Genomic DNA, 112,170 nt, shown 5'->3' with positions numbered 1-112,170 from the left:
ATCGTAGGCCTCGCTATTCATTGCCGGCAGATAGACATAGCCGACCCGTCCTCCGCTCAGGCTGGCCACCAGCCCCCGCCGTTTCTCAATCCAGCGATCCTGTTGCAGCTGGTACTCCTGCTGCTTGTCGATGGCGGTGAGCACCACCTCGTCAGTTTGCTTGTTGCCCTCCTGCTGGAAGGTGAGGGCAAGCCGGGCGCCAGCCTGATGGTTGAGGGCTCGATCCAGCTCGGCCAGATTGGCAATCGGGCTGCCGTTGATGGCGAGCAGGCGGGCGCCCGGGGCGATATCGCTCTCCTGATCCAGCGGGCCGCCAGAGAGCAGGGCGGTGAGCATCACCCCCTGCTCGCCATCCTGCCAGTAGCCGCCAAGGCTGGCGGTCTCGTCCGCCATGCGCGGGAAGGGGGCGGGGCCGCTGCCCCAGGTGTGGGAGACATTGAGCTCGCCAGCCAGCTCCGCCAACAGGTTGCCAAAGTCCCGCGGGTTGCCGATGCCCGGCAGCAGGCGGCGGTAAGCGGCGACATAGCTATCCCAGTTCACCCCGTTCATATCGTCCAGATAGAACTCGTCCCGAGTTAGGCGGGCGATCTGATCGAAGGCGGCGGTCATGCGTTCCTGCCAGCGGCTGGTGGGTTGCAAGGCGAAGGGGGCGCTGGTGGCCTCGCCGGAGTCGAGATGGATCCGGGTGATCTCCCCATCCCGCACCAGGGTAGCCAGGGTGCCCTGCTGGTTGAGGCTTGCCAGCGCTGGGCCGGGCTGCTCACCAAACAGTTCGCTGGTTTTGCCCTTGCGCAGATCCTGGCTGTAGCCCTTGATCTCGCTCTCGCTGTTGACCCCCATCTCTTCCACCAGATAGATCACTTGGTCGCCGATGATGCGGCTGGCGAGCAGGGTGCCGGTGGGTTGCAGCAGCAGCGCTTCTCTATGGTTGAGACGATCGCTCTCAAAGCCGTATCCCCCTTTCGGCGGCTCCAGCTCGGCAATGGCATCGGCTCTGGCGGCGCGGCTGCTGTAGATGCCGAGCAGGTTGGTGACGAGGGGCTCGCCATCGGGCCCCAGTGCGCCAAACCGTGTCGATTGCCAGTAGAGAATGGCGCCATCCTGACTCCAGCCCGGTTGCCCATCCTGATAGCCGTTGAGGCTGACATTGACCGGTTTGGCCTTGGGATTGGCCGTATCGATCACCGCGATCTCCTGTTCCGCCGCATCGGGGCGGAAGGTGAGCGCCAGATGGCGGGAGTCGGGGGCAAAGGCGAGATGCACCTCGTGGCGCGAGGGGTTGAAGCTGGCAGGCACCAGCTCCCGCTGCTTGTTGCTCGCCAGATCCAGCAGGTGGATGGCCTGGCCATCTACCACGAAGGCGAGCTGCTTGCCGTCGGGGGAGAGCACCGGACGGCTGATCCCCTTGCCGGGAATGGCCAGCAGCAGGCTCTCGGTCAGAGTGCCGGGATCGCTGAACAGCAGATCCGGATCCCCCTTGCGCAGGCGATAGAGGGCAGCGTGCCCCTGCTGCTCCGACAGATAGATGAGGGCGCGCCCCTGCTCGGCGAAGAGGGGGCTGGACTGCTCGCTTGGATCTCGGGTCAGCTGACGCACCCGCTCCCGCTCGGGGTCAACGGCAAACAGGTTGCCTTCGCTCACCAGGATCAGCTCATCCGCCTCTTCGCTGACCAGCGCTTCGTCTGCCAGGGTCAGGGCCTCGCTCGACTCATCCGGCGCGCTCGCCACTTGCGGGGTGAGGGTCAGCTTGCGTGGCTCGCTGCTACCGGCATCGAGGCGATAGAGCTCGCCCAGCCATGACCAGACCAGATCGCCACTGCGAGAGGCGCTGAGCCCCCGCACCGGATGGCCCTGATAGTGGGTCAGCTGTTGCTCCTTGCCGCTGGCGAGATCCCGGCGCCAGACGTTGAAATCGCCGCTGCGCTCGCTCAGGTAAAAGAGGGTATCTCCCTTGTCGCTCCAGACCGGATCGGTGGCCGCCACCCGATCTTCGGTCAGCTGCTTGTGCTGCTTGCCATCAAACAACCAGAGACGGGGCACCGCGAACGAGTGCTGATGCTTGCGAAAGGGTTGATCCGCCGCGGGCATCTGGTAGACGAGCCGCTCCCCGTGGGGACGGGCGAGGGTCGCAGGCAGCGGCAGATCGGCCTGCAAGGTGCCGCCGGTGATCGGGGTCCAGTAGAGCTCGCCCCATTGGTAGCCTTCCGCGACAAAATGGTCGGCATCGGGCGCGCCCAGGCGCTGGCTGCTCAGCAACAGCCGTTTGCCATCGGCGCTGAAGGCTTGCGGCAGATCGGTGCGCGAATCGCGAGTGAGGCGCACCATCTCGCCGCCGTTGGCAGGCACCACGAACACATCTTCATTGCCGTAGAGATTGGCGGCAAAGGCGAGCTGTTTGCCATCCGGTGACCAGATCGGCCGCTGGCTCAGGTAGTCGCTGCCGGTGATCGCCGTGGCGGGGCCACCCTCGGCACTGGCGACAAAAATGCGCCCCTGCCAGGTGAAGGCAAGCTGCTTGCCATCGGGGGAGAGGGCGGGCTCGCGCAGCCAGAGTGCATCGGCGGCGACACTGGCAGGCAGCCAGAGCAGGAGTGGCGAGAACAGCAGGGTGGCGAGGCGGCACGAAGAGCGCATGGCATGATCCTGTCGGGGAGTGGAGTGTTATCTTCGCCGATCATTGCCCCGGGTGCCAGCGCGATAATTTTTGTATCTTGTTGTTTTAACTGTTAATTACCAATGCCAAATGACGGTGTTAAAGGAAGATGGCCTGGCTGCGGCAAGATATGTTTTGCCGGGCATATTGAGTATTGATGGCGATCCAATATCATGGCGCTCGCTCGCCGCTCGGCGGGCATCGTTCAGATGATCTGGTAACAAGAAAAGCCCGCACCAGAGGCTTGTCGAGGGATGGAATGAGAGCCGTATTACTGTGTTTGTTGGGGCTTTGGCCCGCATTGAGTTTTGCCTTTACCGAAAAAGCCGATTTGGTGGTGGTCAAGAAGTCGACCTATAGCCTGACCCTGATGAAGGATGGCAAAGAACTGAAGCGCTACTGGATTGCTCTGGGCCCGGCGCCCAAGGGGCACAAGCAGCAGGAAGGGGATCAGCGTACGCCGGAAGGGCGCTACACCCTCGACTACAAGAAGACCAATTCCGGCTACTACAAAGCCATCCATATCAACTATCCGAACCTGGATGACATCAAGCGCGCCAATGAGCTGGGTGTTCGTCCGGGTGGCATGATCATGATCCACGGCCAGCGCAACAGTATTGGCAACCGCAGGGTTCAGCCTTCCAACTGGACCAATGGCTGCATCGCCATGCTCAATCACGAGCTGGATGAGGTGTGGGACGCCGTTGACCCGGGTACGCCCATCGTCATCGAGCCCTGATCCCCTTGTGCACGCCCGCGACTCCGCGGGCGTTTTATTTCCCGCCAGTGATGACGTGACAGCGCTTGCTGTCCCGTGCTAGTTTTTTCGGCTCGCTTTGACTGTGACAAGGAAGATCACATGATGTCAGTAACGAGCGTGCCCGAGCGAACGGGGATGCTCTGGTGGCGTGCCACACTGGATATGCTCCCGCTCTCCATTTCTGTGATCCCCTGGGGGATCCTGTGTGGCGCTTTGGCGTTGCAGGCAGGGCTGAGTCCGCTTCAGGCTCAGCTGATGTCGTTGCTGGTCTACGCCGGAGCCGCCCAGCTCTCGGCCACGACCCTGTTCGGGGCGGGCACGCCCCTGCTGCCCATCATGAGCTCCACCATGGTGATCACTTCCCAGCATCTGCTATACGGCTTCACCTTCCGCCGTGACGTATTGCCGCTCTCCCTGCGCTGGCGGGCCAGCCTTGCTTTTTTCCTGACTGATGAGATGTTCGCTGTGGCGCTGAAAGACCGGGAGCGCAGCGGCCACTTTGATCCGGCCTACGCGCTCATCGCGGGATTCGTCTTCTATCTGTTCTGGAATCTGGCGACCCTGCTCGGCATCGCGGCCGGCCAGTACATCGATGGACTGGACAGCATGGGGCTGGATTTTGCCATCGCGGCCACCTTCATCGCCATGACCATTCCCGCCATGAAAAACTTGCCCATGGTGGCGGCCACTATGGTGAGCGGCGGCACAGCGTTGCTTACCAAGCCGCTGCTGGCGGAGATCCACATCATCGTCTCGGCTCTGGCTGGCATGGTGGTGGGCTATGTGCTGCACCGGATGAGGAGGTAGCGTGAGCTGGCTGATGATTGGCCTGCTGGCCCTGATCACCTTTTTCAACCGCTTCGCCTTCTTTTCTCGGTTGACCCGATATCAGCCGGGTGCCGAGATGGGGGCGTTTCTCGGCTTCTCGGCTCAGTCGGTGCTGACTGCAATCTGGTTGCCCATCGTCTTTAGCTACGAGCCGGGGATAGGTCTTGACTGGGATCCTGACTACCTGACTGCCACCCTGTGGGTGATGCTCTTGACCCTGTTGCGGCTGCCGACTCTGGTTGTGGTGGTGGGTGGAATGGGGGGCTTCTTCCTGCTGCGCTGGCTGGGAGGCATAGCCGAGCTCTTGCCTTGGTGAAGCGCGAGCCGTGATCTTGTGTAATGGATGTCATTATTCGACATCCGTCATGTCATGAATGTCACTTCAAAAAAAGCCTGCAAATGGTGAGGATATGGGCTCTGTCCGTGAAGGAGTGTCCCATGTCTTTGATCGAAACCTGTCAGCGCATCGTGCGCGATCCCCATCTCTCCGCCGCCCAGAAGAGCCACGCGCTGGCGCTGGCCGCCGAGAATGCGTTGCCCTACCCCGACCTGCCTGCCGCAGTCGCCGAGGCGATGGAGCAGGGATTTATCTGCGACATGTTCGAAGGGCACGTCCCTTACAAGCCACGTTATGTACTGCCGGACTATGAAAAATTCCTGACTCAGGGCTCTGCCTGGCTGGAGTTGGCGGCGCCGCAGGATTTCGACGAGGCGCTCAACGCCCTGCGCATCCTGTATCACCATGTCCCCTCCGTCACCGGCATGCCGGTCTGGCTGGGTCGGCTCGACCATCTGCTGCTGCCGTTTGTCGGCGAACTGGATGACGAGACCCTCTATCGCAAGCTGAAGGGGTTCTGGGTCTATCTGGACAGGGTGCTGCCGGACGCCTTCATGCACGTCAACATCGGGCCGGATGATAACCGCATCTGCCGCCTGATCCTGCGCATCGACAACGAGCTCAAGCAGGTGGCGCCGAACCTCACCTTCTTCCACGATCCGGAGCAGACCCCGGACGATCTGCTGCTGCAGGCGGTGAAGAATATCGCCGAGTGCAGCAAGCCGCACATCGCCAACTACCCTATCCATCGCGATACCTTTGACCAGCGTGGTTTTGGCATCGTCAGCTGCTACAACGCCCTGCCGCAGGCCGGTGGCGCCAATACCCTGGTGCGCATCTCCCTCAAGCGGGTCGCCGAGCAGTGCCAGGGGATCGATGACTTCCTCGGCTGCCTGCTGCCCCATTACTGCCGCTTGGCCTCCCAGTTGATCGAAGCGCGGGCCGCTTTCTTGCATCAGGAGTCCGGCTTCTTCAACAGCTTCCTGGTGAAAGAGGGGCTGCTGGATGAGGATCGCTTCGTCCCCATGTTCGGCATCTACGGCATGGCGGAAGCGGTCAATATCCTGATGGATAAAGAGAATCTGCCGGATCGCTACGGCCATGGCGAGGAGGCGAACCAGCTTGGCTATCGCATCTCGGCCCAGCTTTCCGCCTATGTGACCACGACCCCGCAGACCCATGCCTGGGGTGGTCGCGCTTTATTGCATTCGCAAGGTGGCCTCAGCATCGATGTGGCTGTTACCCCCGGGGTGCGCATTCCCTACGGGCATGAGCCGGATCCCGCCAGCCATGTGCTGGCGCTGGCACCGCACCACACTTATTACCATTCGGGGATCAGCGAGATCCTGACGCTGGATCCCACCATCCGCCAGAACCCGCAGGCGCTGTTGCAGCTCTGCAAAGGGGCGCTCGCCATCGGTATGCGCGAGTTCACCGCCAACGTGGCCGACAGCGATCTGGTGCGGGTGACCGGCTACATGATCCGCAAGAGCGACGTGGCCCGCTTCGCAGAAGAAGGCTCGCGGCTGCAGACCACCTGTCTTGGTGCCGAGGCGAGTGAAGTGACCGCCATTCGTCAGCGGGCTCCGCGAGTGGTCGCCCACGAATCGACCATCGGCGAGTATTGAGTTCGCACCGATGGCTGATGTCTTGCCAACACGCAGCGCCCTGGTAAGCAGGGTGCTGCCGTTCTCCTGTGTCGACGGGCCGGGCAACCGGCTGGTGCTGTTTCTGCAGGGCTGCAACTTTCGCTGCCCCGGCTGCCACAACCCGCACACCATAGGGCTGTGCGACGATTGTGGCGACTGCCTCGGGGTCTGTCCGAGCGGCGCCCTCACCTTGAGCGAAGGCAAGGTACAATGGCAGACGGCGCTCTGCACCGATTGCGACGCCTGTCTGGATGTCTGCCCGCGCGGTGCCAATCCCAAGACCGCTACCATGACGGTGGCCGACGTGCTGGCCCTGCTGCGCCGCTACGGCCCACTGCTGAGCGGCATTACCGTCTCTGGCGGCGAGGCGACCACCCAGCTCCCCTTTGTGGTTGCGCTGTTTGCTGCCATCAAGGCCGCACCGGATCTGGCCCATCTCACTTGCCTGCTCGACAGCAACGGTTCGCTGGCCGAAACCGGTTGGCAGCGGCTGCTGCCGGTGCTCGACGGCGCCATGCTCGATCTCAAGGGGTGGCGCGACTCGGTGCATCACACCCTGACCGGCTATGGCCGCGAGCGGGTGCTGGGGTCGCTGCAACTGCTGGCACGCCACGGCAAGCTGACCGAACTGCGGCTGCTCCATGTGCCGGGCAAGAGCGATTTTCTGGATGCAAGTGGTGAGCTTGACGCGGATCTCGCCGCCTTCTTGCAGCAGCTTGGGCCTGTGCCCATTCGCCTCAACGGCTTTCGCCACCACGGGGTGCGGGGGGCGGCGGCGCAATGGCCAGAGGCTCACCAAACCGAGCTGGAACAGCTGGCCAGCCGTTTGCGTGCAGTGGGATTGGGGCCTGTCTCACTGCCTGCCTTGATGGGCTGAGAGGCTGCGTCATCCGGTGACCGTCATGGCGTGAGGTGCGGCATGGAAAGGCCGCAACTGTGATTTCTGTCTATTGGAGGGGGCGAGAACGGCGGCTAGAATAATGGCCATCTTCTTACCCCTCAATGACAGATAATCATGAGTGAAAGCAAGGCGTTATATCGGGTTCAGTTTATTTGCCACAGCGAGCGCTACGAAGTCTATGTGCGCGAAGTCAATCAGGGCCAGCTGTTCGGTTTTATCGAGATTGCCGATTTTGTCTGGGATAACCATACGGCGCTTATCGTCGATCCCAGTCACGAGAAGCTCAAGAGCGAATTTGCCGATGTGCGCCAGACTCTTATCCCCATGCATCAGGTGCTGCGCATCGATCAGGTGAAAAAGCAGGGGGCTGCCCGCATCACGGATCTGGGCAGCAACGTCGCCTCCTTCCCCAGCCCCATCTATACCAAACGTCCCTAGTCCCTACTTGCCGTTGATGTTTCGCCGCGGTGAAACATCAACCTCTTCTCGCTGTCGCCCGGTTCACGGCTCAATCAATTCGCGACCCAGTTGCAGGATCCGCTGGCGGAACCAGTGACGGGCCGAGCCATCACCGGCCGGGCCATACCAGACCAGACTGTGACTCACCTTGCCGTAATCGAACGGTGCCGGACGCATCACCAGATCCGGCTGACTGGCCATGCAGGCCGCCCAGCCACCGATGGCGGTGAGGATCAGATCAGTCTGGGGCAGCAGGGCCGCCGCGCTGGCAAAATCGGGCAGGGTGGCGCCAATCTGGCGACGCACCTGCTGCTGGGCCAGGCTCTGTTCGAAGAAGGGGTTGGCCAGCTCCTGATCCCGGATGGCGATATGGCGCCAGCTCAGGTAGGCATCGAGATCCCAGGGCTTGGCCAGCGCGGGGTGGTCTTTGCGCAGCAGGCAGACCAGTTTCTCTTCCCGCAGGGTCTCCCACACCAGCCCGGGCTGGCGCGGCAACGGCTGGCTCTGGTCATGGGGCAGGATCACGAAGTCGAGTTTGCCCGCTGCCAGCGCCTCCAGTCCCTGCTCATCCTTGTTCCAGATCTCCGGCGCCATGCCCGGCACCTCTTTCATCAGCTGACCCAGAATGGGGCCCACCGGCCAGGTCATCACGCTCTCGCGCAATCCCAGCCGCAAGCTGCCCTGCCACTGCTGCGGGTTGAAGGCGTTCTGGCGAGTGAGGCCGTTCAGCTCCCCCAACAGCCGGTGCAGGGTGGGCGCCAGTCGCTCGGCCATGGGGGTGAGTAGTAGCTGGTTGCCCTGGCGGTAGAGCAGTTGATCCCCTAGCAGATCCCGCAGTTGGTTGAGGGTCTTGCTGACGGTGGAAGGGGTGGTGCAGAGCCGCTCGGCGGTGCGGGTGACGCTCTGGTTGTCGAGCAGCAGGTGCAGGGTGACCAGATGGCGACCTCCCAGCCGAGAGAGAGCGATCAGATCCATAGTGGCTCCTGAAATTGATGAAGATAAACAGGCTTGGAATCAGGGAGATTCAGCGTGACCTGCTGGCATTCTCTCACAGCAGGGGGAGGGTGAGCAGACTCCTCAAGAGGTGACTGCGAACGCAACAGACAAAAAGCCCCGCCAAAGCGGGGCTGATGCGGATTAGCCCTTGAGCACCGCCGCCATGGCGTCAGCCACATAGTCGACGTTGCGGCTGTTGAGGCCAGCTACGCACATGCGACCGGAGCGCACCAGATAGACGGCGAACTCTTCGCGCAGGCGATCTACCTGCTCCGGCGTGAAGCCGGTGTAGCTGAACATGCCGCGCTGGTTGATGAAGTAGCTGAAATCGCGGCCCGGCACCTTGGCGCTCAGCACCTCGAACAGCTTCTGGCGCATCGCCTTGATGCGGGTGCGCATCTCGGTCACTTCATCGACCCACAGGGCGTGCAGTTCGGGCTGGCTCATCACTGCCGCAGTGATCTGGCCACCGTGAGTAGGAGGGCTGGAGTAGTTGCGGCGCACGGTGGCCTTCATCTGGCCCAGTACGCGGCTCGCCTCTTCGGCATCCTTGCAGATGACCGACAGGCCGCCGCAGCGCTCGCCGTAGAAGGAGAGGTTCTTGGAAAACGAGTTGCTGACGAAGAAGCTGACGCCTGCAGCCACCATGGCGCGAATGGCGTAGGCATCCTCTTCCAGCCCGTCGCCGAAGCCCTGATAGGCGATATCCATAAAGGGGATCAGGTTCTTCTCGACCACCAGTGCGATCACCCGATCCCACTGGGCACGGGAGAGATCCACCCCGGTCGGGTTGTGGCAGCAGGGGTGCAGCAGCACGATGCTCTTGGCCGGCAGGCTGCTCAGGCAGTCGATCATGGCATCGAACTGCACGCCGCCAGTGGCCGCATCGTAGTAGGGGTAGTCATGCACCTTGATGCCGGCTCCCTCGAACATCGCCTTGTGGTTGTCCCAGGTGGGATTGCTGACCCACACCTCGGAGGTCGGGAAGTAGCGCTTGAGCAGATCGGCGCCAATCTTCAGCGCGCCTGAGCCACCGATGGTCTGGATGGTGGCGATACGTCCCGCCTTGACCGCTTCATGGTCGGCACCGAACAGCAGGTGCTGCACTGCAGTGCGGTAGTTGGCGGCGCCTTCCATCGGCTGGTAGGGGCGCGGGGCCGGGGCGGCGGCGCGCTGGGCTTCGGCCTGCTGCACCGACGGCAACAGCGGAATGCGGCCCTGCTCATCGTAATAGAGGCCGATCCCCAGGTTCACCTTCTGCTCGCGGGTGTCTTTGTGGAAGGTCTCGACTAGCGTCAGGATGGGGTCGCCAGCATAGGCATCGACGTGTTCAAACATGGGGGATCCTTGAAATTGACTGTCCAGTAAAACCGGCGGTCAGCCGGGCTGGACATCATGGCGCAAAGCTGGCGGTGGCTCAAGCCTGACGCTGGTCGAGCCTGAAGGGATGGCGCCGCGATCCTGCTTACTTCAAATAGGATCGCAGGACGCTGACCACCTGATCCAGATCCTCCAGCCGCTCGGCCGGGGTGGCATCGGGGGCGCCGAGATGCTCGCGCATGTGTCCCTCCAGTACCTCCAGCATCAAGCCGTTGACGGCGCCGCGGATGGCGGCGATCTGCTGCAAAATGGCGGTGCAGTCGCTCTCCTGCTCCAGCGCGCTCTCCAGCGCACCGGCCTGTCCCTTGATGCGGCGCACCCGTGCCAGCAGCTTCTTTTTGTCGTGAATGGTGTGGGACATGGCGGATCCTCTCGATCAATAAAACTATACTGGGGTATAGTATATTGCATCATCGCTCTCAGGAGAAATCCATGTCATCCCTCGCTCAATCCCACTGCCATCAACCCGTCATCCACGAGGGCAATCCGCTGGCCGAACAGAAGACCCGCTGGGCCGTATTGCTGACCGTCATCATGATGGTGGCGGAGATTGGCGGCGGCTGGTTCTACAACTCCATGGCGCTGTTGGCCGATGGCTGGCACATGAGCTCCCACGCGCTGGCCCTCGGTCTCTCGGTGCTGGCCTACCGCGCCGCCCGCCACTTCGCCCGCGACCACAGATTCAGCTTCGGCACCTGGAAGATCGAGGTGCTGGGTGGCTTCACCAGCTCCCTGTTGCTGGTGGGAGTAGCCGGGTTGATGCTGTTCGAGTCGGTGTTCCGGCTGCTCGATCCCAGTCCGATCCACTATCAACAGGCGATCGCTATCGCGCTGGTGGGGCTGCTGGTGAACCTCGCCTGTGCCTGGCTGCTCAAGGATGATCACGGCCACCATCACCACGGCCATAGGCATGACCACCATCATGAGCATCACAGCCACGATCATCATCATGACCATGACGATCAACACGGTCATCAGGATCTCAACCTGCGCGCCGCCTATATCCACGTGCTGGCGGATGCGGCCACTTCCGTGCTTGCGATTCTGGCGCTGGTGGGGGGCATGCTGTGGGGCGCTGACTGGCTGGATCCGCTGATGGGCATAGTGGGTGCCGGGCTGGTCGCGGTGTGGGCCTGGGGCCTGTTGCGCGACTCCGGTCGGGTGCTGCTGGATGCTGAGATGGATACCCCGCTGGTAGCAGAGATTCGCGAGGTCATCGCCGAACTGCCGGGCACTGATATTCGCGATCTGCATGTCTGGCGGGTAGGGCAGCAGCAGTATGCCTGCGTGCTCTCTTTGCTGATGGTCAATCCGCTACCGGCGCAGCAGATCCGCGAACGGCTGGCGATCCATGAAGAGCTGGTGCATGTGACCATCGAGATCGCCAGCGAACAGGATAAATAACGGGGGCCGTTGGCCCCCTTGGTTTCAGTGCCTTGGTTCCCTGACGTCAGTGCGGCTGCCCGGTGATCTCATCCTGGGGCTTGTGTTGCCACACAGCGCCGAGCAGCAGCTTGAGCAGCAGTCCGGGCGGGTTGTCCAGCAGATTGCCGGACTCCAGCAGCAGCTGACCATCGGCGCGAAACCCGAGGCTTGCATCTATGGTGCCATCCTCCGAGACTACCTGGATCAGGCCATTGAGGGCGGAACGCTCACCGGGCTGACAGCGCAGCCGCAGTTCGCGGGGTGCCCCCAGCAGGGTGAAGGCGCGGCTCAGCGGGGGCGAGTCTTCATAATCGGGCCAGTTGAAGAAGTGATACTGCTCGGCCAGGGTGCCAGCCTGCTGGCAAAACTGGTCGAACAGCTGCCCGATCGCCTGATACTCCTGATCGAGTCGTCTTGCCTGCTCTTCAATCCGTTTCATTGTTTACTCCTTGTCTATCCACTTGATCAGACATTGCTTTTCTGACCCCGTGACTGCCGTTTTCCAGATATGAGGCCAAATGGCTACGAGGTCTGTGAGCCGGATCGAAGTTTCAGTCTGAAAACGTTATCTTGTTGAAACTGGATGGGTTTTTTGCCCTTCCGCTCACATTTGAATCGATTGCCGCTGATTAATATGGCACCGCCTGGCAATGACCGGGTGCTCGACTATCGAGACTAACTACAGCGGGAATTATAAAAATATGGATATGAAAAAGACCAAAGTGGCGCTGGTAACAGCCTCACTGCTCGCGCTTTTGTCTGGCTGTAATGACAACAGCTCTGATGCCTCCGGTGTGAACCCCGTCCCCCCTACACCGCCTACACCTGAAGTCACCGATGGGCCTGTCGCTCGTCTGCCCAAGATGGATCCCCCGAAAGAGTTGCTGGTTGCCGGCGATAATCAGGTGGTCATTGCGCTGGTGGATACCCAGTCGGCAGCCAAGGGGGCCAAGGCACCGTTTGACAGCCACAGCCTGCACCTTTGGAACAACGATGCCTGTAACGCTACCGCTGATAGCGGCCTGAATACCGGGTGGGATGACAAGAGCAAGACACCGGCCACCGCCGACAGCTTTGGTCCGGCCTGGGTCGTTCCGCTCAAAAATGTGGAAGGGTGCATCAACTTTATCGCCCGCAACGGCGATCTGGCCAACCTGACCGGCAGCGATATGAAGGTGATCTTCAGTGAGCACCCGGATCGCACCGTGGCCATCGTCGCGGGCAAGAAAGATCTGTTTGGCAGCCGTGCCGAAGCCTTTACCGCCGCCTTTGGCGTGGCGGGGGCCAGCGCTCATCTTATCGATGGCAATACCCTGATTTGGCAAGGGGGCAAGGACAAGCCCCACGTTCGCCTCTATTACACCGACTCGGGCACTATCAAGGCCAATACCGATGGGGTGTTCGATTTCCCCTATATCAGCCTGACCGCGACCAGCCTCACTGCCGAGCAGCAGGCCAAATATCCGCATCTCAAGGATGCCGCCGCTTTTGCCCTGCCAACCGGTAAAGATCTCAAGCCCCTGCTCAAGGGGGAACTGGTGGCTATCGGCACCGATGCCGACGGTATCCTGCAAGGAGCCACCTTGGTGCAGAGCGCCGGTGCCCTCGATGCGCTCTATGCTCCCGAGGCGACCAAGCTGAGCTATGGCGCCGTGGTGGAAGGCAACCGGGTGACCTTCCGCCTCTGGGCGCCGACCGCCAAGTCGGTCAAGCTGGCCCTCTACAACGCCAGCCACCAGAAGAGTGGTGAGGTGGCCATGACTTTCGACAGCGCCAGCGGCAGCTGGAGTTACGAAGGGGGCAGCGAGCTGATCGGCCAGTTCTACCGCTACGACATGGAGGTCTACCATCCGCTGAGCCGCAAGGTTGAGCACTACGAGGTGACCGATCCCTACTCCCTGAGTCTGGCGATGAACTCCGAGTTCAGTCAGGTAGTGGATCTCGACGATCCGGCCCTGAAACCGGAAGGATGGGACAGCCTCAAGGCGCCACATAGCCAGCAGAGCCCCGCCGACATCACCATCTATGAGGCCCATATTCGCGACCTGACCGGTAACGATGCCTCCACCGATGAAGAGAAGCGCGGCAAGTTTGTCGGTCTGACCCAGCCCGACTCTGTACCGGTCAACCATCTGAAAGCGCTTGCCAAAAGCGGCGTCAGCCACCTGCACCTGCTGCCGGTGTTCGATATCGCTACCGTCAACGAGGATCCGGCCAAGGTAGCCAATCTCGGCGATGACTTCAGCAAGCTCTGTCAGGTCAATCCGGATGTGAAAACATCCAGATTTGGTGGCTATTGCGGTGGCGGTCAGACCGTGGGAGATGTGCTGGCCGACCTGCAAGGGGGCGACAGCAAGGATAATCCGCAGGTGCAGGAGCTCTCCGGCTATCTGCGCGGCGTCGACTCCTTCAACTGGGGTTATGATCCCTACCACTACACCACGCCGGAAGGCTCCTACGCCACCAACGCCGAGGGCACCAAACGTATTCTGGAGTTCCGCGAGATGGTCAAGGCCATCAAGCAGAACATCGGCATGAACGTGGTGATGGATGTGGTCTACAACCATACCAACGAATCCGGGCTCGGCCCCAAGTCGGTGCTCGACAAGATAGTGCCCTGGTACTATCAGCGCCTCAATCCGGAGACCGGCTCGGTGGAGAACTCCACCTGCTGTTCCAACACGGCGCCGGAACACGCCATGTTCGCCAAGCTGATGGATGACTCTCTGGTCACCTGGGCGCGCGACTACAAGATCGACGCCTTCCGCTTCGACCTGATGGGCCACCATCCGAAAGATCAGATGGTGCAGGCGCTGGCCGCGGTGAAGAAGGTCAATCCCGAGATGTACTTCTACGGCGAGGGGTGGAACTTCGGCGAAGTGCAGGATGACAAGCGTTTCGTGCAGGCGACCCAGAAGCATCTGGGCGGTACCGGTATCGGCTCCTTCTCTGACCGCTTGCGCGATGCAGTGCGCGGCGGCAGTCCGTTCGACGGTGGCGATACCATTCGCAAGACCCAGGGCTTTGGCAACGGTGCCTTCGTCGATCCTAACGAAATGAGCAAGGTGGATCTGGCGACGGCCTTGCATCAGTCCGATCTGGTGCGGCTCGGCATGGCGGGCAACCTCAAGGAGTTCGTGCTGACCGACAAGGATGGCATGCCGAAGAAAGGCGCCGAGATCGACTACAACGGTCAGCCTGCCGGTTATGCCCAGGATCCGGTGGAAGTGCAGAACTATGTCGACAAGCACGACAACCAGACCCTGTTCGACAACCTGATCTACAAGGCGCCTGCCGGAGCCGATCTGGTGCGGATGCAGGGGGTCTCGCTGGCGACAGCCATGCTGGGTCAGGGCATTCCCTTCACCCACGCCGGTGTCGAGCTGCTGCGTTCCAAATCCATGGAGCGGGACAGCTATGACTCGGGCGACTGGTACAACAAGGTCGACTACACCCTGGGCGACAACAACTTCGACAAGGGGTTGCCGCGCAAGGACAAGGATGGCGACAACTATCCGCTGATTGAGCAGGTGCTCGGCAAGCATGCCAAGCCGGGCTCGGCCGAGATGGCGCAGATGGTGAGCTTCTATCAGGAGCTGGCGGAGCTGCGCAACTCTTCCCGTCTGTTGCGTCTGGGCAGTGGCGCCGAGGTGATCAAGCGGGTTGATTTTCGCAATACCGGCCCGGATCAGGTGCCCGGCCTTATCGTCATGACGGTGGATGATGGCGTCAGTGCCGGGACGGATCTGGATCCGGCCATCGACGGTCTGGTGGTGATGATCAACGCCAGCAACCAGAGCCAGAGCATCGGCGACTTCCGTGACGGCAACGATCAGCCGATCGATCTGAGCGGTATGGTGCTAAGCAGCAAGCATCGCGCAGTCGACAGCATCGCTAGCGGCGCCGCCTATGATAACGGCCAGCTGACGCTGGGGGCCTGGTCTGCCGCCGTGTTCGTCAAGCCGCAGTCTGGTGCACAGGGCGCGGGCCTGCCGGTCAGCAAGAAGACCGACCTGAGCACCCTGCCACCGTTTGGCAACACCGATGTTTATCTGAAGGGGTTCCTCGATGAGTGGGGCAACACCAACCAGATGACCTTCAGCGGCAACTTCATGTACGAGTTCACTACCGAGGTGAGCACCGACAAGCTGGGTACCACCAACGTCAAGATCGCTGACGCCAGCTGGGGGCCGGTCAACTACGGCAGCTGCAACGCTGGTGACAAGCTGGTGGTCGGCACTCCGCTGACCCTTTGCAAGGGGGGAGAAACCGGCAATATCGGTGTCGATCTGGCCAAGGCAGGCAGCTACAAGTTTGTCTTTACCGCCATGAACAAGGACAAACCGACCCTGAGCGTCAGCTTCACCGAGCCGGTGCAGAGCTGCAAGGTGCTGGAGACTGTGGCGGGCAATCCGCTCGGCTACAACCTGTTCGTCAAGGGTGAGCTTTCAGGCTGGAATGCCCAGCCCCAGTACCAGCTGAGCTATAAGGGGATGGACGGCGATCTCGCCATCTATCAGGCGGCGTTCAACTACGCCGGCAGCACCGAGTTCAAGGTGGCCAACGAGGACTGGAGCAAGGAGTACCTGCTCAACGGTGGCGGTGCGGTGAACGCTGAAACCGGCTATTCGTTCGCCTTCTCCAAGGGGGGCAGTGCCAATAACAGCATCACCCTGCCGCAGGGGCTGTGGAGTGTGCTGGTGAAGGTTGACCCGGCTGGCGTCAAGGCGGGCACAGCCGTCATTCAGGAGTGCAGCGTCAAGTAAGCAAGCCATTGAGTCCGGGGGATGGCTCGGCACCCCCGGGTTGAATTCCACCTTGCCAAGGGTGGGATAACTCCGAGAGAGTAAGCAAAGCGCGACTGCCGACCGGCAGGCGCGCTTTTTCTTTTACGGGGTGCCGTGAGAGGAAAAAGAAAAGCCGTCCCGGTTGGGGGACGGCTTTTGGCTGGGATACCATTGGCTGGCTTAACGCTTGCGCAGCAGCCGCAAGGCGTTGGCGGTTACCAGCGCGGTGGCGCCGGTATCGGCCAGCACCGCAATCCACAGTCCGGTGATGCCGAGCAGGCTGGTGACCAGGAAGATGGCCTTCAGTCCCAGTGCCAGCGCGATATTCTGGTGAATATTGGCCAGTGCCGCCCGCGACAGCCGGATCATCGCGGCGATGCCACCGAGCTGGTTGTGGGTCAGCGCCGCATCGGCGGTCTCCAGCGCCACATCGGTGCCGCCCCCCATGGCGATGCCGATACTGGCCCGCTTCATGGCGGGGGCATCGTTGATGCCATCACCGATCATGGCAACCTTCCGGGTGCTGGCCAGCTTGGCGATCTCTTCTACCTTGTTCTCCGGCAGCAGACCGGCGCGCCAGCCCATGCCCAGCTCGGTGGCGATCGCCTCGGCAGCGTTGGGGTTATCCCCGGTCAGCATGATGCTGTTGAGCCCGAGCCGGTTGAGCTCTTGCAGCGCGGTGGCGGCTTCTGGCCGGATCTGATCCCGCAGCGCCAGCAGGGCGACCGGCAGCGCTTGGTCGCCGCTGCTCTGGCAGAGCACCACAACGGTCTTGCCCTGCCGCTCCAGCGACTCAATCCGGGTCTGCTGCTCCGCATTCAGGGTCGCCACCCGGCTCGGTGCCAGCAGTTGCCACAGTTCACCGTTGATGCGTCCCTCAACGCCCATGCCCGGCAGGGCGCGCAGGTCGCGGGCCTCCGCCAGCGTCAGCCCCTGTTCGGTCGCGTTGGCGACCACGGCGCGGGCCAGCGGGTGGTGAGAGCCCTGCTCGATGGCAGCCGCCAGCGCCAGCAACTCGGTCTCCGGCTGGCCATTGAGGCTCACCAGTTCGGTCAGCTGCGGCTTGCCCAGCGTCAGGGTGCCGGTCTTGTCAAAGGCGACGGTATCGATATGGGCCAGTCGCTCCAGTGCGGCCCCCCCTTTGATCAGCGCTCCCTGACGGGTGGCGGCGGCCAGCGCCGAGGTGACCGCTGCCGGGGTGGAGATGACCAGCGCGCAAGGGCAGCCAATGAGCAGCAGCGCCAGCCCGCGATAGATCCACTCGTCCCAGCTCTGGCCAAAGGCGAGCGGTGGAACAATGACGACCAGCAGGGCGATCAGCATCATGGCCGGGGTGTACCAGCGGCTGAAGCGGTCGATAAAGCGCTCGATGGGGGCGCGCTGGCTCTCTGCTTCCTCGATAAGGTGCAGGATGCGGTCGATGGCGTTGTTGCCGGGCTCGGAGACGACTTCAAGGCGCAGCACTCGATCGGCAGCCAGACTGCCGGCCGGCACCTTGTCACCCTGACGGCGTTCCACCGGAATGGATTCACCGGTCAGGGCGCTTTCGTCAAACGCACCGAGCTCATCGAGTAGACGGGCATCGGCAGGTAGGCGGGCACCCGGGGCGATTTCGATGATATCGCCGGGACGCAGCTCATCGGCGCCGACCTCTTCGCGCACCTCGCCCTCGGCAGTGGTACGGATGCGCAGCGCCTTGTCGGGTACCAGCGCCATCAGGGCGGTCACCCCGGCCCGGGCGCGCCCGGCGGCGTAGGCCTCCAGATGTTCCCCCAGCATAAAGAGCAGCAGCACCATGGCCGCTTCGGCGGTTTCGCCGAGGAACAGGGCGCCTAGGGCGGCCACCGTCATCAGGGTCTCAATGGCGAAGGGGGAGCCGCTTTTGGTCAGCGCCCACGCCTTGCGGGAGATGGGCCACAGACCCCAGAGGGTCGCCAGGGTAAAGAGTGGCTGACCGAGCTCTTTCGGCAGCAGGGCGGCGACCAACATCAGGCCGGCCAGTGACAGGGGCTGCCAATATTTGCCCAAAAAGTTACCGAATAGATTGCCTTGCAGGGGCTGTTGTGAAGCTTGCTTGCGGCCAGCTGCCTGCTTTTCAGCGCTTTCCCCTTTGAGCTGGAAACCGGCGGCCAGCACGGCGGCGGTGACGGGATCGGGGGAGAGGCCGGGGGCCAGATCCACTACCAGCTTCTCGGTGGCAAACAACACGCGCGCCTGTTGCACGCCGCTCACCCGGCTGACGGCGGTCTCGATCTTGCGGGCGCAGCTGGGGCAATCCATTCCCATCACCTGCCAGCTGTGGCGACTGTTACCTTGCGCAGGCGCAACCAGAGGGTCGGCAGGTGGCATATCGTGCTCATGCTCGTGAGCTGGCGATAAGGGGGCGCTGCAGCACACTTGAGCGTGACAGCCTCCTCGGGGAGGCTCTTCATCCCCGGGGGATTCATTGCCGTCACGGGATGCGTGCTCATGAGGCGTCTGGGTTGAACAGCAACTGACGGGCGTGGTGTTGTCGCAGCAGTGGCTATCGTGGTGATGCTCACTCTGGCCGGGGGCCGCCTTGCTGACGGCCTTGATGGGGGCGGCGTGCTGATGATTGCAGCAGGATTTGCTCATGATGAGTCCCTCTTGATGGATCCCGCCCCTGCGAGATCCCTGATTACTGAGAAGGAGTCTAAACCTTGGTGTTAAGTCCAAGGTCAACCCCTTTATATCCCTTGTCTTCGCGGGTGTTTGTCTGGTCCCGCCGCCCCTATACTGATCACCCGGATTTTTACTACACCAATAAAGGACATAACACATGAGCAACTCAGTCACTCTGCAAGGCAACCCGGTTTCCGTCGCTGGTCACTTCCCGGTCGCCGGTGAGCAAGCCAAGCCCTTCTCCCTGGTGGCCAAGGATCTCTCCGATGTGACCCTGGCAAGCTTTGCCGGTCAGCGCAAAATCCTGAACATCTTCCCGAGCGTCGATACCCCGACCTGCGCGACCTCTGTGCGCAAGTTCAACGAGCAGGCCAGCGCGCTGGAGAACACTGTCGTGCTGTGCATCTCCGCCGATCTGCCGTTCGCCCAGTCCCGCTTCTGCGGCGCCGAAGGTCTGGACAAGGTAGTGACCCTCTCCACCCTGCGCGGTGCAGCCTTCATGGAAGATTACGGCGTTGCCTTCTCTTCCGGCCCGCTGGTCGGTCTGACCGCTCGCGCCATCGTGGTGCTGGATGGTGACAACAAGGTGCTGCACAGCGAGCTGGTCGCCGAAGTGGCCGACGAGCCGAACTACGCTGCGGCGCTGGCCGTGCTGTAAGGCTGCAAGCCATAAAAAATCCCGCTTCGGCGGGATTTTTTATGCGGGAATTGTCCGTTCAGGGCGTAGCTGGCGGGGTGGTCGCCGGTTCAGCCTTGGCGGTTGGGGAGGGTTGCCACTCCACATAGGGGCGGTGGATCTTCTCGTAGATCTCGGCCAGTTTGCCGGTGGCAGCCAGCTGATCGATGGCTTGCCGGAGAAATTCGTCCATCTCATCACCTGCTGCCCCTTTCTGGATGATGAAGACATCCTCGAAATCTCCGAAAAATTCTCGCCTGATATTGGTCAGCCCCAGCTGCTTGAGCATCAGGTCGGCCTCCTCTTGCGCCCAGACAAAGGCGTCGATACGGCCGCGTGAGAGCTTGCGCAGTGACTGCTCGATACTCATCGAGCGCTGCACCGGGAAGGGCATATAGTCGGGTACGGCCTCGATCAGCAGATCCCGTTTGGTGGGCACTATGCCATAGGCCATATCCGTGGTGACTGGATAACTGGTATTGCTGTAAATCACATGGGCAACCTTGCCAAAACTGCGAGTACTGAAACGATAAGCCAGCATATCGATATCCTTGAGGTTGCGGATGGCGGGCAGCCCCAGGTCAGCCTTGCCGGAGATCACCCCAGCCATGGCACGGGCGATGGGGTAGATGGTGATCTTGATGGTCACATCGGGGTAGAGATCATCGATGGCGTGTACCAGATCGACAAAGGGGCCTGTCTTGTCGGCATTGATCAGCCCAGGCAGCTCGCCAAGGTGAGCATTCAGGATGCGCACCGGTTCCGGCGGCTCGGGGGCAGCATCGTTCCCCGGCGTCTGCGACAGGCCGAGGGTGGCGCTGCCGAGCAGGGTGACCACGAGCAGCAGAAGGGGGATGTGTCTGGTCATGGCGTGTCTCTCTTGGTGATGGGTCAGCTAAAGTGTAGTCAGCCCGTCGCCAGCGCCCCTCGGTCAGGCCATCATGGATAGGGTTTTACTTCTCGGCCCCCGCTCACTAGACTTCGCCTCCCACTTCTTTGTTGACGTAGCGCCATGACCTTTAGCGAACTTGCCCTTCATCCTGCTCTGCTTGCCTCTTTGCCCGCCACCTTGCAGACGCCGACCCGCATCCAGCAGCTGGCGATTCCGGCGGCGCTGGCGGGGCAGGATCTGCTGGCGCTGGCCCAGACCGGCAGCGGCAAGACGCTGGCGTTTGGCTTGCCGCTGCTGCAACGGCTGGATCCTTCCTCCAGTCAGGTGCTGGGTCTGGTGCTGGTGCCAACCCGCGAGCTGGCGACTCAGGTCACTGCCGCGCTTAAAGAGGGGGCCGAGGCGCTGGGGCTGCGTATCGTGACGCTGTGTGGGGGCGTTGCGCAGGAGCGGCAACAGGCCGAACTGGCGCAGGGGCCACAGCTGCTGGTGGCCACGCCGGGGCGGTTGCGGGATCTGCTGACCCAGCAACTGTTGGGGCTGGATGGTTTGCAACTGCTGGTGCTGGATGAAGCGGATCGCTTGCTGGAGATGGGCTTTGCTCCCGACATCAAGGCGCTGCTCGGCTTTATTCCGGCGGATCGCCAGACCCTGCTCTTCTCCGCCACCTTGCCTGCCGAGCTGGAGGCGCTAGCCAACGGCCTGCTGCGCGAGCCTACCCGTATCGAGGCCAACCCCCTCAACAGCGTGGTGCACGAGATCGAAGAGCGGCTCTATCTGGTCAACAAGAGCAGCAAGGTCCCGGCGCTCATCAGCTTGCTCAAGGAGCAGGCGTGGCCGCAGGTGCTGGTCTTTATCAGTGCGCGGGATGATGCCGACGGGGTTGCCAGAAAGCTGGCCAAGGCGGGCATTGCGGTGGCCGCCCTTCATGGCGAGAAGGAGCAGGCGGTGCGCGAGCAGGCGCTCGGCGATTTCAAAGAGGGCAAAATTCGGGTGCTGGTGGCCACCGACCTGATGGCGCGCGGCATCCATGTGGAGGCGCTGCCGGTGGTGATCAATCTGGACTTGCCCGCCAGCGCCCCTGTTTACGTACACCGCATCGGTCGTACCGCCCGGGCTGGCCGCGAGGGGTTGGCCATTTCGCTGGTCTGCCATGGCGAGAGTGACATGCTGCAAGCTATCCGCACCCTGACAGGCCGCGAGCTGCCGTTGGGCGATCTGGTGGGATTCCCGGTTACCGACCAGCCTGCCAGCGGGGAGGGCAAGCGCCCCCCGCGTGACAAGCAGGCCAATCGCCGTACTCAGGCCAAACGCAGCGTCAAGCAGTTCAAGGGCAAGCGCTGACCTCAGGGTTTGCCTTGCTCCCGCGCGAAGAAGTCACGACGCCACTGGCTCAACACCTCCTCCTTGTGTTGTTGCCACAGCGCAGGATCCATCTGCGGTTGGCTGGTCGCCAGTTGCTGCTCCAGCTCGGCCAGCTCTCGCTGGTAGCGGCTGCGTTGATCGAGCTGCTGCTGGCGCGCCCCGGCAAACGCCAGCGTGGCTTCAGCCTGCTCTGCGGGCAGGAAGTGGCGGGCCAGGGTGGCCAGATCCTCATCTCCCCAAAGCTGACGAGCTTGCTGCAGGCGGGCATCCGGGTTGAACAGCTCCACCGCCAAATCCGGATGATCCGCTGCCCACCGGTCCTGCAAGCGGCTGAGGGCGTCCAGCCGCTCGGCCAGCGGCAACTGCTCGTTTTCTTGCGCCAACTGATCCAGCGCCAGGGCATAGCGCCCCTGTAACCGGATCAGACTCTCCCCCTCGTTCAGCCACTCGGCCTCTGTTGCTTCCAGATTGCTCACACGCTGCGCCAGCGGCAACTCGCTGTCGCTGATCTCGCTGGCAAGCTGGTTGATCAGTTCATCCGGCATCGCCTGCCAGCTGCTGGGCACTTCTTTGCTTTTGCCATCCATCCCCTCAGCGTTTGACATGCGGGGAGGCGGGCTCCCCGGTTCTGCTGGCAACTGCACATCGGCCGGAGAAGGCGTCGCCGACCGTTCTGGCGATATCGGGGACTGCTCTTCCTGCCAGCCCAGATTCACCAGCAAAAGGGTCAGGATCGCCAGCGCCAGTATCCCGTAACGGCGAGTCATCGGCTGATCTCTCCCTTGACCGGGAAGTGGTCTGAGAGGTTGCTGGCGGGCCAGAGGCTGCCATCGCTGCTGCGCGGGATCCAGACCGTGTTGAGGTTGTGGCTGGCGCTGCCGTACTCCCGGCTCACCACCAGATAGTCCAGATACTCGACGTTGGCGCCACCGGAGAGCGGGCCACCGGCATAGGGGTTGATCCTGGGATCGAAGGTGGCTTCGGTATAGCCGCCATAGGCAGGTTCATGGGCGTTCAGATTGGCCAGCATGTTGGCGTAGTCATCGGCAAATTTGCGTTTGTTGACGTTGAAGTCGCCGCCATAGATGACGGTGTCCGTGGCCGGGATCTTGAGGCTGGCTGCCAGAGAGCGGATCTGACCGAACTGGATCTGGCGCAGCTTGCGCGCCTCGTCGGTGTCAAAGCTGGCGGTGTGGGTGGCGAACAGGTGCCACGCCTTGCCCCCCTTGATCACCTCGGCGTACATCACCCCCTTGTCGGCGAAGCAGTCGGTACCGGTGCATTGGGGATAGACCAGCTGGGCCTCTCGCACTATGGGATAGCGGCTGACGATCACCACGCCGCCGTCGTGGACGTTGATCCCGGGCTTGTCGAGCACCTTGGTCTGGTAGGGGTACTCTTTCGCCAGCGCCTGCAAAAAGCCCTCGCGGCGGCCATCGAATACTTCTTGCAGCAGTAGGGCGTCATAGCCCTTGAGATAATCAGGCAGCAAGGTCAACCGCTCACCGATGCTGGAGGCGATCACCGGCAGTGCCCAGACGTTGTAGCTGGCCACCTTGAGCCTGTTTTCTGCCGGTTCCGGTTGCTCCCGTTTTTGGGGAGGCGTGATCATATAGTGCAAATCGTCGTAACGGCCGGTGAACTTGGCGGCAAAGGCCAGATCTTGTGGCCCCGCAACACGGTGGATCGCCCGATCGTTTTGCCAGCCGGATGCGCTGGTTGGCGTCTCGCCACCGTGCTGCAAGGTGGTGTTCCACCAGGTTCCCTCCATCAGCTGGTTGAGCCGATAGACGTCGCCACCCGCTGTGGTCACGCGGGTTTCGAACAGATAGCTCTTGCCCGCCTTGACCCCCTCATAGCGATTGAAGCTGAGTACCATGGCGCTCTCCCACGGGCCCAGCTCGGTGCGGTGCTGGCTCCACTGACTGCCGGGTTGCAGCTGGCCGCTGCCGCTTTGGCGGATGTCGATCTGGAGCGGTTCAGGACTGTTGTTGGTGAGGTAGACATCGGTATCGGCCAGTGCCAGTTGCGGGAACTGGCTGACCAGCAGCAGGGCGGCATAACTGAGGGTTTTCTGCATCACAGGATCCTTTTGGTTGCAGGGCAATGGAAAGTGACTTTTATGGCGAATGCAGAGGTCAGTTTGTTTACATTTTGGTTACAAGTAAATGAATTGGTTTTGTTTGGAGCTTTGTGGAGATGTAAAGCGAGCGAGGCAGCACGCTTAAAGAGAGAGGGGGGCGAGGGAAGGCGCCCGTGTCAGGCGCCTTCAGAAGTTAGCGGTGGGCCAGCGGGTAGGTGAAGAGCGCCAGATGGGCGAAGTTGAAGGCGAAGTGTACTGCGATGGCTACGCTGAGACGGCCGCTGAGCTGGAATGCCAGGCCATAGCAGCAGCCTGCCAGGGTCGCAAACAGCGCCAGCAGCGGGCCACCGGGCAGGTGGATGGCTCCGAACAGTAGCGCGGCCACGACGATGCCAATCCAGGGGCGGTAACGCTCGGTCAGCTCCTGCTGGATCGCGCCGCGAAACAGCGCCTCTTCCGCCACGCAGGTGAACAGCAGGTTGTTGAGTGCAAACAGCCACCACCAGTGGGGCAGACCCACTTCCGGTTTCAGTGCCCCCAACTGCCAGGCGATGACCAGCAGGGCACCTAGCGGCAGCAGCAACAGGGCCAAAAGGCGCCAGCGGATTGCGCCCCCCTTGCCCAGCAGCATCGGGCAGGCCAGCAGCAAGCCAAAGAGCAGCAGCGGCTTGTCGAGGTTCAGATACATGTTGAACGGCACGCTGGCGGGGCCTGCCAGCGCCTGATCCAGCACCTTGAGATTGTTGAAGCCGGGGATCAGGTGCAGGGTCAGCGCAATCGCCCAGAGGATCAGCACCACTCTGGCCGCCATCGCCCAGCGGGCGGGGAGGGTTGGCGCACGCCACGCCAGCAGTAATCCTGCGAACGAGACCAGCAGGGCGGGTAGCGTCATTCGGTCAAGCCACAGGGCCAGCAGCAGGGAGAGTCCCAGCAGGGCAAAGGCGGGAAGACGCTGGCGGAAGAGGGCAAGCAGCACGGCCAGTGCCAGCGCGCCCCAGATAAATGAGTCGGGGAGGGGTAACATTGGATCTCCTTGAACGAGGCAGGCGGCAACCTTAACAAGAGGGCGTCAGCAGGACAACCGCGCAGGAGGTGGTCGGATCCCTTCTCTATACTCATCAACAGGGTAAAGGGAGAGCAGCTGATGAAGCACTGTCTGTGGTTGTTGTGTTGTTGGTGTGTCTGGCTGCAGGCCGCACCCTTGCTGCTGGTGACCGGTGAGTTCACCCCCTATACCGGCAAGGCACTACCTGAAGGTGGCGAGAGCACCCGGCTGGTGACGACCCTGCTGCAAGAGGCCGGGTATCGAGAGCTCCAGGTCGACTACCTGCCCTGGCCCCGCGGCTATCAGTTGACCCGCAATGGATTGGTTGCGGCCACCTTCCCCTACGCCTGGACTGCCGAGCGGGCCAAGCTCTTCCACTACAGTGCTCCCATTCATATTGATCGCCTCTCCTGGTTCACCTATCGGGGGAGCGAGGCCATTCAGGCTGGCCGCTGGCAAGGGTTGCGTGTCTGTATTCCGCTGGGGTGGAGTACCAGCCATGCCGACGGGGTGATCAAGCGTTTCGGGCTGGATCTGCAGCGCCCCAAGACCCTGGCACAGTGCCTGCAATTGCTGGATCGCAAACGGATCGATCTGCTGCCGATGAACGAGACGGTGACCCGGGATGCCAGCCGTCAGTTGTTTGGCGACCCCTGCCATCTGCAGGCATTGCCCCACTTTCGTCAGAGCGACACTTTTTATCTGATCATTTCACGGCAGTACCCGGAGGCCGCCAGCCTGCTTGAGCGCTTCAATCATGCCTTGGCTGCCGCCCGTGCCGATGGTCGCTATGACCAACTGGTCTCCCGAGCCGGAAAGGGGATCGATTGCCGTTGAGAGTGCCTGGGCGGAAAAAAAAAGCCGGAGCAGTGGCTCCGGCTTTCTTTATGCCTTCAGGGGCGATTAGCGGCCTGATTCTGCGATCACGCGGGCGATGATATCGGCGCGCTTGCTGGCTTCCAGTTCGCCCAGGGCGATCAGGCCTGCCTTGAAGATGACGTTCTTCGGCAGGCTGACGTCGTCCAGTGTGGCGATCGCTTCAACGTGCATGCCGTTCAGGCGGCTGGCATCGCGCGGGCTCAGGTTGACCTGAGTGTTCATCACCTGCTTGCCTTTCTTCTTGGCAGGTGCAGCCGCTTTCTTGGTGGATTCCTGTTCTTCTTCTTCCGGCAGTTCGTCATCAAAATCGTAAATAGACATAGTCAATCCTGTTGAGTTAGGCAAAAGGGCACGTTTGCCCGACATAGTAATCCGACATTCGGTCAATCAGCCCATATCCTCGTTACGGATAAAGGCGCGCCAGGAGGTGAGCACCTGGGCAAAATCTTCCAGCCCGCACATGGCCAGCTGTTCATCATCGTAGTAGGCGAGATCGTCAAGATCCTCACCCAGCTCGATATTGAGGGCGTTGGCTTTCACCTCCGCCTCTTCATGGGTCAGCAGCAGGGAGTAGTCACCGCCGTTGAGCCGGTATTCGACTCGGGTGCGGTTGGAGAGCTGGTCAATGATGGAGAAGAGCTCGTCGAGCTTCTCCTCATCCTTGCCAACCTCGTCGATCAGCCACTGACCGATGGCTTCATGGCCCATGGAGAACCGGGCGCGATAGCCACCAAACGGGTCGCGGCGAAATTCATAATCCATAGCACAGTCCAGATCGGAGGGATGGGCCATCACGGGCAGGCGGGTGCAAGCACGCAATTCCTGCTCCATGGCGGGGCACACATCGGGTAAAGTGGCCTATTCTAGCGATCCCCCTCTCGCTTGTCTTGATGATGTGGCATCTTTGCGCCCATGTGTCCTGAATCGCCTCGTGGTGACGTAGCCAGATCAGCCCCTTGTCCGGAGATGTTATGCAGCTAAACGATAACCTTGCCCGCCAGATCGTCGCACGGGCGATGAAAATCCTGTCGTTCTCGGTCAACGTGATGGACGAACATGGCCTCATCATTGCGTCCGGCAATCCGGAGCGGATCCATCAGCGCCACGAAGGGGCCGTGCTGGCGCTGACCGAAAACCGGGTGGTGGAGATCAGCGAAGCGACAGCCTTGCAGCTCAAAGGGGTGCGACCCGGCATCAATTTGCCCATCTCCTATCAGGGGGAGCTGATCGGAGTGATCGGCATCTCCGGCGATCCGGAGGAAGTGCGTGCTTACGCCGAGCTGGTGCGAATGACCGCCGAACTGATCCTGGAGCAGGCGGCGCTCACCGAGCAGTTGCAGTGGGACAAGCGCCACAAAGAGGAGCTGGTGTTACAGCTTATACGTGGTGAGGGACGAGTCGATCAATTGCAGCAGGCGGCCCGTTTTCTCGGGCTGGAGTTGGCCCAGCCCAGGGTGGTGGCCGTGCTGGCGCTGGAGGAAGCGGATCCGGCGCGTCTGCGGGAGCTGGTTCATCAGTTGGAGAACCCGGAGCGGGACAATCTGGTCGCCATCAACGGGCTCGACGAGATAGTGGTGCTCAAACCGGCGCAATTGAGTGATGGCGTCTGGCAATCGGCGCAGGAGCGCAGCCGGATCAAGCAGTTGCTGGCGCGAATTCCCCACTTCAAGGTGCATATCGCGGTGGGCGATTACTTCGCCGGGATCGGCGGGCTGGCGCGCTCTTACCAGACGGCGCGCGATACCCTGCGCCGTGGCATGCGGCAGGCGCCGCGCAAACAGGTCTACTTCTTTGAGGACTACCGTTTGCCGGTGCTGCTGGGCAGTCTGGCGGACTCCTGGCAGGCGGATCAGCTGCGCACACCGCTGCAGAAACTGGCCCGGGAAGATGGCAAGGGGGCGCTGCAGAAGACCCTGCGCCACTATTTCTTGCAGGATTGTGATCTGCATCGCTGTGCCGAAGCGCTGTTCATTCACCCCAATACCCTGCGTTACCGACTAAACCGGATCGAGCAGATAACCGGGTTGAATTTCAACAAGTTAGACGACAAATTTTTGCTCTATCTCGGCCTTAATCTCGACTTGTGATTGTGAAGTTGGACAAAAAACCACTTTTACATGACGCAATTTTTGGTTTGTAAGCCAAAGCATTCTGATTGCAGATCTCCATAATGGCGGCCATTCACTCCCATTGAAGGTGTCCGTCATGATCTCGGTTACAGCCCTTGGCGCCATCGCGGCGCTCTCCATCGCCATCATCCTCATTTTGAAGAAGGTGCCGCCCGCTTACGGCATGATCGTGGGTGCCCTGGCCGGTGGCCTGATTGGCGGTGCCGATCTGACCCAGACCGTTGCCCTGATGATCGGCGGTGCCCAGGGGATCACCACTGCGGTGATGCGGATCCTGGCGGCCGGTGTGCTGGCTGGCGTGCTGATCGAATCGGGCGCGGCCACCACCATCGCCGAAACCATCGTCAAGAAGCTGGGTGAAACCCGCGCCCTGCTGGCGCTGGCGCTGGCGACCCTGATCCTGACTGCGGTCGGCGTGTTCGTGGATGTGGCCGTTATCACGGTCGCCCCCATCGCGCTGGCCATTGCCCGCCGTGCCGACCTCTCCAAGGCGGCCATCCTGCTGGCGATGATCGGCGGCGGCAAGGCGGGTAACGTCATGTCCCCCAACCCCAACGCCATTGCCGCGGCTGATGCCTTCCATCTGCCCCTGACCTCCGTTATGGCTGCGGGCATCATTCCGGGTCTGTTCGGTCTGGTGATGGCCTACTGGCTGGCCAAGCGGCTGAACAACAAGGGCAGCAAGGTTGCTGCTGATGAAGTGGTGAGCTTTGCCGGTGCCAAGTTGCCAGGCTTTGCCGCCGCCATCAGTGCACCGCTGGTCGCCATCCTGCTGCTGGCCTTGCGCCCGGTCGCCGGTATCGTGGTGGATCCGCTGATTGCACTGCCCCTCGGTGGTCTGGTCGGTGCCCTGATGATGGGTAAATTCAGCAAGGTGAACCAGTTTGCGGTCTCCGGTCTCGCCCGCATGGCGCCGGTCGCCATCATGCTGCTGGGCACCGGTACCCTGGCAGGCATCATCGCCAACTCCGGCCTGAAAGATGTGCTGATCAGCGGCCTGACCGCCTCCGGTCTGCCTTCTTACCTGCTGGCGCCTATCTCCGGTGCCCTGATGTCGCTGGCAACCGCCTCGACCACCGCCGGTACCGTGGTGGCCTCCAACGTATTCAGCTCCACCCTGATTGAACTGGGGATCAGCAGTCTGGCCGGAGCAGCCATGATCCATGCCGGTGCCACTGTGTTTGACCACATGCCCCACGGCTCCTTCTTCCATGCCACCGGTGGCAGCGTCCACATGGGGGTGGGTGAGCGCCTGAAACTTATCCCTTACGAAACTGCAGTCGGTCTGACCATTGCCACTGTCTCCACCCTGATGTTTGGCGTGTTTGGCCTCGCCTAAGGAATTGATATGAAAATTGTTATTGCCCCCGATTCATTCAAGGAGAGTCTGAGCGCCATGGCGGTGGCTGATGCCATCGAGGCCGGTTTCAAGCAGGTGCTGCCGAACGCCACCTACGTCAAATTGCCGATGGCCGATGGCGGTGAGGGCACGGTGCAATCGCTGGTCGATGCCACCGGTGGCCGCATCCTGCCGGTCGAAGTGACCGCGCCTCTTGGCAACAAGGTGCAGGGCTTCGTCGGCCTGCTGGGTGATGGCGAGCGCGCCGTCATCGAGATGGCTGCCGCCTCCGGCATCCATCTGGTGGCGCCCGAGCAGCGCAATCCGCTGCTCACCTCCAGCTTCGGCACCGGCGAGCTGATCCTGGCCGCGCTGGAGATGGGGGTGAAGCACCTTATTCTCGGTATCGGCGGCAGCGCCACCAATGACGGCGGAGCCGGTATGATCCAGGCGCTCGGCGGCAAGTTGCTCAAAGCCGATGGCTCTGCCATCGAGCTGGGTGGCGCGGGTCTCGGTGAGCTCGAGACCATCGACCTGAGCGGTCTGGATCCGCGTCTGGGCGAGCTGGTTATCGAGGTGGCGTGTGATGTGAACAACCCGCTGTGCGGCCCGAAAGGCGCCTCTGCGGTGTTTGGCCCGCAGAAGGGGGCAACGCCCGAGATGGTTGTCGAACTTGATGCCAACCTCTCCCGTTATGCCGACTGCATTGAGCAGGCCCTTGGCAAGCAGGTAAAGGATATTCCGGGGGCGGGCGCTGCCGGTGGCATGGGGTCCGCACTGGTCGGTCTGCTTGGTGCCGAGCTCAAGCCCGGCATCCAGATCGTCATCGAAGCGCTGAAACTGGCCGAGGAAGTGGCCGATGCGGATCTGGTCATCACAGGCGAAGGGCGCATCGACAGCCAGACCATCCATGGCAAGACGCCAATCGGTGTCGCACGTTGCGCCAAGCAGTTCGGCAAGCCGGTGATCGGCATCTCCGGTTGCCTGACCGACGATTGCGGTGTGGTACATGATCACGGGCTGGACGCGGTATTCGCCGTGGTCAACCGCGCCATGTCTCTGCCGGAGGCGCTGGAGAGCGCCAGCACCAACATTCAACTCACCGCGCGCAACGTAGCGGCGCTCTATCAGCTCAAGGGCTGATCCGGTTCGGCCGATGCGCCCCATCGGCCACTCAATATCCCCGTTTGGGGCATCTCCCATCCCGAGAGATGTCTGACTGCCCTGGCACTTATTTGCCGATCCATCGTGATCGGCTCTTTTCTTTCTGCTCCTTTGTCTTGCCACACTTTTGACTCTATGGGTCAGCGCGGTTTTGATAGGCGCAAATCTCCCTTTACGGCATAGTGGTCGTACCAAGTACAAGGAGAGACTCATGTTCCTGCTGACCCTGGGGGTTGCGCTGTTTACCCTGATCCATCTCTACCCCTGTTTTGCGGTGGCCCATCGGGCGCGACTGAGAGAACGGCTGGGTGAGAATCGCTACAAGGGGCTCTTCTCCCTGCTGGTGTTTGTCGCCATTGCCTGCATCATCGCCGGTTGGCGCTCGGCCAGCTCGCTGCCGCTCTACTTCCTGCCGGATTGGGGGCCGATGACCATGACGGTGATGATGCCCTTTGCGCTGATCCTCTTTTTCTCCGGCCAGGGGCCCAACCATCTGCGCCGCTGGCTGGTGCATCCCCAACTGCTCGGTACCCTGCTCTGGGCGGTGGCTCATCTGCTGGTCAACAGCGAGGCGCGACCTCTGGTGTTGTTTGGCGGCATCGGGCTCTGGGCGCTGGTGAGCATGGTTTGGATTTCGGTGCGGGACTGGCAGCGATATCCCCGTCCTGCGGCCAACTGGACGGGCACCGGCATCAGCGTCGGGGCGGGCCTGGCTGCCACCGCGCTGCTGGTGTTCTGGGGCCACGGCTGGCTGACCGGCATTCCATTGCATTGAGAGTGAACTGCGGCTCTGGTAACCGCGTATGATGGACAAAACAAAAGGAGTCTTGGCGATGAAATGGTTCACTCTGTTGCTGTTATTGGGGGCTGGCGCGGCCTCTGCGGCGTGCCCCGATTATTTCAATGTGGAGATGCGGGAGCTAAACAACTCTCAGCGCCACAACCTCTGTCAGCTGACCGAGGGCAAGGTGGTGCTGGTGGTCAATACCGCCTCCTACTGCGGCTACAGCGGCCAGTTCCGCGATCTGGAGAAGCTCTACCAGAGCTACAAGGATAAGGGGCTGATTATTCTCGGTTTCCCCTCCAACGACTTCTGGCAGGAGGCTGGCAACGAGACCAAGACCGCCGAGGTGTGTCGCCGCGACTATGGCGTCACCTTCCCCATGTTCAATCGGGTAGCGGTGCGGGGCTCCGATGCTGTGCCACTGTTCAAGGGGTTGGCGGCGGCCGCTGATGGGGATGAGCCGAACTGGAACTTCCACAAGTATCTGGTGGGGCGCGATGGCAAGTTGATCGCCAGCTACGGCGCCAACCAGAATCCGGCTGACGACCCCCTCAAACTGCAGATCACCCGGGCGCTGGGGCTCTGACCCTACCCCTTGGCGGGCGGCTCTGGAATAATGGGCTCCCGCCACTCAATCCGGTTATCTTGTGCTGCAACGTCTTCCTCAAATGGTGATCTTCGATGCGCTGGTGCGCGAGCAGGGGATCTCTGCCGCTGCCCGTCGTCTCGGGGTCTCCAAGTCCCATATCAGCAAGCAGCTGGCGCTGCTGGAGACCACTCTTGGCGCCCAGCTGGTACAGCGCACCACCCGCCGCTTCGTCCTGACCGAGCTGGGTCAGGAGTATGCCCGTCACTGCCATGCGCTGGTGGCAGTGGCGCAGGAGGCGGACTCCATGATCGCCGAGCGGCGTGGCAAGGTGAGTGGCGTGCTCCATCTCGGGGTGGGCCAATCTTTTGGCCGCTTGCACGTCATTCCTCATCTCAAGGCGTTTCAGGATCGCTATCCCGAGCTGGAGCTGGAGGTCTCGCTGTTCGACCACAGAACCAATCTGGTGGATGAGGGGCTGGATCTCTGGCTCACCACCTATGAGGACAAGCCGGAAGGGCTGGTGGGACAGCGGCTGGCCGACATTGGCTTCGTGGTGGCGGCTTCGCCGGATTACCTGCTGAGCCACGGCACGCCGCTTCATCCCAAGGATCTGGCCCAGCACAACTGCATCACTTACCAGAGTCGGGAGCGACGCTATCACCAGTGGTCGTTTCGCCAGGGCAAGGAGCGCCAGACGGTGCAGGTGGCGGGCAACTATCGGGTGGATATGGCGGAGGCGGTGCGCGATGCGGCACTGGCCGGGCTCGGTATCGCCTATATTGCCAACTACTTGCTGGACAAGGAGTTACAGAGCGGCAAGCTGATCCCTGTGTTGCCAGGGTGGCGACCGAACCAGCAGATGGCGGTACACGCCGTTTATGCCCGGCGCGAACATCTGGATCCCAAGATCCGTCTCTTCATCGATTTCCTCAAGGCCAGATTTGGCCCCGAACCCTATTGGGAGCAGCGACTGGCCCCCTGGCTTGGGGGTAAATTGTCCGGTGGTGAGGAATGATTGTTTTCATATAAGAACTCTCGATTTCTCCTGATACTAAAATCGAACCAAATCAGCCAGTTGGCGCAACCGATATCGTGCAAACGTTTTTTCTAACAGGCTTGTAACCAAGCGGACTTGCAGTGACGGGGGGAGAGGCGCAGAATCCGCGCCCATCTTTTGCCCCACCTGATGGAGTCCCTATGATTGCCCTGCTCGGCATCCTGAGTATCCTGGCGCTTGCCGTCATCTGCTCTGATAATCGTCGTCGTATCCCGTTGCGAACAGTTGGCCTTGCCCTCTGCCTGCAAATCATGTTTGCCGGTTTGGTGCTCTGGTTGCCTGCCGGTCAGCATGTGCTAAACGGGGTCAGCGAGAGCGTAAGCAGCGTGATTGGTTATGGTCAGGAGGGGATCGCCTTCCTGTTCGGCGATCTGGCCAAGTTCAAGCTGGGCTTCATCTTTGCCTTCAATGTGTTGCCGGTCATCATCTTCTTCTCCGCGGTGATCGCCATCCTCTACCACATCGGTATCATGCCGCGGGTGATCGCCCTGCTGGGTGGTGGCTTGCAGAAGCTGCTGGGCACCGGCCGTGCCGAGAGTCTTTCCGCGACCGCCAACATCTTCGTCGGCATGGTGGAAGCGCCGCTGGTGGTCAAACCCTACCTCTCCAAGATGTCCGATTCCCAGTTCTTCGCAGTGATGAGCTGTGGTCTCGCTTCCGTCGCCGGTGGCACTCTGGTGGGCTATGCCAGCCTCGGGGTTGAGTTGAAATACCTGATCGCTGCCGCCTTCATGTCGGCCCCTGCCGGTCTGGCGATGGCCAAAATCCTGGTGCCGCCGGGAGCTGAAGAGGTCGATCACCATCAGGATGTTGAGATCCCCCGTGCCACCAACGTGATTGAAGCGGCTGCCGATGGCGCCATGTCCGGCCTCAATATTGCGGTGGCGGTCGGTGCGACCCTGCTGGCCTTCGTTGGTGTGATCGCCATGCTCAATGGCCTGCTCGGCTGGGCTGGCGGTCTGGTAGGACTGGACCTGAGCTTCCAGATCATTCTGGGCTGGCTGTTTGCCCCCGTCTCCTGGCTGATCGGTGTGCCCTGGGATCAGGCACAAGCCGCTGGCGCCCTGATCGGTACCAAGATCGTGGTCAACGAGTTCGTCGCCTTTATCGGCCTGGTGCAGGATCAGACCCTGAGCGAGTCGAGCAAGGCTATCGTGACCTTCGCCCTGTGCGGGTTTGCCAACATCTCCTCCATGGCGATCCTGATCGGCGGTCTGGGTTCCATGGTGCCGGAGCGCAAATCCTTCATCGCCCGTTACGGCATACGCGCCATTCTCTCCGGCGTGCTGGCGAACCTGATGAGTGCCTGTCTGGCCGGTCTGTTCCTCGCCCTGTAACCGCTGCGGTACGGAATAGATGCAACAAGGGCGCCCTGATGGCGCCCTTGTCATATGGATAAAATGAAGCCCCGGCCTTGGTCGGGGCTTCTTGTTGCTGCTCAGTCGACGTAGAAGGTCTGCTGGAAGCTGAGGTTCTGTTGCTGCCCACCGCCCATGATCTTCAGGGTGAACTGATAGGTATCTTCGTTGCGGTAGGGGAGGGTTGCCAGATAGTAGATGGCATCCCCCTCTTTTACCTCCTGAAAGTTCAGGGTGCGGATGGTGCCGGTCAGGTTCTTGGCCTCACCGGTGATACCCACGGCTTGCGCCACTTTCTGCTTGTCCTGTACCGCGATATTGATGATGGCGTTGTAGCGGCTGCGCTCCAGTCCATACGCCTTGGCGACCTCTGGTGTAAGGAAGCTGGAGTTGAAGGCGTTGTAGTGCACCAGCCAGGGGCCCAGCTCCTTCATCTGTTCTGCCTTGAGCGGCAGGGTCATCAGCAGTGCCAGCAGGCCACTCATCCAGGCTGTTTTCATCTGTCATCCCTCTCATATCTACGGTTGGCGCAGGCCGATTCATTCAGCCTTGCGTGTCATTCAGTAGCGCACTCACTTCTTGTGGCCACTGTTTGGGGCTGTCGATGGCGACGGTTTTGTGCCGCCCCAGTTCGCCCCGCACTATGGTTACCTGGCCCTTGGCCACCTTGAACTGCTTGGCCAGAAACTTGATCAGATGGCTGTTGGCCTGGCCATCGACGGGCGGCGCCGTGATGGCCACTTTCAGCTCTTCACCATGCAATCCGATGATCTGATCCCGACTCGCCTTGGGCTGGATCACCAGATGCAGTACCAGTTCATCCCCTTGTTGCAGGACGGCTGGCATCAAATCATCCACCACAGCTGGCCAAACAGGTCACCCAGCAGGTAGTTGATGGCTTGCAGGCCGATAAAGGCGACTAACACCGAGAGATCCAGTCCGCCCAGTGCCGGCAGTACGCGGCGGATAGGGGCGAGGAACGGCTCGGTCAGCTGATGCATCACGTATTCGATGGGGTTGCGGCCCTGGCTGACCCAGCTCAGGATGGCGCGGATCAGCAGTACCCAGAAGATCATCGAGCCCGCTTTCTTCAGCACGGTCAGCGCGGCAAACAGGCTGATGCTGAGCCAGTCCGCCAGCAGCACGTTCATGCTCTTGAGCAGGGCCAGCTTGGCGAAGGCGATGGCCAGCGCCAGCACCACGGAAGCGAGATCGATGCCGCCAAAGCCAGGGATAACGCGGCGCAGCGGGATCACCAGCGGATTGGTCAGCTTGACCACCATCTGGCTCATCGGGTTGTAAAAGTCGGCACGGGCCCACTGCAGCCAGACGCGCAGCAGGATCACCATCAGGTAGAGATCGAAAACGGTGTTAATCAGAAAGTAAGCAGTGTTCATCTGGGCTCCTGTTAGAAGAGGGTTTCCATTTCGGTGGCGCGAGCAACGGCCGCCTGCATGGCTTGCGCAGTCAGCGGCATCAGCCCCTGCTGCTGGAATGTCTTGATGGCTTCGGCTGTGGTGCCGCCCTTGCTGGTGACCTGCTCACGCAGGGTCTGCAGCGCCAGCTCAGGGTTCTGCTCCACCATGGTGGCTGCGCCCAGCGCGGTCTGCTGCACCAGCAGGCGTGCCTGCTCGGGCGAGAAGCCCATTGCCTCTGCCTCTTCGGCGATCGCCTGCATAAAGAGGAAGAAGTAGGCCGGAGCACTGCCCGCAGCGGCGATGACGCCGTTGATGCCAGACTCCTGCTCCACCCAGAGGGTCTTGCCAACCGCCTGCATCATCTGCTCGGCAAAGTCGCGATCGTGGGCTCCAATATGCTCGGGCGCATAGAGGCCGGTCATGCCCAGACCCAGCAGGGCCGGGGTATTGGGCATGGTACGGATGATGCGGTCATGACCACCGGCCATCTCGCCAAGGCGCGCCACCTTGATACCAGCTGCGATGGAGATGAGCAGCTTGCCCTCAAGGGATCCCAGCTCTTCAACCAGTGCTGCCAGCATGCCGGCCATCAGCTGCGGTTTGACCGCCAGCACGATCACTTCGGCGCCTCGGGCTGCCTCGGCATTACTCTGGGTGATGCGAATGCCATGTTCGCTCGCCAGCGCCTCCAGCTTGGGCTGGCTCGGGTTGGCAGCAGTGATCTGCCCAGCGGGATAACCCGCCTTGACCAGTCCGGCGATGATGCTGCGGCTCATGTTGCCCGCGCCGATAAAGGCCAGCGTTCTATGCTGCATCAGATGCTCCTGTTGCACATGGGGTCGCGGCGGGGTTGGCGCTGCCTGCACCACCTGACGCCAGAATTCGGTGTTCCATCAAACGCTCCTGTTGATGAAGTCGCGGCAAGAGGCGGACGTATGGGTTATCCGCTGGCCTTGCCTATGAGTAGTCACGAGCGCCGAAGATGGCGGTGCCGACCCGCACCATGGTGCTACCGTGGGCGATCGCCAGTTCGAGATCTTCGGTCATCCCCATCGAGAGGGTATCCACCGTGGGGTATTGTCGCGCAAGCTCGGTGAACAGAGTCTGCATGCGGGTCATTTGGGCGGCCAGTACGCCCTCGTCGCTGGTGTGCTCGGGAATGGCCATCAGTCCCCGCAGCACCAGTCGCTCACTTTGAGAGACCTGCTCGGCAAGGCGGAAAATCTCTTGTTCCGACGTTCCGGATTTACTGCTCTCTCCGCTAATATTGATTTGCAGACAAACATTTAGCGGTGCCATTGTTGTTGGGCGCTGGTTGTTGAGGCGGTCGATCAGCTTGTCCCGATCCACGCTCTGCACCCAGTCAAACCGTTCGGCGACCAGTTTGGATTTGTTCGATTGCAAAGGGCCGATAAAGTGCCACTCTATGTCGCTATATTCCGGCTGCTGGCGCAAGGTATCGATCTTGGCCGCTGCTTCCTGAGCGTAGGATTCGCCAAAGCAGCGCTGACCTGCGGCATGGGCGGCCATGATGGCCTCGACCGGCTTGGTCTTGCTCACGGCCAGCAGGCAGATCTGCTGCAGGTTGCGGCTCGCCCGTTCGGCGGCCTGGGCAATACGTTCCTTTACCTGAAACAGGTGCTGGGCAATCTGGTTCATATTTCGTTAGTGATCTTGTGATGGGAGAATGACAAGTCTATGGATATCACAGAGTTATTGGCTTTCAGTGTAAAGCATAAAGCCTCGGATCTACACCTCTCGGCCGGGGTTCCCCCGATGATCAGGGTTGATGGTGAGGTTCGCAAGATCAATTTGCCCGCCCTGGAACACCGGGAAGTGCATGCCCTCATTTACGACATCATGAACGACCATCAGCGCAAGGAGCTGGAGGAGAACTTCGAGGTCGACTTCTCGTTCGAGGTGCCCAATCTGGCCCGTTTCCGGGTCAACGCCTTCCAGCAGGCTCGCGGCTCGGGCGCGGTATTTCGTACCATCCCCAGCACGGTGCTGAGCCTCGAGGATCTCGATGCGCCGGAGATCTTCCGCAAGATCGCCGAGTTCCCGCGGGGTCTGGTGTTGGTGACCGGCCCGACCGGTTCCGGTAAGTCGACCACCCTGGCGGCCATGGTCAACTACATCAACGAGAACTTCCATCACCATATCCTCACCATCGAAGACCCCATCGAATTCGTCCACGAGAACAAGCGCTGTCTGGTGAACCAGCGGGAAGTGCACCGGGATACCAAGAGCTTCAGCAACGCCCTGCGCTCGGCCCTGCGGGAAGACCCGGACATCATTCTGGTGGGCGAAATGCGCGACCTGGAGACCATTCGTCTGGCCATGACCGCAGCTGAAACCGGCCACCTGGTGTTTGGTACCCTGCACACCTCGTCGGCGGCCAAGACCATCGACCGTATCATTGACGTTTTCCCCGGTGCGGAGAAGGACATGGTGCGCTCCATGCTCTCCGAATCCCTGCGGGCAGTTATCTCCCAGACCCTGCTCAAGCGTATTGGCGGTGGCCGGGTGGCGGCCCACGAGATCATGATGGGCATTCCGGCGGTGCGTAACCTCATTCGGGAGGACAAGATCGCCCAGCTCTACTCGGTGATCCAGACCGGGATGACCCACGGTATGCAGACCATGGATCAGAGTCTCAAGCAGCTGGTGAGTCGTGGCGTGGTGGCATCCCTCGATGCCAAGGCCAAGGCCGTCGATCCCAACAGCATTTAAGCGACTCGCACCCAGGGAGGGATAGATGATGAATCTGGATGATCTGCTGAGCGAGCTGGTCGAGCGAAAGGGATCGGATCTGTTTGTGACGGTGGGCTCGCCGCCCACCCTCAAGGTGAATGGCCATCTGGTGTCGCTGGGGGGTGAGGCGCTCGACAAGAAGGGGGCGCTGACGCTGGTCAGGGATACCCTCAGCAGCGATCACTTCGAGCGCTATATCCGCACCAAGGAGGCCAACTACGCGATCTATCGCGAAGCGCTTGGCCGTTTTCGGGTCAGCGCCTTCTGGCAGCAGGAGCTGCCCGGCATGGTGGTGCGGCGTATCGAGACCCGCATTCCCACCTTTGAAGATCTGCAGCTACCCAAGATCCTGCAAGAGGTGGCGATGGCCAAGCGGGGGCTGGTGCTGTTTGTCGGCGCTACCGGGGCGGGCAAATCGACTACCCAGGCGGCGATGATCGGCTATCGCAACCAGCATGCCGATGGTCACATTCTGACGGTGGAAGATCCGGTGGAGTTCGTCCATCAGCATGGTCGCAGTCTGGTGACCCAGCGAGAGGTGGGGATCGACACCGAGTCATTCGATGTGGCGCTGAAAAGTTCGCTGCGTCAGGCGCCGGACGTGATCCTGATCGGCGAGATCCGAAGTCAGGAGACCATGGAGTTTGCCCTGCAATTCGCCGAGACGGGACATCTTTGTCTCGCCACTTTGCATGCCAACAATGCCAACCAGGCGCTGGATCGCATCCTCCATCTGGTGCCGCAAGACAAACACCGCCAGTTCCTGTTCGATCTCTCTTTCAACCTCAAGTCCATCGTCGCCCAGCAGCTGGTGCCGAGTATGGATGGCAAGCGGCGCTGCGCTGCGTTCGAGATCCTGCTCAATACCCCGCTCATCACCGACATTATCCGCAAGGGAGAGATGCATCGCCTCAAGGAGGTGATGACCAAATCCACCGAGCTGGGTATGCAGACCTTCGATCAGGCGCTTTTCAGCCTGTTCTGCGCCGGCCAGATTGGCTACAGTGAGGCCCTCGCCCACGCCGACTCGGCCAACGACCTGCGACTGCTGATCAAGCTCTCCGGTCGCGAACGGCTCGGCACAGGCACGCTGGACAATGTGACGCTGGATGAATGAATCATGGGGCCGCTCTGCCGTTCGGCCCCTCGCCATAAAGGAACGTTATGCTGATTGTGGTTTCCCCGGCCAAGACGCTGGATTACGAGTCACCGCTGGTGACACCCCATTTCACCCAACCCGAGCTGCTGGATCACTCCGCCGAACTGATTCGCCGGGCCCGCCAACTGAGCCCTGACCAGATCGCCACTCTGATGAAGATCAGCGACAAGCTGGCCGGTCTAAACGCCGCCCGTTTTGCCGAGTGGCAGCCAGACTTTACCCCCGCCAACGCCCGTCAGGCACTGCTGGCTTTCAAGGGGGATGTCTACACCGGTTTGGCGGTGGAGGATTTTAGCGAGGCCGATTTTGACTTCGCTCAGGCACACCTGCGGATGCTCTCCGGCCTCTATGGCGTGTTGCGTCCCCTCGACCTGATGATGCCCTACCGGCTGGAGATGGGGACCAAGCTCGACAATAGTCGCGGCAAGGATCTTTACCAGTTCTGGGGGGAGGTGATCACTCACCATCTCAATGACGCGCTGGCTGCGCAGGGGGATGAGGTGCTGATCAATCTGGCCTCCGACGAGTATTTCAAGTCGGTACGACCCAAGAGCCTGAAAGGGCGGATTGTCACACCGGTGTTCAAGGATGAGAAGAGCGGCCAGTTCAAGATCATCAGCTTCTACGCCAAGAAGGCGCGCGGCATGATGGCTCGCCACATCATCAAGCACCGTCTGACCGAGGTGGAGCAGCTGACCGGTTTCAACGCCGAGGGCTACTACTTCGTACCGGAAGAGTCGGACGCCAATACCCTGATGTTTAAACGCGCCGAAAATTAATTAAAAAAAGAGGGAACCAATCTTTCGACCCACGGGTCTGAATATGTGAATCCTCTGTTGTAAGCACTTTTTATTCGCCGACGTTTGATACGTCGGCTTTTTTATTGCCGTTTTTATTGTCCATCGATTGCCTTCGCCGGGACTATGTGGTTCAGATAGACTCAAGACAGGGAGCGAGTCGTCGTGAGGTGAATATGGAACAGAAAAATGCCATTCGGCAGGTTGCCGTACCTTGGGCTCCGTCCCGCCAGCTCCCACCTGGGCTGGTCGTTGCCGAGCTGCATCAGGATCTCTGGAGCGACTCTCTGACCATCATGCTGGGGCGGGCACGCAGCATCGATCTGCCCCCGCAAATCCTCTGCCGGGTCTATTTTCGCCATATATACGCCCTGCGGGTTATCGAAGATTGCGATCTGGCCGAGGGGAAGGATAGTCATGCCATCGAAGAGCAGATCCAGCTCATCACCCCATCCCGTTTTGCCAGCTGGTTCCATCAGGAGTCGGACGGTCTGCATCTGGATGAAGATCTGCAGCACTATCGTATCTCGACCTGGGATTATTGCGCCGATGTGCTGACCTCCTCGGCGCCGGAACTGCAGTTTCTGCCCCAGAGCGAGTAGCCAGCTGTTACGTCAGAGGCGAAGGATGATCCTTTGCCTCTTGGTTTTTGGGCTGGTGCAGATTTTGTGGCGTTCAGGCCATTCAGCTTGGGTGGTGGCCTGTTGTGTCGGCACAAAAAAAGCGCCTCAGAGGAGGCGCGGGGAAAAAGACAGATTGGAAGCGTCACATGGGTGCTACTTGAATCAGCGAATGAGCCGTGCCATTCAAGTATGGAGCCATCATGCCAAGCTCAATCTGAAGTAGTTCTGAGGCGATTCTTCATTTTCTGTTCATCTTGTCAGCAAAGCGTGGCCACTGGCTGAAAGCCTTTTTATTCTGGTCACGATATTGTCCCGTCCCTCTCCGGGGTGGTCATCGTGTCATGGGGCCAGCTCGAATGTTGTGCCTTCCTGTTCCAGTGCCAGCAACCAGCGCTTGATGGGAATGCCGCCAGCATAGCCGGTCAGCTCGCCGCTGCGTCCGATCACCCGATGGCAGGGCACTATGATGCTCAGCGGATTGCGGCCATTGGCAGCGCCTACTGCTCGCACTGCCTTGGGATTGCCGATAGCCTGGGCAATCTCGAGATAGCTCACGGTCTCGCCATAGGGGATATCACACAAAGCGTTCCACACTGTTTGCTGGAACGGGGTGCCCTTCGCTGCCATGGGTAGATCGAACTGCTGCAATTTTCCGGCGAAATAGGCGGTGAACTGGGCGAGATAGGGGGCCAGCGCCTTGTCATCCCGTTGCCAGTCAGTTTGCGGCATGACGGGCCGCTCCCCGTGCATAAACTCCACGTGGCGCAGGCCATCCTGATCGATGGAGACCAGCAGCGGGCCGCGGGCGCTGTCGCAAAAACTGTATCTCATCGGCTGACATCCTTTGGGGGCTGGGGGCTGGCTCAGTCCAGAACCGGTTTGCCGCGGGCGGACTTGATATCCCCCTTGCGCTTTTTGGCATCGACCCGTTTGCGCTGGGAGCTGCGGGTCGGCTTGGTGGCATGGCGAGCCTTGGGGCGCCAGGCTGCTTTTTTCAGCAACTCCACCAGACGGCTCATCGCCTCCTTGCGGTTCATGTCCTGGCTGCGATGGCTCTCGACCCGGATCAGGATAAAGCCATCGTGTACCCGGCTGTCGCTCAGCTTGTCGAGACCCTCCTTGTAGAGGGGCGTCAGGCTGGGAGAGTTGCGGTAATCGAAGCGCAACCAGACGGCGGAGTCGGTCTTGTTGACGTGCTGTCCACCGTTGCCCTGTGCCCGCATGGTCTGAAATTGCAGCTCATGCCAGGGAATAGTGACGCTGTTGGAGATAACTAACATGCTGTTTTGCTCTTGTTTGGTGCATACCCGCTGACCGCTGCAGCATGGTGCCTCATTATGGGGCGTACTGGCCGGTTATGGGGATGTGCCTGACGAATGGCGCAGGCATTAAACTCTATCTATATGAAATAAAACAATAAAAATACTTGGCATAAGAATTGAAACCCGATTCATGACACACCATGGATTGGGAGCAACCAGATGAAGCTGATTAGTGCGATTATCAAACCGTTCAAGTTGGACGATGTCCGCGAGGCTATTGCCAACCTGGGGGTGGAAGGGCTGACCGTGTCCGAGGTCAAGGGATTTGGTCGCCAGAAGGGACACACCGAATTATACCGGGGAGCCGAGTATCAGGTCGACTTCCTGCCGAAGGTAAAGCTGGAGATTGCCACCGCCGATGATAACGTGGAAGGGGTGATTGAGGCGATCTGCAAGGCGGCCTATACCGGCAAGATCGGCGACGGCAAGATTTTTGTCTACGACTTGCTGCAAGCGGTGCGCATCCGCACCGGCGAGAGTGACGACGAGGCGCTGTGATGAACCGCATCAGTGACGTACAGATCTGTTGACCTCCCGACCTCGGGCATCCCGAGGGAGTGAGCGCTTATTGAAGCCTGATCAACATAACGTTTTGCTCAGAAGAGGCCGAATGGGATTCCATCCGGCCCTTTTCATTTATGGGCGATTAAATATGTGATGTGGCGACGGCGAGCTTTCTTGATCCGCTTATAAGATGTATGCAGAATGCAAACGGAAATCGTTATCACTCTGTATAGCTAATCAAGGAATGGATGATGAAAATGAAGATGTTGGCACTGGCTTTCTCTGCGTTGGCAGCTCAGTCGGCATTGGCGGCCGGGGAAGTGAATGTCTACTCCAACCGGCAGGATGAGCTGATCAAGCCCATCATCCAGCAGTTCGAGAAGGAATCTGGCATCAAGGTGAACGTGGTGTTCGCCAAAGAGGGATTGAACGAGCGTCTGGAGCGGGAAGGCAAACTCTCTCCGGCCGATCTGATGCTGACCGTCGACATCAGCCGTCTGACCGATCTGGTGGACAAGGGGCTGGTGCAGCCGGTGGATAGCAAGATCCTGCAGGAGAACATCCCCGCCATCTATCGTGATCCGGAGAATCGCTGGTTCGCCCTGACCACCCGGGTGCGCGCCATCTACTCCAGCAAGGATCGCCTCGGCAAGCTCGACACAATCAGCTACGAAGACTTGGCCAAGCCTGAATTCAAAGGAAAAATCTGCACCCGCAGCGGCAAGCATGAGTACAATGTGGCGCTGGTCTCCTCCATGATTGCCCATCACGGCATGGCCGAGACCAAAACCTGGCTGGAAGGGGTCAAGGCCAACCTGGCGCGCAAGCCGCAGGGCAACGACCGGGATCAGGTCAAGGCGATCAAGGATGGTATCTGTGACGTGTCGCTCGGCAACAGCTATTATCTGGGCGCCATGTTGAAAGATCCGGCGCAGAAGTCCTGGGCGGATGCGGTCTATATCAACTTCCCGAACCAGGCTGACCGCGGTGCCCACGTCAACGTGAGCGGCGTGGCCATGACCAAGTATGCCAAGAACAAGGCTGAGGCCCAGAAGCTGATGGAGTTTCTGGCTGGTGACACCGCCCAGCACATGTATGCGGACGTGAACGCCGAATATCCGGTCAAGGCCGGAGTCGAGCCTTCCGCCATGGTCAAGTCCTGGGGCAGTTTCAAGTCTGACGCACTACCGGTCAGCGATTACGCCAAGCACCGCAAGGACGCCTTGCAGTTGCTGGATGAAGTGAAGTTCGACTTGTAATCAGATGGGGCCAACGGCCCCATCAACATCTGTGGTCTCATGAAAAATTTTGGATGGATGACCGGCAGCTGGGCCACCGCCCTGCTGCTGGGTTTACCGGTTATAGCCCTGCTTTTCTCTGCCTTTTCGGCTGAGGGGGAGCTGTTTCGCCACCTCGCCGATACCGTGTTGCTCGATTATCTCGGTAATACTCTGGGGCTGGTGGTCGGCGTGGTGCTGCTCAGCCTGCTGTTTGGTGTACCCACCGCCTGGCTGGTGGCCATGTGTCAGGTGCCGGGGCGCCGTGCCCTGCAATGGGCCTTGATGCTGCCAATGGCCATGCCCTCCTATATCGTCGCCTACGTCTATACCGACCTGCTCGACTACTCGGGCCCGCTACAAGCCGGGTTGCGAGCACTCTTTGGCTGGAACAGTCCTGCCGATTACTGGTTTCCGGCCATTCGCTCCCTTGGCGGCGCCGCCTGGGTGCTGGCACTGGTGCTGTTCCCCTATGTCTATTTGCTGACCCGCGCCTCCTTTCTGGAGCAGTCAGTCAGCCTCATTCATTCCAGCCGCCTGCTTGGTTGTACCCCGTGGCAGAGCTTTCGCCGCCTCAGTCTGCCGCTGGCGCGCCCCGCCATCATGGTGGCGGTGTCGCTGGTGGCCATGGAGACGCTGGCCGATTTCGCCACCGTCCACTTCTTTGCCATCAACACCCTGACCACGGCGGTCTACGACACCTGGCTCGGTTACGGCAGTCTGGCCACTGCGGCCAAACTCTCCTGCCTGATGCTGCTGGTTGTGGTGCTGCTGATCGCGCTGGAGCGCCGCTCGCGCAGTCGGCAGCAGGTGTTCCAGAAGTCCATGGGCCATGAGCAGCCGCTGCGCTATCCGCTTAAGGGGATGAGTCGCTGGCTAGCTGGTCTCTGGTGCTGGGGGCTGGTGCTGGCCGGTTTCGGCCTGCCGTTCGTCATCCTGCTCGATTACGGGGTGCGCTACTTCGAGTTGTCGTGGACGCCGGAGTTTGTCCGCTTCGCCGGCAACAGTCTGCTCATCTCGGCGCTGACTGCCCTGCTGGCGATGGGGATTGCCCTGCTGCTCGGTTTCTTCCGTCGCCTCGATGGCGGGATAAAGAGTTTGTTGCCCCTGCGCATCGCCGCCATGGGTTACGCCATGCCGGGTACCGTGCTCGCCATCGGGGTGCTGGTACCGCTCACCGCCCTCGACTTTGCCATCAACGATCTGGCCGAGTGGCTCGGGCGTCAAGGCCCGGGCTTGCTGCTGACCGGCACCATCACCGCCATCGTGTTCGGTTATCTGGTGCGCTTCGTGGCCATCGCCATCGGCTCGGTGGAGAGCAGCATGGGTAAGATCTCCCCCAGTCTCGACATGGCTGCCCGCTCCCTGGGGCAAGGGGATGGCGGCATGCTGCGCCGGGTCCATCTGCCGCTGGTGCGCCGCGGTCTGTTTGCCGGTGCCATGCTGGTATTCATCGAATCCATGAAGGAGCTGCCCGCCGCCCTGCTGCTGCGGCCGTTCAACTTCGATACCCTGGCGACCCACGTCTACCAGTTCGTCTCGGACGAGATGCTGGAGCGCGGTGCCCTGGGCGCTATCGTCATCGTGCTGGTGGGGCTGTTGCCGCTGATCTGGGTCAACCGCAGTCTGGACAGTCCGGGTCACTGAGTCGCCACGTCGGCCAATGAAATTGCATGCGGTGTGCTGAACCGAAAGGCAGCGCGCCGCCAGAAACGAGAGGAAGTCAGCCTTGTCCTGTTTGCAGGTTGAAAATGTCAGCTGTCGTTACAACGGCCGCAATGTGCTGGAGCAGCTCTCCCTGACGGTGGCAGACAACGAGATCGTCTGCCTGCTGGGAGCCAGTGGCTGCGGCAAAACCACGTTGCTCAAGGCCATCGCCGGGCTGCTGCCGTTGGCAGAGGGCTCTATTCGCCTCGGCGATACCCTGCTCGACGGGCCGGGTGCCAGCGTGCCGCCCGAGGCGCGCAACATCGGCATGATCTTTCAGGATTACGCCCTCTTTCCCCACCTGACGGTGGCCGACAATGTCGGCTTTGGCCTGACCAAACTCGATCGCCGCGCCCGCCAGCAGCAGGTGGACGAGGCGCTGGCGCTGGTCAATCTGCAGGGGCTGGGGGATCGCTATCCGCACCAGCTCTCCGGTGGTCAGCAGCAGCGGGTGGCTATCGCCCGGGCGCTGGTGTGCAAGCCGCGGCTGATGCTGCTGGATGAGCCCTTCTCCAACATCGATACCCAGGTGCGGATGAAGCTGATCCTCGAGATCCGCACCTTGCTCAAGCAGCAGGGGATCGGCGCCATCTTCGTCAGCCACAGCAAGGAGGAGGCGTTCGCCTTCGCCGATCGGCTGGCGCTGTTTCGCGCCGGTCATATCGAGCAGGTGGGTCAGCCGGAGCAGCTCTATCGCCGCCCGCAAAACCGCTTCGTGGCGGAGTTTCTCGGCGGGGTCAACTATCTGGCTGCCGAGGTAGTGGACAGCTACTGCGTACAGACGGCGCTCGGGGTCATCTGTGGCAGTGAGCCTCATGGCCGCGCAGTGGGTGAGCAGTTGCAGCTGATGCTCCGCCCCCAGCAACTGCTGCTGGAGAGCGCCGCAGATGGCGAGCTCAAGGTGGTGGAGCAGCAGTTCCTCGGTCACCACTGCCGGGTGCTGTTCGAGTGTGGCGATCTGCAACTGGAGGCGAGCATTGGCGAGCCCCTTGATGGGATGCGGGCACGGATCAAGGTTGCCCCCCATGGGCTGGTGTTGTTTGACCCTTTGCCCTGAACGCGTGATATCGTCGTGAAATCAAAGAACTGGATCCACTCTGGTTTATAATCGCGCAACGCAAATAGCCCGTAACGCTAACGCCTACTCAGGGGAGAGATATATGAAAGCCCAAGCCGGGATCTGCGCAGAGCCGAATCTGCACGCCCTCTATCTGATGTTCAATCGTACCGGCGATGCCGCCGAACTGGTCGGCCGTCTGGCCAAACTGCCCGCCCTGTGGCAGGCGGTTGCCGCCGATTTCCCCGATGTCGGTTTCAGCGGTCTGGTTGCCGTTGGCGCCGATGCCTGGGATGGTCTCTACCCTGCCGCCCGTCCGCCCCAGTTCCGCAGCTTTATGGCGCAATCCGCCAACGGTCAAGAAGCCCCCAACACCCCGTTTGATCTCTTTATTCAGCTGCGCGCCGATCGGGTGGATGTGCTGCACCACGCCGGTCACCGCGTGATGGCGCTGCTGGCCGGACTGGTCGAGCTGGCCGAAGAGGTGCACGGTTTCCGCAACCTGGATTTCCGTGACCTGACCGGTTTCGTTGATGGCACCGAGAACCCGCAGGATGAGCACCGTGCCGAAGTGGCGCTGCTGGCGGAAGGCGAGTTTGCCGGTGGCTCCTACATTCACGTCCAGCGCTGGGTCCACGCCATGAGCGACTGGGAGAAGCTGGCGCAAAAAGAGCAGGAAGACATTATCGGTCGCACCAAGCCCGACAACATCGAGTATGAATCTGCCGCCAAGCCGCTGACCGCCCACATCAAGCGGGTCAACCTCAAAACCCCGAAAGGGGAGTCCATGGAGATCCTGCGCCAGAGCATGCCCTGGGGCACCATGACCGAGCAGGGGCTCTACTTCATCTCCTGCTGCCGCACACCGCAGCACTTCAACGCCATGCTGGCCAGCATGTACAAGGGGGAGGGCAGCCACTTCGACCACCTGCTGCGCTTCACCAAGGCAGTGACCGGCGCGGCTTTCTTCGCCCCATCGGAGGGTTTTCTGATGGCGCAGGGCAAATAAGCCCGCCTGACGAAGCTGCAGAAAACAAAAATCCCGGCCTTGGCCGGGATTTTTCGTTCTGGCGTGACCGCTATGACGCTGTAGCGGCCATTACGGCGTCTGTTCGAACAGCTCGAGGGCGGAGAGATAGAGCTCTTCGATATCGGTGTCGCTGGTCGGGGTGATGAAGATGGTGTCATCACCGGCGATGGTACCGAGGATCCCCTCTGCCTTGCCGAGGGAGTCGAGCAGGCGGGCGATCAGCTGGGCAGCGCCCGGGCTGGTGTGGATCACCACCAGTGCGCCGTTGTGATCGACGTCCAGTACCAGATTCTTGAGCGGGCTGGAGGTGGTGGGCACGCCCAGTTCCACCGGCAGGCAGTAGACCATCTCCATCTTGGCGTTGCGAGTGCGAACGGCGCCGAAGCGGCTCAGCATGCGCGATACCTTGGACTGGTTGATGTTCTCGAAGCCCAGCTCTTGCAGGGCGGTGACGATTTCTGCCTGGGAGCCAAAGCGCTCTTCTTTCAGCAAGGCTTTAAAGGCCTTGGCCAGTTTTTCTTGCTTGTCGTTGTGTTTCATCTTGGTCTCACGAATGAGGAGGTGTGGCGGCCTGTGCGATACAGGCGGCAGATACGAACAGCGGGGCCATTTTGCATTCATATGCCGTTTTTTGCAAGGAAGCGGCGCTTGTTCTGCATATTGATTCAAAAATGGCTTGCATCAACCTTTATTAGGGATAGAATCGGGATGAAATTTTGAAAACTTATTCAATTGGGCTGTATGGGTATTGAATTAATAGGTATCGAGAAGTCCTGGCACAAGGTGCCGGTTCTGCAACAGGTCAGCTTTCGGACATCCCCCGGTGAAACCTTGGTGTTGCTGGGCCCGAGCGGTGCTGGCAAGAGTTCCCTGCTACGGATGATGAATCTGCTGGATACCCCGGATGCGGGTGTTCTGCGGATTGGCGAAAGTGAATTTTCTTTCCCGAGCTCCCTCTCTGCTGCCGAATTCAACCGCCAGTCCCAGCTGCTGCGTCGCAAGGTGGGGATGGTGTTCCAGCAGTACAATCTCTGGCCACATCTCACTGTGATGGAGAATCTGATTGAAGCGCCGGTCAAGGTGCTCGGCATGAGCAAGGAGGCCGCCATCGAGAAGGGGGCCTATCTGCTGGCCCAGTTGCAACTGGCCGACAAGCGCGATGCCTGGCCTGCCCGTCTCTCCGGCGGTCAGCAGCAGCGGGTGGCCATTGCCCGTACCCTGATGATGGACCCGGAAGTGCTGCTGTTTGACGAGCCGACTGCCGCCCTCGATCCCGAGATCACCAAGGAGGTGGCCGAGATCATACGTAACCTGAGCCAGACCGGCATTACCCAGGTGGTGGTGACCCACGAGGTCGACTTTGCCCGCAAGGTGGCCAGTCAGGTGATTTATCTGGAGAAAGGGCGGATCATCGAATCCGGCACCGCTGCCATTTTCCAATCCCCGCAAACCAGCCGGTTTGCCGAATTCTTGATGCATTGATACTGAATCGATAAGGAAGCTGTCATGAAAAAGAGTCTGTTGTTGGTTGCTGCCATGGGCCTGTTGAGTACCTCCGTCATGGCCAAAGAGATCAAGTTCGCCACCGAGGCCACCTACGCGCCATTCGAATACCTGGATGACAAGAACGAGTTTCAGGGTTTTGACATCGATCTGGCGCGCGCCATCTGCGAGCAGGCCAAGCTGGAGTGCAGCTTCCACAACCAGGCCTTTGACAGCCTCATCCCCAGCCTCAAATTCCGTCGCTATGATGCCGCCATCGCCGCCATGGACGTAACCCCTGAGCGGGCCGCTCAGGTCGACTTCTCTGACATCTACTACGAGAACTCGGCAGTATTCGTCGCCAAGAAAGGGGCCTTCAAGGGGCCGGAAGAGATGGTCGACAAGACAGTCGGCGTGCAGAACGGCACCTCCCACCAGTCCTATCTGGTGGATAACTGGGTGAGCAAGGGTCTGCTGACCGTGCCTTATGCCAGCTACCAGAGCGCCTTCCTCGACATGATGAATGGCCGTACCGACGGTGTCTTTGCCGATACTGCTGTCGCAGCCGACTGGCTGAAGCAGCACAAGGAGTATGCGGTGGTGGGTACGCCAGTGACCGATGCCAAGTACTTCGGTACCGGCTTTGGCATCGCGGTGGCCAAGGGCAATCAGGAGCTGCTGACCCAGCTGAACAAGGGGCTGGCCGAGATCAAGGCCAACGGCACCTATCAGAAAATCTTCGACAAATACTTCGCGCAGTAAGCCATGTTGAGCCTGTTGTTGGATGCAGCCTGGATGACCCTCGGGCTGGCCTTGGCATCACTGGTCGGGGGCATGGTATTGGCACTGGCGTTCAGCGCCGCCGAGCTCAGCAAGCAGCGTGCATTTGTGTGGCCGGTGGCCACCCTGACCACGCTGATCCGTGGCCTGCCCGAGTTGCTGGTGGTGCTGTTCATCTACTTCGGCTCGACGCAGGTGCTGTTCCTCATCACTGGCGAGTATGTGGAGTTCAGTCCGTTCGCCTGTGGCGTGCTGGCGCTCTCCCTGCTGTTCGCCAGCTATGCGACCCAGACCCTGCGGGCGGCGCTCAATGCGGTGCCTTCAGGTCAACGGCTGGCGGCGCTGGCGCTGGGTTTGAGCAAGAGCCACATCTTCTTTCGCATCGTGTTGCCTCAGGCGTGGCGTCATGCCTTGCCGGGTCTCGGCAACCAGTGGTTGGTATTGCTGAAAGATACCGCGCTGGTGTCGCTTATCGGGGTGAACGAGATGATGCGTCAGGCGCAGATGGCCTCGGCCAGTACCTATGAGCCGTTCACCTGGTATGCCGCCGCGGCCCTCATCTATCTGGCCATCAGTCTGGTGAGCGAGTACGGCCTCGGACTGGCTGCCCGCTACACTCGCCGCTACGGAGGCTAACTGATGCAAGAGTATCTCGTTACGTTGCTGGGCGGTCTGGTCACCACGCTGGAGCTGACCCTGTTCAGCCTGCTGCTGGGGATTGTGTTGGCAGCCCTGATGACCTGGGTGCTGGAGCTGCGCCTGCCGGTGGCGACCCAGCTGGTGCAGCTGTGGGTGCTGCTCTTTACCGGTACGCCGCTGCTTATCCAGATCTTCCTGATTTACTACGGGCCGGGCCAGTTCGAGTGGCTGAAAGCCAGCCCGCTCTGGCCGCTGCTCAAGCAGCCCTGGTTTTGCGCCGTGCTGGCGCTGGGTCTCAACACGGCGGCCTACTCCACCCGCTTGTTCAAGGGGGCGCTCGATGCCATCCCGGCTGGTGAGGTGGAGGCGTGTCGTGCGCTTGGTTTTAATGGCCGCCAGACCTTGTGGATGAAGGTGCGCCACGCCGCCCGTCATCTGGTTCCTGCCTACTCCAACGAGGTGATCCTGGTGCTCAAGGGGAGCTCCCTCGCCAGTACCATCACCATCATGGACATCATGGGGCTGGCGCAGGGGTTGAACGCCCAGACCTACGATACCCTGGCTGTGTTCGGGGTGGCTGGTGGGCTTTATCTGGCGATAAACGGATTGTTAACAATTGGTTTTCGCTGGTGTGAAAAACGGGTGCTGGCATTCCAATCCTGAGACCCTCAGATCTACCTCTTTATGGTAAGGAGAAGTGCAGAAAAACTGTGCTTCTCCTCCAACTTTTTGTATTTCCCTCCAATTTTTGCTCCCGCGTGTTTCGTGGCTCACAGAACCCGTGACTGCAACTGTTATCAGATTGTTTTTTATGGGGGGATCCATTAAGGTTGGGCGCACAACAACAAACAACCTTAAACCTACGCTTAAACATGGAGTTGATCATGAAAGTTGCCGTTCTGGGTGCCGCTGGTGGCATCGGTCAAGCCCTCGCTCTGCTGTTGAAAAACCGTCTGCCGGCTGGCTCCGAGCTGAGCCTGTATGACATCGCCCCGGTTACCCCGGGTGTGGCCGTTGACCTCAGTCATATTCCTACCGACGTCGCCATCAAGGGCTTCTGCGGTGAAGATCCGACTCCTGCGCTGGTTGGGGCCGATGTGGTGCTGATCTCCGCCGGTGTGGCACGCAAGCCGGGGATGGATCGCTCCGACCTGTTCAACATCAACGCCGGTATCGTCAAGAATCTGGTCGAGAAGTGCGCGGCCACTTGCCCGAAAGCACTGATCGGCATCATCACCAACCCGGTCAACACCACTGTGGCTATCGCCGCCGAAGTGCTGAAGAAAGCCGGTGTCTATGACAAGCGTCGCCTGTTCGGTGTCACCACCCTGGACGTGATCCGCGCCGAGACCTTCGTGGCCGCCGCCAAAGGGCTGAACATCGACAAAGTACGCGTCAACGTGATCGGTGGTCACAGTGGCGTCACCATCCTGCCGCTGCTCTCCCAGATTGAAGGTGCCTCCTTCACTGCTGAAGAAGTGGCAGCCATGACCAAGCGCATCCAGAATGCCGGTACCGAAGTGGTTGAAGCCAAGGCTGGTGGCGGTTCCGCAACCCTCTCCATGGGTCAGGCGGCTTGCCGTTTCGGTCTCTCCCTCATCAAGGGTCTGCAGGGCGAAGCCAACGTTGTTGAGTGCGCCTACGTGGAAGGCAACGGCGAGCACGCCACCTTCTTCGCGCAGCCGGTACTGCTGGGCAAGAATGGCGTCGAAACCGTACTGGATTACGGTAAGCTGAGCGCCTTCGAGCAGGAAGCGATGGAAGGCATGCTGGCTACCCTGAAAGCCGATATCCAGCTGGGTGTCGATTTCGTCAAGTAAGCGGGTCAACCGTGCCAACAAGGGAGCTTCGGCTCCCTTTTGTATTGATGAGAGCCGCCCGGCAGGCTAAGGGGATGGGGCTTGGTGCCGATAACAGAGTGCAGCAGGAGATCCTTATGATGAAACCCCTTACTCTTCTCGTTCTTGTCGGTGCATTCACCGCGCCCCTCTATGGTGCCGAGGCGGTATCGGCTGCCGTATCGAGCGATGCGCCTGCAGCAAGTGCATCGGCACCGACCGCAAGCAGTGCTGCGGTGGCAACGGCGCCTGTCTCTGCTGCTACGCCAGCGCCCTCTGAGGCCGTCCCCGCCTTGCTTCCGGCTGAGCCGGTCACACCCGTTGCCAGCAGTGGCGAGGGGGCCGCGCCGCTGCCAAAACCGGCTGAGCCTGCCGCTGTGGTGGCGCCTCCCGCACCTCTGGCCGCAGGCGAGTTGCAGGCGGTGCCGCTCTATCGTCAGGACGAGCTGCTCAACTGGATTGAGCAAGGGCGCCACCTCACTCAGGTGAAGCAGGATCGCTGTCAGCTGACTCAGGATATCGAAGCGCGCGCCTCGGTGATGAAGATCCCGGCCTATCAATTCCTCTGGGGGGATATGCTGGCGTGGGGTGTCTGCACCAAGTCCAATGCCGAGCTTGGCGTGCAATATATGTGGGAGGCGGCCAATCAGGGGTTGGCACCGGCGCTGGAGCAGCTGGGTCGCTACTACTGGAAAGGAACCCTGGTGCAGAAGGATCTGGTGCGAGCCGAGACCCTGATGCGCGAGGCAGCCAGCCTCGGTTTTCTGCGGGCTCGCATCGAGTGGGTCGAGATGCTGTTGCAGGGGATGGGCAGTCCGCTCGATTATGAGGACGCCTATCGCTGGCTCCATGGCTCCGTCATCGGTGACAAGGCGCTGCACCAGAAGGCGGCGACTCTGCTCAACCGTCTTGGCAACAGGATGCCGGCCAACGTGGTGGCCCGCGCCAAGGCGATGCACTGATCCAAAAAAATGACCCACAGATCTGCACCTGTGGGTCCGGTTCCAGCCGCCGTGCCATGACAGGCCGGAACCTCCCTCTGTTATATGGCTGCCTGCGCCTTAGAGATCTTGATGGGGGCCAAAAACTTCGTAATGGAGCTGCCCCGCTGGCACCCCAGCCGCCAGCAGCTGCCGCTTGATCTCTTGCATGAAGCCGACAGGGCCACAGAAGTAGTAGTGGGCCTCTGGCGTGATGCGCTCCTTCACTGCGGCCAGATCCATGGTGCCGGCCAGGTCGTAATCTTCACCCTGTACATCGCTGGCCTCCGGCTCCCGATACCAGGTCCGGCTCAGCAAGTTGGGGTGCTGGCGGGATTTTTGCTGAATATCCTCCCGGAAGGCGTGTACAGCGCCCTGTTCGCAGGCGTGCAACCAGGTGATCTCTGCCTGATGGCCGCTCGCCAGCAGCTGGTTGAGCATGCTCATCATCGGCGTCACGCCGACACCGGCGGAGAGCAGTACCACCGGGGTCTGGCTGTCGGCTTTCAGGTAGAAATCGCCGGTAGGGGGCATCACCTCGATCTTGTCACCCGCCTGCAGGTGATCGTGCAGCAGGTTGGAGACCTGACCCTGCGGTTCACGCTTGACGCTGATGCGGTAGTCCTGCCCGTTGGGGGCATCGGAGAGGGAGTACTGACGGATCTCCTGATATTCCAGCTCGGGGTGAACCAGCTTGATGCTGAGGTATTGGCCCGGTTTGAAGGCCAACACCGGCTTGCCATCTTCCGGAGCCAGCAGGAAGGAGGTGATGAGGTCGCTCTCGGTTCGCTTCTCCTTGATGATGAAGGTGCGGGTACCTTGCCAGCCGCCATCCTGATTGGCCTTCTCCTGATAGATCTCCTGCTCGCGGCCGATGAAGATGTCTGCCAGCACGCCATACGCCTTGCCCCAAGCCTCCAGCACTTCGTCGGTGACCGCACTTCCGCCCAATTCTTTGAGCGTGGCCAAGAGATGACTACCTACAATGTGATATTGTTCCGGCTGGATCAGGAATCCGGTATGTTTGTGCGCAATCCGCTCGACCGCACCGGCGAGCGCCCCCAGATTGTCGATATTCTTTGCATACGCGGCGACTGCATTGAACAGGGCCAGCGGCTGGCCGCCACTGCGTTGGTGGGCCAGGTTGAAGATATCTTTCAGCTCCGGGTTATGGCTGAACATCCGCTGGTAGAAGTGCTGGGTGAGGGCAGGGCCTGCCGATTCGAGCAGCGGAATAGTGCTTTTGATGACGGCAACGGTGGTTTGATCTAGCATAGGGGCCTCGTTCTAATTGAACATATAAAATGTCATTTAATAAGTGGCATCCTAGATGTTTATTTGATTTGAATCAATACTCCACTTTTCGCATCGCGCTAATCAGGTTTTATGAGACTAACCAGTTATACAGATTTTGGATTGAGAGCCCTGCTCTATCTTGCCACCCTGCCGGAAGGGGAGTTGTCGAGCGTTGCCAAGGTATCGGCCCTGTATGGCGTTTCCCGCAACCACATGGTGAAGGTGGTCAATCAGCTGGTGAAGCTGGGCTATCTGCAATCCCAGCGTGGCAAGAATGGCGGTATTCGTATGGCTTGCGATCCCGCCACCATCAATATCGGGCAGGTGATCAGGGCGCTGGAAGGCAATCTGGACGGCATTGACTGCGGCTCGCCCGCTTGTCACATCGTCTCTGTCTGTCTGCTCAAGAGTGCGCTGAAAGAGGCGATGGATGCGTTTCTGGCGGTGATGGACAGCTATACGCTGCAAGACCTGCTGGCCAACCGTGACGAGCTACAGAGGGTGTTTGGCGAGTTGATCCCGACGCTGGTGTTGGAGCCGGATGATGAAGATGAACAGTGACAATGAGCAATAGAAAAGGGCTGCCACTGGCAGCCCTTTTTCAATCTTGCGAATCCGACTCCGCCCGGTACGATGCCGGCATGATCCGCGCCATCTTTACCATGTTGTTCTCCACATCGAGGATTTCGATAGGATAACCGGCCAGCCGGATCCCGATGTTGGGCTGGGGGATCTCCTCCAGATATTCGAGGATCAGACCGTTGAGGGTACGCGGGCCGTCGATGGGCAGATGCCAGTTCATTTCCTTGTTTAGTTCACGAATATTGGCTGAGCCTTCGACCAGATAAGAACCATCTGACTGGGGATGGATCTCGTCGCTCGGCGCTGGCGTCATGGAGGTGGTGAAGTCGCCGACGATCTCTTCCAGAATATCGTCCAGAGTGATTAGACCCTGAATATCGCCGTATTCGTCGACGATAAGGCCAATTCGCTCCTTGTTGCGCTGGAATTTGGCCAGCTGCACGTTGAGCGGCGTTCCTTCCGGAATGAAGTAGATCTCGTCTACTTCCCGCAACAGACTCGATTTGTTGAACTGGTCCCTGGCTACCAGCCGCAGGGCATCGCGCGCGTGCAAAAAGCCGACAACGTCGTCGATATTGTCGCGATAGAGGAGGATCTTGGTGTGAGCGCAGTGGGCCAGCTGGCGCTGGATGCTCTTCCAGTCATCGTTGATGTCGATGGCGTAGATATCGCTGCGCGGCACCATGATGTCTTCGACCAGCATCTTGTCGAGATCCAGAATGCTCAGCAGCATCTCTTGATGACGCTGGGGGATCAGGTTACCCGCCTCATTGACGATGGTGCGCAGTTCCTCGGTGTTGAGGGAGTCATCCTTGTTAGGATTGATCTTCAGCATCTTGAGCAGGCCGCTGGTGATGCCGTTGATCAGCCAGACCAGCGGCGAGAGCGGCACCATCAGCCCCTTGAGGATCCAGGAGGCGGGATAGGCGATCTTCTCCGGAAACATGGCTGCCAGGGTCTTTGGCGTCACTTCACCGAATACCAGCACCACCAGAGTCAGGCCGAAGGTGGCGATGGCGACCCCGAGATCACCAAACAGCCGGATACAGACGATGGTGGCGATGGCGGAGGCGAGAATATTGACCAGATTGTTGCCGATCAGGATCAGCCCCAGCAGGCGATCGGGGCGGGCGAGCAGTTGCTCGACGCGACGTGCGGCTTTGTGTTTGGTCTGTGCCAGATGCCGCAGTTTGTAGCGGTTGATGGACATCAGGCCGGTTTCGGCACTGGAGAAAAAGGCGGAAAGAAGGATCAAGATAACGAGAACAATCAGTAATGTACTCGTTGAGATGCTGTCCAAAAAGGGCTCCTGTTGGATGGTATGGCTAAAAGAGTATAGGTGTCAGCTCAACAGCACTTCTTTGACGAAGCGACTGCCAAAGTAGGCAAGAGTCAGGATGAAGCTGCCGATCAGACTGAGCGTGATGACTTTGCGGCCGCGCCAGCCATAGGTGTGATGACCCCACAGCAGCAACACGTAAACACACCATGCCAGGATGGAGAGCACTGCCTTGTGAGACTTGCCCTGAGCGAACATATCTTCGAGGAAGAAGAGGCCGGAGGCGATGGAGAGTGTCAGTAGCAGCACCCCTGCAGAGATCAACTGAAACAGCCGTTTCTCCACTGTCATCAGTGGCGGCATGGCTGGCAGGTTGCTGATTTTTCGAGATTTAAGCTGCTTGTCCAGACAGGCGAGCTGCAGCGCAAACAGACAGGCGATCATCAATACCGAGTAGGCCATCAGGGCGAGGCCGATGTGCAGCAACAGCTGGGGATGGGCCTCCAGATGGGTTATGTAGCGACCCGGGATCAAGGCGCTGGCAGCCAGCAACAGGGCCGAGAAGCTGTAGACTACCGGCAGCAGGATCCAGCCGTTGAAGCGGCGGGTTACGCAAGTCATGAAGCAACTGATGATGAGGCTGACCAGCGAGGCAACGTTGAGCATGCTCAGGTTCTGGCCGTAACTCTGCAATACCTCTGAACCGAGGGCGCTGGCGTGGGCGATCAGGGCCAATCCGATACAGGCAAACAGGGAGCGCTGTCCCACCGGCTTGGCGCTCAGTAACAGATGCAGGGAGGCGATGATGGCCAGCAGATAAAACGCCAGGGCCAGAACAGAGATTACGATCATAACCAGGTCGTTGTTGCACAAGCTTTTGAGGGTAAGAGGGGCAGTATACCTTGCACGAGAAGTGCTCGCCAGTTGTGCAACGGCCGATCTGCCCATATATAGGGAGAAGGTCCCTGCTGCTGCGGTGCGGTGAATAATCGTCCTCGCGCCCGCTCTGGGTTATAATGCCCCCAATTTATTACGCCAAGAACCGGAATCCGTCATGTTTGAGAATTTGACTGAACGACTCTCGCGCACCTTGCGCAATGTCAGTGGCCGTGGTCGCCTGACCGAAGACAATATCAAGGAAACCCTGCGCGAAGTCCGCATGGCGCTGCTCGAGGCGGATGTCGCCCTGCCGGTCGTGCGTGAGTTCGTCGCGCGTGTCAAAGAGCGCGCAGTCGGGCAGGAAGTGGCCAAATCCCTGAGCCCGGGCCAGGCATTCATCAAGATTGTGCACGGTGAACTGGTCACCGTAATGGGGGAGGCCAACGAACAGCTCAACCTGGCTGCCCAGCCGCCTGCGATCATTCTGATGGCCGGTTTGCAGGGGGCCGGTAAGACCACCACAGTTGGCAAACTGGCCAAGCTGCTCAAAGAGCGCAGCAAGAAGAAGGTGCTGGTAGTCAGTGCCGACGTCTATCGTCCGGCGGCGATCAAACAGCTGGAAACCCTGGCCAATGACATCGGTGTCGACTTCTTCCCGAGCGATGCCAGCCAGAAGCCGGTCGATATCGCCACCGCAGCCATCGATCAGGCGCGCAAGAAATTCTATGACGTGGTGATCGTCGATACCGCCGGTCGTCTGCACGTCGATAGCGAGATGATGGCCGAGATTCAGGATCTGCATGCCACCATCAAGCCGGTTGAGACCCTGTTCGTGGTCGATGCCATGACCGGTCAGGATGCCGCCAACACCGCCAAGGCGTTCAATGAAGCGCTGCCGCTCACCGGTGTCATCCTTACCAAGGCGGACGGCGATGCCCGTGGTGGTGCTGCTCTGTCGGTGCGTCACATCACCGGCAAGCCGGTCAAGTTTATCGGTATGGGTGAAAAGACCGATGCGCTGGAGCCGTTCCACCCGGATCGTCTCGCCTCCCGCATCCTCGGTATGGGCGATGTGCTCTCTCTGATCGAGGAAGTTGAGCGCAACGTCGATAAAGAGAAAGCGGCCAAGCTGGCCAGTAAGGTCAAAAGTGGCAAAGGCTTCGATCTGGAAGATTTCCGCGAGCAGCTGGCCCAGATGCGCAACATGGGCGGCATGATGGGCATGCTCGACAAGCTGCCCGGCATGTCCGGGCTGCCGGATAACGTTAAAGATCAGATGGATGACAAGCTCACTGTGCGGATGGAGGCCATCATCAGCTCCATGACGCCCAAGGAGCGCGCCCACCCCGATCTCATCAAGGGTTCCCGCAAACGCCGTATCGCCGCAGGTTCCGGCATGCAGGTGCAGGATGTGAACAAGCTGCTCAAACAGTTCACCGAGATGCAGCGCATGATGAAGAAAATGTCCGGCAAGGGCGGTATGCGCAAGATGATGAGCCAGATGAAGAACATGATGCCCCCCGGTTTCGGTGGCGGTCGCGGCCCGTTCTGATCCGGCCTGCGTGTTGATGGGGGTCTGCAGTGGCAGGCCCCTTTTCATTGCCGCTCTGCGCAAAAAATGGCTGGCTTGGTTGCAATTATTACGAATCCAAGTAGAATTACGCGGCTTATTTTAAGCTAGGGTCCGCGTGTTTGCGGGCCTTGTTCATTAGATGTTAATGAGGACGATATGGTAACCATTCGTTTACAACGTGGTGGCGCGAAAAAGCGTCCGTTCTACCAGGTAGTAGTTTCTGACAGCCGTTGCGCCCGTGACGGTCGCTTCATCGAGCGCGTTGGTTTCTTCAACCCGGTTGCTGCTGGTCAAGCTGAAAAGCTGAACCTGGACCTGGCTCGTATCGAGCATTGGGTTGCTACTGGTGCCGCTGTTTCTGACCGCGTTGCCAAGCTGATCAAAGACGCTAAAAAAGCTGCTTAATCAGCCCAACGGTAAGGAGTTAAGGTGGAAAAACCTGTAGTTCTGGGCACCCTGGGTACCGTTTATGGCATCAAGGGCTGGCTTAAAGTGAACTCCTTCACCGATGTTGCCGAAGCGATTTTCGATTACAACCCCTGGCTGATTAATCAGAACGGGGCGTGGCGTGAAATTCGGGTTTCATCCTGGAAACGTCACAACAAGGGTCTGATCTGCAAACTCGATGGTATCGATGTGCGCGAAGATGCCCTGGCATTGACCAATGTCGAGATTGGCGTACCCGCCGATCTGTTGCCTGCGTTGCCTGAAGGTGAGTTCTACTGGCGTGACCTGATTGGTTGCTCCGTGGTGACCACCAAGGGATACGACCTGGGCAAGGTGACCGAATTGATGGAAACCGGCTCCAACGATGTGTTGGTGGTTGAGGCCAATGTAAAAGATGCCTTTGGTGCAAAGGAGCGGTTGATTCCGTTCCTGGAAGAGCAGGTGATCAAGAATATTGATCTGACTGCTCGAACAATCGAAGTTGATTGGGATCCTGGTTTCTAGTTTCCCGCGCTAACACGGGTGCCGGAGGTTTCTTATGTGGATTGGGGTTATTAGCCTCTTCCCTGAAATGTTCCGAGCCATTACCGAGCACGGGGTAACGGGTCGGGCCGTCAAGAGTGGCCTGCTGCAGATTGAGTGCTGGAACCCCCGGGAGTTTACCCACGACAAACACCGTACGGTCGATGATCGTCCTTATGGTGGTGGGCCCGGCATGTTAATGATGGTTCAGCCGCTGCGTGACGCGATTCATGCAGCCAAGCAAGCAGCGGGAGACGGGGCGAAAGTCATCTATCTCTCTCCTCAGGGACGCAAGCTGACTCAAGCGGGCGTAACCGAGTTGGCGACGAATCAGAAACTGATTCTGGTAGCCGGTCGATACGAAGGTATCGATGAACGCGTGATACAAACCGAAGTCGACGAAGAGTGGTCTATCGGGGATTACGTGTTAAGTGGTGGCGAGTTGCCTGCCATGACCCTGATCGATGCGGTTTCGCGTCTGGTCCCCGGGGTTTTGGGCGATCAGGCCAGTGCCGAGCAAGACTCCTTTACGGATGGCTTGCTGGATCATCCCCACTATACTCGGCCGGAGGTGTTGGATGGATTGGCGGTGCCCGAGGCGCTGACAAGCGGCAATCACGAAGTGATTCGACGCTGGCGTCTCAAGCAGTCGCTCGGACGAACCTGGCAAAGAAGGCCGGAACTTATTAACAACCTAGCTCTGACTGACGAGCAAGAATCACTTCTTGCCGAGTATGTCCGCGAAGTGCGTGACAGCGTTAAGTAGAGTTTTCAGTTTATCCTAGGTAAGGAAAGACAATGAGCAAGATTATTCAGCAGCTTGAACAAGAGCAACTGCGTACCGACATCCCGGCTTTTGCCCAGGGCGACACTGTACGTGTTCAAGTTCGTGTTAAAGAAGGTGGTAAAGAGCGTCTGCAGGCTTTCGAAGGCATCGTTATTGCCAAGCGTAACCGCGGTCTGCACTCTGCTTTCACCGTTCGCAAGATCTCCAACGGCGAAGGTGTTGAGCGTGTATTCCAGACTCACTCTCCGCTGATCCACAGTGTAGAACTGAAGCGTCGTGGTGATGTTCGCCGCGCCAAACTGTACTACCTGCGCAACCTGTCCGGCAAAGCTGCTCGTATCAAAGAGAAGCTCAACTAATTCGATTCGAATTGGTGTCGGTATGTCGGCAAATAGCTCGACAGGTCGTGAAAAGGCTCGCCAATGGCGAGCCTTTTTTGTATCCGTCTATTGGCTCTCTGGTTGCCGTTACTGGATGACCCGTACCACCGAGTTGTCTCGCCCGAAGGGGCCTGGCACATAGTCATCCGCTGCCCAGTCATTCTCGTAGAGGGTTTCCCCTGTCGGTGTGATGAGCTGATAGCAATATTCGAAGTACCCCGGGCCGTCGGTCGGCAGATTGAGGGTGGCTTTGAACTCGCCGCTCTTCATGCGTTTCAGCTCGACCGGTTGCCACTGGGTGAACTCGCCGATCAGCATCACCTGTTCCGCCCCTGCAGCCGCCTCTTTCTCTACTGCAAAGGTCACCTTGACCTCGGGCTTGGACTTCAAAAACTGTTTGATCAGTGGCATGACGCCTCCTTGTCTGTGAGTTAAAAATGGCTCCTGTCTATTTTTATACCACCATATGACAAAGATGTTGATAAGGCAGATCAAGTCGGCAAGGCAAAATAGCGTTGCAGCAAACTGTGGGTAAAGTCGATCTTGAGATAGAAGCCGCGGGGCAGGGTCATGATGGGTTGACCATCGCGGCCGATGGCGCGAGTCAGCGCCTTGTTGTTGGCCGCCTTGGGCCGCAGTTGCATCACCTGGCCGTGGCGTGCGCTGATCTGCTCCACTTCTCCCAGCACTATCATGTCCATTAGCTCCTCCCAGTCCTGACGCAGTAGCCGATCTTCCTCTTCATTCGGGCTCCACATCAGCGGCATGCCGACTCGCCGCTCGCCAACCTGGATCTCCCGACTGCCTTCCACCGGGATCCAGAGCACCCGGGATAGCTTGTTGCGCACGTTGGACTCCTCCCAGCGCTGGCCGCTGACGCCGATCAGCGGGGCGACGCAGACGAAGGTGGTCTCCAGCGGTTTGCCTTGAGGATCCACGGGGATCGTCTTGAGTTCGATCCCCAGCTCCGGGAAGTCTTGCTCCGGCTTGCTCCCGGCGCTGGCTCCCAGTTGCAGCTCGATCAACTGACCGACCCACCCCTTGTCACGGCGCAGGTCTTTGGGCACAGCGACGCCAGCCTCGGCGGCCAGCTGCGCCAGCGTGAAGCCGGCCATGGCATAGGCGCGGCTCAATAACTCCTGCTCGGATTGGGGATTGCTTGGCATAGTTGGCTCCATCTTGCTCGCCATATTCTAACAGGGGAGGATCCCGAGAAGGATCGCTGTTTTTATAACCGATCCTGAGTGGATAAGATCAAATGCAGAGAATTTGGGGGCTATTAGTTCATCATTATGATTTTAAAGGATTTTGTCTATTTTATCGAATAGTGTTCCAGGTCTGGTTTGACCTCGAAATAGTTGTCCAAGGGTTTGTGCATGATGTTACACACAGTTATCCACAGAAATCTTGGATAAGTGGATGAAAGTGATTGGAGTCGCTGATATGTTACAAAAAATTGTGAATGCCACCCCATTTTTACAGGGTAAACGGGGTAGATATTGTGCCACTCCTGTGGATAATTTCGCCGCGGTGGATCTTTGAGCAGTTGAACTTGTTCACAATCCGGATCATGGATCTGACTCTTGGGGGAACATGGATCTAGATCCAGTTGCCTTACCTCAAGTCTATAAAAAATAATGATTTTTTATATTTTATGTCGCGTGGTGATACGGAGAGGCACTTTTCGCGTACAGTTAAAAAGTACTGTATATACCCGTTTGCTAACAGCTTTATGCACAGCCTGGGTGGGCAACTTGGGGGCGCGGATCCTTGGATTTGTTTATAAGTATGTTTGAAATCGAAAGTTATTCATGAAACAGGGGATTCACTCCTTGTTTGCTGCCACGGAGTGAATGTGGAACAATCTCCTTATAGATTCAGCCTTTATAAGGTGATCACGTGATTGATGGCGACGGATTTCGTCCCAATGTCGGTATCGTGATCTGTAACCGTGAAGGACAAGTGTTGTGGGCTAAACGCTATGGGCAGCACTCCTGGCAGTTTCCGCAGGGGGGGGTTGATGATGGTGAAACGCCAGAGCAGGCCATGTATCGAGAGCTGTATGAGGAGATTGGCCTCAAGCCCGAAGATGTGACCATCATGGCCACCAGTCGTAACTGGCTAAAGTACCGTTTACCCAAACGTCTTGTCCGCTGGGACAGTTCACCGGTCTGTATTGGCCAAAAACAAAAATGGTTCCTGTTACAGCTGAATTCGGGCAAGGAGTCGCGGATCCAGTTCGGCTGTCATGGCCATCCCGAATTTGACGACTGGCGTTGGGTCAGCTTCTGGTACCCGGTGCGGCAGGTCGTCTCGTTCAAGCGGGAGGTTTACCGCCGGGTCATGAAAGAGTTTGCCCCGCTGGCGATGCCAGTGCCGGCAGTGCAGGTCAACAAGAAGGATGGGCGACGCAATCGCGCCCGTTAAGGAGCACAGATTAGTTGTTAACGGAACTGAGACGTATCGTCGAGAGCATGGCCGAGGCCAATACCCTCGAGCAGGCCTTGCAGGCATTGGTGAGCCAGACCCGGCACGCCATGGCAGTGGACTGCTGCTCCGTCTATGTCTCGGAACCCGAGGTGCGCCGCTATCGCCTGGCGGCTACCGACGGCTTGGCCCCGTCCGCAGTCGGCAAGGTGACTCTGCCCTACGAGCAGGGCATCGTCGGTCTGGTGGGTCAGCGAGAAGAGCTGATCAACCTGGCTGATGCCCCCGCGCATCCCAGTTTCAAATTCCTGCCCGATGTGGCCGAAGAGGCGTTCCGCTCCTTCCTCGGTGCCCCCATCATGCACCAGCGTCAGGTGGTCGGCATTCTGGTGGTGCAGCAGAAGGAGAGTCGCCGCTTCGATGAGGGGGAAGAGTCCTTCATGGTCACCCTGGCGGCCCAGCTGGCGGCGCGGATCGCCCAGGCGCAGGCCAAGGGGTGGTTGCAGAAGACCGACTGGAGCAAGCCGCTGCGCGGTATTGCCGGTGCCAGCGGCATCGCCATGGCCAAGGCCTGGGTGTGGCGGCCCCGCAAGGCGCTCTCGTCCATTACCCCGCGCAAGGATGAAGACCATGCCAGCCAGCTGGCGCGGCTGGAGCTGGCGGTTGAGGAAGTGCGGCACGACTTGGAGAGTCTGGCGCTGCGTTTTCGCGAGAGCTACAGCCAGGATTCGGTGGCGATCTTCGATATCTACCTCCATCTGCTCAGCGATCCCGGCTATATCAAGCCCATTCGCAACAAGGTGAGCAAGGAGCACTGGACTGCGGTATCTGCAGTCAAGCTCATCAGCGATCGCTTGATCGAGCAGTTCAAAGGGATGAAGGATCCCTACCTGCAGGAGCGTTCCACCGACGTGAAGGATATTGCTCAGCGGCTGATCAGCCGACTGGTGCAGAATGAACCTGAACATATCTCCATCGGTGAGCCGGTGGTGCTGGTTGCCGACGAGGTGACCGCCACCATTCTGGCGGAAGTGCCCCGCGAGTATCTGACCGGGGTGGTCTCGCTCAAGGGGGGAACCAACTCCCACGCGGCCATTCTGGCCCGCGCCATGGGGATCGCCGCCATCATGGGGGTCGATCTGCCCCTTGGTGACATCGGTGGTCGCATGCTGGTCGTCGATGGCTACAGCGGCGATCTCTTCATCGAGCCCAATCAGGTGATCCTGACCGAGTATCGTCAGCTGCTGAGCGAAGAGCGGGCGCTCGATACCCTGGTGCGCAGCGTCGACAACCTGCCATCCGAGACGGCCGACGGCACCAAGGTCTCCCTGTTGCTCAACGCCGGTCTCAGCGCCGATACCGAGATCTCCCTCAACCAGCTGGCGGACGGGGTGGGCCTCTATCGCACCGAGATCCCCTTTATGCTGCAGGAGAGCTTCCCCTCGGAGTGGGAGCAGACTGCCCGCTATCGCGGCATTCTGGAGACCTACCGCAACCGGCCGGTCTGCATGCGGACGTTGGATGTGGGCGGCGACAAGCCGTTACCCTATTTCCCCATCGTCGAGGAAAACCCCTTCCTTGGCTGGCGGGGGATCCGGATCACCCTGGATCACCCCGAACTGTTTCTGGTGCAGCTCAAGGCGATGCTGCGGGCCAGCGAAGGGCTGGACAATCTGGCCATCATGCTGCCGATGATCAGCAGCGTCAGCGAAATCAAAGCCTCCCGTCGTCTGCTGGATCAGGCGTGGCGAGAGGTGTCGGAAGAGGCGGCGAGCCGCGATGCGGTGATCCGCTACCCCAGCCTCGGGGTGATGATCGAGGTGCCCTCAGCCCTCTTTATCTTGCCGGAGATGGCGCCGCTCATCGACTTCTGGTCGGTGGGCAGCAATGACCTGACCCAGTATCTGCTGGCGGTGGATCGCAACAACTCCCGGGTTGCCAACATCTACGATGCCTTCCATCCAGCGGTGATCCGCGCCCTGCAACAGCTGGTTGATGCTTCCCACCGCTACCAGAAGCCGGTGTCGGTGTGTGGCGAGCTGGCCGGTGATCCGGTCGGTGTATTGCTGCTGCTGGCCATGGGTTATCGCCGCTTCAGTATGAATACCCACAACATCGCCCGGATCAAGTACGTGCTGCGTCAATCCACTCTGAGCGAGTTGACCGAACTGATGGCCGATGGCCTCAAACATGACAACCCCCACGTACTGCGCGGCCTGTTTGCCCGCTATCTGGAGGAGCATGGTTTGGGCGGTTTGCTTCGAGCCGGTCATAAATCGAAACAGAGTGATTGATAATCATGCCTTGTCCCTGCTGACGAATGATCGGAAAATGCGGCTTTTATTTTGACTGGGGCCGCATATGCAGCACGATGGATATTGGGTTTTCTCGCAGATTGATCCCGTAGCATTCAGTTTGGGACCACTATCGGTACGCTGGTATGGTCTCATGTACCTGTTCGGTTTCGCGTTTGCCATGTGGCTTGCCGGCCGTCGCGCCGATGCACCGAACAGCGGCTGGACCCGCAACGAGGTGTCGGATCTGCTGTTTTACGGTTTCCTCGGGGTGATCCTCGGTGGCCGTGTCGGTTACGTGCTGTTCTACAACTTCGATCTCTTCCTCGCGGATCCCACCTATCTGTTCAAGATCTGGACCGGCGGTATGTCGTTCCACGGTGGTCTGATCGGGGTGATCACCGCGATGATCTGGTTTGCCCACAAGACCAAGCGCCACTTCTTCACCGTGGCCGACTTTGTGGCACCGCTCATTCCGTTTGGTCTCGGCGTTGGCCGGATCGGCAACTTCCTCAACGGCGAGCTGTGGGGCCGGGTCACCGATGTGCCCTGGGCCATCATCTTCCCGGAGGCGGGTCCCGAGCCTCGTCACCCCTCCCAGCTCTACCAGTTCGCACTGGAAGGGGTGGTGCTGTTCATCATCCTCAACCTGTTCTGGCGCAAGAACCCGCCGCGCGGCGCCATCTCCGGCATGTTCCTGTTGTTCTACGGCCTGTTCCGCTTCCTGGTGGAGTTTGTGCGCCAGCCGGACAGCCAGCTTGGTCTCTACTTCCAGGAGATCAGCATGGGCCAGATCCTCTCCACCCCGATGATTATCGCCGGTGCCCTGATGATTTGGGCCGCCTACAAGCGTCCGCAGTTGTTCGGTAATGCCGTGAAGGAGGCGAAATAATGCGAGCTTATCTCGACCTGATGCAGAAAATCCTCGATGAGGGGACCGTCAAGTCTGACCGTACCGGCACCGGTACTGTCTCCCTGTTCGGCCATCAGATGCGCTTCAATCTGGCGGAGGGGTTCCCGCTGGTGACCACCAAGAAGTGCCACCTGCGCTCCATCATTCACGAGCTGCTCTGGTTCCTCAATGGGGATACCAATACCGCCTATCTGAAGGAAAATGGCGTCAGCATCTGGGATGAGTGGGCCGACGAGAATGGCGATCTGGGGCCGGTTTACGGCGCGCAGTGGCGCTCTTGGCCTGCGGCTGACGGGTCTGTCATCGACCAGATCCAGAAGGCGGTGGATGACATCAAGCACAACCCGGATTCGCGCCGCATCATAGTATCCGCCTGGAACGTGGGCGAATTGGACAAGATGGCGCTGGCTCCCTGCCACGCCTTCTTCCAGTTCTATGTGGCGGACGGCAAGCTCTCCTGCCAGCTCTATCAGCGCAGTTGTGATGTGTTCCTCGGCTTGCCGTTCAACATTGCCAGCTACGCCCTGCTGACCCATATGATGGCCCAGCAGTGCAATCTGGAAGTGGGTGACTTCGTCTGGACCGGTGGTGATGTGCACCTCTACTCCAACCACATGGAGCAGACAGCTCTGCAGCTCTCCCGCGAGCCGCGCCCGCTGCCGACCCTGGTGATCAAGCGCAAACCTGACTCCATCTTCGATTACAAGTTCGAGGATTTCGAGATCGAGGGTTATGACCCCCACCCCGGCATCAAGGCGCCCGTCGCCATCTGACAGAAAGGCGCCATGAGGCGCCTTTTTTTATATATAAAAACATTTAAAAATCTCATTATTGGCTAACTTAGTTGTGAATATGGCGCAGGCAAAACCTGTTCTAGGTAGGCCAGTTCTATTTTGCTTTCGATTTTTCCGAGGTTTTTGGCTGCAAGAAACGATTTTCCATTGGTTGTTGCAGGCTATAGACTTAAATTCAAGTAATTTTGTGGAAAAATTAACCATGAGTGACGTAATCAAAAAGTTCCTGAAGCTGGAGGCCGCCTCCGGAATTATTCTGATCATGGCTGCCATGCTGGCAATGATTTTAGCCAATACCGCGCTGGCTGGCGGGTATCAGGCGTTTCTCGACACGCCGGTGCAGGTGCGCATCGCGGCTCTCGACATCAACAAGCCACTGCTGCTCTGGATCAACGATGGCTTTATGGCGATCTTCTTCCTGCTGGTTGGTCTGGAAGTGAAGCGTGAAATGCTGGAGGGGGCGCTCTCCTCTCGGGTGCAAGCGACTTTTCCGGCTATTGCGGCGGTAGGCGGCATGCTGGCTCCGGCATTGATCTATGCCTTTTTCAACTATTCGGATGAAGTGGCGCGTGCTGGCTGGGCGATTCCGGCTGCGACCGACATCGCCTTTGCCCTCGGGGTGATGGCGCTGCTCGGCAAGCGGGTGCCGGTGAGCCTCAAGGTGTTCCTGTTGGCGCTGGCCATCATGGATGACCTGGGTGTTATCATCATCATCGCGCTTTTCTATACCCAGCAGCTGTCGCTGGAGGCGCTGGCCGTCGGTATTCTGGCAACCCTCACCCTGCTTTGGATGAATCGCCGTGGTGAGGACAGGATCAGCCTCTACATGCTGGTCGGTCTGGTGCTCTGGGTGGCGGTGCTCAAGTCTGGTGTCCATGCGACGTTGGCCGGTGTGGTGGTGGGCTTTATGGTTCCGCTTAACGGCAAGCGTTACGCCTCGCCGCTCAAGTATCTGGAGCATCAACTGCACCCCTGGAGTGCCTATCTGATCCTGCCGCTGTTTGCCTTTGCCAACGCAGGGGTATCGCTGGAGGGGATTGGTCTCTCCTCCCTGCTGAGTCCGGTACCCATGGGGATCATGCTGGGGCTGTTTATCGGCAAGCCGCTCGGGGTGTTCACCATCAGCTGGCTGTCGGTCAAGCTGGGCATCGCCCAGTTGCCGCCCGGGGTCAACTTCAAGCAGATTTTTGCGGTCAGCATCCTCTGTGGCATCGGGTTCACCATGTCGATGTTTATCGCGTCGCTCGCCTTCGAGCACGGTGGGCTGGATTACGGCAGCTACTCTCGCCTCGGGATCCTGGTGGGCTCTACCATGGCGGCGGTAGTCGGCTATCTGGCCTTGCGCATGGCCCTTCCCAAGGGTGAAGGGGAACAGAGTACGGAGGGACTATGAAGCTGCATACAGGGTTGTTGATGCTGTTGTTGAGCCCCGCGGCATGGGCCGGCGGGCTGGAGGATTGCAAGCAGGACGCCACTTCGGCGAACTGCTCTGCCTATCTGAACGGAGTGGTAGACAGTGCCCTGCTGCTGGGGGACAAGCAGGCCAAGGCGCGCTTTGGCGAGACCTTCTCCGAGCGGGCGCTGAGCAGCCGGGCTGGCGAGATGGTCAAGCGTTCCAACAAGCGTTATTGCGCTGACCGGATGCCGGACAAGGCACGCCTCAAGGCCAGTCTGATGGAGCAGTTTGGCGCGAACAAGGTTGACTCGGTCAGTGACATGTATGACATTCTGGCGGTTGAACTCAGCTGCTACCGGAGTCCGCGTCAAGCGGGAACCCCATCGGATGTCACACCTTAACTACAACCATCTCTACTATTTCTGGATGACTCAGAAGAAGGGCTCCGTTACCCAGGCAGCGGAAGCCCTTTTTTTGACCCCGCAAACCGTCACCGGTCAGATCAAGCTGCTGGAGCAGCGCCTCGGGGGCAAGCTGCTCAAACGCAAGGGGCGCTCTCTTGAGGCGACCGAGCTGGGCCAGCTGGTGTTTCGCTATGCCGACAAGATGTTCAGCCTCTCCTACGAGATGCTCGATATCGTCAACTACCGCAAGGAGAGCCAGATCCTGTTCGACGTAGGCATCGCCGATGCCCTCTCCAAGCGCCTTGCCAGCCGCGTGCTGCTCTCTGTCATCCCCAATGATGGTTCCATCCATCTGCGCTGTTTCGAATCGACCCACGAACTGCTGCTGGAGCAGCTGAGCGAGCACAAGCTCGATATGATCCTCTCCGACTGTCCGGTGGACTCCAGCCAGCATGCGGGGCTGCTCTCCAAACGGCTGGGCGGCTGTGGCGTCAGCTTCTTCTGCAAGGCGCCGTTGCCCGAGAAGCCCTTTCCCGCCTGTCTGGAGGAGCGCAAGCTGTTGATCCCCGGTCGCCGTACTGCCATGGGGCGTCAGCTGACCCAGTGGTTCGAGCAGCAAGGTGTCTCCCCCAGCATTCTTGGCGAGTTTGATGATGCCGCCTTGATGAAGGCGTTTGGCTTCTTCAATCAGGGCATCTTCATGGCCCCGACTATCTATCGGGAGGAGATCCTCGAGGGGGAGGGGGTGATGCTGATCGGGGAAACTCAGGATCTGATGGAGGAGTATTACGTCATCTTCGCCGAGCGGATGATCCAGCATCCGGCGGTGAAGCGAGTCTGCGAGAGCGATTTTACCTTTCTCTTTTCCGGGCAGGAGAACTTCTCCGCCATCCAGCCGGCCACCCTGTCGTTTTAAAACGACCCGTCACCACGTATCATCGACGATGAGTGGTAGAGGAGAGATGTGATGCAACTTGAAGAGATGGAAGCCAATGCGAGTAAAGCGGTGGCCTTGCTCAAGGCGCTGGCCAACGAACGTCGACTGTTTATTCTGTGCCAGTTGCTGGAGCGCGAACTGTCGGTGGGGGAGCTCAACGAGCGACTGGGATTGAGTCAGTCGGCCTTGTCACAGCATCTGGCCCTGCTGCGGCGGGATGAGCTGGTGACGACACGTAAAGAGGCCCAGACGGTCTACTATTCGCTGCGCAGCCATGAGGTACGTGAAATGATCAGTTTGCTGCATCGACTTTATTGCAGCGCAGATAAATAAAAAACCGGCACTAAGGCCGGTTTTTTCAGCTTTGATCAGCAGAAGCTGATTAAGCCATAGCTTTGATCTGGGCAGACAGGCGGCTCTTGTGACGAGCAGCTTTGTTCTTGTGGATCAGGCCTTTGGTCGCCATACGATCCATGATCGGCTGAGCAACAGCGAAAGCGGCAGTCGCGGCAGCTTTGTCGCCAGAGGCGATAGCAGCAATGACTTTCTTCAGGTAGGTACGGGTCATGGAACGACGGCTGGCGTTGTGCTGACGGCGTTTTTCTGACTGAAGAGCGCGCTTCTTAGCAGATTTGATGTTAGCCAAGGTAAAACTCCTAAAACTGTCTTAGCGAGTGTATTGAAAAGGCCCGGAAATATGCCCTTCCAACCACATATTGTCAAATGATTTGTGCAAATAAACACCGCCTCCCGGTGGTGTGTCAGTAGGGAGACGGTTAAACTGTCGGCCGATTCTAGCAGCATTCTTTTCATTCTGACAGTTCCAGAGGCCTCGTCTTGAGTAAGAAATTGATCAAATCCGGCATGATAGTGTCCGGAATGACGCTGGCATCCCGCGTAATGGGCTTGGTTCGCGATGTGGTCATCGCAAATCTGCTCGGTGCCGGGGTGGCCGCCGACGTCTTCTTCTTTGCCAATCGCATTCCCAACTTTCTGCGTCGTCTGTTCGCCGAAGGTGCCTTCAACCAGGCCTTTGTTCCCGTGATGACGGAGTACAAGAAAAATGGCGACGAGGGGGAAGTGCGTGAATTGCTGGCGGCGGTGGCGGGCACGCTGGGGGGGATAGTGACTGTGGTCACCCTGCTTGGTGTGCTCGGTTCGGGTGTGCTGACAGCTCTGTTTGGCTGGGGCTGGTTCTGGGACTGGCTGCATGGCGGCCCTGCGGCCGAGAAGTTCGAGCTCGCCAGTCTGATGCTCAAAATCACCTTCCCCTACCTCTGGTTCATCACCTTTACCGCCATGGCGGGGGCCATCCTCAATACCTTCGGCCGCTTTGCGGTCTCGTCGTTTACGCCGGTGTTTCTCAACATCACCATGATTGCGGCGGCCTGGTGGATTGCGCCGCTGATGGACAAACCTGAGATCTCGCTGGCAATTGGTGTCTTTTTGGGCGGTTTGGTGCAGTTTTTGTTCCAGTACCCCTTTTTGCGCCAAATCAACATGCTGGTATGGCCCAAGTGGGGATGGCATCACCCGGGGGTGGTGAAGATCCGCACCCTGATGATCCCTGCCCTGTTCGGGGTATCGGTCAGCCAGATCAACCTGCTGGTCAACACCATGCTCGCCTCCTTCCTGGCGACCGGTGCCATCAGTTACCTCTACTACTCTGATCGCCTGCTGGAGTTCCCCCTCGGGCTGTTTGCGGTGGCCATCAGTACCGTGATCCTGCCTGCGCTGGCGAAGAAGCATGTGGATGCAGACCCTGCCGACTTCTCCCGCACCATGGATTGGGGGGTGCGGATGGTGATGCTGCTCGGCCTGCCCGCCATGATAGGCATTGCGGTGATGCGCGAGCCCATTTTGCGAGTGCTGTTCATGCGCGGCGAGTTCGGCCTGCATGAAGTGAGCATGTCGAGCGCCAGCCTGCTGGCCTCCACTACCGGTCTGCTCTCCCTGATGCTGATCAAGGTGCTGGCGCCCGGTTACTACGCCCGTCAGGACACCAAAACGCCGGTGCGGATCGGGGTGATGTCGATGATTGCGAACATGGTCTGCAACCTCATCTTCATCTACCCGCTCGGTTACGTGGGGTTGGCGCTCTCGACCGCCTGCTCGGGTACTCTGAATGCGGCTTTGCTGTTCAAGGGGTTGTACCAGCAGAGCGTCTATCGTCCCTCCCGCCATACCGGCGTGTTCTGCCTCAAGCTGCTGGTCGCCAGCGTGCTGATGGGGGGCGTGCTCGCCTATCTGTCGCCGGATCTGGCTCAGTGGGGTGCATGGAGCATGGGCAAGGCCAGTTTGCAGCTGACCATGCTGCTGTCGCTGGGGGCCGGGGTCTATGCCGTGGTGTTGCTACTGCTGGGCATTCGGCCGCGTCACCTTAAATCGGGGCAGCAGTAGTCGTGATCCTGCGGTGCCATGGGGATAGTGCCTCATGGCGCCGCAGATGGGCGGGCTTGGGCCCGGATAGTTGAAATCAGGCTATGAGGGCTGACCCTGCCTGCTGCCTGATATATAATCCGCCGATTTCCATGGCAGCAACGCACAAGGCACTGATGGAGCTTATTCGCGGCATTCACAATCTCAAGCCCCGTCACCGGGGATGTGTATTAACCATTGGCAACTTTGATGGGGTTCATCAGGGTCACCATGCGGTATTGGCACGTCTCAAGGAGAAAGCGGCCCAGCTGGGATTGCCCGCCTGCGTCATGCTGTTTGAGCCGCAGCCGCTGGAGCTGTTTGCCGGCACAGCTGCGCCCGCCCGGCTGAGCCGGTTGCGGGAGAAGTATGAAGCGCTGCAGGGGCTGCATATCGACCGCATGCTCTGTGTGCGCTTCAGCCACCGCTTTGCCGAGCAGGCGGCCTCGACATTCATCGAGCAGTTGCTGGTGGAGAAGCTCGGAGTGCGCTATCTGGTGGTCGGCGACGATTTTCGCTTCGGCAAGGGGCGGGAAGGGGACTTCCACCTGCTGGAGGAGGCGGGTCATCGCTTCGGCTTTGAGGTGATCAGTACCCAGAGCTTCCAGCTCGAACGGCAGCGGGTCAGCAGCACACTAGTACGTGAGGCCTTGAAAGCGGGCAGGATGGCGGAGGTGGAGCTGATGCTTGGCCGCCCCTATACCATCAGCGGCCGTGTGGCCCACGGCGACAAGCTGGGGCGCACCATAGGTTTTCCCACCGCCAATCTGGCCCTCAAGCGTCAGGTGATCCCGGTCGGTGGCGTGTTTGCGGTGGAAGTGATATGTTCCGGCAAGACCTTCCCCGGTGTAGCCAATGTGGGTGTACGGCCAACCTTGAGCGGTACACAAGCCAGATTGGAAGTACATCTATTTGATTTTTCTGGTGATCTATATGGTCAGCAGGTCAAGGTGCTGCTTCGCCACAAGCTGCGCGAAGAGCAGAAGTTTGCCTCTTTCACTGCCTTGAAAGAGCAGATCGAACGAGATGCCCTGGCGGCCCGAGCCTGGTTCGGGCTGCCACAATTCAATTTACCCAGCACTCTTTTAGAAAAGAAGGGAACCCAGGACTGATGAGCGACTATAAACACACCCTGAATCTTCCGGAAACCGAGTTTCCGATGCGTGGCGATCTGGCCAAGCGCGAACCCAACATGCTGAAACGTTGGTACGATCAGGATCTCTACGGCGCTATTCGCCGCGCCAAAGCGGGCAAGCCTTCTTTCATTCTGCATGATGGCCCCCCCTATGCGAACGGCAACATTCACATCGGTCACTCGGTCAACAAGATCCTCAAAGACATCATCATCAAGTCCAAGGGCCTCTCCGGTTTCGATTCCCCCTATGTGCCGGGTTGGGATTGCCACGGTCTGCCTATCGAACTGAAAGTAGAAGGCATGGTCGGCAAGCCGGGCGAGAAGGTTTCCGCTGCCGAATTCCGCGCCGAGTGCCGCAAATACGCCAAGACCCAGATCGAAGCGCAGAAGACCGACTTCATCCGTCTGGGTGTGCTGGGCGACTGGGAACACCCCTACCTGACCATGGATTTTGGCACCGAAGCCAACATCATCCGCTCCATGGCCAAGATCGTTGAAAACGGCCACCTGCACAAAGGTTCCAAACCGGTGCACTGGTGTACCGATTGCGGCTCCGCGCTGGCTGAAGCCGAAGTGGAGTACTACGACAAGAACTCCCCTTCCATCGATGTGCGCTTCAAGGCCGTTGATGAGGCATCCGTTGCCGCCAAGTTTGATTGTGCCGAAGGCCACACCGGCAAGGGCCCGATCTCTGCGGTGATCTGGACCACTACTCCGTGGACCCTGCCAGCCAACCGCGCCATCGCCATGCACGCCGATCTGGATTACGCACTGGTGCAGGTTGAAGGTGAGCACCCAGAGCGTCTGATCCTGGCCGCCGAGCTGGTCAAGGACGTGATGGATCGCGCCGGTATCGAGAAGTTCCACAATCTGGGCTATGCCAAGGGTGCCGCGCTCGAGCTGCTGCGCTTCAACCACCCCTTCTACAGCTTCGATGTGCCGGTGGTACTGGGTGATCACGTTACCCTGGATGCCGGTACCGGCGCCGTACACACCGCCCCTGGCCACGGTCAGGAAGACTTCGTGGTCGGTCAGAAGTACGGTCTGGAAGTGGCCAACCCGGTTGGCAGCAACGGTGTTTACCTGCCGGATACCGAACTGTTTGCCGGCCAGCATGTGTTCAAGGCCAACGCCTCCGTGATCGAAGTGCTGACCGAACGCGGCGCCCTGCTGCATCACAAGGTGTTCAACCACTCCTATCCGCACTGCTGGCGTCACAAGACCCCGATCATCTTCCGTGCCACCCCGCAGTGGTTCATCAGCATGGAGCAGAAGGGTCTGCGCAAGCGCGCGCTGGAGGAGATCGAGCGCATCGAGAAGGACGGCATTACCCAGCAAGGCCAGAGCGGCTGGGTACCGGCCTGGGGTAAAAACCGCATTCAGGCGATGGTCGAGAACCGTCCTGACTGGTGTATCTCCCGTCAGCGCACTTGGGGTGTGCCTATCTCCCTGTTCGTCCACAAAGAGACCCAGGAACTGCATCCGGAATCCGTGCGCCTGATGCACGAAGTAGCCAAGCGGGTCGAGCAGTCCGGCATTCAGGCATGGTGGGATCTGGACAAGGCGGAGCTGCTGGGTGCCGATGCAGACATGTACGACAAGGTGCCTGACACTCTGGACGTCTGGTTTGACTCCGGTTCTACCCACGCCTCCGTGGTCGATGCCCGTCCCGAGTTCAACGGCAAGCCGGCCGACATGTATCTGGAAGGTTCTGACCAGCACCGTGGCTGGTTCATGTCCTCCCTGATGATCGGTGTGGCCATGAAAGACAAGGCTCCCTATAACCAGGTGCTGACTCACGGCTTCACTGTGGATGGTCAGGGTCGCAAGATGTCCAAGTCCATCGGCAACGTGGTGAGCCCGCAAGACGTAATGAACAAGCTGGGTGCCGACATCCTGCGTCTGTGGGTAGCGAGCACTGACTACACCGGCGAGATGACTGTCTCCGACGAGATCCTCAAGCGCTCCGCCGATGCTTATCGTCGTATTCGCAACACCGCCCGCTTCCTGCTGGCCAACCTGAACGGCTTCAATCCGGCGACCGACATGGTGGCGCCTGCCGACATGGTGGTGGTGGATCGCTGGGCTGTGGGTCGTGCCAAAGCGGTACAGGCCGAGATCATGGCAGCATTCGACGAGTACAACTTCCACGGCGTAACCCAGAAGCTGATGCAGTTCTGCTCCATCGAGATGGGCTCCTTCTATCTGGATGTCATCAAGGATCGCCAGTACACCGCCAAGGCTGACAGCCTGGCCCGTCGCTCCTGCCAGACCGCCCTCTATCACATCGCCGAGGCCATGGTGCGCTGGATGGCGCCGATCATGAGCTTCACCGCTGATGAAATCTGGGCGCTGCTGCCGGGTGAGCGCGGCGAGTTCGTCTTCACCGAAGAGTGGTACGACGGCCTGTTCAGGCTGGAAGCGGGTGAAACCCTCAACGACGAGTTCTGGGCCGAGATCCTCACCGTGCGCGGTGAAGTGAACAAGGCGCTGGAAGTGGCTCGTGGCGAGAAGCGTATCGGCGGTTCCCTGCAGGCCGAACTGACCCTGTTCGCCAAGCCGGAGCTGGCTGCACGCCTGAATGCCCTGGCCGATGAGCTGCGCTTCGTGCTGCTCACCTCCAAAGCCAAGGTTGTTGAGGCTGACACTGCGCCGGAAGGCTCTGTGGCGACCGAGCGTGATGACCTGTGGCTGAGCGTGGCCCAGTCTGCTGCCGCCAAGTGCGACCGCTGCTGGCACCATGTAGAAGATGTGGGCACCATTGCGGGTCACGAAGAGATCTGTGGTCGCTGCGTCACCAACGTTGAGGGTGACGGCGAAACTCGTCAATTTGCCTGATGAACATGACTCAACATAAAAGCGGCCTGCGTTGGCTGTGGCTGGCAGTGCTGGCCTTTGTACTGGACCAGGCGAGCAAGCTCGCCGTGGTCAAGTTGCTGCCATTTGGTTACCCGGGGGTGGAGATCACCCCCTTCTTCAATCTGGTTCACGTCTACAACAAGGGCGCCGCATTCAGCTTCCTGGCTGATCAGGGGGGCTGGCAGCGCTGGTTCTTCGCGGTGCTGGCTTTTGCCATCTGTGGATTGCTGATCCACTGGCTGCGCAAGCAGTCGGTGGCCCAGCGTTGGAGCGGTATCGCCTATTCACTCATCATCGGCGGCGCCCTTGGTAACGTCTTTGATCGGCTGGTGTTGGGCCATGTGGTCGATTTCCTCGACTTCTACTGGCAGCGTGCGCATTGGCCGGCATTCAATCTGGCCGACAGCTTTATCTTTATCGGGGCCGCCATGATTGTGCTGGACGGTTTCCGTGGTGAGAAAAAGGAGCAGGCATGAGCCAGCAGATCACCGCTAACAGCAGCGTGCTGTTCCACTTCTCCATCAAGCTGGAAGATGGCTCGGTTGCCGACAGCACGGCGCTGCACGGCAAACCTGCCCGCCTGCGGATGGGCGATGGCAGCCTGACCCCCACCTTCGAGCAGTGTCTGCTGGGGCTGAGCGAAGGGGAGAGCAAGAGTTTTACTCTGGCGCCGGAAGAGGCCTTTGGCCTCTCCAACCCCGATAACATCTACCATCTCGACCGTGCCAAGTTTGGCGCCGATGTGGAGCCAAAAGTCGGCACCATCATCCTGTTCGATCAGCCCAATGGCAGCGAGCTGCCGGGCATTATCCGGGCGGTAGCCGGGATGTCGGTCACGGTCGATTTTAACCACCCGCTGGCCGGTCATACCGTCACCTTCGAGGTGGAGATCCTGGGCGTTGATGATGAGGAGAAGGTGCATTAATGGATATTCTGCTCGCTAACCCTCGCGGTTTTTGCGCCGGTGTTGATCGCGCCATCAGCATTGTCGAGAGCGCGCTGGAGAAGTTCGGTGCCCCCATCTATGTCCGCCACGAAGTGGTGCATAACCGTTATGTGGTGAACAAGCTGAAAGAGGCTGGCGCAGTCTTCGTCGAGGAGCTGGACGAGGTGCCGGACGACAGCATCGTCATCTTTTCTGCTCACGGCGTGGCCAAGACAGTGCGCGAGATGGCCAAGTCCCGCGCCCTCAAGGTATTCGATGCCACCTGTCCGCTGGTGACCAAGGTGCACATGGAGGTGCATCGTGCCAGCCGCAAGGGCTCCGAGGCTGTGCTCATCGGCCACGCCGGTCACCCCGAGGTGATCGGGACCATGGGGCAGTACGAGAATCGCGAAGGCGGCATGTATCTGGTGGAGACGCCTGAAGATGTGGCCAAGCTCAAGGTGAAGAATCCGGATGACCTCTGCTTCGTCACCCAGACTACCCTGAGCGTGGATGAGACCTCTGACGTGATCGATGCGCTGCGCAAGCACTTCCCCAAGATCCAGGGGCCGCGCAAGGACGATATCTGCTACGCTACCCAGAACCGTCAGGATGCGGTGCGGGAGATGGCGGGGCTGGTGGACGCCATGCTGGTGGTGGGGTCTCGCAACTCCTCCAACTCCAACCGTCTGCGCGAGCTGGCCGAGAAGGTGGGCGCCAGAGCCTATCTTATCGACGATGCGTCGATGATCGAGGCGAGCTGGCTAGAGGGCGTGAAGGCGATCGGCGTCACTGCCGGTGCGTCCGCTCCCGAGGTGCTGGTGCAGTCCGTGATTGCACGCCTGCGGGAGTTGGGTGGCAATGTCGTCGCCGAGCATCCTGGCCGTGAAGAGAACGTGGTGTTTGAGGTACCACCCGAGCTGCGGATCCTCTGATCCCTGTCATCTCGCTAGATGTCGGTTTATTGCCAAAGCCACCTCGTTGAGGTGGCTTTTTTGGTCCCAACGAGTCCTTTGTGCATGTTCGCAACCAGATCGCAGCAAAAATTGATGATGTAGCTCGAACTTTTGCATTGCCGGGATTGAAACCCCAAGTGCCCGGCATAGACTGCCAGCAAGCCCTTATTCTGGCTTAGCACACATGGATTGTGTCTGTCCTCCTGGAACAAATCAGAGCGAAACAGGATGTTTTTGCGTTCAGGTTTTAGCCTTATCGAGCTTATGGTCACCATAGCGCTCGTCTCTTTGTTACTCACGTTGGGGGTTCCTTCCTTCAACGCTTTGCTGCGCACTATTTCTCTCAATACTCAGGCTAACAACTTTGTTGCGGCCATCAACCTTGCCCGCTCAGAAGCCATTCGCCGCAACACGGTAGTGACCCTCTCCGCCTCTGCCGATAACCTGACCCAGCATCACTGGGAGGCTGGCTGGCAGATCTGGGTCGATGGCAACGGTAACGGCATACTGGATAATGGTGAGTTGTTGCGAGGCTTTCCCGACATGGGGGGCGGGGTATTGAGCAGCAATACCTCCCTGCTGCGTTTTAATAGCGAGGGTTTTCTTGATGGCCGCACTCCGTTGGCACGGGTATTTTCCCTGCGTCCTGATGAGTGTCGGAATGAGCCCTCCCGTGATATCAACATCACAGTGGCTGGTCGCCCTTCCATTACCGAGGCTAGCTGCCCATGATGCGAGAACGGGGTTTGTCACTGCTTGAAATCATGATCTCGGTACTGGTGCTCTCCATCGGTATTCTGGGCATGGCGACTCTGCAACTGCAGGCTCTCAAGAGTAACCAGTCGGCGCTGACGCGTACCGAGGCGACCCAGTATGCATACATGATCAACGACATGATGCGGGCTAATCGCAGCGCGGCTCTGAACGGGCAATACAATATCGACTTGGGCGAAACTGTCTCGGGTAGCTCTATGGCGGTTCAGGATCTGCAACACTGGAAGCGGGTCGTAGCCGAGCTACCAGGTGGCGATGGCGCCGTATCGGTCAGTGCCGGAAGGGCCACCATCACTATTCAGTGGGATAGCAGTCGGCTGTCGACTGATCCTGCGTCGCGCAGCATGATCCTGAGGACGGACCTATGAGCAGGAGCGGTTTGCCGCTACACCAGCACGGGATCGGCTTGGTCGAGGTGATGATCGCCTTGGTGCTCTCGCTGATAACGGTGGGGGTCATGATTCAGGTGTTTCTCGGCAATCACAAAACCTATCTCACTGGCGAGGCCATTGCCCGGGTGCGGGAAGATAGCGGATTTGCCACCAATCTGCTGCAAAAAGAGCTGCGTATGGTGGGCTATCAGGGGTGTCTCAGCAAACAGGGGGTTAATATCACCAATACCCTCAACAACAGCACAGCACTGCCCTACAACTTCACCACTTTTTTGCGTGGTTACGACAATGTAACGGCAACTTTACCAACTGCGCTGTCTGCTCTGTTCAGCGGCTCCGAGCCCAGACCCATGCCGGGTAGCGATATCCTGTTGGTTCAGGGGCCGGTTGGGGTTGGGGTTCCGCTCAGTCGTGATAATCATAACAGTGCCGCCCAGCTGTTTGTGCAGCAGCTATCCAGCAAGGCCGACTATTGTGGTTCCGGCGCACAGGGTTATAGCGATCTGTGCGAGGGAGATATCGTCATGGTCTCCGACTGTCAGAAGGCCAGAATATTTCAGGTCACCAAAGTACAGAGCGTGGCAGGGGGGCGTGAGGTCAATATCGTCCACTCCAATGACAACAAATATACGCCAGGCAATGCCAGCAGTTCCTGGGGGGGGGCCAGCAGCCCACCCGAGGAGCGATTCGGTCTTGGCTCGGTCGTGAACAGGGTGGAAACCCGTCTCTACTATATCGCCCGCCCCTCTGCCAGCAGCCCCTACGCGCTTTATCGCAAGAACGGGGTGGCTGCAGGTATGCCCCTTATCGAAGGGGTGGCCAATATGCAACTTACATTCGGCGAGGATCAGAACCGGGATCGGGCGGCAGATCGCTATGTGAGCGCCGCCAGCAATCCAAACTGGAACAATGTACTGGGGATTGGAGTACAGCTTCTTATGCGCAGTAACCAAGGCAATGTGGTGTCGTCTCCGCAGGCCCTTAGCTTTGCCGGAGCCACCTTCCGGGCGAACGATCGCAACTGGTACTGGGTCGCCGAAACCACAGTTGCGCTGCGCAACCGGCTACCTTGAGGAGCCCAGTCATGATGGATCGACAGCAGGGGATGGCGCTGGTGATCAGCCTGATTTTTCTGGTCATGGTGAGCCTGCTGGGTATGGCCAGTATGCGTGGGGCGCAGTTGCAAGAGAAGATGGCGGGTAACCAGAAAGAGGCGCTGCAGGCATTGCAGGCGGCAGAAGCGGGCCTGCGCGCTGCCGAGCGCTATATCGAGGCTGGCAACTCGGGTCCCTATGACAACAGCGCGGGCCTGTATGAATTTATCGACACCGCGGTGGATCCTGCCTCCCCTTCGACAGCTTGGCGTACCTATACCAACAGTGGTCTGGTGGGGCGTGCTCCCGAATACTTTATCGAACGGTTGCCCTATACCCAGGGGGGGAGCGAGGATCTGGCAGTCGATGAGCCCATCAGTGAGCGTCGTCTATATCGTATTACTGCAAGGGGATTTGGTCTCTCTGACGAGAGCCGGGTGCTGTTGCAATCGACCTATAGTCGCTAGGAGGCGGGGTATGGGCAAACTCGGTTTTGGCCTTTCGGTGATGCTCTGCTGCACTTCGGCGCAGGCGGCGCTCGATATTGCCCAGGTTCCCCTCTATCTCGGCACCCGGGCCGATCCCAATATCATGTTTACCCTGGATGATTCGGGTTCGATGCATTTCGAGATCATGCCCGAGTCCTTGATCGAGAACGAAGCACGCTATGTCTACCCACGAGCCAACAATGTTTATGGGAATGACGATTACTCCAACTATACGATCACCTTTGCTAGCGACAATGCCCGCAATGCCTACGTGCGCTCCAGCCATAACAACAAGCTCTATTACAACCCGCAGCTGACCTATCGTCCCTGGGCCAATGCGGATGGCTCCTTGATGGCAAATGCCAAAGTGACCTGTGCCCCTCACAACCCTATGAAGACGGCGGCCGGTTGTCGCAACCTGACTGAAACCAATCGAGCATGGTGGGCCATCTATTACACTGAGTTTTCTCCTGATTATTACAACCAAGACGAGAGTTTCTGGCCGGCTGTCTATTTTGACTACAAGGGAAGTGGCAATGTATTCAACGCCAAGAACTATACCAGGGTGGTGATAAACAAAGCGGTGGCCACCGTCTATGACGGTCGCCCCAATCGCAGTGACTGCAAAAACGCTCCCCTTTGTAGCTATGACGAAGAGATCCAGAACTTTGCCAACTGGTATACCTATTACCGCTCGCGGATTTTGGCTGCTCGTGCAGGCGTGGGACGAGCTTTTGCCAGTCAGGGAGAGGGAATTCGGGTCGGCTTTGCCACCATCAACGCCAAGGATAGTGTTATTCGTGGTGTCACCCCTTTTTCGGGTACCGACCGAAGCGCATTTTTCAATGAACTGTATGGCCGCGATATTTTGGCGAAGGGGACACCGCTGCGTACCGGCCTGAAAGAGGTAGGGGAGTATTTTTCCCGCAGTGACAATAATGGCCCCTGGTCTGCCCGTGCCGGCAGCACGCTTCCTCATCTGACTTGCCGCCAGAGCTACAACATCCTGATGACGGATGGCTACTGGAACGGTGATTCCCCCTCGGTCGGCGATCAGGACAAAGATAGCATCGAGAATACGCTGGCCGATGTGGCCTACCAGTACTGGAAGAGAGATCTGCGCCCCGATCTCGCCAACAAGGTGCCAACCAGCACGGCGGATCCGGCCAATTGGCAGCATCTGGTCAACTTTACCGTCGGACTCGGCGTCAACGGTTCCCTTAATCCTGCCAACGGTATCCCGAGCCGTTGGCCCAATCCCCATGATCCGGATGACAAGGAGTACAAGAATGCGACCTACATTCCGGAGTACAAGATTGATGACCTGTGGCACGCGGCACTCAACAGCAAGGGCAGTTTTTTCAGCGCGGGTGACCCCGACATCTTTGCCGCAGCTCTGAGCAGTACCCTTGCCCAGATCGCAGCGCGCAACAGCTCCGCCAGCTCGGTAACCGCCAACGCAACCCGGCTGGACAGCAATACCCACATCTACCAAGCCCGCTACAACAGCGGCGACTGGTCGGGGCAACTGGTCTCGATCCCGCTGAACAGCGATGGCACCCTTGGGGAGATCGCTTGGGATGCCGCTACCTTGATCCCCGAGCCTTCGGCACGCAATATCTTCACCCGGCAAGATGGTGTCGGCATCCCCTTTCGTTGGGATACGCTGAATGTGACCAACCGAGCTCTATTCAATGTCGCTGGTGACAACCAGGGAGAAAGCCGTGTCGCCTATCTGCGCGGTGATCGCAGTGGTGAGCAGCGTAATGGTGGTGCGTTTCGTAATCGTAGTGATCTGCTCGGCGACATCATCAATTCTGATCCCGTCTACGTGGGCAAGCGTGATTACGGTTACAGCAGTGCAGCCGGTCTGACCCAGACCGAGCGGGAGGGTTACCAAGCTTTTCTAAGCTCGACGGCGATTACCCGGCGCCCACCCATGCTCTATGTCGGTGCCAATGACGGTATGCTGCACGGATTTCGAGTCGCCGACGGTGTCGAGCGACTGGCCTATATCCCGTCCAGCCTGCTGGGCGAGCTGAATCAGTTGACCAGACCGAATTACAGCCATCGCTACTATGTGGATGGGACGCCCAGGGTAGGCGATGCCTATCTGGGCAGTCGCTGGAAGAGCATCTTGCTGGGATCCACCGGTGCCGGTGGCAAGGCGGTATTTGCCATCGATGTGACGGCCCCGGATAACTTCACCGCCGACAAGATGCTGTGGGAGTTCACCGATAGCGAAATGGGGGTTGCACTGGCGGCACCCACTCTGGTGCGGGTCAAAGCCGACAACAAATGGGTTGCTCTGGTTGCGAATGGTTACAACAGCACCAGTCAGACTGCGAGGCTGTTTGTACTGGATCTGGCGACTGGCGCCATCATCAAAGAGATTGATACCGAGGTAGGGTCTTCCAGCGAGCCCAATGGTCTATCTTCCCCCTTGCCGGTAGATCAAGACGGGGACAGGGTTGTCGACTATGTCTATGCCGGTGACCTGCACGGCAATCTGTGGAAATTCGATCTGACTGACAAAAACAGTGCCCAGTGGGGAAGTGCTTTGAAAACGGGCAACAAGCCCAAGCCGCTGTTCCAGGCCTGTAATGGCAGCTGCAGTGCCGGTACGCGTCAGCCGATCACCATGCGTCCTTTAGCTATTCGGCACCCTAAAGGGGGGGTTATGGTGATGATGGGGACTGGCAGTTATTTTACCAATGATGACAAACTGGTTCCCGCTACGCCGAGGCTGGAAGCGGTGTACGGTATCTGGGATACGGGGGCTACCGTGCTCAGTAGCCAGCTGTTGCAGCAGAGCATCACCCATGAGTTTGTGGCCAACGGCACCACTATCAAGTTCAATGTGAGGGTGGTCTCCAACCGGAATGTCAATTACACCAGCCAAAAGGGTTGGTATCTGCTATTGAAATCGCCAGGCTTGAGCAAGGGGGTCGGTGAGCGTGCCGTCTCCGAGATGCTCTATCGGCATAAGCGACTGATCTTCAATACCTTGATCCCGTCGGCGGATGCCTGTGACTTTGGTGGCCGCTCCTGGCTGATGGAGCTGGATCCCATCTCGGGGGCCAGACTCACCTACTCGGTGTTTGACGTTAACGGCGACGGGGCCGTCAACGATGATGATTACGTCGCGATCGAGGATGAAGCCGGCAATGACATCAAGGTGCCGGTCAGCGGCAAGCAATTTGATGAGCTCACCACGACGCCAAGCGTAGTGGAAGATGCCGAGATGGAGCGCAAATATATCAGCGGCTCCAGCGGAAATATCTCGGTCACGCTGGAAGAGGGGGCAGGCGATCTGGGTGGCCGCCAGTCCTGGTTGCAACTGGAGTAGAGGTTGGCATGGAACGTGGTTTTACCCTGATTGAGTTGATGATAGTGGTCGCAGTGGTCGCCATTCTGGCCGCGATCGCGTACCCCAGTTACAACAACTACATGGCGGCAGCCAAGCGGGCCGAAGCCAAGGCTGTGTTGCTGGAAGCGGCGCAATATCTGGAGCGGGAGTTTACTGCCAATGGCAATTACGACGCCGGTAACCTGGCTTCTGCCGGTTTGGCGACCCTGCCGAGGGATGGTGGTGCTGCTTATTACAATATGGCGCTCAATGTCAGCGGGGCCCGTTATACCCTGACGGCTATTCCGACCGGTGTGATGAATGGCGACCCCTGCGGCCTGCTAACTCTGGATCAGGGGGGGCTGCAGGGAGTGTCGATGGCCACTATGACGGCTGCCGAGTGCTGGTAGTCAGTTACCAGCAGGCGGCAGGAGTCTTGGTGTCGGCCTTGTTGATAGTCAGGGTATCACAGGCCGTATTGCCGGCCTTGTCGCCGACCTGGGCCCCCTTGCTGGTGGCTACCAGTGTGTAGGCGGTGGCGGTGGCGCCAGAAATGCTAAAGGTGTAGTGGTCGCTGGTTGGGTTGCCCACACTGGCTATCGCACTGCTGTAACTGGCATTGGAGATGCGAAATTCTTCCTGTTTGAGCTGCATGGTCAACAAGCCCTTGATGGCATCGGCTCGACGAGATTTACGCAGACCGTCGGTAAAGCTCGGGTAGGCGACAGCAGCAATAATGGCAACAATGGCAACGACCACCATCAATTCCAGCAGGGTGATTCCAGATTGTTTGATTCTCATGGGCGCGGCAGGGTTCGTTAAACAGGTAGATACTATAGGATAGCACTGACCTCATACTCTACTGGCATGTGCGAAAAGAAAGGAGTCTTTAGCCAATGGAATGCGCAGAAGGCCGCTCAGCCGGTTTTACCGTGATTGAATTGATGATCGCTGTCGCGTTGGTCGCGTTGCTGCTGACCGTGGCGATCCCCAGTTATCAGTCATTGCGCCAGGAGCAGATGGTCAAGGCGGCTACTCAGGCCGTATACACGGATATCATGCTGCTCAAGTCAGAGGCGATCAAACGTAATCGCACCTTGCAGTTTATTATCTTCAACAGCGGTACCAGTAACTGGTGCTATCGCATCAGTATTGATGGTGACAGCAGCTGTGCAAGCTGCAGCGATACTTGCTCCAGCTTGGAAGGGCGCAAAGGAGCTGACGCTAGTGAATTCCCCGGGATTATCCTGACGGGCTCATATGCCGAGAGTGCCAGCAACACTCGGCCCATCACCTTCTCACCCCGTCGCGGTACTTTGCCAAGCGGCAATATTACGGTCACCTCGTCTAATGCAAGCATGAAAGTGATCACCAGCAATCTGGGTCGAGTGAGAACCTGTGCAGTCAGCAGTGTGATCGGGGAGGTTGCATGCAATTGAAGATGCGGGGCTTTAGTCTGGTCGAGCTGATGGTGGCTATGGTGGCTGGTTTGCTGCTGGTTGCCGCAGTGACATCATTGTTTGCCACCATCCTCAAGGCTAACTATACCGCCATGCAGACCAGCCGTTTGAATCAGGAAGTACAGGCTCTGACCGACATGATCGCTCGGGACATTCAACGGGCCGGTTATGACGCCAACGCAACCCAGTTTCTTGCAGCCCCCTCTGGCAGCCGATCCAGTTTCTACTTTGATACCGTTACAGACTTGATGAATGAAACAGCTACCGGTTCCGGTTTGTATACCTGTGTCAGAGTACGTTATGACAACGATGGGAACGGTGTGTTGGGCACAGATGACACCTTGGTATACAGCTATCTGAGCGCTGATAAAGGAATCAAACAGGGAACTGGTTCCACAACATGCGGTAATGGCACTTTTATTTCGACCGATGACACCATTGAGATCACCGGGATGACGCTGAAACTGTTGCCGAGCAGTCAGGGCAGCGGGGCACGAGCGCTGCAACTGATGGTGAGCGGTCGTTTCAAAGCGTCCCCTGCGCTGACCTTGACTCTGCAGCGCGATATCAAATTGCGTAACGACGGGTACTGAGATGAAGCGACAGTCCGGTTTTACAACCTTTACCATCACTCTATTGCTGGTGTTGATCCTGCTCGGTATCTCGCTGCTGGTTGGCAAGATGCTGGTTGCAGATCGGCGGGTAACGCTCAATGAGGTGCTCTATCGACAAGCGATGGCGATGGCTGAGGTGGGCCTGGCTGATGGACTTGGGCGGCTGGCTCTTGATCCCACTTGGCGTACCAGCGGGGCAACAACCACTTTAACGACTGGGAGCTACACATTGTCATCTGTTGACGATGCCGCTATTACGGTGGGATCTGTGGCGGTGACCCCCGTCATAGTGCGTTCCCAGGCGACGTTAAGCAATGATCAGGCCCAAGTGGTAGTAGAAACCAAAGTCGTTCGGTTCAGTGTGTTGGCCGGCACTCCTGCGGCTCCCTTGACTGTTGCTGGTGGTATGGCAGTGGGGGGTAATTTTACCATTGTGGCCAACCCAAATGGTGGCGGTCTTGGCGTTCCTCTGTCGGTCTGGACCAATGGTAATGTCGACCTCATAACTGGTACGGGGCAAACCTGTCATCAGGGGGATTATAACGGGGGGTGCTCTGCCAATATCAGCCAGAAAGGGGATAAACAGTCAGATATCAAGGACAACGATACGGCTTTCCCGACCGATTTGGTCTGGTATCTATTTAATGAAAAGGATGATGCGACAGGTTGGTCAAATCTGGAGGCTAGAGCGACCCAAAAGTTGACCGATTGCAGCAGCCTTGGCCCGACGTCAACGGGTCTTGTCATAGTGGATGGTGATTGCAAGCCTTCTGCGAATGTTGGCTCTGTGACCGCACCAGTCATTCTGATCGTGCGTAATGGCAATCTGGCAGTGAACGGTAATACCGTTCTGTATGGCCTCGTGTTCGCTTACTCATCAAATCCAGCTTCTGCAGCAACGGATGTGAAGTTGACGGGTGGCGCCATCGTAAACGGCGCTATGGTTGCCAACTATCAACTGGGTAATGCCAATGGTACCTATGATGCCAAGTACGATGCCGGTGTTTTGAGCAATATATCGAATGGCGCCTCTTTTCAGGTCGTTAATCAGGTGCCTGGTAGCTGGCGGGATTGGTAGAGGGAGATGGCGATGAATAGGCAAAAAGGATTTGGCCTGCTTGAGATCCTCATTACTCTGGTTGTGCTGGGGGTGGGGATAGTTGGACTGGTTGCAATGTCTAAGTCAGGGTTGATCATGTCGCAAGATGGTCGCCGTTATGAGACTGCTATGCGTCTGGCAGAGTCCAAGCTTGATGAGTTTCGCAATTTTAATAGTGTGGTTACCGCAACAGCACCACTGACGGCTTACAACCAAATCTCATCGGCAAGTGCTGCAGTGACCATGTCGGGGGATCCTTACTCCCTGACCTGGACGGTGACCAACCAGTATTTGAATGGCTCCAACTGGCAAAATACAGCGCCAGTTGGTTATCGTCTCAGCTATCCGGGACGCAAGGCAATTATCGTCAGCGTTGGCTGGACCGATAGCGAAGGACAGGCCCAAACATTACAACTGGCAGGCAATGTTTCACCAATAGAGTCTCTAAGCTCGGCGCAGCTTGATGGTGGATTGGATACAACCCGACAGGGGCCAAAAGTTAATTACACCCCTGGCGTGGCGCCAGATGTTATCTCTGTCGAATTGGGAGATGGCAACAAGCAGGAGACCAGCAAGCCCTTACCTACCGTCACCTCCAAAGATGGTCAGGTTGGAAAATTGGTGCAATTTGAAACCGTTACATACAAACCTGAAGCCGGTGGCAGTACCCAGCAAGTCTTGCAAGATATGGCATCCGTCTCTTGTTCCTGTAGCTTCGATGACAACCTGAGCTCTTATCTGCCTGGCCAGATCTACAACTCGGCGAGCAACCAACTCTATTGGAAAGCAGGTGCGATGCAGAGTAAACCCACGGGGTCTCTGGATAACAGTATCAATGGCCAGCCGGCCCTATGCTCTAGCTGCTGTAAGGACCATTTCGATGGCAGCGGGTCGAGTTTTAGTAATTTCTATGCACCATTGAATACATCAAGAGTTCGTTACAACAGCTCTCTGAATGCGGTGACCAATGGTAAATATGTGGATGCGTGCCGCTTTGTCCGGTTGGATGGTTATTACCGTCCATTGCCGGACTGGAATCTGGTCAAAGTAGTCGTAACTACCGCTGATTTTTTGGCCAAGCCAGCAAATCAGGCCAGTTATCAGAAATACATCAAATATGTGGTCAAGACCTATATTGATTGGCAAAAATCGACGCTGAGGTGGGTGAAAGGGGCCTCTGCCACCTTGCCGACCATCACCGATTTTTCAACCTGGCTGGCTACCAATGCAGAAGCTGGAGGGAATACTACGACCGGGATCACAGTGAGTACCGGGACGGCGCAGCTTATTGCTCGAGGCATCTATGTGGATGTGCTTGACCCCGTCTATTTAGCCAATATTGATACCAGTTCAGTCGATTACCTAACCAAAGTACCCTTTCAGGATATCAACCTGACCATGCTGGCGGAGTGGTCAATGGGACCGTTGACTCAACTCACAGGTAATGCCACGGATTATGTTGCTGTGACCAATGAAGCGGTCAAAACCGTGGTTGATCTCAATAACTACTACTTCGGTAGTTATAGCCGAGGCTATATGACGGCGAAGAAGTCGACCAAAGATAGCAATCAGGTTCTGCGCGACGTGACCGTGCGAGTCACTGCATATCAGGGGAATTCGGGGATCACCGCATCCTTGATCTCCGCCAGAGACCAGTCACTGGCATTGACGGCAGATATGCTGGTCAAGGTCGATGCGGCGCAGCAGACCGTGCCAACCATCAAGGTGAGTGGGCGAATTCAATGTTTGGAACGTGGCAAGGGGAACAATAATCCTCCCCCCGAGGCATGTGGCAAAAATTCTTTCAGCAATTTGAGCATCAGCACACCAAACTCTGGTGCGACTTGCCGTATTGATTACCCACAGGCGAATAATCAACCGGCAGCATATCTGTGTGAAGCGCCTGAGAATTCAACGTTGGTTATCAATCTCTCATACACCAACCAGGGCAGCACCACCTTTATGTTGCAGCCATCTTCTTTCAGCGTACAGATGACCCCTCAGTCCAACAACCAAGTGCTGAGTGGCCCTTGCTCGCTGCTGGTGGACAACGGGGTGACCAATGCAACCAGTCTGACTTGCACCCGTTAAGCCTTGGGCGCTGGCACAGCCAGCGCCTTTTCTTTATCATTCCCCATCATTTTCGAATTCAAGATGCATCGCCATGGCAAAAGCCCTCTCTCTGATGCTTGCCCAGTTGAATCTGACGGTAGGCGCTATCGAAGATAACACTGACAAAGTGCTCGCGGCGGCGGCTCAGGCCGAGCAGCAAGGCGCTGATCTGCTGGTCTGTTCCGAACTGGCCCTGACCGGCTATCCACCGGAAGATCTGTTGCTGCGTGCCGATCTGATGATCCGGGTCGAAGCTGCGTTGGCTCGTGTTGCCGAATGGCAGGGCAACTGTGCCATTTTGGTGGGTCACCCTTGGCGCGATGGGGAGGCGCTCTACAACGCGGCTTCCCTCTATGAGCAGGGCCAGCTGATTGCCCGTTACTTCAAGCAGGATTTGCCCAACTACGGCGTGTTCGATGAGAAGCGCTACTTTACCGCTGCAAGCGACACCTGCGTGGTGCCGTTCCGTGGTCACCAGCTGGGGCTGCTCATCTGTGAAGATCTGTGGCAGCCGGGTCCGGCGCTGGCCGCCAAGGCGGCAGGGGCCGAGCTGCTGCTCACCATCAATGCGTCGCCATACGATCAGGATAAACCCTGGATCCGCCGCGAACTGATGGCCGAGCGCTGCGATCAAACCGGTCTGCCGCTGGTCTACCTCAATCAGGTCTGCGGTCAGGACGAGCTGATTTTCGACGGCTGCTCCAAGGTGTTCAGCAGCCAGGGTGAGTTGACCCACAAGCTGGCTCCGTTTGCCGAAGAGCTGATGCTGGTACGTTTTGCTGATGGCCAGCCAGTGAAGGAGCGGGAGCCCGCTGCGCCGCTGGAGCCGTTGGCCGAGACCTATCAGGCGCTGGTGCTGGCAGTGCGCGACTATGTTACCAAGAACGGTTTCCACGGTGCTGTGCTGGGTCTATCCGGCGGCATCGACTCGGCGCTGACGCTGGCCATTGCGGCCGATGCCATCGGTGCCGACAAGGTGCAGGCTGTGATGATGCCGTTCCGCTACACCGCCCAGATGAGCGTGGAGGATGCCAAGGAGCAGGCCGAGCGGATGGGGGTTGAGTTCAACATCATCTCCATCGAGCCGATGTTCGAAGGGTTTATGGCCCAGCTAGCGCCGCTGTTTGAAGGCACTGCCCGTGATACTACCGAAGAGAACCTGCAGGCCCGCTGCCGCGGTGTGTTGCTGATGGCGCTCTCCAACAAACGTCGTCGTATCGTGCTGACTACCGGCAACAAGAGCGAAATGGCGGTCGGTTATGCCACCCTGTACGGTGACATGGCGGGCGGTTTCGACGTGCTGAAAGATGTGCCCAAGACGCTGGTATTCAAATTGTGCGAATATCGCAACTCGGTCGACTATGTGATCCCGCAGCGGGTTATCGACCGCCCCCCTTCAGCAGAGCTGGCACCGGATCAGGTGGATCAGGACAGTTTGCCGCCATACGACATCCTCGATGCCATCCTCAAGCGTTATGTGGAAGAGGATGCGTCCGTGGCCGACATGGTGGCCGAAGGCTTCGAGGAAGCGGTGGTGCGCAAGGTGATCCGGCTGGTGGATCTCAACGAATACAAGCGCCGTCAGGCGGCGGTCGGGCCCCGTATTACGGCTCGCAACTTTGGTAAGGATCGCCGTTACCCCATTACATCCGGGTTCGGCAAACAGAACTGGTAAGGAGTCACCATGAAGAAGATTGAAGCCATCATCAAACCGTTCAAGCTGGACGATGTGCGCGAGGCCTTGGCCGAGATCGGCATCAACGGCATGACCGTATCCGAAGTCAAAGGCTTCGGCCGCCAGAAGGGCCATACCGAGCTCTATCGCGGCGCCGAATATATGGTCGACTTCCTGCCGAAAGTGAAGGTGGAGCTGGTGGTGCAGGACGAGGATCTCGATGCCTGCCTGGAAGCGATCCAGAACACCGCCCGTACCGGCAAGATTGGTGATGGCAAGATCTTCGTCTGCGAGGTGGAGCGTGTCATTCGTATCCGTACCGGCGAAGAGAACGAAGACGCGATCTGACCTTGGCTATCTCTTTACCTGACCAGCGGCGTGAAGTGCGGCCTCATTTGATGGGGTGGATGCGTTTTGCTGTGGTCGCCAGCCTGTTGGCGGGCCTGACTGCCTGTAGTACCCGTCCACCGGCTCAGCCGGAGAATCTGTGCCAGATCTTTCGCGAGAAGCCGGACTGGCACAAGGCCGCGCTCAAGATGAACGAGAAGTGGGGGACGCCGATCCATGTGGTGATGGCCATGATGTATCAGGAGTCCTCTTACGTACATGATGCCCAGCCGCCGATGCAGTATTTCCTCTTCATCCCGACCGGGCGGGCCAGTTCGGCTTATGGTTATGCTCAGGTCAAAGATGAAACCTGGGCGGATTACCAGCGGGAAACCGGCAACAGCTGGAGTGACCGCGATGACTTTGCCGACGCCATCGATTTTATGGGTTGGTACACTAACAAGGCCCAGCGGCTAAATGGCACCTCCAAGTGGGATGCCTATGGCCAGTACCTCAACTATCACGAAGGGTGGGGTGGCTACCGGCGTGGCAGCTATCGCAGCAAGGGGTGGTTGATGAAGACCTCTCGCAAAGTGGAAGCTCGCGCCCAGCGCTACGGCGCCCAGTACCGTCAATGCAAGGATCAGCTCTCCCGTGGGGGCTGGTTCTGGTAACCAAATCAGGAGTCAGAAATGCCGTTATTGGACAGTTTTACCGTTGACCACACCCGTATGGAAGCGCCAGCGGTGCGTGTGGCCAAGACCATGCAGACCCCGAACAAGGACACCATTACCGTGTTCGACCTGCGTTTCTGCGTACCGAATCAGGAGATCCTCTCCGAGCGCGGTATCCATACGCTGGAGCACCTGTTCGCCGGTTTTATGCGTGATCACCTGAACGGCAATGGCGTGGAGATCATCGATATCTCCCCCATGGGTTGTCGTACCGGTTTCTACATGAGCCTGATCGGCGCGCCGGACGAAGCCCGTGTTGGCGCAGCCTGGCAGGCGGCCATGAGCGACGTGCTGACCGTGCAGGATCAGGCCAAGATCCCCGAGCTGAACGAGTATCAGTGCGGCACCTACAGCATGCACTCGCTGGAAGAGGCGCACGCCATCGCCCGTCATGTGCTGGAGCGCGGTATCGGCGTCAACCATAACGACGAGCTGGCCCTGCCGGAAGAGAAGCTGAAGAGTCTGTGAGGCTGATGAGCTGTCGCTCATTAGGTAACCTCTTCAGGTAATGTTAAAAGAGCCGGTCAGCCATGCTGACCGGCTCTTTTTTATTCCGCCCGATCGCGGTTATGGGGATCACTTGCTCCCCTTGCCGACTCTGATTAGGATGGTTTTTAACCTGAACCTGTTGGCGGAGGTGTGACGATGAAGGGGGTATTGCTGCGTTGGCTGGCCCGTTATGACGCGTGGTGCGAGGAGTGGGGGCTCACTCAGGAGAACCGGCGCTGCTGCACGCCGGTTCGTTATGATGATGATTCAAGCAAAGAGCGAGCTTGCGCAGAAGAGGCTGAGCTCAATCAAAATTGCGGGTCACGGCACCAGTAACGCTGTTGTACTCGAAGCCGAGGCCGTTGGGGTGATCAGGGAAGCGGCCGATAGAATCGCGAAGAATATAGCTGCAGTTATTGTGTGCCTCGTTACCTTCATCTTCATCCGGATGGCTCGGGCCAATCATGGTGGTGAGGTAATCTGCCTGCTTTTGAACAGCGTCAGGCCGCTCTGTGGAAGCAACGCTCTGACTGCTATCTAGCAGGTTAGTAAATAGCAACTCGCAATCCTCAGCATTATTGACCGAGATGTGCATAGAGCCTGGTTTATATGGCTCATCGCTTCCCTTACGCCCCTGATCTTCTTCAGAGCCTGCCGGCCAACCATATCGATTGATATCCACATCGCCTTTACCAAAGCTGCTTAGGTTGTAGAGCGCGATCGCTTGCCCCTGCACTTTCACCGCCCACCCAGCATGAGCCAGCTGAACTGCACTGGCAAAGCTGCCTGCGGTCGCCGAGACCGTGCTTTTCAGGGCATCATCCTTGATATTGATAAAGCGGGGCAGGGCGGTGACGGCCAGGATCCCCAGCACTATGATCACCAACACCAGTTCAATCAGGGTAAAGCCGTTGTTTCTGTTGTTCATCATGTTCAATGACCCATTAAATACCGCAAACAGGTGTGAGTGATATGCAGCTGATAGATACCCATTGCCATCTCGACTTTCCGGTGTTTGACCAGGACAGGGAGGCGCTGCTGGCCCGTTGTCGGGTATTAGGGGTGACGGAGTATATCATTCCTGCCATCGCAGAGGATAACTGGACTCGTGTGATGGCACTGGCAGAGCAACATGACGGCCTCTTTTATGGTCTGGGCGTTCATCCCTGGTATGCCGGTGAGCAACGGGAGGGGGTGATGGAGCGGCTGCGAACGCTGGTAATGAGCCAGCCTGCCGGGCTGGTGGCCATAGGCGAGTGCGGGCTGGACCTCCGTTCTCACGTGCCGCAGGAGGGGCAGCTTGCGCTGTTTGAGGCTCAGATCCGGCTGGCTGCCGATGTCGGGCTTCCCCTGATGATCCACTCGGTGCGCGCCAATGACACTGTGGCCAAGCTGTTGCGCCGCTTCAAGCCGCCACGTGGCGGGGTGATCCATGCTTTCAGCGGTTCGTTGCAGCAGGCGGAGGCCTTCTGGCAACTGGGCTTTCGACTCGGGGTGGGCGGGGTAATCAGTTTTGAACGGGCGAACAAGACGCGAGAGGTATTTCGGGCCATGCCGCTCGAGGCCCTGGTGCTGGAAACCGATTCGCCCGATATGCCCTTACAAGGTGAGCAAGGCACCCGGAATACCCCGGAAGCGCTGCCGAAAATAGCGGAAATATTGATGACCTTGCGGGAGGAATCATCAGCGGATGTTACCAAGGTGTTATTTGAAACTGCCCGGCATATTTTCCATCATGACCAATAGCCATGAAACAAATTTGCAACACCTGATTTAGTTGTCAGGAAAAAAAATGAGCGTAAAAATCGTTTGCTGTCTAATTTTGTGACACTTGGACATTTTGATAACGATAAAATGTGACCAGCATTATATTTTATCGGACTTTAATTAGTATAATGCGCTCCCCTTGATTAGTTGGGTTTAATAACAACTCGCTAACAAGCTAGGTGCTACTAGAGGAAGATAATAATGAATTTGTTCATGGGTCTGGTAGGGATGGCGACGCTCGTCCTTATCGCGGTGCTGTTCTCCAGCAATCGCAAGGCAATCAACGTCCGTACCGTTGTCGGTGCGTTCGCAATTCAAGCCGGTCTGGGGGCATTTGTTCTCTATGTTCCGGTTGGTCGCGATATCCTGGTCGGCGTGTCCGACGCGGTATCCAGCGTGATCAGCTACGGCCAGAACGGGATCGACTTCCTGTTTGGCGGTCTGGTCAGCAACAAGATGTTTGAAGTGTTCGGTGGCGGCGGCTTTGTCTTTGCCTTCCGTGTTCTGCCGGTCATCATCTTCTTCTCTTCCCTGATTGCAGTGCTCTACTACCTGGGCATCATGCAGATGGTCATCAAGTTGCTGGGCGGCGGTCTGCAGAAAGTATTGGGTACTTCCCGCACCGAATCCCTCTCTGCAACTGCCAACATCTTCGTCGGTCAGACCGAAGCGCCGCTGGTGGTTCGTCCCTACATCGCCAAGATGACTGACTCCGAGCTGTTCGCCGTCATGTGTGGTGGTCTGGCTTCCGTTGCCGGTTCCGTACTGGCCGGTTACGCCTCTATGGGCGTGAAGATGGAGTACCTGATTGCTGCCTCCTTCATGGCTGCACCGGGTGGTCTGCTGTTCGCCAAGCTGCTGGTTCCCGAGACTGAGACCCCGAACTACGACGAAAGTTCTGCCGATGCCGAGCTGGATGACAAGCCTGCCAACGTCATTGACGCTGCTGCTGCTGGCGCCTCTGCCGGTATGCAACTGGCCCTGAACGTCGGCGCCATGCTGCTGGCCTTCATCGGTCTGATCGCCATGATCAACGGCATCTTCTCCGGTGTGGGTGGCTGGTTCGGTTATCCGCAACTCTCTCTGGAACTGCTGCTGGGCTGGATCTTCTCCCCGCTGGCCTTCCTGATTGGTGTGCCTTGGAATGAAGCAGTGGTTGCTGGTTCCTTCATCGGTCAGAAGCTGGTAGTGAACGAGTTCGTGGCTTACCTGAACTTCGCTCCGTACCTGAAAGACGAAGTGCTGATCAACGGTGTGGCCATGTCCGATCACACCAAGGCGATCATCTCCTTCGCGCTGTGTGGTTTTGCCAACCTCTCCTCCGTTGCCATCCTGCTGGGTGGTCTGGGGTCCATGGCGCCGAACCGCCGCGGTACCATTGCACGCTTTGGTCTGAAAGCCGTACTGGCTGGCTCTCTGTCCAACCTGATGTCTGCCACTATCGCAGGCTTCTTCCTGGCACTGTCCGGCATGTAATCGCCGCCTGACTGACAGGGTATAAACACGAACGCCACGGCATCTGCCGTGGCGTTCGCGTATGGAGCGGTGACAACCGTTTTCCTATCTAAACTAATAATAAAATGAGTCAAATCGGAGGTTATATGAATGAAGTGCTACTGGCGATGGTGGCCGGCTTTATAGTTGGTTTGTTGTTTTCTTTCCTCAAATTGCCGATCCCGGCGCCTCCCGTTTTGTCCGGGGTAATGGGGATCGTCGGGGTCTATCTGGGGGGATTGGCCTACTCCTGGATCCTGACCCGTTTCTTTTCGTAAGGCTTTTTTAGACCTGGATTTGCCAGATGTGAGGTACCTCTGAAATTGGCAAATCCGGCTTGCAAACAGGGGGTATCTCGGCTGAAATAGGCGTTGCCAGCAGGGTGCTGGCAATGACTAATACTCGATGAAATCGGGTGTTGGCGGTCAAATGGAATTGATTGGGAAGTCGGGTCAGATGTTGTCGGCCTTTCTCAAGTCTTCATGGAACCAAGTCCGCACTTTTGTAAGAAAGTGACAGGGCTCTTGCCTTATTTACAGTCGCAGTGCCTGCAGGGTGTTTTGAATAGCATCCCGATAGTGCCGGTGCCTTCGCACTGTAATTCCATTCCCGTATAGCTGGGGATTACTGCCTGTGCATCCATCGCTGGATGGTATGGTGGTGCCCGGTTATCTGGATTAAATCGAGACTTTGGAGAACAGAATGACTGATCTGAAAGTGGCCGCTCAGCGCGCCCTGAACCTGATGGACCTGACCACCCTGAACGATGACGACACCGATCAGAAGGTGATCGACCTGTGCCATAAGGCCAAGTCACCGGCTGGCCTGACCGCCGCCGTCTGCATCTACCCCCGTTTTATCCCTATCGCTCGCAAAACCCTGCGTGAGATCGGCGCAGCCGACGTACGCATTGCGACCGTGACCAACTTCCCCCACGGCAACGACGACATCGAGATCGCCGTGGCCGAGACCCGTGCCGCTGTCGCCTACGGTGCTGATGAAGTGGACGTGGTGTTCCCGTATCGCGCCTTCATGGCCGGTAATGAACAGATTGGTTTTGATCTGGTCAAAGCCTGTAAAGAGGCCTGCGGTGCCAACGTGCTGCTGAAAGTGATCATCGAAACCGGCGAGCTGAAAGAAGAGGCGCTGATCCGTCGCGCTTCCGAGATCTGTATCGATGCCGGTGCCGACTTCATCAAGACCTCCACCGGCAAGGTGCCGGTCAATGCGACCCCAGAAGCGGCACGCATCATGATGGAAGTGATCAAGGCCAAGAATCCGAAAGTCGGCTTCAAGCCGGCAGGTGGCGTGAAAGATGCAGCCGTTGCCGGTCAGTACCTGGCCATGGCCGAAGAGATCCTCGGCAACGACTGGGTATCTGCCCGTACCTTCCGCTTTGGTGCATCCAGCCTGCTGGCCAGTCTGCTGGCCACTCTGGGGCATGGCGACAAGCCGGCCAACACCAGCGGTTACTAATAGGTTGATGAGAGGGCGGACTGCTGTCCGCCCTGTTAGCCCCCACCATGCTGTGTGCGGGCAAGGATTCAGGCTTGTGTAACGCCAGCAATGGCGGAGGGAATGAAAGATGTTTTTGCCTCAAGAAATTATTCGCAAGAAGCGCAACGGTGAAGCGCTCAGTACCCAAGAAATTCAATTCTTCGTTCAGGGCATTACCAACAACACCATCGGCGAAGGGCAGATCGCCGCGCTGGCGATGGCGGTCTACTTCAAAGATATGACCATGGATGAGCGGGTAGCCCTGACCTGCGCCATGCGCGACTCCGGCATGGTATTGACCTGGGATCACCTCAATCTGGGTGGCCCGATTGTCGACAAGCACTCCACCGGTGGGGTGGGTGATGTTGTCTCCCTGATGCTTGGCCCGATGGTCGCTGCCTGCGGCGGTTTCGTGCCGATGATCTCCGGTCGTGGTCTGGGCCACACCGGCGGTACGCTGGACAAGCTGGATGCCATTCCCGGCTACCAGACCTCGGTCGACAACGATCGTTTTCTGAAAGTGGTGAAAGAGGCGGGTGTCGCCATCATCGGCCAGACCGGCGATCTCGCCCCGGCTGACAAGCGTATCTATGCAGTACGGGACATCACCGCCACTGTCGAATCTGTCGCGATGATCACCGGCTCCATCCTCTCCAAGAAGCTCGCCTCCGGGCTGGAAGCGCTGGTGATGGATGTGAAAGTGGGCTCCGGCGCCTTTATGCCGACCTTCGAAGCCTCCGAAGAGCTGGCCAAGAGCATTGTGGCCGTGGCCAACGGTGCCGGTTGCCGCACCTCTGCGCTGCTCACCGACATGAACCAGGTGCTGGCCTCCAGCGCCGGTAACGCGGTGGAAGTGCGTGAAGCGGTGCGCTACCTGACCGGTGAATACCGCAACCCGCGGATCCACGAAGTGACTATGGCGCTGTGCGCCGAGATGCTGATCTCCGCCGGTCTTGCCAGCGACGAGCGCGATGCCCGCACCAAGCTGCAGGCTGTGCTGGATAATGGCAAGGCGGCCGAGATCTTCGGCCGCATGGTGACAGGTCTCGGTGGCCCGGCTGATTTTATTGAGCGTTACGATGCTTACCTGCCCAAAGCCGCCATCGTGCGCCCGGTCTTCGCGGCCAACAGCGGCTTCGTGACCGCCATGGATACCCGCGAGCTTGGTCTGGCCGTGGTGGCGATGGGCGGTGGTCGCCGCGCTGCCGGTGACAAACTTGATTATGCGGTCGGTCTGACCGACTTTATCCGCCTGGGTCAAAGTGTTGATGCTGACAAGCCGATCGCGATGATCCACGCTCAGACTGAAGAGCAATATGCTCAGGCTGCCAGCATGGTGCAGGCGGCTGTCCGGATTGGTGGCGAGCGGCCGGAGGCACTGCCTGAAGTGTACCGCCGCATCACCCTGGCCGATTTGTAACAAGGGGAAGACCCATGAAACGTACCTTTATTCTGATGATGGACTCTTTCGGTATTGGCGCTGCTGCCGACGCCGACAAGTTCGGAGATGTGGGCGCCAACACCCTTGGCCATATCGCCAAGGCGTGTGCGGCAGGTGAAATAGAAGGCCGTGGCGCCCTCAATCTGCCGAACCTCAACAAGCTGGGTCTGGGCCACGCCTGCGAGCAGGCCTCCGGCTACTTCCCGGAAGGGCTGAAGAAAGATATCGAGGTGGTCGGTGCCTACGGCTTTGCGCAGGAGCTTTCCTCCGGAAAGGACACCCCGTCCGGTCACTGGGAGATCGCCGGTGTGCCTGTGCTGTTCGAGTGGGGCTACTTCAAGGATCACCACAACAGCTTCCCGCAGGAGCTGCTGGACGCCATCGTCGAGAAGGCCGGTCTGCCGGGCTATCTCGGTAACTGCCACGCTTCCGGTACCCAGGTGCTGGACGATCTGGGCGAAGAGCACATGAAGACCGGCAAGCCGATCCTCTACACCTCTGCCGACTCCGTGTTCCAGATTGCCTGCCATGAAGAGACCTACGGCCTCGAGAAGCTCTATGAGCTGTGCCACATAGTGCGCGAGCTGCTGGAGCCCTACAACATCGGCCGCGTGATTGCGCGTCCGTTTGTGGGCACTGGCAAGGGCAACTTCAAGCGCACCGGCAACCGTCACGACTACTCAGTGCTGCCGCCGGCGCCGACCGTACTGGATTACATGAAAGATGCGGGCGGTCAGGTGGTCTCCATCGGCAAGATTGCCGACATCTATGCCCAGCAGGGCATCACCAAGCAGGTGAAAGGGACCGGTCTGACCGAGCTGTGGGATCGCACGCTGGAAGAGGTGAAAGCGGCCGGTGACAACACCATCGTCTTCACCAACTTCGTCGACTTCGACTCCTCCTACGGCCACCGCCGTGACGTTGCCGGTTATGCCGGTGCACTGGAGTATTTCGATTCCCGCCTGCCGGAGCTGTTTGATCTGCTGCAAGATGGCGACGTGGTGGTGCTGACTGCGGACCACGGCTGTGACCCGACCTGGGGTGGGACCGACCACACCCGCGAATACATTCCGGTGCTGTTCTTCGGCAAGCCGGTCAAGGCCGGCTCTGTCGGTCGTCGCGAGACCTTTGCCGATATCGGCCAGAGCATCGCGGCTTACCACGGCCTGCCGAAACTGGCGTACGGTACCAGCTTCCTGTAATTTACCCGCCCGCCACTTCGGCGGCGGGCAATTTATAAAACAATAAAACTCAACCTAGTGTGAAGGAATCAAGAGAATGGCAACTCCTCATATCAATGCGAAAGATGGCGCCTTTGCTGATACCGTGCTGATGCCGGGTGACCCCCTGCGCGCCAAGTACATCGCTGAAACTTTCCTGGAGAACGTCGAGCAGATCTGCGACGTGCGCAACATGTTCGGTTTCACCGGTACCTACAAGGGCCGTCGTATCTCCGTCATGGGTCACGGCATGGGTATCCCGTCCTGCTCCATCTACGCAAAAGAGCTGATCACCGATTACGGTGTGAAGACCCTGATCCGCGTGGGCTCCTGTGGCGCCGTGCGTGAAGACGTGAAACTGCGTGACGTGGTGATCGGTATGGGTGCCTGCACCGATTCCAAAGTAAACCGTCTGCGCTTCAAGGATCACGACTTCGCTGCCATCGCCGACTTCGACCTGGTTGCCAATGCCGTGCAGGCCGCCAAGAACAAGGGCGTTGCCGTGCGCGTCGGTAACATCTTCTCTGCCGACCTGTTCTACACTCCGGACCCCTCCATGTTCGACGTCATGGAAAAGTACGGCATCCTGGGTGTCGAAATGGAAGCCGCCGGTATCTATGGCGTGGCCGCAGAGTACGGTGCCAAGGCGTTGACCATCTGCACCGTCTCCGACCATATCCGTACCGGTGAGCAGACCACCTCTGAAGAGCGTCAGCTGACCTTCAACGACATGATCGAAATCGCACTGGATTCCGTCCTGCTGGGCGACAAGTAATTCCCTTGCGAATAAGAAACGGCGGCCTTCTGGCCGCCGTTTTTGTATCCGCTCTCTGGTTGCGCCATCAATTTTCCGGAGGTGGCGAGGGGGGCGTACTCTTTTTCTTGTGCTTGCGCACCCGCATGTAGTTGCGGCGCACGCCGTAGGAGATGAGCACCCCGGCCAGCAGGGCGACCAGCAGCATCAGCCGCTGTTTCTCCTGCACTACCTTGAGCCGGGTGTCCTTGTCTGCCAGCATCTGCTGCTCTTCCAGGGTGATTCGCAGGAAGCCGATGGTCTGCTCGCCATCCCGGATCTCCTGTACGAACTGGATCCGCCCCTTGCCCTGCTCCGGCAGTGACTTGTTATCGCTGCCGATGGGCAGCAGGCTCTCCAGCGGCACCGCCTGCTCAGACTGGGCGAGGGGAATGCCGCGTCCATCGTAGAGGGTGGCATCGAGGATCTCCGGCTCGGCTGCCAGATCCCGCGCCAGCCGCTCCAGCTCGCTGCTCTTCTCCTCCTTGATCCAGCGCTTCATGTCGCGGGCGGCATAGGCGACCAGCGCCTGTGCCCGGTTGCGCGCTTCGCTGTGCAGCGAGGCCTGGCTTTCACCCTGCATATGAATGAGTACACCGAGCACCCAGCATCCGAGCAGGATACCGGCACCCAGGCTGAGAACACGTTTGATGGGAAGATGACGCTGCAAGCGTGAGACCTCTGGTAACAAGGAGTGGCGGGATCTTGGCGCTTGCCTGTACAAAAAGCAATACGCTACTCTGGGCCAGCATTTTTAACCCCCTGATCACCAAGGAAGGCGTATCCCTTATGTTGTTGTCTCGGCTCCCCCCTCTGTTATCCGATTGGCCCGCGTTGTTGTCCGGCTCACCCTGTTGGCAGCTCCACGCAGATGCGTTGCAACCGACAGAGACTCCGCAGGCTGGCGGCTGGTTGGTGCTGTTTGGCAAGGGGCTGGGCGCATCCCATCTGGCGTGTCTGTCACCTTTGTTGGCTGCACAGGGGTTGGCGGCCACCCTCTATCCTCCCACCGAGGTGGTGGGCGTGCCGTTGCTGCTGCTTGGCTGCGATCGCTTCTCTGCCGGGCTGGTGGCCGAGCTCAAGAGCGGTGAGTGGGAGATCGATCTCTGCCATCTGCCCGCCCTGCCGACCCTGAACGAGCCCGGCCTGCTGGTGATGGATATGGATTCCACCGCGATCCGCATCGAGTGTATAGACGAGATTGCCCGACTTGCCGGGGTCGGCGAGCAGGTGGCGGCAGTGACGGCCGCGGCGATGCAGGGCAAGCTGGAGTTTTCCGACAGCCTGCGCAATCGGGTGGCCCTTCTGGCAGGGGCGCCGGTCACCATTCTCGACGAGGTGGCGGCATGGATGCCCTGGATGCCGGGCTTGCAGCTGATGGTCGATACCCTCAAAGGGGCGGGTTGGAAGGTGGCCATCGCCTCCGGCGGTTTTACCCGTTTTGCTGGCCAGTTGCAGCGCGATCTGGGGCTCGATGCCATCTTCGCCAACGAGCTGGCGGTGGAAGGGGAGCAACTGACGGGCAAGGTGAGCGGGCGCATCGTCGATGCCAGCGTCAAGGCCGAGGTGTTGCAGCTGCTGGCTCAGGAGTACGGCATTGCTGCCGCCCAGACCGTGGCCATCGGCGATGGTGCAAACGATCTCAAGATGATGGGGGTAGCTGGCCTTGGCATCGCCATTCACGCCAAGCCGCTGGTGCGGGCGCAGGCGGCGGCCACCCTCAATCATCACGATCTGGAAGGGGTGATCTGCCTGCTGGCAGCGCGGGCTTGCAGCGAGCAACGTTGGGACAAGCGGTGACAGTGTTTCAGGAGGAAACCAATAAAAATGGAATTGTTGCAGCAGTCTCTGTTTATCCCCTGTGGTGGCCATCAATTGCATGTTCGCCACATCAAACCCCGGGTCGCCGTGCATGGAGAGCCGATCCTGATGGTGCACGGCGCCATCGAGAACGGGCGGATCTTCTATACCGAATCGGGCAAGGGGTTGGCCTGTTTTCTGGCCCGCCATGGCTATCAGGTTTATGTGGCTGATTTGCGGGGGAGGGGGCTCAGCACTCCTGCCATCGCCGAGCAGGCGGAGCACGGTCAGCATGAGCTGATCACCGAGGATCTGCCCGCCCTGCACCGCTGGATTGCCGCGCGCCATCACGGCTTCAAGGTGCACTGGGTGGCCCACTCCTGGGGTGGTGTCATCATGGCCTCGACCCTGGTGCGCTTCCCCGAGCTGGCGGATCAGGTGGCCAGCCTGCTGTTTTTTGGCACCAAGCGCGGTGTGTCGGTGCACAATCCCGAGCGCTGGCTGAAGGTGGATCTGATCTGGAATCGGCTGGCCCCCTGGCTGGCTCGCCGCCGTGGTTTTCTGGCGGCTCGCAATCTGAAGATCGGTGCTGACGACGAGCCGCTGCGCTATCTGCAGGAGACCATCCCCTGGGTCAAGTGCGGCCCCTGGCAGGATCCTCACGACGGTTTTGCCTATGACGAGGCGGCGGCACGGGTCAACTGGCCACCGCTCTGGATGATCTCGGCCAAAGCGGACAAGGTGCTGGGTCACCCGACCGATGTGCGCCGTTTCAGCGACGAGATGGGTTCGGCAACTCGTCACACCCGATTGGGGCGGGACAACGGCAACCGCCTCGATTATGACCACATCAATATGCTGACCGCCCCGCAGGCGCAGGAGGATCACTTCCCCCAGATCCTCGACTGGCTGCTCAACCCGCAGGCAGCATGACAAAAAAACAGGGCGTATTGAGCGCCCTGTTTCATTTCTGTATGTTCCGGGATCTTCAGTTCAGCGGCGGCGTGATACCAAAGCGGAACAGGGTGGCCTGGGTGGTATCGGTCAGTTCGCCCACCCCCACCACGCTCCACAGCTCCTCTTCCAGCTTGCGCGCCTTGTGGATGGCGAACTTGGCGATGTAGTCCAGCTCGTTGGCGATGAAGTTGGTGTCGGGCCGTCCGGTACGGGAGATACCGACCAGCACCGAGTAGAACTCCCCCTGCTGCTGCGCCAGCTCGATGAACTGACGCTTCTCTTTGAGGTTGGCAAAGCTGCTGGCCAGCCGGCTGCTGAAGATGGGCAGGCCGGCCTTGGTCTGGATGCTGGCGATATAGACCTCGTCCTCTCTCGGTTTGTCCTCCCGCTCGATGGCGCGCAGCGGGTTCATCAGCAGCTCCTTGAGCAGCTCCCCCTGAAACAGCGGGTAGAGGTTCTCCTGCTCCGGCAGCTCTGCACAGGCTTGCAGCAACCGCTGCAGACTGCGCGGTTGCAGGGATTTGCCGATGGAGGCCGGTTTGGGCGCGCCTTTCAGCTTGTTGACGTAGACCGGCGAGTTGAACAGGTGGTGGGTGTAGATGTTGCGCAGTGCCCGCGCCAGCCCGCGATAGCGACGCTGCTCCTGCGCCGCCTTGAGCTTGTTCTGGTTGCTCTCGATCAGCAGGCTGAAGAACTGGCGGCCGGTATGGCGATCCGAATCCCCTTCGATGCAGAGGTGCAGCACGGTGCGGGTCATGTTGAGACTGACCAGTCGGTAGGAGAGGCGCTGCAAATCCATGCTCTTGGAGAGCTCCTGCAAGCGGGGCAGGGCGATGGTCACCACATCGTTCTTCTCGCCGATAAAGGCATCTTCCAGCTCGATTTGCAGGCCGTGAGTCGAGATGTCGCGGGTCCAGCCGATCCAGGATTTGCCGTTGTGATGGATGGCGACCGCCGTCTTGTGGATGTAGCGCGACTCCTTGCGCAGCTGAACATAGTGCAGGGTCTCGATCTCGAACGGGGTAACTCCCTGTTCGTGACCAAAGCGTTGCAGCTCGTTGGCGTTGTTGCTGACCCCTTCCTGATGGAACTCTTCCCGCTGGGACTCCAGCCCGATCTCCTGCAGCAGGCCGCAATAGCCGATCTGCTTGAGCCGCTCGAGCAGCAGGATATCTTGCAACTGCGGGTTGTCCTGCCCCTGCAGTTGTCCCACATCCGCCTCGACCAGATCGCATGCCTCCAGCGTGAACTTGTAGACACGCCAGCTGGGGCGGCGTGAGCCCACCTGGAAGAAGAGGGCGGTGAGGCCACTCTGGCGCAGTTCCTCGGCGGTGGCGGAGAAGAAGTAGATGTGGCTGCGCACCGTGTGGGTAAAACAGTAGATGATGGTCTCGGTGGTGGTGCCGGGGGCCGGGCAGAGCCGTTTCATCCGCTCTGCGCTGAAAAGCCCCGCGAGGGCATCGCGGTTTTTCTCATCGCGCCAATACTCCAGCAGGTGCTGGTTGTTCTCGGTACGCAGGGCAATCTCGAGATTGGGGCTGTCGCCGGTGCCGAAGAAGAGCGGCATACCGGTCATCCGCGGCAGGTAGAACTGCTCATACCCCTTGATGATGGCGGCGGAGAGCAGATAGTCGACGCTGACCCGATAGCGGATCTTGTTGGCATCGATAAAGTCGCTGAGGAAGGCATCAAAGGCGGGCTGTTCGCCGGAGCGCACCAGCCGCAGCCAGTATTTCCCCTCTTTGCTCTCTTCGCCGAGGATCTGATAGCCGACCGGCTGGTGCAGCACAGGATTGGGGGTGTCCCGCTCCAGTCCGGTAAAGAAGACCTCCACCTGGGCGCCGGTGTGATAGCTCGGCAGATAGGGAACCGAGACCCGCATGCCACCCAGCGAGAGATCGGAACTCTTGGCGAACAGCTTCTCACCATCCTGAAACTTGATCAGCACCGGCGAGCTGAAGTGCATCCGCTCCTGACGGCGGCCGTAGTAGCTGGCAAAGGCAATGGTGTTGACATCATATTGCCGGAAGGGGCTGGCCGGCGGCGACAGCTGACCATCCACGCGGGCGTTGTGGTGCTGTTTTTGCCACTGTTGCAGCGCCTCGTAGACGCCGAGGGTATAGATATCGCGGTAGAGATAGCACTGGGACTGGAACAGGGCAATCGCATCGGCGGGCATGAAGTGAGTGATGCCGTCGAACTCATGCACCAGGCACTCATCCTCCAGCTCATCGCGCATGTCGATGACCCTGCGGCAGGGGGAGCACTTGCGCTTGAGCTCCATCTTGATCAGAAAACGGCTGTTGCTGTTTTCCTCCTGAGTCATGCGGTTGAAGATCTCCTCGAAATCTTTCTCCCGCAGCAAGGGGACGAGTTGTTCAATCAGATGTTGCTGGTGTTCTGAATCCATTTGTTCCTGCCACGGAAAGTCACTTTTCCGATTCTGGGTTTGATCTGTCGGTCGCAAACAAGTATATCAAGCAGGAATTCATCCTGTCCCCGAGTTATCAATGGCCAAAAATAAAACTGCTTATGTTTGTTCCGAATGTGGTGCCGACTTCACACGCTGGCAAGGTCAATGCAGCGAGTGCAAGGAGTGGAATACCATTACCGAGGTGCGCCTTGGCTCGGTGAGCCCCGCTGGCAAGAGTGCCCGTTACACCGGTTATGCCGGCGCGGTCGGCAGTCAGGTACAGACACTGGCAGAGATCGCCACTACCGAAATTCCCCGTTTTACCTCAGGTTTCAAGGAGTTGGATCGGGTGCTTGGTGGCGGTGTGGTGCCCGGATCGGCCATTCTGATCGGCGGCAACCCGGGGGCGGGCAAGTCGACCTTGCTGCTGCAAACCATGTGTGGTCTCGCTGAACGGATGAAAACCCTCTATGTCACTGGTGAGGAGTCGCTGCAGCAAGTCGCGATGCGGGCCAACCGCCTTGGGCTGCCCACCGACAAGCTGCGGATGCTCTCCGAGACCAGCGTCGAGCAGATCTGTCTGATTGCCCAGCAGGAGCAGCCGCAGATCATGGTGATTGACTCCATTCAGGTGATGCATGTGGCGGATGTGCAATCGTCCCCCGGTTCTGTCTCGCAGGTGCGCGAAGCGGCGGCGCTGCTGACCCGCTATGCCAAGCAGAATCATGTGGCCATCTTCATGGTGGGCCATGTGACCAAGGATGGCAGTCTGGCGGGCCCCAAGGTGCTGGAGCACTGCATCGACTGCTCTGTGCTGCTCGATGGTGGCCATGACTCCCGTTTTCGGACTCTGCGCTCTCACAAGAACCGCTTCGGTGCGGTCAACGAGCTGGGGGTCTTTGCCATGACCGAGCAGGGGATGCGCGAGGTGAGCAACCCTTCCGCCATCTTCCTCAGCCGGGGGCAGGAGCAGGCGCCCGGTTCCATCGTCATGGTGATCTGGGAGGGCACCCGACCGCTGCTGGTGGAGTTGCAGGCGCTGGTGGACTACTCCCAGCTCTCCAACCCGCGGCGGGTGGCGGTGGGGATGGATCACAACAGGCTTGCCATGTTGCTGGCGGTGCTGCACCGTCACGGCGGGCTGCAGATGGCGGATCAGGATGTCTTCATCAACGTGGTCGGCGGGGTCAAGGTCGAGGAGACCAGTGCGGATCTGGCGCTGCTGCTGGCGATGGTCTCCAGCTTCCGGGATCAGGCGCTGCCCAAGGATCTGGTGGTGTTCGGTGAAGTGGGTCTTTCTGGTGAAATTCGCCCTGTGCCGTCCGGTCAGGAGCGGTTGCAGGAGGCGGCCAAGCACGGTTTCCGCCGTGCCATCGTGCCGCACGCCAATGCCCCCAAGCATCCCATCGAAGGGATGGAAGTGGTGCCGGTCAAGAAGCTGTCTGAGGCACTTGAGGCGCTGTAATCCCTCAGCATTGCAATCGATACAACAGCACAACGGAAAAAGAGCGCCTCGGCGCTCTTTTTTATGGGCTGGAACCTGCCATCAGGGCTGGCTATGTTCCAGATGTTCGCTCAGCAGTTGTTCCAGCTCGCGGTGGAGCAGCTCTTCGTCACCGACGTTGAGCTCGATCATCCGCTTGAGGTGGGTGGCGCTGTCGATATCGATGTGGTGGCAGTAGAAACCCAGTTTCTTGCTGGCTTCGTGGGTCAGCTCGACCTGCATTTTGATCTCGATATCGCTACCGCTCAGGATAAAGCTGAGCTGGTACTCCTTGTTGTCACGGCTCTCCCAGTCGTCGGGGCGGATCAGCAGGGCTCCCTGCAAGGAGACGTCGACAAGCTGGGTCTGCCACTTCTGTTCCCCCTGGGTGAGTTCTGCCATGGTCAAGTAGAGGATCCGTGCAAAACGGCGGCGCTCAGACATGCTCATCTCCTGTATGCAATAAGTGTGGACGCTAGGGTCATTGCTCTGAGTGTAATCCACCTTGGTTGCCAGTATCTTGAACTTGCTCCGAAAATGGCATTCAGGCTTGCTGGGTACTCAAGGATTCCACTACATGAAGCGCCTTGACCAGGCGATCTTCCTGTTTGAACCGCTCTTCCAGAACCGGACCCAACTCATTGAGATCATCATCCAGTAGCAGCAATTGGGCCTCGTCGGCATCACTGTATTTGTCGTTGAACTCGAGGGCGAATTCAGTGCTGTTGCGAATATGGGGATAGATGCGCTTGGCCAGCTCCAGTGTTTCGCCGCTGGCTTGCTCGAAGGCGGTGACGACGTGGTGGTAGATCTCGAAATGGCCCGCGCTGACATAGTCGACCAGGCGGTCGCAAAACTGATGCAGCTCTTCTGTTTTGGGCAGGCTGCGTTGCTTGGTCCGCGCCGGAGTAAGGCCTGCCAGCTGCATGTATCCAACCAGCAGCGCTTGCCTTGCATCCAGCCAGTCGTCGATAGCCTTATGCTTGCCTGCCAGCGCCTGCTTGGTCTGTTCCAGTTTCGTCAACATAATCCCTATCCCTCCGTGGGGCAAAGGCTGGCCGATTGTTCGGTATTCCGAGCCGTTTGAGCAGTGACACAACCTATAACTAGGGAAAATCTGGGCAAGCGTCAATAGCCATGGGGGGATAATGTTAAGTGGCGAAGAAATAGTCAGCGGATTGTGTCTGCGTGCTAGCAGGTTTCAGGCCTGCTCACGGTTTTTCGCGTGTGGAATGTGACTATTTCCGCAGATCTTGATGAAAACCCCAGCGTTTGACGCGTTCGGCTCGATAAAGGCTTTGCCTGTGCGTTTTTTTTTGCATAGAGTGACCCAGCGCTAAATGCCCGATCATAAAGGAAATGTTATGAACAAAGCTCAACTTGTCGATGCGATTGCCGCCAAAGCAGATCTGAGCAAAGCTCAGGCCAAAGTGGCTCTGGAAGAGATCATCAATGGTATTACCCAGAGCTTGAAAGAAGGCGATGCTGTGCAACTGGTCGGTTTTGGCACCTTCAAGGTCACCCACCGCGCAGGCCGCACCGGTCGTAACCCGCAAACTGGTAAAGAGATCCAGATTGCTGCTGCCAACGTGCCTTCATTCGTGGCTGGCAAGGCTCTGAAAGACGCCGTCAAGTAAGTCCGAAAGTCTGTTTTGTCCAATGCCAGTCAGCTCGCTGACTGGCATTGTTTTTATGGGATCCTCCCATCCTTCCTAGCTAGTCCTTCCTGACTTTTCCTTCTGTCGGCCTCGTTGCGGCTGAGGCCTTATGCCGTCTGCGGGTTGGATGGCAGCGGCCAGATCCGCTCATAGGCCCAGGTAAAGACCATGATGTAGACGAGGTAGAAGGCGACGAAGCCGAGATCCAGCATCAGGGCGTCCCACACTCCCAAATCGAGCCAGAACATGACGCAGGGGAGGGAGAGCATCATAAAGCTCGCCTCATAGCCAAACGCGTGCAGGAAGCGGTCCAGTGGTCGTTTGTTGGTGCGCCCGCACAGTTTGAGCAACCCCATGTCGAACAACAGGTTCCAGCCGTAGGTCCAGGCAGTGGCGACGATGGAGAAGAAGATGGCCAGCGAACCGACCTCGGCGACGCCCTGACCGAACAGCTGGCTGATCAGCGGTGCGACCAGTGCCAGCCCGATGCCTTCGTAGAGAACCAGATAACGAAGTCGATCAGGGGTGGTGCGAAGTTGAGTACTACTCATGGGGATATGCCTCCTGTGGGAGGCGCATTCTAATCAGGGAGTGGTTAAAAGAGAAGCATCGGCCCGTCGTGACTGGCGTTGAGGGGCATGATGATGCCCCCTCTTTGCGATACTTCTTTATTGCCAATTTGGGCGTTAGCCCTGAGTGGTCAAGTCTGCGACTCAGGCGCCGGTTGGCGTGACCCGGGTCAGCATGGCAAAGCCCTCTTCCACTTGAGTGAGCTGTACCTTGACCTCTCCCAACTCGGCGAGCGAGGCAACATGGGTGCCACCACAGGGAATGGTCACCTCTTGGCCTTCCAGCATGCAGTGCCAGTAACGGGAATCGATGATCGCCTCGCCAGCGCGGCTACGGCGGATCTCGCCTCCGGCTGCGATCCAGTCGGCCAGTTGCTGGTTGACCTTCTCTTCAATCAGCGCCAGATCTGCCAGCAGCGCCTCGCTGTTGACCCCCTTCTTGCGCAGGCTCTTGCCGATGCGGTACTGCTCTCGCGATCCACAAGGCTCGACCCGAGAGCTTTGAATAGCCAGGCGGTCGAAGTCGGGCTGGCCCAGTGCATCACGCTCGCTTACCTCCTTGCGCCAGTAGGGGATGAGTACCCGGTTGAGGGCTAGTGCCGCCAGATGGCAGCCGCTATGGCCCAGACTCAGGGCGTGGCGGGCAGCGCTATCTACTTGCAATTCGACCTGGCTGCCAACGGCCAGCTCATGGTCACCGGTCAGCGGGTGGACCACCACGAAACGCCACCCCTCTGCGCCCCGCTTGACCGGAATGGCAGTATCGACGAACAGCTCGCCATCCGGGCTGATGGCCCCCATTCGGCAAGGGCCAATGGTGGCTTCGCCCCCTTCCCAGCGAACATGGCCTACATCCCCCGGCTGATCGGGCCAGAGGTGGCTCTGGGGATGAAAGGGGGTGAGGTCGGTGACCAGCAGCGTGGTGTCACCGCGCTGGCAGCAGACCACGCTGGCCTGCTCTTGATGATGGCCCAGTACGAAGCTGGCTCGGGTATGTTCCATGGCAAGGCTCCCGCAACGATAAATGAGAAGAGAAAGCGGCAGCATACGCCAAAGTGCGAAGAGGCTCATTAACCAGAGTTAATGAGCCTCTCTTCTCGGTTTTACGGTTCGCTAGATCATGGCGACCAGCAGATAGGCATTGAGCCCGATCACCAGCGCAACGATAAGGCGGCCGACGGCTTGTGTGACCGGATGGTTGCGATGTTGCCCCATCAGCGCCCGATCGCCGGTCAGCATCAACAGCGGGATCAGGGCCAGCGCGATGCCAAAGCTCAGGATCACCTGACTCAACACCAGAATTTCGGTGGTGTTGAGCCCCATAGCGATTACCACGAAGGCGGGAGCCATGGTGATGGCGCGTCGCAGCCAGAGCGGGATGGTAAAGCGGACAAAACCCTGCATTACCACTTGCCCGGCCAGGGTGCCCACCACGGTAGAGCTGATGCCGGAGGCGACCAGCGAGAGGCCAAACAGGGTGGCTGCTGCCTGACCCAGCAGCGGAGTGAGGGTCTGGTAGGCGGATTCCAGCTCCGCTACCTGCTGGTGGCCCGAGCTGTGGAACGCGGCGGCCGCCATCGCCATCATCGCCAGATTGACGAAGCCGGCGATAGTCATGGCAATCGCCACATCGACCCGGGTGGTGTGCAGCCGCTGGCTGACTGAACCTTGATCCTGCGTGTGCTGGGTCAGTGCCGAGTGCAGGTAGATAACGTGGGGCATCACG

The 112,170-nt window shown here is 59.0% G+C and carries 113 protein-coding genes (2 of these 113 only partly in view); 78 read left to right on the top strand and 35 right to left on the bottom strand.

Annotated elements, in window-relative coordinates; all coding sequences use genetic code 11:
• On the bottom strand, nt 1–2,634 hold the 5' portion of the coding sequence (locus WBR25_RS18385; RefSeq protein ID WP_479748863.1) for a S41 family peptidase. Its footprint begins 534 nt before the window's first position; 2,634 of the gene's 3,168 nt are visible here — the first part of the coding sequence; it begins with the start codon at nt 2,632–2,634; its stop codon lies off the left edge, out of view.
• Nucleotides 2,635–2,912: 278 nt separating this feature from the next.
• Between WBR25_RS18385 and WBR25_RS18380 the strand changes: the two genes are divergently transcribed.
• The 6 genes from WBR25_RS18380 (at nt 2,913) to WBR25_RS18355 (ending at nt 7,566) form a co-directional block, all read left to right on the top strand.
• The gene (locus WBR25_RS18380) at nt 2,913–3,392 is read left to right on the top strand and encodes a L,D-transpeptidase family protein (protein ID WP_047434434.1); all 480 of its coding nucleotides are present in this window, start codon (nt 2,913–2,915) and stop codon (nt 3,390–3,392) included.
• Between the two features lie 120 nt (nt 3,393–3,512).
• On the top strand, nt 3,513–4,220 hold the full coding sequence (locus WBR25_RS18375) for an AzlC family ABC transporter permease (RefSeq protein WP_236357659.1): 708 nt from the start codon (nt 3,513–3,515) through the stop codon (nt 4,218–4,220).
• Nucleotide 4,221: 1 nt separating this feature from the next.
• The gene (locus tag WBR25_RS18370; protein ID WP_005340292.1) at nt 4,222–4,557 is read left to right on the top strand and encodes an AzlD domain-containing protein; all 336 of its coding nucleotides are present in this window, start codon (nt 4,222–4,224) and stop codon (nt 4,555–4,557) included.
• A 122-nt stretch (nt 4,558–4,679) separates the two neighbouring features.
• Nucleotides 4,680–6,206 carry a YjjI family glycine radical enzyme gene (locus WBR25_RS18365; RefSeq protein WP_479748860.1) on the top strand — a complete coding sequence of 509 codons (1,527 nt, stop codon included), beginning with the start codon at nt 4,680–4,682 and terminating at the stop codon, nt 6,204–6,206.
• A 10-nt stretch (nt 6,207–6,216) separates the two neighbouring features.
• Nucleotides 6,217–7,104: a YjjW family glycine radical enzyme activase gene (locus tag WBR25_RS18360; protein ID WP_479748858.1), complete on the top strand. Its 888-nt coding sequence runs from the start codon at nt 6,217–6,219 to the stop codon at nt 7,102–7,104.
• A gap of 138 nt (nt 7,105–7,242) precedes the next feature.
• Nucleotides 7,243–7,566 (top strand): DUF1820 family protein, encoded by a 324-nt coding sequence (locus WBR25_RS18355; RefSeq protein ID WP_005340296.1) that lies wholly within the window; start codon nt 7,243–7,245, stop codon nt 7,564–7,566.
• Nucleotides 7,567–7,629: 63 nt separating this feature from the next.
• Here WBR25_RS18355 and WBR25_RS18350 read toward each other — a convergent pair whose 3' ends face one another.
• From WBR25_RS18350 to WBR25_RS18340, 3 genes are all read right to left on the bottom strand, one after another.
• Nucleotides 7,630–8,562 carry a LysR family transcriptional regulator gene (locus tag WBR25_RS18350; protein WP_421320972.1) on the bottom strand — a complete coding sequence of 311 codons (933 nt, stop codon included), beginning with the start codon at nt 8,560–8,562 and terminating at the stop codon, nt 7,630–7,632.
• 162 nt (nt 8,563–8,724) lie between these two features.
• Nucleotides 8,725–9,921 (bottom strand): amino acid aminotransferase, encoded by a 1,197-nt coding sequence (locus WBR25_RS18345; RefSeq protein WP_252412568.1) that lies wholly within the window; start codon nt 9,919–9,921, stop codon nt 8,725–8,727.
• Between the two features lie 127 nt (nt 9,922–10,048).
• Nucleotides 10,049–10,324, bottom strand: coding sequence for a metal/formaldehyde-sensitive transcriptional repressor (locus WBR25_RS18340; RefSeq protein WP_005340299.1), 276 nt, complete (start codon nt 10,322–10,324; stop codon nt 10,049–10,051).
• Between the two features lie 71 nt (nt 10,325–10,395).
• Between WBR25_RS18340 and dmeF the strand changes: the two genes are divergently transcribed.
• On the top strand, nt 10,396–11,367 hold the full coding sequence (gene dmeF / locus WBR25_RS18335) for a CDF family Co(II)/Ni(II) efflux transporter DmeF (RefSeq protein WP_323906451.1): 972 nt from the start codon (nt 10,396–10,398) through the stop codon (nt 11,365–11,367).
• Between the two features lie 46 nt (nt 11,368–11,413).
• On the opposite strand, the gene WBR25_RS18330 is transcribed toward dmeF, so the two are convergent.
• Nucleotides 11,414–11,827, bottom strand: coding sequence for a hypothetical protein (locus tag WBR25_RS18330; RefSeq protein WP_479748855.1), 414 nt, complete (start codon nt 11,825–11,827; stop codon nt 11,414–11,416).
• 262 nt (nt 11,828–12,089) lie between these two features.
• Between WBR25_RS18330 and pulA the strand changes: the two genes are divergently transcribed.
• Nucleotides 12,090–16,154: a pullulanase-type alpha-1,6-glucosidase gene (gene pulA / locus WBR25_RS18325; protein ID WP_479748853.1), complete on the top strand. Its 4,065-nt coding sequence runs from the start codon at nt 12,090–12,092 to the stop codon at nt 16,152–16,154.
• 201 nt (nt 16,155–16,355) lie between these two features.
• Here pulA and WBR25_RS18320 read toward each other — a convergent pair whose 3' ends face one another.
• Nucleotides 16,356–18,791 (bottom strand): zinc/cadmium/mercury/lead-transporting ATPase, encoded by a 2,436-nt coding sequence (locus tag WBR25_RS18320; protein ID WP_479748851.1) that lies wholly within the window; start codon nt 18,789–18,791, stop codon nt 16,356–16,358.
• A 184-nt stretch (nt 18,792–18,975) separates the two neighbouring features.
• Between WBR25_RS18320 and tpx the strand changes: the two genes are divergently transcribed.
• On the top strand, nt 18,976–19,476 hold the full coding sequence (gene tpx / locus WBR25_RS18315) for a thiol peroxidase (protein ID WP_005341463.1): 501 nt from the start codon (nt 18,976–18,978) through the stop codon (nt 19,474–19,476).
• A 58-nt stretch (nt 19,477–19,534) separates the two neighbouring features.
• Here tpx and WBR25_RS18310 read toward each other — a convergent pair whose 3' ends face one another.
• Complete coding sequence (locus WBR25_RS18310) at nt 19,535–20,362, bottom strand: ABC transporter substrate-binding protein (protein ID WP_429041824.1); 828 nt, start codon at nt 20,360–20,362, stop codon at nt 19,535–19,537.
• Nucleotides 20,363–20,506: 144 nt separating this feature from the next.
• Between WBR25_RS18310 and WBR25_RS18305 the strand changes: the two genes are divergently transcribed.
• Nucleotides 20,507–21,727 carry a DEAD/DEAH box helicase gene (locus tag WBR25_RS18305; protein ID WP_479748849.1) on the top strand — a complete coding sequence of 407 codons (1,221 nt, stop codon included), beginning with the start codon at nt 20,507–20,509 and terminating at the stop codon, nt 21,725–21,727.
• A 2-nt stretch (nt 21,728–21,729) separates the two neighbouring features.
• On the opposite strand, the gene WBR25_RS18300 is transcribed toward WBR25_RS18305, so the two are convergent.
• From WBR25_RS18300 to WBR25_RS18290, 3 genes are all read right to left on the bottom strand, one after another.
• On the bottom strand, nt 21,730–22,515 hold the full coding sequence (locus WBR25_RS18300) for a hypothetical protein (protein WP_479748847.1): 786 nt from the start codon (nt 22,513–22,515) through the stop codon (nt 21,730–21,732).
• Nucleotides 22,512–23,828: a sphingomyelin phosphodiesterase gene (locus WBR25_RS18295; protein ID WP_479748846.1), complete on the bottom strand. Its 1,317-nt coding sequence runs from the start codon at nt 23,826–23,828 to the stop codon at nt 22,512–22,514. The genes WBR25_RS18300 and WBR25_RS18295 overlap by 4 nt, the downstream gene beginning before the upstream one ends.
• Nucleotides 23,829–24,024: 196 nt before the next feature.
• Nucleotides 24,025–24,855 (bottom strand): CPBP family intramembrane glutamic endopeptidase, encoded by an 831-nt coding sequence (locus WBR25_RS18290; protein WP_429118771.1) that lies wholly within the window; start codon nt 24,853–24,855, stop codon nt 24,025–24,027.
• 120 nt (nt 24,856–24,975) lie between these two features.
• On the opposite strand from WBR25_RS18290, the gene WBR25_RS18285 reads away from it, so the two are divergent.
• On the top strand, nt 24,976–25,713 hold the full coding sequence (locus tag WBR25_RS18285; RefSeq protein ID WP_005348858.1) for a substrate-binding periplasmic protein: 738 nt from the start codon (nt 24,976–24,978) through the stop codon (nt 25,711–25,713).
• A gap of 66 nt (nt 25,714–25,779) precedes the next feature.
• Here the strand turns inward: WBR25_RS18285 and WBR25_RS18280 are convergent, their stop codons facing one another.
• Both WBR25_RS18280 and WBR25_RS18275 read right to left on the bottom strand, forming a co-directional pair.
• Nucleotides 25,780–26,076 (bottom strand): hypothetical protein, encoded by a 297-nt coding sequence (locus tag WBR25_RS18280; protein ID WP_201994757.1) that lies wholly within the window; start codon nt 26,074–26,076, stop codon nt 25,780–25,782.
• Between the two features lie 66 nt (nt 26,077–26,142).
• On the bottom strand, nt 26,143–26,517 hold the full coding sequence (locus WBR25_RS18275) for a YacL family protein (protein WP_026034971.1): 375 nt from the start codon (nt 26,515–26,517) through the stop codon (nt 26,143–26,145).
• Nucleotides 26,518–26,726: 209 nt separating this feature from the next.
• Between WBR25_RS18275 and WBR25_RS18270 the strand changes: the two genes are divergently transcribed.
• The 7 genes from WBR25_RS18270 to WBR25_RS18240 all read left to right on the top strand — a co-directional run bounded on the left by WBR25_RS18270 (nt 26,727) and on the right by WBR25_RS18240 (nt 34,154).
• Entirely contained in the window at nt 26,727–27,842 is a 1,116-nt protein-coding gene (locus tag WBR25_RS18270; RefSeq protein ID WP_101530195.1) for a sugar diacid recognition domain-containing protein, read from the top strand.
• A 118-nt stretch (nt 27,843–27,960) separates the two neighbouring features.
• Nucleotides 27,961–29,223, top strand: coding sequence for a GntP family permease (locus WBR25_RS18265; protein WP_101530194.1), 1,263 nt, complete (start codon nt 27,961–27,963; stop codon nt 29,221–29,223).
• Nucleotides 29,224–29,232: 9 nt separating this feature from the next.
• The gene (locus WBR25_RS18260) at nt 29,233–30,366 is read left to right on the top strand and encodes a glycerate kinase (protein WP_479748843.1); all 1,134 of its coding nucleotides are present in this window, start codon (nt 29,233–29,235) and stop codon (nt 30,364–30,366) included.
• Nucleotides 30,367–30,598: 232 nt separating this feature from the next.
• Nucleotides 30,599–31,162 (top strand): NnrU family protein, encoded by a 564-nt coding sequence (locus tag WBR25_RS18255; protein WP_479748842.1) that lies wholly within the window; start codon nt 30,599–30,601, stop codon nt 31,160–31,162.
• Between the two features lie 58 nt (nt 31,163–31,220).
• A complete protein-coding gene (locus WBR25_RS18250) occupies nt 31,221–31,757 on the top strand; it encodes a glutathione peroxidase (protein WP_005340333.1) in 537 nt (178 codons plus the stop codon).
• A gap of 82 nt (nt 31,758–31,839) precedes the next feature.
• On the top strand, nt 31,840–32,775 hold the full coding sequence (locus tag WBR25_RS18245) for a LysR family transcriptional regulator (protein ID WP_005340335.1): 936 nt from the start codon (nt 31,840–31,842) through the stop codon (nt 32,773–32,775).
• Between the two features lie 182 nt (nt 32,776–32,957).
• Nucleotides 32,958–34,154, top strand: coding sequence for a NupC/NupG family nucleoside CNT transporter (locus tag WBR25_RS18240; protein WP_479748840.1), 1,197 nt, complete (start codon nt 32,958–32,960; stop codon nt 34,152–34,154).
• 101 nt (nt 34,155–34,255) lie between these two features.
• Here the strand turns inward: WBR25_RS18240 and WBR25_RS18235 are convergent, their stop codons facing one another.
• From WBR25_RS18235 to WBR25_RS18215, 5 genes are all read right to left on the bottom strand, one after another.
• A complete protein-coding gene (locus WBR25_RS18235; RefSeq protein WP_005340339.1) occupies nt 34,256–34,675 on the bottom strand; it encodes a DUF4426 domain-containing protein in 420 nt (139 codons plus the stop codon).
• A 43-nt stretch (nt 34,676–34,718) separates the two neighbouring features.
• Complete coding sequence (gene yggU / locus WBR25_RS18230) at nt 34,719–35,021, bottom strand: DUF167 family protein YggU (protein WP_267512360.1); 303 nt, start codon at nt 35,019–35,021, stop codon at nt 34,719–34,721.
• On the bottom strand, nt 35,021–35,572 hold the full coding sequence (locus WBR25_RS18225; protein ID WP_005341416.1) for a YggT family protein: 552 nt from the start codon (nt 35,570–35,572) through the stop codon (nt 35,021–35,023). The genes yggU and WBR25_RS18225 overlap by 1 nt, the downstream gene beginning before the upstream one ends.
• 11 nt (nt 35,573–35,583) lie before the next feature.
• On the bottom strand, nt 35,584–36,408 hold the full coding sequence (proC, locus tag WBR25_RS18220; RefSeq protein WP_479748838.1) for a pyrroline-5-carboxylate reductase: 825 nt from the start codon (nt 36,406–36,408) through the stop codon (nt 35,584–35,586).
• Nucleotides 36,409–36,550: 142 nt separating this feature from the next.
• Nucleotides 36,551–37,252 carry a YggS family pyridoxal phosphate-dependent enzyme gene (locus tag WBR25_RS18215; RefSeq protein ID WP_307895562.1) on the bottom strand — a complete coding sequence of 234 codons (702 nt, stop codon included), beginning with the start codon at nt 37,250–37,252 and terminating at the stop codon, nt 36,551–36,553.
• Nucleotides 37,253–37,291: 39 nt separating this feature from the next.
• Here WBR25_RS18215 and tapT point away from each other — a divergent pair, with 39 nt between their 5' ends.
• The 4 genes from tapT (at nt 37,292) to WBR25_RS18195 (ending at nt 40,905) form a co-directional block, all read left to right on the top strand.
• Nucleotides 37,292–38,326, top strand: a complete 1,035-nt coding sequence (tapT, locus tag WBR25_RS18210) for a type IVa pilus ATPase TapT (RefSeq protein WP_005340354.1) — start codon at nt 37,292–37,294, stop codon at nt 38,324–38,326.
• A gap of 28 nt (nt 38,327–38,354) precedes the next feature.
• Nucleotides 38,355–39,464, top strand: a complete 1,110-nt coding sequence (tapU, locus tag WBR25_RS18205; RefSeq protein WP_479749918.1) for a type IVa pilus ATPase TapU — start codon at nt 38,355–38,357, stop codon at nt 39,462–39,464.
• A gap of 47 nt (nt 39,465–39,511) precedes the next feature.
• Nucleotides 39,512–40,285 (top strand): peroxide stress protein YaaA, encoded by a 774-nt coding sequence (gene yaaA / locus WBR25_RS18200; protein WP_479748837.1) that lies wholly within the window; start codon nt 39,512–39,514, stop codon nt 40,283–40,285.
• A 194-nt stretch (nt 40,286–40,479) separates the two neighbouring features.
• The gene (locus WBR25_RS18195; protein WP_005340360.1) at nt 40,480–40,905 is read left to right on the top strand and encodes a hypothetical protein; all 426 of its coding nucleotides are present in this window, start codon (nt 40,480–40,482) and stop codon (nt 40,903–40,905) included.
• Between the two features lie 360 nt (nt 40,906–41,265).
• On the opposite strand, the gene WBR25_RS18190 is transcribed toward WBR25_RS18195, so the two are convergent.
• On the bottom strand, nt 41,266–41,757 hold the full coding sequence (locus tag WBR25_RS18190; RefSeq protein ID WP_479748835.1) for a methylated-DNA--[protein]-cysteine S-methyltransferase: 492 nt from the start codon (nt 41,755–41,757) through the stop codon (nt 41,266–41,268).
• A gap of 32 nt (nt 41,758–41,789) precedes the next feature.
• On the bottom strand, nt 41,790–42,206 hold the full coding sequence (arfB, locus tag WBR25_RS18185; protein ID WP_021230947.1) for an alternative ribosome rescue aminoacyl-tRNA hydrolase ArfB: 417 nt from the start codon (nt 42,204–42,206) through the stop codon (nt 41,790–41,792).
• Between the two features lie 201 nt (nt 42,207–42,407).
• Between arfB and glnK the strand changes: the two genes are divergently transcribed.
• From glnK to WBR25_RS18160, 5 genes are all read left to right on the top strand, one after another.
• Nucleotides 42,408–42,746 (top strand): P-II family nitrogen regulator, encoded by a 339-nt coding sequence (gene glnK, locus WBR25_RS18180; protein ID WP_005341406.1) that lies wholly within the window; start codon nt 42,408–42,410, stop codon nt 42,744–42,746.
• A 257-nt stretch (nt 42,747–43,003) separates the two neighbouring features.
• The gene (locus WBR25_RS18175; protein ID WP_005340374.1) at nt 43,004–44,011 is read left to right on the top strand and encodes a Fe(3+) ABC transporter substrate-binding protein; all 1,008 of its coding nucleotides are present in this window, start codon (nt 43,004–43,006) and stop codon (nt 44,009–44,011) included.
• A gap of 39 nt (nt 44,012–44,050) precedes the next feature.
• Nucleotides 44,051–45,676: an ABC transporter permease gene (locus WBR25_RS18170; RefSeq protein WP_479748833.1), complete on the top strand. Its 1,626-nt coding sequence runs from the start codon at nt 44,051–44,053 to the stop codon at nt 45,674–45,676.
• 82 nt (nt 45,677–45,758) lie between these two features.
• A complete protein-coding gene (locus tag WBR25_RS18165) occupies nt 45,759–46,793 on the top strand; it encodes an ABC transporter ATP-binding protein (RefSeq protein WP_139442978.1) in 1,035 nt (344 codons plus the stop codon).
• A gap of 103 nt (nt 46,794–46,896) precedes the next feature.
• The gene (locus WBR25_RS18160) at nt 46,897–47,802 is read left to right on the top strand and encodes a Dyp-type peroxidase (protein WP_479748831.1); all 906 of its coding nucleotides are present in this window, start codon (nt 46,897–46,899) and stop codon (nt 47,800–47,802) included.
• A gap of 90 nt (nt 47,803–47,892) precedes the next feature.
• Here WBR25_RS18160 and argR read toward each other — a convergent pair whose 3' ends face one another.
• A complete protein-coding gene (gene argR / locus WBR25_RS18155) occupies nt 47,893–48,363 on the bottom strand; it encodes a transcriptional regulator ArgR (RefSeq protein WP_005340378.1) in 471 nt (156 codons plus the stop codon).
• Between the two features lie 201 nt (nt 48,364–48,564).
• Between argR and WBR25_RS18150 the strand changes: the two genes are divergently transcribed.
• From WBR25_RS18150 to WBR25_RS18125, 6 genes are all read left to right on the top strand, one after another.
• Nucleotides 48,565–49,305 carry an ATP-binding cassette domain-containing protein gene (locus tag WBR25_RS18150; protein ID WP_005348895.1) on the top strand — a complete coding sequence of 247 codons (741 nt, stop codon included), beginning with the start codon at nt 48,565–48,567 and terminating at the stop codon, nt 49,303–49,305.
• 24 nt (nt 49,306–49,329) lie between these two features.
• Nucleotides 49,330–50,067, top strand: coding sequence for a transporter substrate-binding domain-containing protein (locus tag WBR25_RS18145; RefSeq protein ID WP_005348898.1), 738 nt, complete (start codon nt 49,330–49,332; stop codon nt 50,065–50,067).
• Between the two features lie 3 nt (nt 50,068–50,070).
• Nucleotides 50,071–50,721: an arginine ABC transporter permease ArtQ gene (gene artQ / locus WBR25_RS18140; protein ID WP_429122311.1), complete on the top strand. Its 651-nt coding sequence runs from the start codon at nt 50,071–50,073 to the stop codon at nt 50,719–50,721.
• Between the two features lie 3 nt (nt 50,722–50,724).
• Nucleotides 50,725–51,387: an arginine ABC transporter permease ArtM gene (gene artM, locus WBR25_RS18135; RefSeq protein WP_479748829.1), complete on the top strand. Its 663-nt coding sequence runs from the start codon at nt 50,725–50,727 to the stop codon at nt 51,385–51,387.
• Between the two features lie 221 nt (nt 51,388–51,608).
• Entirely contained in the window at nt 51,609–52,544 is a 936-nt protein-coding gene (gene mdh, locus WBR25_RS18130; RefSeq protein WP_005340384.1) for a malate dehydrogenase, read from the top strand.
• 395 nt (nt 52,545–52,939) lie between these two features.
• A complete protein-coding gene (locus WBR25_RS18125; RefSeq protein WP_005357982.1) occupies nt 52,940–53,524 on the top strand; it encodes a tetratricopeptide repeat protein in 585 nt (194 codons plus the stop codon).
• Between the two features lie 99 nt (nt 53,525–53,623).
• Here WBR25_RS18125 and hmpA read toward each other — a convergent pair whose 3' ends face one another.
• Nucleotides 53,624–54,817: an NO-inducible flavohemoprotein gene (gene hmpA, locus WBR25_RS18120; RefSeq protein ID WP_479748826.1), complete on the bottom strand. Its 1,194-nt coding sequence runs from the start codon at nt 54,815–54,817 to the stop codon at nt 53,624–53,626.
• 111 nt (nt 54,818–54,928) lie between these two features.
• Here hmpA and WBR25_RS18115 point away from each other — a divergent pair, with 111 nt between their 5' ends.
• Complete coding sequence (locus WBR25_RS18115) at nt 54,929–55,399, top strand: Rrf2 family transcriptional regulator (protein WP_005340388.1); 471 nt, start codon at nt 54,929–54,931, stop codon at nt 55,397–55,399.
• Nucleotides 55,400–55,439: 40 nt separating this feature from the next.
• Here WBR25_RS18115 and WBR25_RS18110 read toward each other — a convergent pair whose 3' ends face one another.
• Nucleotides 55,440–56,720 (bottom strand): HlyC/CorC family transporter, encoded by a 1,281-nt coding sequence (locus WBR25_RS18110; protein WP_005348906.1) that lies wholly within the window; start codon nt 56,718–56,720, stop codon nt 55,440–55,442.
• A gap of 42 nt (nt 56,721–56,762) precedes the next feature.
• On the bottom strand, nt 56,763–57,551 hold the full coding sequence (locus WBR25_RS18105; RefSeq protein WP_005340390.1) for a cytochrome C assembly family protein: 789 nt from the start codon (nt 57,549–57,551) through the stop codon (nt 56,763–56,765).
• A 202-nt stretch (nt 57,552–57,753) separates the two neighbouring features.
• Here WBR25_RS18105 and ffh point away from each other — a divergent pair, with 202 nt between their 5' ends.
• The 5 genes from ffh to rplS all read left to right on the top strand — a co-directional run bounded on the left by ffh (nt 57,754) and on the right by rplS (nt 61,266).
• Nucleotides 57,754–59,130, top strand: a complete 1,377-nt coding sequence (gene ffh, locus WBR25_RS18100) for a signal recognition particle protein (RefSeq protein ID WP_338710479.1) — start codon at nt 57,754–57,756, stop codon at nt 59,128–59,130.
• 177 nt (nt 59,131–59,307) lie between these two features.
• Nucleotides 59,308–59,556 (top strand): 30S ribosomal protein S16, encoded by a 249-nt coding sequence (gene rpsP, locus WBR25_RS18095; protein WP_005340392.1) that lies wholly within the window; start codon nt 59,308–59,310, stop codon nt 59,554–59,556.
• A 24-nt stretch (nt 59,557–59,580) separates the two neighbouring features.
• Nucleotides 59,581–60,102 (top strand): ribosome maturation factor RimM, encoded by a 522-nt coding sequence (gene rimM, locus WBR25_RS18090; protein ID WP_005340394.1) that lies wholly within the window; start codon nt 59,581–59,583, stop codon nt 60,100–60,102.
• Nucleotides 60,103–60,136: 34 nt separating this feature from the next.
• Nucleotides 60,137–60,886 (top strand): tRNA (guanosine(37)-N1)-methyltransferase TrmD, encoded by a 750-nt coding sequence (trmD, locus tag WBR25_RS18085; protein WP_005340400.1) that lies wholly within the window; start codon nt 60,137–60,139, stop codon nt 60,884–60,886.
• 32 nt (nt 60,887–60,918) lie between these two features.
• Complete coding sequence (rplS, locus tag WBR25_RS18080; RefSeq protein WP_005313505.1) at nt 60,919–61,266, top strand: 50S ribosomal protein L19; 348 nt, start codon at nt 60,919–60,921, stop codon at nt 61,264–61,266.
• Between the two features lie 108 nt (nt 61,267–61,374).
• On the opposite strand, the gene WBR25_RS18075 is transcribed toward rplS, so the two are convergent.
• Both WBR25_RS18075 and mutH read right to left on the bottom strand, forming a co-directional pair.
• The gene (locus tag WBR25_RS18075) at nt 61,375–61,698 is read right to left on the bottom strand and encodes an isoamylase early set domain-containing protein (protein ID WP_199427880.1); all 324 of its coding nucleotides are present in this window, start codon (nt 61,696–61,698) and stop codon (nt 61,375–61,377) included.
• Nucleotides 61,699–61,778: 80 nt separating this feature from the next.
• Nucleotides 61,779–62,453 carry a DNA mismatch repair endonuclease MutH gene (gene mutH, locus WBR25_RS18070; RefSeq protein ID WP_270819808.1) on the bottom strand — a complete coding sequence of 225 codons (675 nt, stop codon included), beginning with the start codon at nt 62,451–62,453 and terminating at the stop codon, nt 61,779–61,781.
• Nucleotides 62,454–63,186: 733 nt separating this feature from the next.
• Here mutH and rppH point away from each other — a divergent pair.
• From rppH to WBR25_RS18030, 8 genes are all read left to right on the top strand, one after another.
• Nucleotides 63,187–63,714 (top strand): RNA pyrophosphohydrolase, encoded by a 528-nt coding sequence (gene rppH / locus WBR25_RS18065; protein WP_005340421.1) that lies wholly within the window; start codon nt 63,187–63,189, stop codon nt 63,712–63,714.
• 14 nt (nt 63,715–63,728) lie between these two features.
• A complete protein-coding gene (gene ptsP, locus WBR25_RS18060) occupies nt 63,729–66,008 on the top strand; it encodes a phosphoenolpyruvate--protein phosphotransferase (protein WP_479748821.1) in 2,280 nt (759 codons plus the stop codon).
• 67 nt (nt 66,009–66,075) lie between these two features.
• A complete protein-coding gene (gene lgt, locus WBR25_RS18055; RefSeq protein WP_031227775.1) occupies nt 66,076–66,900 on the top strand; it encodes a prolipoprotein diacylglyceryl transferase in 825 nt (274 codons plus the stop codon).
• Nucleotides 66,900–67,694, top strand: a complete 795-nt coding sequence (gene thyA / locus WBR25_RS18050; RefSeq protein WP_005340427.1) for a thymidylate synthase — start codon at nt 66,900–66,902, stop codon at nt 67,692–67,694. The genes lgt and thyA overlap by 1 nt, the downstream gene beginning before the upstream one ends.
• A 223-nt stretch (nt 67,695–67,917) precedes the next feature.
• Nucleotides 67,918–69,108 carry a Na+/H+ antiporter NhaA gene (gene nhaA, locus WBR25_RS18045; RefSeq protein WP_227273003.1) on the top strand — a complete coding sequence of 397 codons (1,191 nt, stop codon included), beginning with the start codon at nt 67,918–67,920 and terminating at the stop codon, nt 69,106–69,108.
• Nucleotides 69,105–69,512 (top strand): Rossmann-fold NAD(P)-binding domain-containing protein, encoded by a 408-nt coding sequence (locus tag WBR25_RS18040; RefSeq protein ID WP_005348920.1) that lies wholly within the window; start codon nt 69,105–69,107, stop codon nt 69,510–69,512. The genes nhaA and WBR25_RS18040 overlap by 4 nt, the downstream gene beginning before the upstream one ends.
• Entirely contained in the window at nt 69,499–70,431 is a 933-nt protein-coding gene (nhaR, locus tag WBR25_RS18035; protein ID WP_005340434.1) for a transcriptional activator NhaR, read from the top strand. Before WBR25_RS18040 ends, nhaR begins: the two co-directional genes overlap by 14 nt.
• A gap of 51 nt (nt 70,432–70,482) precedes the next feature.
• Entirely contained in the window at nt 70,483–70,785 is a 303-nt protein-coding gene (locus tag WBR25_RS18030; RefSeq protein WP_013724128.1) for an ArsR/SmtB family transcription factor, read from the top strand.
• 49 nt (nt 70,786–70,834) lie between these two features.
• Here WBR25_RS18030 and rpsT read toward each other — a convergent pair whose 3' ends face one another.
• Nucleotides 70,835–71,098: a 30S ribosomal protein S20 gene (gene rpsT, locus WBR25_RS18025; RefSeq protein ID WP_005308808.1), complete on the bottom strand. Its 264-nt coding sequence runs from the start codon at nt 71,096–71,098 to the stop codon at nt 70,835–70,837.
• A 191-nt stretch (nt 71,099–71,289) separates the two neighbouring features.
• Between rpsT and murJ the strand changes: the two genes are divergently transcribed.
• The 12 genes from murJ to tppA all read left to right on the top strand — a co-directional run bounded on the left by murJ (nt 71,290) and on the right by tppA (nt 85,252).
• A complete protein-coding gene (gene murJ, locus WBR25_RS18020; protein ID WP_479748817.1) occupies nt 71,290–72,852 on the top strand; it encodes a murein biosynthesis integral membrane protein MurJ in 1,563 nt (520 codons plus the stop codon).
• A 155-nt stretch (nt 72,853–73,007) separates the two neighbouring features.
• Nucleotides 73,008–73,982 carry a bifunctional riboflavin kinase/FAD synthetase gene (gene ribF / locus WBR25_RS18015; protein ID WP_019445579.1) on the top strand — a complete coding sequence of 325 codons (975 nt, stop codon included), beginning with the start codon at nt 73,008–73,010 and terminating at the stop codon, nt 73,980–73,982.
• Nucleotides 73,982–76,843, top strand: a complete 2,862-nt coding sequence (ileS, locus tag WBR25_RS18010; RefSeq protein WP_479748815.1) for an isoleucine--tRNA ligase — start codon at nt 73,982–73,984, stop codon at nt 76,841–76,843. Before ribF ends, ileS begins: the two co-directional genes overlap by 1 nt.
• Complete coding sequence (gene lspA, locus WBR25_RS18005) at nt 76,843–77,340, top strand: signal peptidase II (protein WP_019445577.1); 498 nt, start codon at nt 76,843–76,845, stop codon at nt 77,338–77,340. Before ileS ends, lspA begins: the two co-directional genes overlap by 1 nt.
• A complete protein-coding gene (fkpB, locus tag WBR25_RS18000; protein ID WP_005341354.1) occupies nt 77,337–77,789 on the top strand; it encodes an FKBP-type peptidyl-prolyl cis-trans isomerase in 453 nt (150 codons plus the stop codon). Before lspA ends, fkpB begins: the two co-directional genes overlap by 4 nt.
• Nucleotides 77,789–78,724, top strand: a complete 936-nt coding sequence (gene ispH, locus WBR25_RS17995) for a 4-hydroxy-3-methylbut-2-enyl diphosphate reductase (protein ID WP_279499030.1) — start codon at nt 77,789–77,791, stop codon at nt 78,722–78,724. Before fkpB ends, ispH begins: the two co-directional genes overlap by 1 nt.
• A 249-nt stretch (nt 78,725–78,973) precedes the next feature.
• The gene (tppE, locus tag WBR25_RS17990; RefSeq protein WP_100646794.1) at nt 78,974–79,477 is read left to right on the top strand and encodes a type IVa pilus pseudopilin TppE; all 504 of its coding nucleotides are present in this window, start codon (nt 78,974–78,976) and stop codon (nt 79,475–79,477) included.
• 14 nt (nt 79,478–79,491) lie between these two features.
• A complete protein-coding gene (pilV, locus tag WBR25_RS17985; RefSeq protein ID WP_272950156.1) occupies nt 79,492–79,887 on the top strand; it encodes a type IV pilus modification protein PilV in 396 nt (131 codons plus the stop codon).
• Nucleotides 79,884–80,984 carry a PilW family protein gene (locus tag WBR25_RS17980; RefSeq protein WP_201947061.1) on the top strand — a complete coding sequence of 367 codons (1,101 nt, stop codon included), beginning with the start codon at nt 79,884–79,886 and terminating at the stop codon, nt 80,982–80,984. Before pilV ends, WBR25_RS17980 begins: the two co-directional genes overlap by 4 nt.
• Before the next feature lie 11 nt (nt 80,985–80,995).
• Nucleotides 80,996–81,472, top strand: coding sequence for a pilus assembly PilX family protein (locus WBR25_RS17975; protein ID WP_234920576.1), 477 nt, complete (start codon nt 80,996–80,998; stop codon nt 81,470–81,472).
• A gap of 10 nt (nt 81,473–81,482) precedes the next feature.
• Nucleotides 81,483–84,842: a pilus assembly protein gene (locus tag WBR25_RS17970; protein ID WP_304520252.1), complete on the top strand. Its 3,360-nt coding sequence runs from the start codon at nt 81,483–81,485 to the stop codon at nt 84,840–84,842.
• A gap of 8 nt (nt 84,843–84,850) precedes the next feature.
• Nucleotides 84,851–85,252 carry a type IVa pilus pseudopilin TppA gene (gene tppA / locus WBR25_RS17965; RefSeq protein ID WP_100646789.1) on the top strand — a complete coding sequence of 134 codons (402 nt, stop codon included), beginning with the start codon at nt 84,851–84,853 and terminating at the stop codon, nt 85,250–85,252.
• A 4-nt stretch (nt 85,253–85,256) separates the two neighbouring features.
• On the opposite strand, the gene WBR25_RS17960 is transcribed toward tppA, so the two are convergent.
• Nucleotides 85,257–85,643: a type IV pilin protein gene (locus tag WBR25_RS17960; protein WP_100646788.1), complete on the bottom strand. Its 387-nt coding sequence runs from the start codon at nt 85,641–85,643 to the stop codon at nt 85,257–85,259.
• 95 nt (nt 85,644–85,738) lie between these two features.
• On the opposite strand from WBR25_RS17960, the gene WBR25_RS17955 reads away from it, so the two are divergent.
• The 8 genes from WBR25_RS17955 to luxS all read left to right on the top strand — a co-directional run bounded on the left by WBR25_RS17955 (nt 85,739) and on the right by luxS (nt 93,331).
• Nucleotides 85,739–86,281: a GspH/FimT family pseudopilin gene (locus WBR25_RS17955; protein WP_100646787.1), complete on the top strand. Its 543-nt coding sequence runs from the start codon at nt 85,739–85,741 to the stop codon at nt 86,279–86,281.
• Entirely contained in the window at nt 86,272–86,895 is a 624-nt protein-coding gene (locus WBR25_RS17950; protein ID WP_123173786.1) for a PilW family protein, read from the top strand. Before WBR25_RS17955 ends, WBR25_RS17950 begins: the two co-directional genes overlap by 10 nt.
• A 1-nt stretch (nt 86,896) precedes the next feature.
• Complete coding sequence (locus WBR25_RS17945) at nt 86,897–87,994, top strand: PilX N-terminal domain-containing pilus assembly protein (RefSeq protein ID WP_144715018.1); 1,098 nt, start codon at nt 86,897–86,899, stop codon at nt 87,992–87,994.
• Nucleotides 87,995–88,006: 12 nt separating this feature from the next.
• Nucleotides 88,007–90,106, top strand: coding sequence for a type IV pilus modification PilV family protein (locus WBR25_RS17940; protein WP_100646784.1), 2,100 nt, complete (start codon nt 88,007–88,009; stop codon nt 90,104–90,106).
• A 73-nt stretch (nt 90,107–90,179) separates the two neighbouring features.
• A complete protein-coding gene (locus WBR25_RS17935; RefSeq protein WP_201947064.1) occupies nt 90,180–91,802 on the top strand; it encodes an NAD+ synthase in 1,623 nt (540 codons plus the stop codon).
• 9 nt (nt 91,803–91,811) lie between these two features.
• Nucleotides 91,812–92,150: a nitrogen regulatory protein P-II gene (gene glnB / locus WBR25_RS17930; protein WP_005308848.1), complete on the top strand. Its 339-nt coding sequence runs from the start codon at nt 91,812–91,814 to the stop codon at nt 92,148–92,150.
• 59 nt (nt 92,151–92,209) lie between these two features.
• Entirely contained in the window at nt 92,210–92,803 is a 594-nt protein-coding gene (locus WBR25_RS17925) for a transglycosylase SLT domain-containing protein (protein ID WP_272951253.1), read from the top strand.
• An 18-nt stretch (nt 92,804–92,821) separates the two neighbouring features.
• Nucleotides 92,822–93,331: an S-ribosylhomocysteine lyase gene (luxS, locus tag WBR25_RS17920; protein ID WP_005340462.1), complete on the top strand. Its 510-nt coding sequence runs from the start codon at nt 92,822–92,824 to the stop codon at nt 93,329–93,331.
• Nucleotides 93,332–93,656: 325 nt separating this feature from the next.
• Here luxS and WBR25_RS17915 read toward each other — a convergent pair whose 3' ends face one another.
• Nucleotides 93,657–94,283 carry a type II secretion system protein gene (locus WBR25_RS17915; protein WP_201947066.1) on the bottom strand — a complete coding sequence of 209 codons (627 nt, stop codon included), beginning with the start codon at nt 94,281–94,283 and terminating at the stop codon, nt 93,657–93,659.
• Nucleotides 94,284–94,324: 41 nt separating this feature from the next.
• Between WBR25_RS17915 and WBR25_RS17910 the strand changes: the two genes are divergently transcribed.
• The 7 genes from WBR25_RS17910 (at nt 94,325) to deoD (ending at nt 101,546) form a co-directional block, all read left to right on the top strand.
• The gene (locus WBR25_RS17910; RefSeq protein WP_201947067.1) at nt 94,325–95,098 is read left to right on the top strand and encodes a TatD family hydrolase; all 774 of its coding nucleotides are present in this window, start codon (nt 94,325–94,327) and stop codon (nt 95,096–95,098) included.
• A 222-nt stretch (nt 95,099–95,320) separates the two neighbouring features.
• Entirely contained in the window at nt 95,321–96,595 is a 1,275-nt protein-coding gene (locus WBR25_RS17905) for a NupC/NupG family nucleoside CNT transporter (protein WP_005340466.1), read from the top strand.
• 125 nt (nt 96,596–96,720) lie between these two features.
• A complete protein-coding gene (locus WBR25_RS17900) occupies nt 96,721–96,891 on the top strand; it encodes a XapX domain-containing protein (RefSeq protein ID WP_005340467.1) in 171 nt (56 codons plus the stop codon).
• A 424-nt stretch (nt 96,892–97,315) separates the two neighbouring features.
• Nucleotides 97,316–98,089, top strand: a complete 774-nt coding sequence (gene deoC / locus WBR25_RS17895) for a deoxyribose-phosphate aldolase (RefSeq protein WP_005340468.1) — start codon at nt 97,316–97,318, stop codon at nt 98,087–98,089.
• Nucleotides 98,090–98,198: 109 nt separating this feature from the next.
• Nucleotides 98,199–99,530, top strand: a complete 1,332-nt coding sequence (gene deoA, locus WBR25_RS17890) for a thymidine phosphorylase (protein ID WP_279486123.1) — start codon at nt 98,199–98,201, stop codon at nt 99,528–99,530.
• A gap of 14 nt (nt 99,531–99,544) precedes the next feature.
• Nucleotides 99,545–100,753 carry a phosphopentomutase gene (locus WBR25_RS17885; RefSeq protein WP_123173778.1) on the top strand — a complete coding sequence of 403 codons (1,209 nt, stop codon included), beginning with the start codon at nt 99,545–99,547 and terminating at the stop codon, nt 100,751–100,753.
• 76 nt (nt 100,754–100,829) lie between these two features.
• Nucleotides 100,830–101,546, top strand: a complete 717-nt coding sequence (gene deoD, locus WBR25_RS17880) for a purine-nucleoside phosphorylase (protein WP_005340471.1) — start codon at nt 100,830–100,832, stop codon at nt 101,544–101,546.
• A gap of 67 nt (nt 101,547–101,613) precedes the next feature.
• Here the strand turns inward: deoD and WBR25_RS17875 are convergent, their stop codons facing one another.
• A complete protein-coding gene (locus tag WBR25_RS17875; protein ID WP_005340472.1) occupies nt 101,614–102,234 on the bottom strand; it encodes an AhpA/YtjB family protein in 621 nt (206 codons plus the stop codon).
• Between the two features lie 119 nt (nt 102,235–102,353).
• Between WBR25_RS17875 and serB the strand changes: the two genes are divergently transcribed.
• Nucleotides 102,354–103,364, top strand: a complete 1,011-nt coding sequence (gene serB / locus WBR25_RS17870) for a phosphoserine phosphatase SerB (protein WP_479748808.1) — start codon at nt 102,354–102,356, stop codon at nt 103,362–103,364.
• A 27-nt stretch (nt 103,365–103,391) separates the two neighbouring features.
• Nucleotides 103,392–104,297, top strand: a complete 906-nt coding sequence (locus tag WBR25_RS17865) for an alpha/beta hydrolase family protein (RefSeq protein WP_088870152.1) — start codon at nt 103,392–103,394, stop codon at nt 104,295–104,297.
• A gap of 55 nt (nt 104,298–104,352) precedes the next feature.
• Here WBR25_RS17865 and WBR25_RS17860 read toward each other — a convergent pair whose 3' ends face one another.
• A complete protein-coding gene (locus tag WBR25_RS17860; RefSeq protein ID WP_479748806.1) occupies nt 104,353–106,731 on the bottom strand; it encodes a PilZ domain-containing protein in 2,379 nt (792 codons plus the stop codon).
• A 100-nt stretch (nt 106,732–106,831) separates the two neighbouring features.
• On the opposite strand from WBR25_RS17860, the gene radA reads away from it, so the two are divergent.
• Nucleotides 106,832–108,199 carry a DNA repair protein RadA gene (gene radA, locus WBR25_RS17855; RefSeq protein WP_005340481.1) on the top strand — a complete coding sequence of 456 codons (1,368 nt, stop codon included), beginning with the start codon at nt 106,832–106,834 and terminating at the stop codon, nt 108,197–108,199.
• A gap of 81 nt (nt 108,200–108,280) precedes the next feature.
• Here the strand turns inward: radA and WBR25_RS17850 are convergent, their stop codons facing one another.
• Both WBR25_RS17850 and WBR25_RS17845 read right to left on the bottom strand, forming a co-directional pair.
• The gene (locus WBR25_RS17850) at nt 108,281–108,661 is read right to left on the bottom strand and encodes a PilZ domain-containing protein (RefSeq protein ID WP_005340482.1); all 381 of its coding nucleotides are present in this window, start codon (nt 108,659–108,661) and stop codon (nt 108,281–108,283) included.
• A 100-nt stretch (nt 108,662–108,761) separates the two neighbouring features.
• The gene (locus WBR25_RS17845) at nt 108,762–109,244 is read right to left on the bottom strand and encodes an Rsd/AlgQ family anti-sigma factor (RefSeq protein ID WP_005348975.1); all 483 of its coding nucleotides are present in this window, start codon (nt 109,242–109,244) and stop codon (nt 108,762–108,764) included.
• 337 nt (nt 109,245–109,581) lie between these two features.
• Here WBR25_RS17845 and hupA point away from each other — a divergent pair, with 337 nt between their 5' ends.
• Entirely contained in the window at nt 109,582–109,854 is a 273-nt protein-coding gene (gene hupA, locus WBR25_RS17840) for a nucleoid-associated protein HU-alpha (protein ID WP_005340484.1), read from the top strand.
• Between the two features lie 128 nt (nt 109,855–109,982).
• Here the strand turns inward: hupA and WBR25_RS17835 are convergent, their stop codons facing one another.
• From WBR25_RS17835 to WBR25_RS17825, 3 genes are all read right to left on the bottom strand, one after another.
• Nucleotides 109,983–110,426, bottom strand: coding sequence for a PACE efflux transporter (locus tag WBR25_RS17835; RefSeq protein ID WP_236323084.1), 444 nt, complete (start codon nt 110,424–110,426; stop codon nt 109,983–109,985).
• Between the two features lie 162 nt (nt 110,427–110,588).
• Nucleotides 110,589–111,446: an alanyl-tRNA editing protein gene (locus WBR25_RS17830; RefSeq protein WP_429132776.1), complete on the bottom strand. Its 858-nt coding sequence runs from the start codon at nt 111,444–111,446 to the stop codon at nt 110,589–110,591.
• Between the two features lie 111 nt (nt 111,447–111,557).
• Nucleotides 111,558–112,170 carry the 3' portion of an Nramp family divalent metal transporter gene (locus WBR25_RS17825; protein ID WP_005340487.1) on the bottom strand. It continues 611 nt past the right edge of the window, so 613 of the gene's 1,224 nt are visible here — the last part of the coding sequence; the start codon falls outside the window, past its right edge; it ends in the stop codon at nt 111,558–111,560.

The organism is Aeromonas sp. MTB, assembly GCF_056632455.1.
Note: the sequence above shows the minus strand (reverse complement) of the source record. Positions and strands in the feature narration are given on the sequence as shown.

Excerpts from the sequence above, each read along its gene's own strand:
- WBR25_RS18380 (WP_047434434.1), top strand. The coding sequence starts at position 2,913 with ATGAGAGCCGTATTACTGTGTTTGTTGGGGCTTTGGCCCGCATTGAGT.
- WBR25_RS18375 (WP_236357659.1), top strand. The coding sequence starts at position 3,513 with ATGATGTCAGTAACGAGCGTGCCCGAGCGAACGGGGATGCTCTGGTGG.
- WBR25_RS18365 (WP_479748860.1), top strand. The coding sequence starts at position 4,680 with ATGTCTTTGATCGAAACCTGTCAGCGCATCGTGCGCGATCCCCATCTC.
- WBR25_RS18360 (WP_479748858.1), top strand. The coding sequence starts at position 6,217 with ATGGCTGATGTCTTGCCAACACGCAGCGCCCTGGTAAGCAGGGTGCTG.
- WBR25_RS18355 (WP_005340296.1), top strand. The coding sequence starts at position 7,243 with ATGAGTGAAAGCAAGGCGTTATATCGGGTTCAGTTTATTTGCCACAGC.
- WBR25_RS18350 (WP_421320972.1), bottom strand. The coding sequence starts at position 8,562 with ATGGATCTGATCGCTCTCTCTCGGCTGGGAGGTCGCCATCTGGTCACC.
- WBR25_RS18345 (WP_252412568.1), bottom strand. The coding sequence starts at position 9,921 with ATGTTTGAACACGTCGATGCCTATGCTGGCGACCCCATCCTGACGCTA.
- WBR25_RS18340 (WP_005340299.1), bottom strand. The coding sequence starts at position 10,324 with ATGTCCCACACCATTCACGACAAAAAGAAGCTGCTGGCACGGGTGCGC.
- dmeF (WP_323906451.1), top strand. The coding sequence starts at position 10,396 with ATGTCATCCCTCGCTCAATCCCACTGCCATCAACCCGTCATCCACGAG.
- WBR25_RS18330 (WP_479748855.1), bottom strand. The coding sequence starts at position 11,827 with ATGAAACGGATTGAAGAGCAGGCAAGACGACTCGATCAGGAGTATCAG.
- pulA (WP_479748853.1), top strand. The coding sequence starts at position 12,090 with ATGGATATGAAAAAGACCAAAGTGGCGCTGGTAACAGCCTCACTGCTC.
- WBR25_RS18320 (WP_479748851.1), bottom strand. The coding sequence starts at position 18,791 with ATGAGCAAATCCTGCTGCAATCATCAGCACGCCGCCCCCATCAAGGCC.
- tpx (WP_005341463.1), top strand. The coding sequence starts at position 18,976 with ATGAGCAACTCAGTCACTCTGCAAGGCAACCCGGTTTCCGTCGCTGGT.
- WBR25_RS18310 (WP_429041824.1), bottom strand. The coding sequence starts at position 20,362 with ATGACCAGACACATCCCCCTTCTGCTGCTCGTGGTCACCCTGCTCGGC.
- WBR25_RS18305 (WP_479748849.1), top strand. The coding sequence starts at position 20,507 with ATGACCTTTAGCGAACTTGCCCTTCATCCTGCTCTGCTTGCCTCTTTG.
- WBR25_RS18300 (WP_479748847.1), bottom strand. The coding sequence starts at position 22,515 with ATGACTCGCCGTTACGGGATACTGGCGCTGGCGATCCTGACCCTTTTG.
- WBR25_RS18295 (WP_479748846.1), bottom strand. The coding sequence starts at position 23,828 with ATGCAGAAAACCCTCAGTTATGCCGCCCTGCTGCTGGTCAGCCAGTTC.
- WBR25_RS18290 (WP_429118771.1), bottom strand. The coding sequence starts at position 24,855 with ATGTTACCCCTCCCCGACTCATTTATCTGGGGCGCGCTGGCACTGGCC.
- WBR25_RS18285 (WP_005348858.1), top strand. The coding sequence starts at position 24,976 with ATGAAGCACTGTCTGTGGTTGTTGTGTTGTTGGTGTGTCTGGCTGCAG.
- WBR25_RS18280 (WP_201994757.1), bottom strand. The coding sequence starts at position 26,076 with ATGTCTATTTACGATTTTGATGACGAACTGCCGGAAGAAGAAGAACAG.
- WBR25_RS18275 (WP_026034971.1), bottom strand. The coding sequence starts at position 26,517 with ATGGATTATGAATTTCGCCGCGACCCGTTTGGTGGCTATCGCGCCCGG.
- WBR25_RS18270 (WP_101530195.1), top strand. The coding sequence starts at position 26,727 with ATGCAGCTAAACGATAACCTTGCCCGCCAGATCGTCGCACGGGCGATG.
- WBR25_RS18265 (WP_101530194.1), top strand. The coding sequence starts at position 27,961 with ATGATCTCGGTTACAGCCCTTGGCGCCATCGCGGCGCTCTCCATCGCC.
- WBR25_RS18260 (WP_479748843.1), top strand. The coding sequence starts at position 29,233 with ATGAAAATTGTTATTGCCCCCGATTCATTCAAGGAGAGTCTGAGCGCC.
- WBR25_RS18255 (WP_479748842.1), top strand. The coding sequence starts at position 30,599 with ATGTTCCTGCTGACCCTGGGGGTTGCGCTGTTTACCCTGATCCATCTC.
- WBR25_RS18250 (WP_005340333.1), top strand. The coding sequence starts at position 31,221 with ATGAAATGGTTCACTCTGTTGCTGTTATTGGGGGCTGGCGCGGCCTCT.
- WBR25_RS18245 (WP_005340335.1), top strand. The coding sequence starts at position 31,840 with ATGGTGATCTTCGATGCGCTGGTGCGCGAGCAGGGGATCTCTGCCGCT.
- WBR25_RS18240 (WP_479748840.1), top strand. The coding sequence starts at position 32,958 with ATGATTGCCCTGCTCGGCATCCTGAGTATCCTGGCGCTTGCCGTCATC.
- WBR25_RS18235 (WP_005340339.1), bottom strand. The coding sequence starts at position 34,675 with ATGAAAACAGCCTGGATGAGTGGCCTGCTGGCACTGCTGATGACCCTG.
- yggU (WP_267512360.1), bottom strand. The coding sequence starts at position 35,021 with ATGCCAGCCGTCCTGCAACAAGGGGATGAACTGGTACTGCATCTGGTG.
- WBR25_RS18225 (WP_005341416.1), bottom strand. The coding sequence starts at position 35,572 with ATGAACACTGCTTACTTTCTGATTAACACCGTTTTCGATCTCTACCTG.
- proC (WP_479748838.1), bottom strand. The coding sequence starts at position 36,408 with ATGCAGCATAGAACGCTGGCCTTTATCGGCGCGGGCAACATGAGCCGC.
- WBR25_RS18215 (WP_307895562.1), bottom strand. The coding sequence starts at position 37,252 with ATGAACCAGATTGCCCAGCACCTGTTTCAGGTAAAGGAACGTATTGCC.
- tapT (WP_005340354.1), top strand. The coding sequence starts at position 37,292 with ATGGATATCACAGAGTTATTGGCTTTCAGTGTAAAGCATAAAGCCTCG.
- tapU (WP_479749918.1), top strand. The coding sequence starts at position 38,355 with ATGAATCTGGATGATCTGCTGAGCGAGCTGGTCGAGCGAAAGGGATCG.
- yaaA (WP_479748837.1), top strand. The coding sequence starts at position 39,512 with ATGCTGATTGTGGTTTCCCCGGCCAAGACGCTGGATTACGAGTCACCG.
- WBR25_RS18195 (WP_005340360.1), top strand. The coding sequence starts at position 40,480 with ATGGAACAGAAAAATGCCATTCGGCAGGTTGCCGTACCTTGGGCTCCG.
- WBR25_RS18190 (WP_479748835.1), bottom strand. The coding sequence starts at position 41,757 with ATGAGATACAGTTTTTGCGACAGCGCCCGCGGCCCGCTGCTGGTCTCC.
- arfB (WP_021230947.1), bottom strand. The coding sequence starts at position 42,206 with ATGTTAGTTATCTCCAACAGCGTCACTATTCCCTGGCATGAGCTGCAA.
- glnK (WP_005341406.1), top strand. The coding sequence starts at position 42,408 with ATGAAGCTGATTAGTGCGATTATCAAACCGTTCAAGTTGGACGATGTC.
- WBR25_RS18175 (WP_005340374.1), top strand. The coding sequence starts at position 43,004 with ATGAAAATGAAGATGTTGGCACTGGCTTTCTCTGCGTTGGCAGCTCAG.
- WBR25_RS18170 (WP_479748833.1), top strand. The coding sequence starts at position 44,051 with ATGAAAAATTTTGGATGGATGACCGGCAGCTGGGCCACCGCCCTGCTG.
- WBR25_RS18160 (WP_479748831.1), top strand. The coding sequence starts at position 46,897 with ATGAAAGCCCAAGCCGGGATCTGCGCAGAGCCGAATCTGCACGCCCTC.
- argR (WP_005340378.1), bottom strand. The coding sequence starts at position 48,363 with ATGAAACACAACGACAAGCAAGAAAAACTGGCCAAGGCCTTTAAAGCC.
- WBR25_RS18150 (WP_005348895.1), top strand. The coding sequence starts at position 48,565 with ATGGGTATTGAATTAATAGGTATCGAGAAGTCCTGGCACAAGGTGCCG.
- WBR25_RS18145 (WP_005348898.1), top strand. The coding sequence starts at position 49,330 with ATGAAAAAGAGTCTGTTGTTGGTTGCTGCCATGGGCCTGTTGAGTACC.
- artQ (WP_429122311.1), top strand. The coding sequence starts at position 50,071 with ATGTTGAGCCTGTTGTTGGATGCAGCCTGGATGACCCTCGGGCTGGCC.
- artM (WP_479748829.1), top strand. The coding sequence starts at position 50,725 with ATGCAAGAGTATCTCGTTACGTTGCTGGGCGGTCTGGTCACCACGCTG.
- mdh (WP_005340384.1), top strand. The coding sequence starts at position 51,609 with ATGAAAGTTGCCGTTCTGGGTGCCGCTGGTGGCATCGGTCAAGCCCTC.
- hmpA (WP_479748826.1), bottom strand. The coding sequence starts at position 54,817 with ATGCTAGATCAAACCACCGTTGCCGTCATCAAAAGCACTATTCCGCTG.
- WBR25_RS18115 (WP_005340388.1), top strand. The coding sequence starts at position 54,929 with ATGAGACTAACCAGTTATACAGATTTTGGATTGAGAGCCCTGCTCTAT.
- WBR25_RS18105 (WP_005340390.1), bottom strand. The coding sequence starts at position 57,551 with ATGATCGTAATCTCTGTTCTGGCCCTGGCGTTTTATCTGCTGGCCATC.
- ffh (WP_338710479.1), top strand. The coding sequence starts at position 57,754 with ATGTTTGAGAATTTGACTGAACGACTCTCGCGCACCTTGCGCAATGTC.
- rpsP (WP_005340392.1), top strand. The coding sequence starts at position 59,308 with ATGGTAACCATTCGTTTACAACGTGGTGGCGCGAAAAAGCGTCCGTTC.
- trmD (WP_005340400.1), top strand. The coding sequence starts at position 60,137 with ATGTGGATTGGGGTTATTAGCCTCTTCCCTGAAATGTTCCGAGCCATT.
- rplS (WP_005313505.1), top strand. The coding sequence starts at position 60,919 with ATGAGCAAGATTATTCAGCAGCTTGAACAAGAGCAACTGCGTACCGAC.
- WBR25_RS18075 (WP_199427880.1), bottom strand. The coding sequence starts at position 61,698 with ATGCCACTGATCAAACAGTTTTTGAAGTCCAAGCCCGAGGTCAAGGTG.
- mutH (WP_270819808.1), bottom strand. The coding sequence starts at position 62,453 with ATGCCAAGCAATCCCCAATCCGAGCAGGAGTTATTGAGCCGCGCCTAT.
- lgt (WP_031227775.1), top strand. The coding sequence starts at position 66,076 with ATGCAGCACGATGGATATTGGGTTTTCTCGCAGATTGATCCCGTAGCA.
- thyA (WP_005340427.1), top strand. The coding sequence starts at position 66,900 with ATGCGAGCTTATCTCGACCTGATGCAGAAAATCCTCGATGAGGGGACC.
- nhaA (WP_227273003.1), top strand. The coding sequence starts at position 67,918 with ATGAGTGACGTAATCAAAAAGTTCCTGAAGCTGGAGGCCGCCTCCGGA.
- WBR25_RS18040 (WP_005348920.1), top strand. The coding sequence starts at position 69,105 with ATGAAGCTGCATACAGGGTTGTTGATGCTGTTGTTGAGCCCCGCGGCA.
- nhaR (WP_005340434.1), top strand. The coding sequence starts at position 69,499 with ATGTCACACCTTAACTACAACCATCTCTACTATTTCTGGATGACTCAG.
- WBR25_RS18030 (WP_013724128.1), top strand. The coding sequence starts at position 70,483 with ATGCAACTTGAAGAGATGGAAGCCAATGCGAGTAAAGCGGTGGCCTTG.
- ribF (WP_019445579.1), top strand. The coding sequence starts at position 73,008 with ATGGAGCTTATTCGCGGCATTCACAATCTCAAGCCCCGTCACCGGGGA.
- ileS (WP_479748815.1), top strand. The coding sequence starts at position 73,982 with ATGAGCGACTATAAACACACCCTGAATCTTCCGGAAACCGAGTTTCCG.
- lspA (WP_019445577.1), top strand. The coding sequence starts at position 76,843 with ATGAACATGACTCAACATAAAAGCGGCCTGCGTTGGCTGTGGCTGGCA.
- fkpB (WP_005341354.1), top strand. The coding sequence starts at position 77,337 with ATGAGCCAGCAGATCACCGCTAACAGCAGCGTGCTGTTCCACTTCTCC.
- ispH (WP_279499030.1), top strand. The coding sequence starts at position 77,789 with ATGGATATTCTGCTCGCTAACCCTCGCGGTTTTTGCGCCGGTGTTGAT.
- tppE (WP_100646794.1), top strand. The coding sequence starts at position 78,974 with ATGTTTTTGCGTTCAGGTTTTAGCCTTATCGAGCTTATGGTCACCATA.
- WBR25_RS17980 (WP_201947061.1), top strand. The coding sequence starts at position 79,884 with ATGAGCAGGAGCGGTTTGCCGCTACACCAGCACGGGATCGGCTTGGTC.
- WBR25_RS17975 (WP_234920576.1), top strand. The coding sequence starts at position 80,996 with ATGATGGATCGACAGCAGGGGATGGCGCTGGTGATCAGCCTGATTTTT.
- WBR25_RS17970 (WP_304520252.1), top strand. The coding sequence starts at position 81,483 with ATGGGCAAACTCGGTTTTGGCCTTTCGGTGATGCTCTGCTGCACTTCG.
- tppA (WP_100646789.1), top strand. The coding sequence starts at position 84,851 with ATGGAACGTGGTTTTACCCTGATTGAGTTGATGATAGTGGTCGCAGTG.
- WBR25_RS17960 (WP_100646788.1), bottom strand. The coding sequence starts at position 85,643 with ATGAGAATCAAACAATCTGGAATCACCCTGCTGGAATTGATGGTGGTC.
- WBR25_RS17955 (WP_100646787.1), top strand. The coding sequence starts at position 85,739 with ATGGAATGCGCAGAAGGCCGCTCAGCCGGTTTTACCGTGATTGAATTG.
- WBR25_RS17950 (WP_123173786.1), top strand. The coding sequence starts at position 86,272 with ATGCAATTGAAGATGCGGGGCTTTAGTCTGGTCGAGCTGATGGTGGCT.
- WBR25_RS17945 (WP_144715018.1), top strand. The coding sequence starts at position 86,897 with ATGAAGCGACAGTCCGGTTTTACAACCTTTACCATCACTCTATTGCTG.
- WBR25_RS17940 (WP_100646784.1), top strand. The coding sequence starts at position 88,007 with ATGAATAGGCAAAAAGGATTTGGCCTGCTTGAGATCCTCATTACTCTG.
- WBR25_RS17935 (WP_201947064.1), top strand. The coding sequence starts at position 90,180 with ATGGCAAAAGCCCTCTCTCTGATGCTTGCCCAGTTGAATCTGACGGTA.
- glnB (WP_005308848.1), top strand. The coding sequence starts at position 91,812 with ATGAAGAAGATTGAAGCCATCATCAAACCGTTCAAGCTGGACGATGTG.
- WBR25_RS17925 (WP_272951253.1), top strand. The coding sequence starts at position 92,210 with ATGCGTTTTGCTGTGGTCGCCAGCCTGTTGGCGGGCCTGACTGCCTGT.
- luxS (WP_005340462.1), top strand. The coding sequence starts at position 92,822 with ATGCCGTTATTGGACAGTTTTACCGTTGACCACACCCGTATGGAAGCG.
- WBR25_RS17915 (WP_201947066.1), bottom strand. The coding sequence starts at position 94,283 with ATGATGAACAACAGAAACAACGGCTTTACCCTGATTGAACTGGTGTTG.
- WBR25_RS17910 (WP_201947067.1), top strand. The coding sequence starts at position 94,325 with ATGCAGCTGATAGATACCCATTGCCATCTCGACTTTCCGGTGTTTGAC.
- WBR25_RS17905 (WP_005340466.1), top strand. The coding sequence starts at position 95,321 with ATGAATTTGTTCATGGGTCTGGTAGGGATGGCGACGCTCGTCCTTATC.
- WBR25_RS17900 (WP_005340467.1), top strand. The coding sequence starts at position 96,721 with ATGAATGAAGTGCTACTGGCGATGGTGGCCGGCTTTATAGTTGGTTTG.
- deoC (WP_005340468.1), top strand. The coding sequence starts at position 97,316 with ATGACTGATCTGAAAGTGGCCGCTCAGCGCGCCCTGAACCTGATGGAC.
- deoA (WP_279486123.1), top strand. The coding sequence starts at position 98,199 with ATGTTTTTGCCTCAAGAAATTATTCGCAAGAAGCGCAACGGTGAAGCG.
- WBR25_RS17885 (WP_123173778.1), top strand. The coding sequence starts at position 99,545 with ATGAAACGTACCTTTATTCTGATGATGGACTCTTTCGGTATTGGCGCT.
- deoD (WP_005340471.1), top strand. The coding sequence starts at position 100,830 with ATGGCAACTCCTCATATCAATGCGAAAGATGGCGCCTTTGCTGATACC.
- serB (WP_479748808.1), top strand. The coding sequence starts at position 102,354 with ATGTTGTTGTCTCGGCTCCCCCCTCTGTTATCCGATTGGCCCGCGTTG.
- WBR25_RS17865 (WP_088870152.1), top strand. The coding sequence starts at position 103,392 with ATGGAATTGTTGCAGCAGTCTCTGTTTATCCCCTGTGGTGGCCATCAA.
- WBR25_RS17860 (WP_479748806.1), bottom strand. The coding sequence starts at position 106,731 with ATGGATTCAGAACACCAGCAACATCTGATTGAACAACTCGTCCCCTTG.
- radA (WP_005340481.1), top strand. The coding sequence starts at position 106,832 with ATGGCCAAAAATAAAACTGCTTATGTTTGTTCCGAATGTGGTGCCGAC.
- WBR25_RS17850 (WP_005340482.1), bottom strand. The coding sequence starts at position 108,661 with ATGTCTGAGCGCCGCCGTTTTGCACGGATCCTCTACTTGACCATGGCA.
- WBR25_RS17845 (WP_005348975.1), bottom strand. The coding sequence starts at position 109,244 with ATGTTGACGAAACTGGAACAGACCAAGCAGGCGCTGGCAGGCAAGCAT.
- hupA (WP_005340484.1), top strand. The coding sequence starts at position 109,582 with ATGAACAAAGCTCAACTTGTCGATGCGATTGCCGCCAAAGCAGATCTG.
- WBR25_RS17835 (WP_236323084.1), bottom strand. The coding sequence starts at position 110,426 with ATGAGTAGTACTCAACTTCGCACCACCCCTGATCGACTTCGTTATCTG.
- WBR25_RS17830 (WP_429132776.1), bottom strand. The coding sequence starts at position 111,446 with ATGGAACATACCCGAGCCAGCTTCGTACTGGGCCATCATCAAGAGCAG.